Origin of the sequence: Pseudomonas sp. 3MA1 (assembly GCF_029237275.1) — a bacterium.
GTDB lineage: Bacteria > Pseudomonadota > Gammaproteobacteria > Pseudomonadales > Pseudomonadaceae > Aquipseudomonas > Aquipseudomonas fluorescens_AP.
This window is the reverse complement of sequence record NZ_JAACFX010000004.1, coordinates 396,627-508,241: the sequence shown is the minus strand read 5'-3', so window position 1 is coordinate 508,241 and position 111,615 is coordinate 396,627. Positions and strand designations below refer to the sequence as shown.

General features: G+C 62.4%; 103 protein-coding genes, 2 tRNA genes and 1 pseudogene (2 of these 106 running past the window's edge). 38 read left to right on the top strand and 68 right to left on the bottom strand.

All coding sequences use genetic code 11. The features are described from left to right. A protein-coding gene (locus tag GWQ44_RS14840) for an ATP-binding protein (protein ID WP_016966991.1) crosses the window boundary here: on the top strand, positions 1-916 show its 3' portion. It extends 398 nt beyond the left edge of the window; 916 of the gene's 1,314 nt are visible here — the last part of the coding sequence; its start codon lies off the left edge, out of view; its stop codon occupies positions 914-916. Between the two features lie 86 nt (positions 917-1,002). Here GWQ44_RS14840 and rimK read toward each other — a convergent pair whose 3' ends face one another. The 3 genes from rimK to GWQ44_RS14825 are packed head-to-tail and all read right to left on the bottom strand — an operon-like array spanning position 1,003 to position 3,184. Then, positions 1,003-1,908: a 30S ribosomal protein S6--L-glutamate ligase gene (gene rimK, locus GWQ44_RS14835; RefSeq protein WP_007931744.1), complete on the bottom strand. Its 906-nt coding sequence runs from the start codon at positions 1,906-1,908 to the stop codon at positions 1,003-1,005. Continuing rightward, a complete protein-coding gene (locus GWQ44_RS14830) occupies positions 1,905-2,387 on the bottom strand; it encodes an ATP-dependent zinc protease (protein ID WP_007931742.1) in 483 nt (160 codons plus the stop codon). Before GWQ44_RS14830 ends, rimK begins: the two co-directional genes overlap by 4 nt. A 17-nt stretch (positions 2,388-2,404) precedes the next feature. Next, positions 2,405-3,184: an EAL domain-containing protein gene (locus GWQ44_RS14825; RefSeq protein WP_275927652.1), complete on the bottom strand. Its 780-nt coding sequence runs from the start codon at positions 3,182-3,184 to the stop codon at positions 2,405-2,407. Between the two features lie 115 nt (positions 3,185-3,299). Here GWQ44_RS14825 and GWQ44_RS14820 point away from each other — a divergent pair, with 115 nt between their 5' ends. Then, on the top strand, positions 3,300-3,704 hold the full coding sequence (locus tag GWQ44_RS14820; protein WP_016966989.1) for a S4 domain-containing protein: 405 nt from the start codon (positions 3,300-3,302) through the stop codon (positions 3,702-3,704). 78 nt (positions 3,705-3,782) lie between these two features. Here the strand turns inward: GWQ44_RS14820 and GWQ44_RS14815 are convergent, their stop codons facing one another. Further along, positions 3,783-4,595 carry a phosphatase PAP2 family protein gene (locus tag GWQ44_RS14815; RefSeq protein ID WP_047300981.1) on the bottom strand — a complete coding sequence of 271 codons (813 nt, stop codon included), beginning with the start codon at positions 4,593-4,595 and terminating at the stop codon, positions 3,783-3,785. A 99-nt stretch (positions 4,596-4,694) separates the two neighbouring features. Here GWQ44_RS14815 and hslO point away from each other — a divergent pair, with 99 nt between their 5' ends. Both hslO and GWQ44_RS14805 read left to right on the top strand, forming a co-directional pair. Beyond that, complete coding sequence (hslO, locus tag GWQ44_RS14810) at positions 4,695-5,597, top strand: Hsp33 family molecular chaperone HslO (protein WP_016966988.1); 903 nt, start codon at positions 4,695-4,697, stop codon at positions 5,595-5,597. A gap of 179 nt (positions 5,598-5,776) precedes the next feature. Continuing rightward, on the top strand, positions 5,777-7,321 hold the full coding sequence (locus GWQ44_RS14805) for a phosphoenolpyruvate carboxykinase (protein ID WP_103740884.1): 1,545 nt from the start codon (positions 5,777-5,779) through the stop codon (positions 7,319-7,321). Between the two features lie 72 nt (positions 7,322-7,393). Here GWQ44_RS14805 and GWQ44_RS14800 read toward each other — a convergent pair whose 3' ends face one another. The 5 genes and pseudogenes from GWQ44_RS14800 to GWQ44_RS14780 form a co-directional block, all read right to left on the bottom strand. Beyond that, positions 7,394-7,672, bottom strand: coding sequence for a hypothetical protein (locus GWQ44_RS14800; protein WP_275927651.1), 279 nt, complete (start codon positions 7,670-7,672; stop codon positions 7,394-7,396). 198 nt (positions 7,673-7,870) lie between these two features. Continuing rightward, complete coding sequence (locus tag GWQ44_RS14795) at positions 7,871-8,725, bottom strand: DMT family transporter (RefSeq protein ID WP_275927716.1); 855 nt, start codon at positions 8,723-8,725, stop codon at positions 7,871-7,873. A 62-nt stretch (positions 8,726-8,787) separates the two neighbouring features. Next, complete coding sequence (locus tag GWQ44_RS14790; RefSeq protein WP_275927650.1) at positions 8,788-10,059, bottom strand: HipA domain-containing protein; 1,272 nt, start codon at positions 10,057-10,059, stop codon at positions 8,788-8,790. After that, positions 10,056-10,550: a helix-turn-helix transcriptional regulator gene (locus GWQ44_RS14785; protein ID WP_275927649.1), complete on the bottom strand. Its 495-nt coding sequence runs from the start codon at positions 10,548-10,550 to the stop codon at positions 10,056-10,058. Before GWQ44_RS14785 ends, GWQ44_RS14790 begins: the two co-directional genes overlap by 4 nt. A gap of 138 nt (positions 10,551-10,688) precedes the next feature. Then, positions 10,689-11,039 (bottom strand): annotated as a pseudogene (locus GWQ44_RS14780) (DUF1493 family protein); the annotation flags it as partial. A gap of 232 nt (positions 11,040-11,271) precedes the next feature. Between GWQ44_RS14780 and GWQ44_RS14775 the strand changes: the two are divergent. The 4 genes from GWQ44_RS14775 (at position 11,272) to GWQ44_RS14760 (ending at position 16,291) form a co-directional block, all read left to right on the top strand. Then, positions 11,272-12,444, top strand: coding sequence for a tetratricopeptide repeat protein (locus tag GWQ44_RS14775; RefSeq protein WP_275927648.1), 1,173 nt, complete (start codon positions 11,272-11,274; stop codon positions 12,442-12,444). A gap of 67 nt (positions 12,445-12,511) precedes the next feature. Continuing rightward, the gene (locus GWQ44_RS14770) at positions 12,512-13,642 is read left to right on the top strand and encodes a polysaccharide deacetylase family protein (RefSeq protein WP_275927647.1); all 1,131 of its coding nucleotides are present in this window, start codon (positions 12,512-12,514) and stop codon (positions 13,640-13,642) included. A gap of 167 nt (positions 13,643-13,809) precedes the next feature. Continuing rightward, positions 13,810-15,744, top strand: coding sequence for an ATP-dependent DNA helicase RecQ (locus tag GWQ44_RS14765; RefSeq protein WP_275927646.1), 1,935 nt, complete (start codon positions 13,810-13,812; stop codon positions 15,742-15,744). A gap of 112 nt (positions 15,745-15,856) precedes the next feature. Next, positions 15,857-16,291 carry a thioesterase family protein gene (locus tag GWQ44_RS14760; RefSeq protein WP_047301002.1) on the top strand — a complete coding sequence of 145 codons (435 nt, stop codon included), beginning with the start codon at positions 15,857-15,859 and terminating at the stop codon, positions 16,289-16,291. A 179-nt stretch (positions 16,292-16,470) separates the two neighbouring features. Here GWQ44_RS14760 and GWQ44_RS14755 read toward each other — a convergent pair whose 3' ends face one another. The 3 genes from GWQ44_RS14755 to GWQ44_RS14745 all read right to left on the bottom strand — a co-directional run bounded on the left by GWQ44_RS14755 (position 16,471) and on the right by GWQ44_RS14745 (position 20,760). Beyond that, positions 16,471-16,944 (bottom strand): YMGG-like glycine zipper-containing protein, encoded by a 474-nt coding sequence (locus tag GWQ44_RS14755; RefSeq protein WP_047301004.1) that lies wholly within the window; start codon positions 16,942-16,944, stop codon positions 16,471-16,473. Positions 16,945-17,243: 299 nt separating this feature from the next. Then, positions 17,244-19,592, bottom strand: a complete 2,349-nt coding sequence (locus GWQ44_RS14750; protein WP_275927645.1) for an FdhF/YdeP family oxidoreductase — start codon at positions 19,590-19,592, stop codon at positions 17,244-17,246. A 280-nt stretch (positions 19,593-19,872) separates the two neighbouring features. Beyond that, positions 19,873-20,760, bottom strand: a complete 888-nt coding sequence (locus GWQ44_RS14745; RefSeq protein ID WP_275927644.1) for a LysR family transcriptional regulator — start codon at positions 20,758-20,760, stop codon at positions 19,873-19,875. Between the two features lie 136 nt (positions 20,761-20,896). On the opposite strand from GWQ44_RS14745, the gene lysM reads away from it, so the two are divergent. Next, a complete protein-coding gene (lysM, locus tag GWQ44_RS14740; protein ID WP_275927643.1) occupies positions 20,897-21,337 on the top strand; it encodes a peptidoglycan-binding protein LysM in 441 nt (146 codons plus the stop codon). 37 nt (positions 21,338-21,374) lie between these two features. On the opposite strand, the gene yrfG is transcribed toward lysM, so the two are convergent. Further along, positions 21,375-22,037, bottom strand: a complete 663-nt coding sequence (gene yrfG / locus GWQ44_RS14735) for a GMP/IMP nucleotidase (RefSeq protein ID WP_016963639.1) — start codon at positions 22,035-22,037, stop codon at positions 21,375-21,377. Positions 22,038-22,102: 65 nt separating this feature from the next. Here yrfG and nudE point away from each other — a divergent pair, with 65 nt between their 5' ends. Next, on the top strand, positions 22,103-22,669 hold the full coding sequence (gene nudE / locus GWQ44_RS14730) for an ADP compounds hydrolase NudE (RefSeq protein WP_016963637.1): 567 nt from the start codon (positions 22,103-22,105) through the stop codon (positions 22,667-22,669). Positions 22,670-22,680: 11 nt separating this feature from the next. Continuing rightward, positions 22,681-23,508, top strand: coding sequence for a 3'(2'),5'-bisphosphate nucleotidase CysQ (cysQ, locus tag GWQ44_RS14725; RefSeq protein ID WP_275927715.1), 828 nt, complete (start codon positions 22,681-22,683; stop codon positions 23,506-23,508). 142 nt (positions 23,509-23,650) lie between these two features. On the opposite strand, the gene GWQ44_RS14720 is transcribed toward cysQ, so the two are convergent. The 7 genes from GWQ44_RS14720 to rfbB all read right to left on the bottom strand — a co-directional run bounded on the left by GWQ44_RS14720 (position 23,651) and on the right by rfbB (position 30,842). Continuing rightward, on the bottom strand, positions 23,651-24,106 hold the full coding sequence (locus GWQ44_RS14720) for a thioesterase domain-containing protein (protein WP_199009381.1): 456 nt from the start codon (positions 24,104-24,106) through the stop codon (positions 23,651-23,653). 37 nt (positions 24,107-24,143) lie between these two features. Beyond that, positions 24,144-25,550: a sigma-54 dependent transcriptional regulator gene (locus GWQ44_RS14715; protein ID WP_275927642.1), complete on the bottom strand. Its 1,407-nt coding sequence runs from the start codon at positions 25,548-25,550 to the stop codon at positions 24,144-24,146. A gap of 74 nt (positions 25,551-25,624) precedes the next feature. Next, positions 25,625-27,433 (bottom strand): ATP-binding protein, encoded by a 1,809-nt coding sequence (locus tag GWQ44_RS14710; protein ID WP_275927641.1) that lies wholly within the window; start codon positions 27,431-27,433, stop codon positions 25,625-25,627. A 34-nt stretch (positions 27,434-27,467) separates the two neighbouring features. Beyond that, positions 27,468-28,349, bottom strand: a complete 882-nt coding sequence (gene rfbD / locus GWQ44_RS14705; RefSeq protein WP_275927640.1) for a dTDP-4-dehydrorhamnose reductase — start codon at positions 28,347-28,349, stop codon at positions 27,468-27,470. After that, positions 28,346-28,891, bottom strand: coding sequence for a dTDP-4-dehydrorhamnose 3,5-epimerase (gene rfbC / locus GWQ44_RS14700; RefSeq protein WP_275927639.1), 546 nt, complete (start codon positions 28,889-28,891; stop codon positions 28,346-28,348). Before rfbC ends, rfbD begins: the two co-directional genes overlap by 4 nt. Further along, complete coding sequence (gene rfbA, locus GWQ44_RS14695) at positions 28,888-29,763, bottom strand: glucose-1-phosphate thymidylyltransferase RfbA (RefSeq protein ID WP_275927638.1); 876 nt, start codon at positions 29,761-29,763, stop codon at positions 28,888-28,890. Before rfbA ends, rfbC begins: the two co-directional genes overlap by 4 nt. Then, a complete protein-coding gene (gene rfbB / locus GWQ44_RS14690; protein ID WP_275927637.1) occupies positions 29,760-30,842 on the bottom strand; it encodes a dTDP-glucose 4,6-dehydratase in 1,083 nt (360 codons plus the stop codon). Before rfbB ends, rfbA begins: the two co-directional genes overlap by 4 nt. A 218-nt stretch (positions 30,843-31,060) precedes the next feature. Between rfbB and GWQ44_RS14685 the strand changes: the two genes are divergently transcribed. The 4 genes from GWQ44_RS14685 (at position 31,061) to GWQ44_RS14670 (ending at position 36,678) form a co-directional block, all read left to right on the top strand. Next, a complete protein-coding gene (locus GWQ44_RS14685; RefSeq protein ID WP_275927636.1) occupies positions 31,061-33,979 on the top strand; it encodes an aminotransferase in 2,919 nt (972 codons plus the stop codon). A 269-nt stretch (positions 33,980-34,248) separates the two neighbouring features. Next, on the top strand, positions 34,249-35,127 hold the full coding sequence (aguB, locus tag GWQ44_RS14680; protein WP_275927635.1) for an N-carbamoylputrescine amidase: 879 nt from the start codon (positions 34,249-34,251) through the stop codon (positions 35,125-35,127). A 5-nt stretch (positions 35,128-35,132) separates the two neighbouring features. Then, positions 35,133-36,239 carry an agmatine deiminase gene (gene aguA / locus GWQ44_RS14675; RefSeq protein WP_275927634.1) on the top strand — a complete coding sequence of 369 codons (1,107 nt, stop codon included), beginning with the start codon at positions 35,133-35,135 and terminating at the stop codon, positions 36,237-36,239. Between the two features lie 238 nt (positions 36,240-36,477). Beyond that, on the top strand, positions 36,478-36,678 hold the full coding sequence (locus GWQ44_RS14670) for a hypothetical protein (protein WP_016963613.1): 201 nt from the start codon (positions 36,478-36,480) through the stop codon (positions 36,676-36,678). 60 nt (positions 36,679-36,738) lie between these two features. On the opposite strand, the gene GWQ44_RS14665 is transcribed toward GWQ44_RS14670, so the two are convergent. Next, positions 36,739-38,838, bottom strand: coding sequence for a TonB-dependent siderophore receptor (locus GWQ44_RS14665; protein WP_275927633.1), 2,100 nt, complete (start codon positions 38,836-38,838; stop codon positions 36,739-36,741). A gap of 262 nt (positions 38,839-39,100) precedes the next feature. Between GWQ44_RS14665 and GWQ44_RS14660 the strand changes: the two genes are divergently transcribed. From GWQ44_RS14660 to GWQ44_RS14650, 3 genes are all read left to right on the top strand, one after another. Continuing rightward, positions 39,101-39,796, top strand: a complete 696-nt coding sequence (locus GWQ44_RS14660; protein ID WP_275927632.1) for a DsbA family protein — start codon at positions 39,101-39,103, stop codon at positions 39,794-39,796. Positions 39,797-39,823: 27 nt separating this feature from the next. Beyond that, entirely contained in the window at positions 39,824-40,213 is a 390-nt protein-coding gene (locus GWQ44_RS14655; RefSeq protein ID WP_060842195.1) for a nuclear transport factor 2 family protein, read from the top strand. Between the two features lie 239 nt (positions 40,214-40,452). After that, positions 40,453-41,742, top strand: coding sequence for an OprD family porin (locus GWQ44_RS14650; protein ID WP_016963608.1), 1,290 nt, complete (start codon positions 40,453-40,455; stop codon positions 41,740-41,742). Between the two features lie 170 nt (positions 41,743-41,912). On the opposite strand, the gene GWQ44_RS14645 is transcribed toward GWQ44_RS14650, so the two are convergent. From GWQ44_RS14645 to GWQ44_RS14635, 3 genes are all read right to left on the bottom strand, one after another. Next, a complete protein-coding gene (locus GWQ44_RS14645; protein WP_275927631.1) occupies positions 41,913-43,043 on the bottom strand; it encodes a lysozyme inhibitor LprI family protein in 1,131 nt (376 codons plus the stop codon). 31 nt (positions 43,044-43,074) lie between these two features. Beyond that, entirely contained in the window at positions 43,075-43,461 is a 387-nt protein-coding gene (locus GWQ44_RS14640; RefSeq protein WP_275927630.1) for a cytochrome c family protein, read from the bottom strand. Between the two features lie 415 nt (positions 43,462-43,876). Further along, positions 43,877-43,952 (bottom strand) — tRNA-Thr (locus GWQ44_RS14635). Positions 43,953-44,346: 394 nt separating this feature from the next. Here GWQ44_RS14635 and GWQ44_RS14630 point away from each other — a divergent pair. Further along, positions 44,347-44,616, top strand: a complete 270-nt coding sequence (locus tag GWQ44_RS14630; protein ID WP_016963605.1) for a hypothetical protein — start codon at positions 44,347-44,349, stop codon at positions 44,614-44,616. A 165-nt stretch (positions 44,617-44,781) separates the two neighbouring features. Here the strand turns inward: GWQ44_RS14630 and GWQ44_RS14625 are convergent, their stop codons facing one another. From GWQ44_RS14625 to GWQ44_RS14615, 3 genes are read right to left on the bottom strand one after another with little or no spacing between them, the layout of a single operon-like run. Then, positions 44,782-46,311: an aldehyde dehydrogenase family protein gene (locus GWQ44_RS14625; protein WP_275927629.1), complete on the bottom strand. Its 1,530-nt coding sequence runs from the start codon at positions 46,309-46,311 to the stop codon at positions 44,782-44,784. Positions 46,312-46,361: 50 nt separating this feature from the next. Further along, positions 46,362-46,706: a cupin domain-containing protein gene (locus tag GWQ44_RS14620; RefSeq protein ID WP_275927628.1), complete on the bottom strand. Its 345-nt coding sequence runs from the start codon at positions 46,704-46,706 to the stop codon at positions 46,362-46,364. After that, positions 46,703-48,034 carry a glycosyltransferase gene (locus tag GWQ44_RS14615; RefSeq protein ID WP_275927627.1) on the bottom strand — a complete coding sequence of 444 codons (1,332 nt, stop codon included), beginning with the start codon at positions 48,032-48,034 and terminating at the stop codon, positions 46,703-46,705. The genes GWQ44_RS14620 and GWQ44_RS14615 overlap by 4 nt, the downstream gene beginning before the upstream one ends. Positions 48,035-48,536: 502 nt before the next feature. On the opposite strand from GWQ44_RS14615, the gene GWQ44_RS14610 reads away from it, so the two are divergent. Further along, positions 48,537-49,181 carry an amidase gene (locus GWQ44_RS14610; protein ID WP_275927626.1) on the top strand — a complete coding sequence of 215 codons (645 nt, stop codon included), beginning with the start codon at positions 48,537-48,539 and terminating at the stop codon, positions 49,179-49,181. A gap of 49 nt (positions 49,182-49,230) precedes the next feature. Here the strand turns inward: GWQ44_RS14610 and GWQ44_RS14605 are convergent, their stop codons facing one another. From GWQ44_RS14605 to GWQ44_RS14565, 9 genes are all read right to left on the bottom strand, one after another. Continuing rightward, positions 49,231-49,452, bottom strand: a complete 222-nt coding sequence (locus GWQ44_RS14605) for a formate dehydrogenase subunit delta (RefSeq protein WP_179598651.1) — start codon at positions 49,450-49,452, stop codon at positions 49,231-49,233. Continuing rightward, positions 49,449-52,346, bottom strand: a complete 2,898-nt coding sequence (gene fdhF / locus GWQ44_RS14600) for a formate dehydrogenase subunit alpha (RefSeq protein ID WP_275927625.1) — start codon at positions 52,344-52,346, stop codon at positions 49,449-49,451. Before fdhF ends, GWQ44_RS14605 begins: the two co-directional genes overlap by 4 nt. Further along, the gene (locus tag GWQ44_RS14595) at positions 52,343-53,902 is read right to left on the bottom strand and encodes a formate dehydrogenase beta subunit (protein WP_275927624.1); all 1,560 of its coding nucleotides are present in this window, start codon (positions 53,900-53,902) and stop codon (positions 52,343-52,345) included. Before GWQ44_RS14595 ends, fdhF begins: the two co-directional genes overlap by 4 nt. Further along, complete coding sequence (locus GWQ44_RS14590; RefSeq protein ID WP_016963597.1) at positions 53,902-54,378, bottom strand: formate dehydrogenase subunit gamma; 477 nt, start codon at positions 54,376-54,378, stop codon at positions 53,902-53,904. Before GWQ44_RS14590 ends, GWQ44_RS14595 begins: the two co-directional genes overlap by 1 nt. 517 nt (positions 54,379-54,895) lie before the next feature. Further along, a complete protein-coding gene (locus GWQ44_RS14585; protein ID WP_275927623.1) occupies positions 54,896-55,711 on the bottom strand; it encodes an ABC transporter permease in 816 nt (271 codons plus the stop codon). 7 nt (positions 55,712-55,718) lie between these two features. Further along, positions 55,719-56,555, bottom strand: a complete 837-nt coding sequence (locus tag GWQ44_RS14580; protein WP_047301061.1) for an ABC transporter permease — start codon at positions 56,553-56,555, stop codon at positions 55,719-55,721. A gap of 10 nt (positions 56,556-56,565) precedes the next feature. Further along, positions 56,566-57,678, bottom strand: coding sequence for an ABC transporter substrate-binding protein (locus GWQ44_RS14575; RefSeq protein WP_275927622.1), 1,113 nt, complete (start codon positions 57,676-57,678; stop codon positions 56,566-56,568). 91 nt (positions 57,679-57,769) lie between these two features. After that, on the bottom strand, positions 57,770-58,861 hold the full coding sequence (locus tag GWQ44_RS14570) for an ABC transporter ATP-binding protein (RefSeq protein WP_060842205.1): 1,092 nt from the start codon (positions 58,859-58,861) through the stop codon (positions 57,770-57,772). Between the two features lie 149 nt (positions 58,862-59,010). Then, entirely contained in the window at positions 59,011-59,928 is a 918-nt protein-coding gene (locus GWQ44_RS14565) for a LysR substrate-binding domain-containing protein (protein ID WP_103741080.1), read from the bottom strand. 293 nt (positions 59,929-60,221) lie between these two features. Here GWQ44_RS14565 and GWQ44_RS14560 point away from each other — a divergent pair, with 293 nt between their 5' ends. Further along, positions 60,222-61,805 carry an amidohydrolase gene (locus tag GWQ44_RS14560; RefSeq protein WP_275927621.1) on the top strand — a complete coding sequence of 528 codons (1,584 nt, stop codon included), beginning with the start codon at positions 60,222-60,224 and terminating at the stop codon, positions 61,803-61,805. 384 nt (positions 61,806-62,189) lie between these two features. Here GWQ44_RS14560 and GWQ44_RS14555 read toward each other — a convergent pair whose 3' ends face one another. From GWQ44_RS14555 to GWQ44_RS14530, 6 genes are all read right to left on the bottom strand, one after another. After that, positions 62,190-63,821, bottom strand: coding sequence for a BBE domain-containing protein (locus tag GWQ44_RS14555; RefSeq protein WP_275927620.1), 1,632 nt, complete (start codon positions 63,819-63,821; stop codon positions 62,190-62,192). A gap of 293 nt (positions 63,822-64,114) precedes the next feature. Further along, a complete protein-coding gene (locus GWQ44_RS14550; protein WP_275927619.1) occupies positions 64,115-65,326 on the bottom strand; it encodes a methyltransferase in 1,212 nt (403 codons plus the stop codon). A gap of 48 nt (positions 65,327-65,374) precedes the next feature. Next, the gene (locus GWQ44_RS14545; protein ID WP_016963588.1) at positions 65,375-66,064 is read right to left on the bottom strand and encodes an ABC transporter permease; all 690 of its coding nucleotides are present in this window, start codon (positions 66,062-66,064) and stop codon (positions 65,375-65,377) included. Then, complete coding sequence (locus GWQ44_RS14540) at positions 66,061-66,756, bottom strand: ABC transporter permease (RefSeq protein ID WP_016963587.1); 696 nt, start codon at positions 66,754-66,756, stop codon at positions 66,061-66,063. Before GWQ44_RS14540 ends, GWQ44_RS14545 begins: the two co-directional genes overlap by 4 nt. 65 nt (positions 66,757-66,821) lie before the next feature. Beyond that, positions 66,822-67,574, bottom strand: a complete 753-nt coding sequence (locus tag GWQ44_RS14535) for an ABC transporter substrate-binding protein (protein WP_047301075.1) — start codon at positions 67,572-67,574, stop codon at positions 66,822-66,824. A gap of 13 nt (positions 67,575-67,587) precedes the next feature. Then, positions 67,588-68,361 (bottom strand): ABC transporter ATP-binding protein, encoded by a 774-nt coding sequence (locus GWQ44_RS14530; RefSeq protein WP_016964770.1) that lies wholly within the window; start codon positions 68,359-68,361, stop codon positions 67,588-67,590. A gap of 565 nt (positions 68,362-68,926) precedes the next feature. Between GWQ44_RS14530 and gabP the strand changes: the two genes are divergently transcribed. After that, positions 68,927-70,318 carry a GABA permease gene (gene gabP / locus GWQ44_RS14525; RefSeq protein ID WP_016964769.1) on the top strand — a complete coding sequence of 464 codons (1,392 nt, stop codon included), beginning with the start codon at positions 68,927-68,929 and terminating at the stop codon, positions 70,316-70,318. Positions 70,319-70,702: 384 nt separating this feature from the next. Then, the gene (locus tag GWQ44_RS14520) at positions 70,703-71,023 is read left to right on the top strand and encodes a hypothetical protein (RefSeq protein ID WP_016964768.1); all 321 of its coding nucleotides are present in this window, start codon (positions 70,703-70,705) and stop codon (positions 71,021-71,023) included. Positions 71,024-71,105: 82 nt separating this feature from the next. On the opposite strand, the gene GWQ44_RS14515 is transcribed toward GWQ44_RS14520, so the two are convergent. The 3 genes from GWQ44_RS14515 to GWQ44_RS14505 form a co-directional block, all read right to left on the bottom strand. Beyond that, positions 71,106-71,516, bottom strand: a complete 411-nt coding sequence (locus tag GWQ44_RS14515) for a hypothetical protein (protein ID WP_016964767.1) — start codon at positions 71,514-71,516, stop codon at positions 71,106-71,108. Positions 71,517-71,641: 125 nt separating this feature from the next. Further along, on the bottom strand, positions 71,642-72,610 hold the full coding sequence (locus tag GWQ44_RS14510; protein WP_275927618.1) for an alpha/beta fold hydrolase: 969 nt from the start codon (positions 72,608-72,610) through the stop codon (positions 71,642-71,644). A gap of 48 nt (positions 72,611-72,658) precedes the next feature. Beyond that, a complete protein-coding gene (locus GWQ44_RS14505; protein WP_275927617.1) occupies positions 72,659-72,988 on the bottom strand; it encodes a hypothetical protein in 330 nt (109 codons plus the stop codon). 122 nt (positions 72,989-73,110) lie between these two features. Here GWQ44_RS14505 and GWQ44_RS14500 point away from each other — a divergent pair, with 122 nt between their 5' ends. Beyond that, on the top strand, positions 73,111-73,497 hold the full coding sequence (locus tag GWQ44_RS14500) for an isochorismate lyase (RefSeq protein WP_275927616.1): 387 nt from the start codon (positions 73,111-73,113) through the stop codon (positions 73,495-73,497). Here GWQ44_RS14500 and GWQ44_RS14495 read toward each other — a convergent pair. From GWQ44_RS14495 to GWQ44_RS14450, 10 genes are all read right to left on the bottom strand, one after another. Continuing rightward, positions 73,423-73,791 (bottom strand): GtrA family protein, encoded by a 369-nt coding sequence (locus GWQ44_RS14495; protein ID WP_085057459.1) that lies wholly within the window; start codon positions 73,789-73,791, stop codon positions 73,423-73,425. The two genes, GWQ44_RS14500 and GWQ44_RS14495, sit on opposite strands and share 75 nt — an antisense overlap. 26 nt (positions 73,792-73,817) lie before the next feature. After that, positions 73,818-75,107 (bottom strand): NAD(P)/FAD-dependent oxidoreductase, encoded by a 1,290-nt coding sequence (locus GWQ44_RS14490; RefSeq protein ID WP_085057457.1) that lies wholly within the window; start codon positions 75,105-75,107, stop codon positions 73,818-73,820. A 2-nt stretch (positions 75,108-75,109) separates the two neighbouring features. After that, positions 75,110-76,051, bottom strand: a complete 942-nt coding sequence (locus tag GWQ44_RS14485) for an NAD-dependent epimerase/dehydratase family protein (RefSeq protein WP_275927615.1) — start codon at positions 76,049-76,051, stop codon at positions 75,110-75,112. A 1,272-nt stretch (positions 76,052-77,323) separates the two neighbouring features. Then, positions 77,324-78,064, bottom strand: a complete 741-nt coding sequence (locus tag GWQ44_RS14480) for an SDR family oxidoreductase (RefSeq protein ID WP_275927614.1) — start codon at positions 78,062-78,064, stop codon at positions 77,324-77,326. Continuing rightward, positions 78,061-79,374 carry an FAD-binding oxidoreductase gene (locus GWQ44_RS14475; protein ID WP_042940623.1) on the bottom strand — a complete coding sequence of 438 codons (1,314 nt, stop codon included), beginning with the start codon at positions 79,372-79,374 and terminating at the stop codon, positions 78,061-78,063. The genes GWQ44_RS14480 and GWQ44_RS14475 overlap by 4 nt, the downstream gene beginning before the upstream one ends. Then, the gene (locus GWQ44_RS14470) at positions 79,371-80,804 is read right to left on the bottom strand and encodes a UbiA family prenyltransferase (RefSeq protein WP_085057421.1); all 1,434 of its coding nucleotides are present in this window, start codon (positions 80,802-80,804) and stop codon (positions 79,371-79,373) included. The genes GWQ44_RS14475 and GWQ44_RS14470 overlap by 4 nt, the downstream gene beginning before the upstream one ends. A gap of 408 nt (positions 80,805-81,212) precedes the next feature. Beyond that, positions 81,213-81,288, bottom strand: a tRNA-Phe gene (locus GWQ44_RS14465). A gap of 104 nt (positions 81,289-81,392) precedes the next feature. Then, complete coding sequence (locus GWQ44_RS14460; RefSeq protein WP_016963290.1) at positions 81,393-81,665, bottom strand: oxidative damage protection protein; 273 nt, start codon at positions 81,663-81,665, stop codon at positions 81,393-81,395. After that, on the bottom strand, positions 81,662-82,729 hold the full coding sequence (gene mutY, locus GWQ44_RS14455; RefSeq protein WP_103741098.1) for an A/G-specific adenine glycosylase: 1,068 nt from the start codon (positions 82,727-82,729) through the stop codon (positions 81,662-81,664). Before mutY ends, GWQ44_RS14460 begins: the two co-directional genes overlap by 4 nt. Continuing rightward, complete coding sequence (locus GWQ44_RS14450) at positions 82,726-84,951, bottom strand: AsmA family protein (RefSeq protein ID WP_275927613.1); 2,226 nt, start codon at positions 84,949-84,951, stop codon at positions 82,726-82,728. Before GWQ44_RS14450 ends, mutY begins: the two co-directional genes overlap by 4 nt. A gap of 342 nt (positions 84,952-85,293) precedes the next feature. On the opposite strand from GWQ44_RS14450, the gene GWQ44_RS14445 reads away from it, so the two are divergent. The 7 genes from GWQ44_RS14445 (at position 85,294) to GWQ44_RS14415 (ending at position 91,175) form a co-directional block, all read left to right on the top strand. Next, complete coding sequence (locus GWQ44_RS14445) at positions 85,294-86,955, top strand: OFA family MFS transporter (RefSeq protein ID WP_016963293.1); 1,662 nt, start codon at positions 85,294-85,296, stop codon at positions 86,953-86,955. A gap of 194 nt (positions 86,956-87,149) precedes the next feature. Next, positions 87,150-87,743 carry an imidazoleglycerol-phosphate dehydratase HisB gene (gene hisB, locus GWQ44_RS14440; RefSeq protein WP_011058736.1) on the top strand — a complete coding sequence of 198 codons (594 nt, stop codon included), beginning with the start codon at positions 87,150-87,152 and terminating at the stop codon, positions 87,741-87,743. After that, positions 87,743-88,381 (top strand): imidazole glycerol phosphate synthase subunit HisH, encoded by a 639-nt coding sequence (gene hisH, locus GWQ44_RS14435; protein WP_016963295.1) that lies wholly within the window; start codon positions 87,743-87,745, stop codon positions 88,379-88,381. The genes hisB and hisH overlap by 1 nt, the downstream gene beginning before the upstream one ends. After that, the gene (locus GWQ44_RS14430; protein WP_016963297.1) at positions 88,382-88,642 is read left to right on the top strand and encodes a DUF2164 domain-containing protein; all 261 of its coding nucleotides are present in this window, start codon (positions 88,382-88,384) and stop codon (positions 88,640-88,642) included. Between the two features lie 100 nt (positions 88,643-88,742). Further along, a complete protein-coding gene (hisA, locus tag GWQ44_RS14425) occupies positions 88,743-89,492 on the top strand; it encodes a 1-(5-phosphoribosyl)-5-[(5-phosphoribosylamino)methylideneamino]imidazole-4-carboxamide isomerase (RefSeq protein WP_047301103.1) in 750 nt (249 codons plus the stop codon). Between the two features lie 93 nt (positions 89,493-89,585). Further along, positions 89,586-90,356, top strand: a complete 771-nt coding sequence (gene hisF, locus GWQ44_RS14420; protein WP_020299543.1) for an imidazole glycerol phosphate synthase subunit HisF — start codon at positions 89,586-89,588, stop codon at positions 90,354-90,356. 63 nt (positions 90,357-90,419) lie between these two features. Beyond that, entirely contained in the window at positions 90,420-91,175 is a 756-nt protein-coding gene (locus tag GWQ44_RS14415) for an ABC transporter substrate-binding protein (protein ID WP_016963301.1), read from the top strand. An 84-nt stretch (positions 91,176-91,259) separates the two neighbouring features. Here the strand turns inward: GWQ44_RS14415 and GWQ44_RS14410 are convergent, their stop codons facing one another. The 5 genes from GWQ44_RS14410 to gpmI all read right to left on the bottom strand — a co-directional run bounded on the left by GWQ44_RS14410 (position 91,260) and on the right by gpmI (position 97,618). Continuing rightward, a complete protein-coding gene (locus tag GWQ44_RS14410; RefSeq protein WP_275927612.1) occupies positions 91,260-92,066 on the bottom strand; it encodes a divergent polysaccharide deacetylase family protein in 807 nt (268 codons plus the stop codon). Positions 92,067-92,181: 115 nt separating this feature from the next. Next, positions 92,182-93,492 carry a S41 family peptidase gene (locus GWQ44_RS14405; protein WP_060842223.1) on the bottom strand — a complete coding sequence of 437 codons (1,311 nt, stop codon included), beginning with the start codon at positions 93,490-93,492 and terminating at the stop codon, positions 92,182-92,184. A 31-nt stretch (positions 93,493-93,523) separates the two neighbouring features. Next, entirely contained in the window at positions 93,524-94,810 is a 1,287-nt protein-coding gene (locus GWQ44_RS14400) for a murein hydrolase activator EnvC (RefSeq protein ID WP_047301110.1), read from the bottom strand. 162 nt (positions 94,811-94,972) lie between these two features. Further along, positions 94,973-95,893, bottom strand: a complete 921-nt coding sequence (locus tag GWQ44_RS14395; protein WP_275927611.1) for a DUF1460 domain-containing protein — start codon at positions 95,891-95,893, stop codon at positions 94,973-94,975. 183 nt (positions 95,894-96,076) lie between these two features. Further along, a complete protein-coding gene (gene gpmI / locus GWQ44_RS14390) occupies positions 96,077-97,618 on the bottom strand; it encodes a 2,3-bisphosphoglycerate-independent phosphoglycerate mutase (RefSeq protein ID WP_016963305.1) in 1,542 nt (513 codons plus the stop codon). 165 nt (positions 97,619-97,783) lie between these two features. On the opposite strand from gpmI, the gene GWQ44_RS14385 reads away from it, so the two are divergent. The 3 genes from GWQ44_RS14385 to secB are packed head-to-tail and all read left to right on the top strand — an operon-like array spanning position 97,784 to position 98,976. Continuing rightward, positions 97,784-98,197 (top strand): rhodanese-like domain-containing protein, encoded by a 414-nt coding sequence (locus GWQ44_RS14385; protein WP_016963306.1) that lies wholly within the window; start codon positions 97,784-97,786, stop codon positions 98,195-98,197. Further along, positions 98,197-98,451: a glutaredoxin 3 gene (gene grxC / locus GWQ44_RS14380; protein ID WP_016963307.1), complete on the top strand. Its 255-nt coding sequence runs from the start codon at positions 98,197-98,199 to the stop codon at positions 98,449-98,451. Before GWQ44_RS14385 ends, grxC begins: the two co-directional genes overlap by 1 nt. 42 nt (positions 98,452-98,493) lie before the next feature. Further along, a complete protein-coding gene (gene secB, locus GWQ44_RS14375; protein ID WP_016963308.1) occupies positions 98,494-98,976 on the top strand; it encodes a protein-export chaperone SecB in 483 nt (160 codons plus the stop codon). A gap of 184 nt (positions 98,977-99,160) precedes the next feature. Here the strand turns inward: secB and trmL are convergent, their stop codons facing one another. Continuing rightward, positions 99,161-99,616, bottom strand: coding sequence for a tRNA (uridine(34)/cytosine(34)/5-carboxymethylaminomethyluridine(34)-2'-O)-methyltransferase TrmL (gene trmL / locus GWQ44_RS14370; RefSeq protein ID WP_016963309.1), 456 nt, complete (start codon positions 99,614-99,616; stop codon positions 99,161-99,163). Between trmL and GWQ44_RS14365 the strand changes: the two genes are divergently transcribed. Continuing rightward, positions 99,615-100,055 carry a hypothetical protein gene (locus tag GWQ44_RS14365; RefSeq protein WP_275927610.1) on the top strand — a complete coding sequence of 147 codons (441 nt, stop codon included), beginning with the start codon at positions 99,615-99,617 and terminating at the stop codon, positions 100,053-100,055. The genes trmL and GWQ44_RS14365 overlap by 2 nt on opposite strands. Positions 100,056-100,746: 691 nt before the next feature. Here GWQ44_RS14365 and ntrC read toward each other — a convergent pair. Beyond that, positions 100,747-102,183, bottom strand: a complete 1,437-nt coding sequence (ntrC, locus tag GWQ44_RS14360; protein ID WP_016963311.1) for a nitrogen regulation protein NR(I) — start codon at positions 102,181-102,183, stop codon at positions 100,747-100,749. Then, the gene (gene glnL / locus GWQ44_RS14355; protein WP_016963312.1) at positions 102,180-103,265 is read right to left on the bottom strand and encodes a nitrogen regulation protein NR(II); all 1,086 of its coding nucleotides are present in this window, start codon (positions 103,263-103,265) and stop codon (positions 102,180-102,182) included. The genes ntrC and glnL overlap by 4 nt, the downstream gene beginning before the upstream one ends. Before the next feature lie 363 nt (positions 103,266-103,628). On the opposite strand from glnL, the gene GWQ44_RS14350 reads away from it, so the two are divergent. Next, positions 103,629-104,723, top strand: coding sequence for a trifunctional transcriptional activator/DNA repair protein Ada/methylated-DNA--[protein]-cysteine S-methyltransferase (locus GWQ44_RS14350; protein WP_047301119.1), 1,095 nt, complete (start codon positions 103,629-103,631; stop codon positions 104,721-104,723). Here GWQ44_RS14350 and GWQ44_RS14345 read toward each other — a convergent pair. Together GWQ44_RS14345 and GWQ44_RS14340 are read right to left on the bottom strand one after the other, a co-directional pair. Further along, positions 104,706-106,130, bottom strand: coding sequence for an MFS transporter (locus GWQ44_RS14345; protein ID WP_179598615.1), 1,425 nt, complete (start codon positions 106,128-106,130; stop codon positions 104,706-104,708). The two genes, GWQ44_RS14350 and GWQ44_RS14345, sit on opposite strands and share 18 nt — an antisense overlap. 155 nt (positions 106,131-106,285) lie before the next feature. Then, entirely contained in the window at positions 106,286-107,185 is a 900-nt protein-coding gene (locus GWQ44_RS14340; RefSeq protein ID WP_275927609.1) for a LysR family transcriptional regulator, read from the bottom strand. Between the two features lie 111 nt (positions 107,186-107,296). Between GWQ44_RS14340 and GWQ44_RS14335 the strand changes: the two genes are divergently transcribed. Together GWQ44_RS14335 and GWQ44_RS14330 are read left to right on the top strand one after the other, a co-directional pair. Continuing rightward, the gene (locus tag GWQ44_RS14335; RefSeq protein WP_275927608.1) at positions 107,297-109,018 is read left to right on the top strand and encodes an acyl-CoA dehydrogenase family protein; all 1,722 of its coding nucleotides are present in this window, start codon (positions 107,297-107,299) and stop codon (positions 109,016-109,018) included. A 35-nt stretch (positions 109,019-109,053) separates the two neighbouring features. Continuing rightward, a complete protein-coding gene (locus tag GWQ44_RS14330) occupies positions 109,054-110,241 on the top strand; it encodes a CaiB/BaiF CoA-transferase family protein (RefSeq protein WP_275927607.1) in 1,188 nt (395 codons plus the stop codon). A 9-nt stretch (positions 110,242-110,250) separates the two neighbouring features. Here the strand turns inward: GWQ44_RS14330 and GWQ44_RS14325 are convergent, their stop codons facing one another. From GWQ44_RS14325 to glnA, 3 genes are all read right to left on the bottom strand, one after another. Further along, positions 110,251-110,601: a hypothetical protein gene (locus GWQ44_RS14325; protein WP_235436936.1), complete on the bottom strand. Its 351-nt coding sequence runs from the start codon at positions 110,599-110,601 to the stop codon at positions 110,251-110,253. A gap of 75 nt (positions 110,602-110,676) precedes the next feature. Beyond that, positions 110,677-111,231 carry a chorismate mutase gene (locus tag GWQ44_RS14320; RefSeq protein WP_275927606.1) on the bottom strand — a complete coding sequence of 185 codons (555 nt, stop codon included), beginning with the start codon at positions 111,229-111,231 and terminating at the stop codon, positions 110,677-110,679. 134 nt (positions 111,232-111,365) lie between these two features. Next, a protein-coding gene (gene glnA / locus GWQ44_RS14315) for a glutamate--ammonia ligase (RefSeq protein ID WP_016965623.1) crosses the window boundary here: on the bottom strand, positions 111,366-111,615 show its 3' end. 1,157 nt of this gene lie beyond the right edge of the window; the window shows 250 of its 1,407 coding nt (coding positions 1,158-1,407); the start codon falls outside the window, past its right edge — the gene reads right to left on this strand; its stop codon occupies positions 111,366-111,368.

Genomic DNA, 111,615 nt, shown 5'->3' with positions numbered 1-111,615 from the left:
GCCGCTGTATCCGCATCCGCTGCGGGGGCAGAAGATCTGGAGCGTGCTGGGCTGGTTCCTGGCCATCGGCCTGTTATCCACCGCCTCGGCGTGGATCTTCGTCAGTCAGCTCAATCAACCGCTCAAGCGCCTTGTCTACGCCGCTCGGCAACTGGGCCAGGGGCGCAGCGTGCGCCTGCCGATCAGCGATACGCCGAGCGAGATGACCGAGGTCTATCGCGCCTTCAACCAGATGGCCGAGGATGTGGAGCAGGCCGGGCGCGAGCGCGAGCTGATGCTGGCCGGGGTGTCCCATGACCTGCGCACGCCGCTGACCCGCTTGCGCCTGTCCCTGGAGTTGATGGGCGCGCACACCGACCTGACCGACGACATGGTGCGGGATATCGAGGACATGGACGCCATTCTCGATCAGTTCCTGGCCTTCATCCGCGACGGCCGCGACGAGTCGGTGGAAGAGGTGGACTTGAGCGATCTGGTGCGCGAGGTGGCCGCGCCCTACAACCAGAACCAGGAGCGGGTGCACTTGCGCCTGGAGCCGATCCAGCCGTTCCCGCTGCGTCGGGTATCGATGAAGCGTCTGCTCAACAACCTGATTGGCAACGCCTTGAATCACGCCGGCACGGATGTCGAAGTGGCGGCCTATGTGTCCGGTGACACCAATGCGCCGTATGTGGTGCTGAGCGTGATGGACCGCGGCGCCGGGATCGACCCTTCGGAGCTGGAAGCGATCTTCAACCCCTTCACCCGTGGCGACCGTGCCCGGGGTGGCAAGGGCACCGGCCTGGGCCTGGCCATCGTCAAGCGGATTGCCGCGATGCACGGCGGTAACGTCGAACTGCGCAACCGCCCGGATGGCGGGCTTGAGGCGCGAGTGCGCCTGCCGCTGGGACTGCTGCTGCCACGGGATGCAGACTAAAAGCAGCGGCAAGCTTCAAGCGGCAAGCTGCAAGTGGGAGTTAGCGCTTCTACTTGCTGCTTGAAGCTGGAAACTTGCCGCTGCGTTTATCCTTTGCCCTTGGTCCGGGTCATGTTCGGCCCGCCATTTTTCTCGATGTGCTCGATGATGATCCCCGCCACGTTCTTGCCGGTGGTGGTCTCGATGCCTTCCAGGCCCGGCGAGGAATTGACTTCCATCACCAGCGGCCCGTGATTGGAGCGCAGGATATCCACCCCCGCCACGCTCAGGCCCATGACCTTGGCCGCCCGCAGCGCGGTCATGCGTTCTTCCGGGGTGATCTTGATCAGGCTGGCGCTGCCGCCACGATGCAGGTTGGAGCGGAACTCCCCCGGCTTGGCCTGGCGCTTCATCGCTGCGATCACCTTGTCCCCCACCACGAAGCAGCGAATGTCGGCGCCGCCGGCTTCCTTGATGTATTCCTGGACCATGATGTTCTGCTTCAGGCCCATGAAGGCCTCGATCACCGACTCCGCCGCGGTGGCGGTTTCGCACAGCACCACGCCGATGCCCTGGGTGCCTTCCAGTACCTTGATCACCAGGGGCGCGCCGTTGACCATTTCGATCAGGTCGGGAATGTCGTCCGGCGAGTGGGCAAAACCCGTCACTGGCAGGCCGATGCCACGCCGCGACAGCAGTTGCAGCGAGCGCAGCTTGTCCCGGGAGCGGGCAATGGCCACCGACTCGTTGAGCGGGAAGACTCCCATCATTTCGAACTGGCGCAGCACCGCGCAGCCATAGAAGGTCACCGAGGCACCAATCCGTGGGATCACCGCATCGAAGCCTTCCAGGGGCTTGCCGCGATAGTGGATCTGCGGCTTGTGGCTGGCGATGTTCATGTAGGCGCGCAGGGTGTCGACCACTACCATTTCATGGCCACGCTCGGTGCCGGCTTCGACCAGACGACGAGTGGAATACAGACGCGGGTTACGCGACAGCACAGCGATCTTCATGCAACACCTGTGGCAGAGGTAGTGGATACCGGGAACACCGGTTTGTCTTGTACGTACTTGATGCCCGGATTGACCACCAACTGGCCGTCGATCAGTGCCTTGGAACCCAGCAGCAGGCGATAGCGCATGGCCTTGCGGCAGGCGAGGGTGAATTCCACCCGCCATACGCGATCGCCCAGGGCCAGGGTGGTGCTGATCACATAGCGCACCTGGGCCTGGCCGTTGGAACTTTTAATGGTCTTCATCGCCACCAGCGGCGCTTCGCACCGCCGGTGGCGCAACTGCACCACGCTGCCCAAGTGGGCATTGAAGCGCACCCACTGCTCACCGTCGCGCTCGAAGGGCTCGATCTCGGTGGCATGCAGGCTGGAGGTACTGGCCCCGGTATCGATCTTGGCGCGCAGGCCGGCCACTCCCAGATCAGGAAGCGCCACCCACTCGCGCAGACCGACAACGGTCAAATGGTCAAAAGTCTTCAAATAGGGGAAATCCGCAATTAGCTTTTCCAGGCCGCGGCTGGAACCTCGGCCAGGGCTTTGAATGCAGGTTTGGCGAACCAGTAACCCTGCATCAGGTAAATTCCACAGTCGCTGAGAAAGTCTCGTTCACCGGCGCTTTCAATGCCTTCGGCGATGACTGTAACGCCCAACTCCGCACAGATTGTGACAATCCCGCGAACGATCGCCTGGCGCACGCGATCCTGGTCGACATCGCGAATCAGCGCCATGTCGAGCTTGATCAGGTCGGGTTGGAAATTCGCCAGCAAGTTCAGCCCCGAGTACCCCGCGCCGAAGTCATCGATGGCGGTCTTGAAGCCGAATTCGCGGTATTCACGCAGAATATGGGTCAAATGGCGACTGTTATCTATGTGCTGGCTTTCCAGGGTTTCGAAAATCAGCCGGTCCAGTGGAAAGTCATGGGCGCGGGCGGCTTCCAGGGTGGTGCGGATGCACAGTTCCGGGCGGTACACGGCATTGGGCATGAAGTTGATCGACAGGTGGCTTTGCATGCCCAACTTCGCGGCCGTGGTGATGGCCAGGGTCCGGCAGCGCTGGTCGAAGCGATAGCGGTTGCTGTCGTCGACCTGGTCCAGCACGGTGTGGGCGCCCTCGCCATTGACCCCGCGCACCAGGGCTTCATGAGCAAAGACCGAGCGGTCGCGCAGATCGACTATGGGTTGATAGGCGAAGGAAAAATCGAAGCCCAGCGGCTGGCTTTGCTGGCAGCCTTCGCAGCGGTTGCCGGGCGAGGTCAGGGATGTGGGGAAATCAGTCACGGGGACTCCTCGCGTATCAGGGCGCAACCTGGGTTATTTTAGTTGAGCGGCAGGGTATACGAGAGCCCGCTTGCAGGCTCTAGAGTTGCGACATTTTTCAGCAAGAGGAATTCCAGTGGCGCACAAGCAGGAAGAAGAGGACAAGGTTCGTCTGGATAAATGGCTGTGGGCGGCGCGCTTCTACAAGACTCGCGCCCTGGCCAAGGCGGCCATCGAAAGTGGCAAAGTGCATCACCGTGGCGAGCGCTGCAAGCCGGGCAAGGAACCGCGGGTCGGCGATGAGTACCAGATTCGCGCCGGCTTCGACGAGCGCACCGTGGTGGTCCAGGCCCTGTCCATCGTCCGTCGTGGCGCGCCCGAAGCGCAGACGCTCTACACGGAAACCGAAGCCAGCATCGCCAAGCGTGAAACCGCGGCGGCCCAGCGCAAGGCTGGCGCCCTGGGGGTCAGCACCGACGGCAAACCGAGCAAGAAACAGCGCCGTGATCTATTCAAGTTCCACGGCAGCAGCCACGAATGAAAGCGTAGGAGCCGGCTTGCCGGCGAAGGCGTCCTTCGAGGGCCCATTCGCCGGCAAGCCGGCTCCTACAAGGTCTGATCAGCGCAGCAGGCTGCTGGCACGGACCACGTTCATGCGCGACAGCACCGGCATCCGGGTCATCAGCTTGAACAGCGGGTGCGTCAGGCGCAGCAGGAAGTTCGACATCCGCGCCGCATACGGCGTGTAGTAGCCCCAGCCCAGGGCCAGCACCGCCAGCAGCACACCGCCGATGTAGTCGTCCTGGCCCCAATGCGCGCCTGCCACCAGGCGCGGCATCATGAACAGCAGGGTCAGGCCCCAGACGATCAGGAACTGGCCGACGCTGCGGCTGAAGATCCCCATGAACAGGCCCCAGATCAGTAGCACCGAGGCATGGTCGCCGGGGAAGCTCTGGCTGGAGCGGTCCTTGAGCTCCCAGGTTTTTTCCCAACCCGGGAAGTAGTCGCTCATGTGCACGGCGCCTTCAAGCACCATGGACGGGCTGTTGTGTTGCCAGTTCATGACGGCCACCAGCTTGGAAAACAGCGCGCGAATCACCACCATAAGAATCAGGATCGACAGGAAGCCGAAAAACGCCCGGCGCACGTCCACCGCCTTGAACACCCAGTCACCGCGAATCAGCAGGCCGAGCATGATCAGCCCCACCACGATATCGAAGGGGCGCAGGCTGGCCACGGCCCAGATGTGCAGCCAGGTGGAGTTTGTTGCCAGGGGAGTGTTGAGGTGACGGAACAGCCACTCGTCGAACATCAGGCAGTACATCTGCCCGGTCGGCCACAACCAGAATCCCAGCAGGGCCAAAGGGAGTAAATTGCACAGAACCAGCTTGCCGAGGTTCCACCTTGCTTGGAACAAACCCGGATTGTTCATAAAATATCTCCAATCACCGCAAAAACTGCACCCTTATGGTGCAAAACCGTAATTTTCGGTGCTTGTAACCTTTTTGTCATCATTCAGATACCCAGACCTATGACTGATTTGCCGGATACCGACTTCACTCAACGCTTCATCTTTGATGAGAGCGACGCCCGCGGCGAGCTGGTGGCGCTGGAGCGCAGTTACGCTGAAGTCCTCGCCAAACACGCCTATCCCGAGCCGGTGGCACAGCTGCTCGGCGAGCTGATGGCGGCGGCGTCGTTGCTGGTTGGCACCTTGAAGTTCGATGGCTTGCTGATTCTCCAGGCCCGCTCCGAAGGCCCGGTGCCGTTGCTGATGATCGAGTGCTCCAGCAACCGCGAAATCCGCGGCCTGGCCCGCTACGACGCGTCGCAGATCGCCCCTGACGCGACCCTTGCCGACATGATGCCCAATGGCGTCCTGGCCCTGACCGTGGACCCGACCCAGGGCCAGCGTTACCAGGGCATCGTCGACCTGGACGGCGCCACCCTGGCGGAATGCTTCACCAACTACTTCGTCATGTCGCAGCAGACCGGCACCCGTTTCTGGCTTTACGCCGACGGCCGCAATGCCCGCGGCCTGCTCCTGCAACAACTGCCTGCCGACCGCCTGCGGGATCCGGAAGAACGCGAAGCCAACTGGCAGCACCTCACCGCCCTGGCCAGCACCCTGACCGCCGATGAACTGCTGAGCCTGGACAACGAAACCGTGCTGCACCGCCTGTACCACGAAGAAGCCGTGCGCCTGTTCGACGTGCAACCGCTGCGCTTCCGCTGCAGCTGCTCCCGCGAGCGTTCGGGCAATGCGCTGGTCAGCCTGGGGCTCGAAGATGCTCAGGAGCTGGTGGTGGAACATGGCGGCAGCATCGAGATCGATTGCCAGTTCTGCAACGAGCGCTACCTGTTCGATGCCGCCGATATCACGCAATTGTTTGCCGGTGCGGGCGTCGACACGCCGTCAGATACTCGTCACTAAAACGGTTCAGCGCAGGTAAATCACCTGGCAAACGCCGGAATTACGCCGTACTGACGGGAGGACCCTACTATTTTTGGGCTTTTCTGGCATAATCCGGCGCACTTTTTTCGCGGTAGTAGTGCGCGAGTTTCTACTACAAAACGTTTGGAGCACTCGGCCACTGGCCGACGGGGAACCTCATGACGCAAGCCAATAACGCCGTGTACACCGATCTGAGTGTGGATGATCTGGTCAAAGAAGCCCTGAACCGCGGTGAGGGCGAACTGGCCGATACCGGCGCTCTGGTGGTTCGCACCGGTCATCGTACCGGCCGTTCGCCAGTGGACCGTTTCATCGTTGAAGAGCCCAGCACCCAGGACGCCATCGCCTGGGGCCCGATCAACCGCAAGTTCCCGGCGGCCAAGTTCGACGCCCTGTGGGACCGCGTTGAAGCCTACCTGGGCGAGCGCGAGCGTTTTGTTTCCCACGTGCATGTAGGTTCCGATCCGGCGCACTACCTGCCAGTAAAAATGACCACCGAAACTGCCTGGCACAACCTGTTCGGCCGTTGCCTGTTCATCAACCCCGAGCAGTACAACGCCGGTGGCAAAGACGAGTGGCAGATCCTCAACGCCCCGAACTTCGTTTGCGAGCCTGAGCGCGACGGCACCAACTCCGACGGCACCGTGATCCTCAACTTCGCGGCCAAGAAAGTGCTGATCGCCGGCATGCGCTACGCCGGTGAAATGAAGAAAGCCCTGTTCTCCGTGCAGAACTTCCTGCTGCCAGCTGCCGACGTACTGCCGATGCACTGCGCCGCCAACATGGGCGAAGACGGCGACGTGACCCTGTTCTTCGGTCTGTCGGGCACCGGCAAGACCACCCTGTCGGCCGACGAAAGCCGTTACCTGATCGGTGACGACGAACACGGCTGGGGCGTGGGCGTGGTGTTCAACATCGAAGGCGGTTGCTATGCCAAGTGCATCGACCTGTCGGAGAAGAACGAGCCGGTGATCTGGAAAGCCATCCAGCACGGCGCCGTACTGGAAAACGTGGTGATCGACCCGGTCACCAAGAAAGCCGACTACTCCGACGACAGCCTGACCCAGAACAGCCGCGCCGCTTACCCGCGCGAGCTGATCGAAAAACGCGCACCGAAAAACCTCGGTGGCGAGCCTAACGCGGTGATCTTCCTGACCTGCGACCTGACCGGCGTACTGCCACCGGTGTCGATCCTCAGCGAAGAACAAGCCGCCTACCACTTCCTGTCCGGCTACACCGCTCTGGTGGGCTCGACTGAAATGGGTTCGGGCTCGGGCATCAAGTCGACCTTCTCCACCTGCTTCGGCGCCCCGTTCTTCCCGCGTCCGGCCGGCGAATACGCCGAGCTGCTGATCAAGCGCATCCGCGGCTTTGGCTCCAAGGTCTACCTGGTCAACACCGGCTGGACCGGCGGTGGCTACGGCGTGGGCAAACGCTTCAACATCCCCACCACCCGTGGCGTGATTGCAGCGATCCAGAGCGGCGCGCTGATCGGTGCCGAGACCGAGCACCTGGACATCATCAACCTGGACGTGCCAAAAGCCGTACCGGGCGTCGAAACCGGCCTGCTCAACCCACGCAACACCTGGGCTGACAAAGCTGCCTACGACGAAGCCGCCAAGGCCCTGGCCGGCCTGTTCATCGAGAACTTCAAGAAGTTCGACGTGAGCGACGCGATCAAGGCTGCCGGTCCGAAGCTGTAAGCCTCGACCTGCCATGAAAAAGCCGCCCCTCGGGGCGGCTTTTTTGTACCTGCTATTTGAGATCGGAGCGGCTCAGGGCATGCGCAAGTGGGCGTGTTCCAACAGATCACAGCCGTCCTGCACCAACAGATAAAGCGCGTTGACGACGTGGGTGGTGTCTTTGCTGTCCGCCTGATCAAAGCTCAGGCAGGTGAGGGTTTCCAGCAAGTCGGAGGCCGCCCGTAGGCGTTGTCTTGCGCAGCTATGCAGGTCCAGGGCATCGGCCTGGGTATCGATTACTAGGGCCGCAGTGTCGGTGAAGTTGCTCTTGAGCGGTTGATAGCGGGTTCGATCGAGGTTCGTTGCGTTCATGGGATGGGTCACTTTAGGTCGTGAACAGATGCACCCGTGAGGAGTGGTGCGTTTTGCTGTTCTCGGGTGACCAAGCCCGCTCGCTGAAATTTTCAGCGATGTCCGAACTATAGGCTCGATCGCTCAGGGGGCTCCATCAGCCCAATTCGACGCATTCTGTAGGGCGTGTCTTTTATGGGCTGCGAATAGCCGTTCGCCTCACGTCTTCAGATGCAACACCAAGGCCCCGAGCAACACCAGCACCACGCCGGTCACTTGCACCGCCGTCAGCCGTTCCTTGAAGAACACATAGCCCAGCACCGCAGCGATGCCGCCGGACAGGGTGCTGATCACCGTCACCACCGACACCGAGCCGCTCATGGCGCCCCAGGAAAAGGCGAAGAACGCGCCCAGGTTCATCAGGCTGGTGGAGGCCAGCAGGCCGCAGTTCTTCAGCGGCGGGATCTTCAGCCCGTCTGCGACTTTGAGCACCATCAGCAGCATTACGCCGCTGCCCACCGCGTAACCCAGCCAGAGCATGCTGATCGGCCCCAGTTGCGGCAGGGTGTAGCGGCCCTGTAGCCAGAAGCTGGTGCCGTACAGAACGGCCGAGAGCAGGGCGAAGAAGATCGAGCGGCCGGCGGCGGAGCTGTGGGGCAGTTTGCTGTCCGAGTGCAGGCTGGAGAGGATCACGCCGATCACGCACAACAGGATGCACATGAGTTGCAGCAGGCTGATCTGTTCGCCGCTGGCCCAGGACAGCAGGGTGGTGACCACGCCGTAGGAGGTCACCAATGGGGCGACGATGGAGGCTTTGCCCAGGGCGAAGGCCTTGCCCAGGGCCAGGGCGCCGGAGACGGTAAAGGCCGCGGCGACCACGCCCATCAGCCAGACTTGCGCGGGCGCGGCCAGGGCCTTGTAGAGGATGGCGGGAAAGATCACCAGCAGCAGGCTCATCAGGATGAACCCCAGGCTCTGGCTGAAGAACACCGCACGTTTCACGCCCACGGCGCGGACGTTGAGCCCCACGAGAAAATCGGTGCCGCCCCAGAGCAGGGCGGCGAGCAAGCCCATCAATACGTCCACTGACTGTCCTTGTCGATTGACGGGTTGGCGGAGCCCAACGGCCGTGCTGATTACTGCTGTGCGAGTCGAAACGCCGGGGCCATGCGTTCTTGTTCACGCCGGGACAGCCCCAGGGCCTGGGCCAGGGTGGGCCATTGGCGAACTACGCTCTGGCAGTGTTCGATGATGCCTTCTGCCTCTGCACGATCGAGGCGGAAATATGCCGCTACTTCCCGTGCCAGTTCAAGGTCCAGTGCATTGTCGGCTTCGCTGATGTTGAGTTTCAGCCCGCTGGCGTGGGCGCAGGGGTTCATGTCGTAGGCCGGGGACAGGCGCCAGCCGCGCCCGGGTTCGAGCATGAAGCCATGGTTGCGCAGGTGGTCGTCGCTGTTGGACACCAGCAGGTTGAAGACCATGCGCGACCACAGCTCACGCAGGTCGGCACGGGTTTGCGCGCCGTGGGCGATCAGCACTTCGGCCAGTTCCAGGTAGCTGGCGCCGGTGGAGGCGTCGTCGCCGTCGCTGCGATCGGTGAGGGTCATGGCCGAGGCAAAGTGCAACCGGCCGCCCGCTTCGGTGCGGTCGAAGCGCTTGACCATGAAACAGTGCTGGTCGCTGGCGAAGCGTTGCGCCATGGCCTCGGGAACCCGCAAGCCGCAGTGGCTGGCCAGGGCGTTGAGGAGCATCTCCCAGGCGCCGACGTCATGTTCGTCACGGACGCTGGGAAACTTGGCGATCCACAGGTGGCCCTTGTCGTCGGCGACGCTGGCCTTGGGGCGCGCGCCGCCCAGTGATCCCCCCGGTGCGATCAGCATGCGCAACCATTGGCCGCCGTCGGCGGCGCTGTTGTGCGGATCGTTTTCCAGGGCGCGGCTGGCCTGTTCCAGGGCCCGCAGTTCGACGAAGGGTGGCGCCGCGAGACCGTCGCGATCATCCAGGAACGGGCCTTGATCATCGAGGCGGTAACGCAGGGCACCGACGCGATACAGATCGTGCACGCCCAGCAGCAGGTCGGCGTCCTGCAGGCGGGTGCCGGCGGGCGCCAGGCCTTCGCGAATGTCCCGTTCCAGTCGGCGTTGCATCAGCAAATGGCCCCAGCGATCGGGGCTTGAGTCGGCAAACACGCCAAAGCGGTTTTGCTGCTGGCCGCTGAATTGCCGGCCGGCGAAGCGCCCGATGCGCGGGTCCAGGGCAATGCTGGTCAGCTCGGGATCGAGCAGCGCGGCGGGGTCATATTCGAACTCGAAGACGCTGGCAGCGCGGACTGTCCCGACATGCAGCCAGCCCAGGCGCCTTGGCCCGCCCAAAGACTCCCAGTCGGCGTAGACGGCGATCAGGGTCATGGCTCATCCAGCCTTGGCGCGGGCTTTTTCACGGGCTGCAGCAGGCTGCTCAGCGACTGGGTATTGATCGGAAAGTCAGCCGAGGGCGGCTCAGGGAGGATCGGCTTGGCTGCGGCTTCATGCAGGGTCAGGCCGGCAGCAGGCGCCTTGGTCGAACGCAGGCTGGGGGCGCGGCGCGCTTTGCCAGGCGCGTTGCTGTCTCCCGGCAAGAGCCGGGCATCTTGCAGCTGGCGGCCCAGCTCATCGCGGGCTGCCAGTTGCTCCAGGTCCTTTTCCAGCCCCAGCACCTGCATCACCGACAGGTAGGCACCCATGGTCACGCCGGACCCGCCCGATTCCAGGGAGCGCAGTGTGGTCAGTGACATGCCCGCGCGTTCGGCCACTTGCTTGGCGGTCAGCTTGCGCCGCAGTCGAGCCAGTTTCAGGCGTTCGCCAAAGGCATCCAGCAGCTTGCTTGTGGCGGGCAGGAGTGGGGCGGTCTTCTTAGCCATGTGCCATTATTCCTGGTCTTTGTTGCTAAAACTGCCAGAATATTAGCACTTATATTCGGGTGTGCCAGTTTGTTCCCTGGCGGGTCGGGCTGCTGCCGCGAATGTTGTTCGGCGGTGAATTTGACCCTGCCGGGGACAGAGCGCTTCCAGCACCTGGGTATCCCAGCGCTGTTGCCTGATCGCCTGGTACAGCATGCCGATGGTCAGCGGCACCTTGTCGCCCCGGCCCTTGGCCCGGCGTTTCTGAAACGGGTCGAAGCCTTCTGGCTGGAAGTAGCGATAGCTGTCGAAGTCGACAAAATCGATGCCGAACTGCTCCTCCAGGGCCTGCAGCAAATGCCGGGCGTCGGCGCCGTCGCAGCCCAGGTCGAGGTTGATGGCGGTGCTCAGGCGCAGGGTCTTGCGTTCGGGCAGGCCGATTTCTTCGTGCAGCAACTGCAGCAGTTGGCGCATGGCGAGGTCGTCGGGAAAACCGGGGGCCAGTTGCATGGTCGGGGTCACTTGCGGGGTTTGAGAGGAGGCAGTGTACGGCGATTCTCCGGCAGTGTTGTACCTCAACGGACGGCCGTGCAAACCGCTCATTGCCAGATGGCGTCAGGGTCTTTTTGCCCGCTATTTCCCGGCTTGGACCGAGCATTGCCGGGCAAAACTGTGTATGGTTCGCCGCTGGCTGGTGGGCCGGGATAGAGGCCCGGTCACCCTTATCTACAGGGATTTTGTTATGGCTTTTTTTCGCCTCGCGGCGCTGTTGTGGCTAGGGATGCTGGCGGGCTCGGTACAGGCTCAGGCGTTGTCGATTCAGGTGCTGGATGCGCTGGCCAAGGGCGCGCCGCTGGCCGATGCCCAGGTGCAGCTGCAACAGGGTACGACTCAGGTTGCAGGCAGCACCGACGCCCAGGGCCGGGTCACCCTGACGGCCCAGGTGGCCGATTCGCCGGCCAGTGAGCTGCTGATCCGTAAGGCCGGTTACGCCGACCTGCGAGTCAAGTGTCCTTGCCAGGGGCTCAACTTTGCCCTGAGCCCGGTGCTGGAGAACCCGGAAAGCCTGCGGATAGTGCTGAGCTGGAGCGCGCCGGGGGAAGACCTCGATGCCCATCTGAGTTATCCCCACAAGCTGTTGTACTTCGCCACCGGCAAGGGGCCCGGAGCTCGCCTGGAGTCGGACAGCAGCGACAGCAGCCGGCCGGAAACCATCACCATCGACGAGCGTGTGCCGGGCGACGCCTACGTTTTTGCCGTGCACGACTTCACCAACAGCACCACCTACGAAGCCTTGCGCCTGGGCCGCAGCCAGGCGCGGGTCTTTGTCTATAAAGGCGCTGCGCTGATCCGCAGCTACCGCGTGCCGCAGAACCGCAAGGGCAATCTGTGGGTGGTGTTTCGCCTGACCGCCGATGGCCGTTTGCAGGACATCGATCGGCTGCTGCTAGGCAGCGAGGAGCCGGAATCGGTCATGAGCGCGCTCGACCCGCTGCTGGAAAATACCAAGTCCATCGATGAAGTGGTGGGCAAGGACTTCGGGCCGGTGGATGCCAAGAGCCTCAACCTCAAGGGCGAGGAGTCCTACCGCAAGGGCGATTTCGGCGGGGCGCGGATCTTCTACAGCGAAGCCATCGAGCTCGACCCGGGCTTTGCCCAGGCCTACAGCAACCTGGCCCTGGCCAATCGCAAGAACAGCCGCCCCGACGACGCCATCGCCGCGGACCGCAAGGCCATCGCCCTGGCCAGCGGCCCGGCCGCCTCGACCATTCGCGCCAGTGCCTACTACGACATGGCGCGTATCTACGAGGACGCCGGGCAGTTGGACACGGCGCTGGAGCACTACCAAAAAGCCCGGGAGCAGAAGGCCAACCCGGTCTACGACAAGGCCATAGAGCGGCTGCAAAACCGCTGATCACACAGGCAGACGTTATCTCCACAACGCGCCGGCATTGGCGCGTTGTGCATTTATGGAGGTTGATATGCGATTTCGTGTTTTCCCCTGGTTGCTGGCGCTGTGCCTGTCCGGCGGCGTGGCCCAGGCGGCCGGGCCGCAGATGTTCGCCACCATCGACCGCAGTGGCTGGCCGAAAGCCCTGACCCGTACTGAGGATTTCGACACGGCGTCACGGGGCGAGATTCTGATGTTCGGCAAGGCCCTGCTGGACAGTGAAACCTTGGACGAGCCGGCCCTGAAGCAGCGGCTGGGCGTCAGGCAGCTGGACCTGAAATCGGTGAATCAGGTGCGCCAGCGCTTCTGGGAACTGTTGCTGAACAACTATCGCCTGGCCAGCCAGGACTGCGAGGGCATGCCGTTCTGCCTGCCGGTGCGCAACCTGGGTGAGCTGCGGCAGTTGGTGGCCAGCCTCACCGCTGGCAGCAAGGCCAGCTATGAGCGCTGGGCCGAGGCCAGCGCGGTGTTTCACCAGCAGTACCTGAACGAGCAGTTGCGTTTGGCGGCGCTGTTTCCCACGGTCAGCAGCGAGATCCGGCGGATGGATCCGGCGGAGCAGTTGGGGGACGAGCTGGCGGACCGCCAGTTTCTGCTGACCTTCGATGACGGCCCGAGTGCGCGCGGTGGTCGTACCGACCCATTGATCGATGTGTTGCGTGCCCAGGATCTGCACAGCCTGTTCTTTGTGCTGGGGGACTCGTTCCAGGCGCGCCTGAGCCAGTCCTCGGCCTTGCAGATGCGCGAGCTGTATGACGGCCAGTGCGTGGGCATACACGGCTGGGAGCACAAATCCCACGCCTCATGGCGCGAGTGGCAGAACTCGGTGATCCACAGCGCCAACCTGGTCAATCGCACGCTGGCGGACCAGTACCAGCCCGTGTTTCGCCCGCCCTACGGCCAGCGCCGCAGCGACAGCGCCGGGTTCTTCAAGGCTCAGGGGTTGCAACTGATGCTGTGGAACATCGACTCCCAGGACTGGAGCAAGAAGGTCAGCGCCACGGCCGCCACCCAGCGGGTGCAGACCCTGATGCTGCTCTGGCGCCGCGGCATCATTCTGTTTCATGACACCCACGCCAAGGCCGTCCAGGCGGTGCCAGCACTGCTTGAGGCCAATCGGCACAACGGCGTGCAATGGCTGGACTGTCGGAGCCTGCGTTAGGTCCTGCTGTCTCCTTTGCCGATCAGCCGGTTCCTGCGGACGGGCTTGTGAGGCAAAGCGCTATCGCCCGGTATCATCCGGTATCCGTTTTTGCGCGACCTTTTCTCGACCCGCCGACCTGTGCCGCTAGGCTTCAACACAGGTCAGCGGTCAAAGGAGTGACCCTTATGCACAGCACCCTCGAACAGGTCTTCGGTTATCCACAGTTTCGTCCGGGCCAGGAGGCCGCGGTCAGCGCGGTGCTGGCCGGGCGCTCGGCGGCGGCGATCTTTCCCACCGGCTCGGGCAAGTCCCTGTGCTACCAATTGCCGGCCCTGTTGCTGCCGCACCTGACCCTGGTGGTCTCGCCGCTGTTGGCTTTGATGCAGGATCAGTTGGCCTTCCTCCAGCGTCACGGCATCGCCGCCGCCAGCATCGATTCGGCCCAGAGCCGCGATGCAGCCAACGACGTCATGGCCAGGGCCCGCTCCGGTGAGTTGAAGATCCTGATGATCTCGGTGGAGCGTTTGAAGAACGAGCGCTTCCGCAACTTTTTGCAGCAGGTGCCCATCTCCCTGCTGGTGGTGGATGAGGCTCACTGCATCTCCGAATGGGGCCACAACTTCCGTCCCGACTACCTGAAACTGCCGGACTACCAGCGCCAGTTCAACATTCCCCAGGCCTTGCTGCTCACGGCCACGGCGACGCCCAAGGTGATCGCCGACATGCAGGCCAAGTTCGCCATCGACGCCGCCGACGTGGTGACCACCGGCTTCTACCGGCCCAACCTCAACCTGCTGGTGGAACCTGTGCGCGGCGCGGACAAGCGCCGGCGCCTGGTGCAGTGGATGGGTGAACGGGCCGGGCAGCCAAGCATTGTCTACGTGACTCTGCAAAAGACCGCCGAGCAGATCGCCGAGCACTTGAGCCGCCAGGGCATCGCCGCCGAGGCCTACCACGCGGGTCTGCCCCACGAGCAGCGCGAGTCGATCCAGCGCCGGTTCATGGAGGGGCGCAGCAACTGCATCGTCGCCACCATCGCCTTCGGCATGGGCATCGACAAGAGCGACATCCGCAATGTGGTGCACTTCGACCTGCCCAAGTCCATCGAGAACTACAGCCAGGAAATCGGCCGTGCCGGGCGCGACGGCCAGCCTTCGGACTGCCTGGTGCTGGCCAACCGCGACAGCCTCAACGTGTTGGAGAATTTCGTTTATGGCGACACCCCGGAGCTGAGCGGCATCCGCTGCGTGCTGGATGAATTGCAGGCGTCGGTGCCGGAAGGACAGTGGGAATTCCTGCTCGGGCCCCTGGCGGACCAGAGCAACATCCGCCAGTTGCCGCTCAAGACCCTGTTGGTGCAGTTGGAACTGCGGGGCCTGATCGCCCCACGCTATGCCTACTTCGCCGAGTACCGCTTCAAGTTCCTGCTGGAGCCCGAGGCCTTGCTGGCGCGTTTCGAAGGCGAGCGCCGGGACTTTGTCCAGGCCATCATCACCACCTCCAGCCGGGCCCGGACCTGGGCCACGGTGAATTTCGACGCGCTCTACGAGCAGTACCAGGCGCCGCGCAACCGGGTGGTCCAAGCCCTGGATTATTTCCAGGAGAAGGGCTGGGTGGAGCTGGAAAGCAAGCAGATGACCGAGGTCTACAGCCTGCTGCAAACCGACTTCGATGCCGCTGCCTTGAGCACAGACCTGCATGCTTACTTCGCCCGGCATGAAGGCAGCGAAATAGCGCGGATTCACGCCATGCTCGACCTGTTCGCCACCGAGCAGTGCCTGGGGCATCGCCTGGCGCAGTATTTTGGTGACGATCAGGCGCCCCAGCGTTGTGGGCATTGTTCGGTCTGTCATGGTCAGGTGGCACGACTGCCGGAGCCACCCGCGTTGCCCGCGCTTGTGGATAAAAACTTCAACGGGCTGTGTGGCGACTTTATCCACAGGCATCAGCAGCACACCGGCGATGTACCGGGAGCAGAGCGGCTGACGCGTTTTCTCTGCGGCATCAGCGTGCCGCTGTTCACCAAGCTCAAGGCCCGCAGCATTCCCGGTTTCGCGGCATTGGAGGATTACCCTTACGCCGCGGTGCGTGAGTGGTGCGAGGTTCATCTGGCTGCCTGATAAGCCACCGGGGCAATGGAGGCAAAAGGGTTTGCCCTGGCTTGGGCGTCTGCGGTGAAATGCCGGGCGATCAGCCGATCGTCCGGTCTGCAATCCAAGGGAGAGAGCCCCGATGTCCGAGCCCATGCCGCAACGCGGCGACTATCGCCACTTCCAGCCGATCATCACCCGCTGGCACGACAACGACGTCTACGGCCATGTGAACAACGTCACCTACTACAGCTTCTTCGACACGGCGGTGAATACCTACCTGATCGAACAGGGCGGGCTGGATATTCATGGGGGCGAGGTGGTGGGATTCGTGGTCAGCTCGGCCTGCGACTACTTTGCGTCCATCGCCTTTCCCGAACGTATCGAGATCGGCCTGCGGGTCGGCAAGCTAGGCAACAGTTCGGTGCAATACGAGCTGGCGGTGTTCAAGGCGGGAGAGGCCGATGCCTGTGCGGCGGGACGTTTTGTCCATGTGTTCGTGGATCGGGGATCGAACCAGCCGGTGCCGATTCCGCCCGCGTTGCGAGCGGCTTTGGAGCGCCTGCTGCTGGCGTGAACTTCGATACTCGATCTCAACCCCGGCACCGGCTCTTGTAGCCGCTGCCGAAGGCTGCGATCGGCTCCGCAGGAGACGCCAAACCTGAATCCACGTGGCAACTGACCCACCGCAGCCCCTGGCTTGGCGAGGCCTGCGGCCTCGTGCGCAGCCTGCGGCAGCGGCTACAGGGCGGGGGGTCAGTCGCGATAGTGACGATGTTTGCGATGCCCGTAGGCATGGCCACGGCCACGGTGGCCGTCGCGGTAGTAGCGGCGGTCGTCGCGGCCACGGTAGTCGCGATCTTCCCGAGCGCTTTCGTTGCCCATGTAGTTGCCCAGTGCACCGCCGGCGCCACCGCCTGCTGCGGCACCGATCAGGCTGCCGGAGTTGCCGCCCATGCTGCGGCCCACCACGTTGCCGCCGGCTGCGCCCAGGGCGCCGCCAATGGCCGCCTGGCCACGGCTGCGCTTGTCCGCACCCACCGCGCTACCGCCGGCGCCGCCCAGGGCCGCACCAATGGCCGAACCGGTGTTGCCGCCGATCTGCTGACCGACCACCGAGCCTAGAACCCCGCCCAATGCGCCGCCCACACCGGCTTCAACGGTGCCACCGGCAGAGGCGACGCCGCTGACCAGGCCAAGGGACAACAAGAGAATCGAGGAGAACTTCATACAGGAGCCTCAAAGGGATGACGGCGCGATCCTGAGGCTGTACCACGACGCTTACAAACGAAATCCGACGAATAGCACGAGTTGTACACAATCTCGTAACTTATTGTTTTTATTGCGGAACTTAAGTGATTTTCGCCGGTCTTTAGCTACTTCGGAATGGCCGCTTTGTTAGCAAAGCGGCCTTTTTTGTGCCTGCGGTTCCAGGCTGCGCAGCGGCTGTCGCCGGCAAGCCGGCGCCTACGATTCACGCGCTAACCGTAGGAGCTGGCTTGCCAGCGAAGAGGCCCTCAAGCCAGGAATCAGGCCGAACGAGCCATGATCAGGCCATTGTCGCTGGCCGCCTCCAGACGGATGGCGATGAACTTCGAGGTCGGTGTATGGCTGCCGTCGCCGGTGCTTTCCAGCGGCACCAGCGGGTTGACTTCCGGGTAGTAGGCCGCGGCCTGGCCGGCCGGAATGTCGAAGGCCAGCAGGGTGAAGCCCTTGACCCGCCGCTCGCGGCCGTCATCCCACAAGGAAACGATGTCGGCCTTCTGTCCCGGCTTGAAGCCCAGGCGGATGATGTCCGCTTCGTTGGCGAACAGTACGTCGCGCTGGCCCTTGACCCCGCGGTAGCGGTCATCGAGGCCGTAGATGGTGGTGTTGTACTGGTCGTGGGAGCGCATCGACTGCAGGATCAGGTCCGGCAGTTGCCCGGTGGCCCGGGTGCGTTCGTGGATCAGGTCCTTGGGCAGCAGGTTGGCGCGGAAATTGGCCCGGCCCGAAGGGGTGTTCCACTGGCGCGAACCGGCGCTGTTGCCCAGGTAGAAACCGCCCGGGTGCTTGAGCCGTTCATTGAAGTCCTTGAAGCCGGGAATGGTGTCGGCGATCAGGTCGCGAATGCGCCCGTAATCCGCCGCCAGCCAGCTCCAGTCCACCGGCTGGCTGCCCAGGGTCGCGGCGGCGATACCGGCAATGATCCACGGCTCGGAGCGCATCTGCGCCGATAGCGGCTGCAACTGGCCATTGGAGGCGTGGACCATGCTGAAGGAGTCTTCCACGGTCACCGCTTGCGGGCCGCCGGCCTGCTGGTCGATGTCGGTGCGGCCCAGGCACGGCAGGATCAGCGCGTCCTTGCCGTGGGCCAGGTGGCTGCGGTTGAGCTTGGTGCTGATCTGCACGGTGAGGTCGCAATTGCTCAGGGCCTGGAAGGTCCGTGGGCTGTCCGGAGTGGCCTGGGCGAAGTTGCCCCCCAGGCCGATGAATACCTTGGAGCGCCTTTCGAGCATGGCGTGGATCGCCTCGACCACGTTGTGGCCGTTGTCGCGCGGCACTTTGAACTGGAAGCGCCGCTCCAGGGCATCGAGGAAGGCCACCGGCGGGCGTTCGTTGATGCCCATGGTGCGGTCGCCCTGCACGTTGCTGTGGCCGCGCACCGGGCACAGCCCGGCGCCGGGCTTGCCGACGTTGCCGCGCAGCAGCATCAGGTTGGCGATTTCCTGGATGGTCGGCACCGAGTGGCGGTGCTGGGTGATGCCCATGGCCCAGCACATGATCACGTTCTTGCCTTTGGCGTACATGCGCGCCGCCTGCTCGATCTCCACCAGGGTCAGGCCGGACTGCTCGACGATCTGCTCCCACGGGGTGTCGTCGAGGGTGCCCAGGTAATCGAGGACGTGGGCGGTGTGGGCGTTGAGGAAGTCGTGATCGAACACCGATTCTGCGCCGGCTTTCTGCGCATCGCGTTCCCACTGCAGGAGGAACTTGGCCATGCCGCGCAGCAGCGCCATGTCGCCGCCCAGGGCCGGGCGGAAGTAGGCGGTGTTGGTCGGGCGATTGCCGTTGGTGAGCATTTCGATCGGGTTCTGCGGGTGCTGGAAACGTTCCAGGCCGCGTTCCTTCAATGGGTTGACGCAGACCACCTGGGCGCCGCGTTTCACCGCTTCACGCAGCGGTTCGAGCATCCGCGGGTGGTTGGTGCCGGGGTTCTGGCCCCAGACGAAAATCGCGTCCGCATGTTCGAAGTCGTCGAAGGTCACGGTGCCCTTGCCGACCCCGACGCTCTGCGCCAGGGCCACGCCGCTGGCCTCGTGGCACATGTTCGAGCAGTCGGGGAAGTTGTTGGTGCCGTAGGCGCGCACGAACAGTTGATACAGGTACGCCGCCTCGTTGCTGGCCCGGCCCGAGGTGTAGAACTCGGCCATGTCCGGGCTGGGCAGGTTGTTCAGGTGCTGGGCGATCAGGCTGAAGGCGTTTTCCCAACTGATGGGCCGGTAACGGTCAGTCTCGGCGTCGTAGCGCATCGGCTCGGTCAGCCGGCCCTGGTACTCCAGCCAGTAATCACTTTGTTCCAGCAGCGAGGTGACGCTGTGCTTGGCGAAGAAGGCCGCATCCACCCGGCGCTTGGTGGCCTCCCAGTTCACCGCCTTGGCGCCGTTCTCGCAGAACTTGACCATGCCGCTTTCCGGCGAGTCGCCCCAGGCGCAGCCCGGGCAGTCGAAGCCGCCGTTCTGGTTGGTCTTGAGCATCATGCGGATGTTCTTCAGGGCGTTGTCGCTGGTCAGCCAGGCCTGGGCCACGCTGATCAAGGCGCCCCAGCCACCGGCCGGGCCCTTGTAGGGCTTGTAGCGGGCAACGGGTGTCTGATCGGCTTGGTGGTGTGTACTCACTGGGAATTCTCCAACGCGGGGTTGTGGACCCGCGGCGCACGGTTCTGCGGCAGGTGGGCAAGGTTGAGGCGGTGATGACGCGGCCATCGCATGGCCTGGCTGGTGTCATCCGCTGGCGGGCGCTCAAGGTCGCAGTGGGTCTGGCTGGCGCCGAGCGCGGGTGCGGGAGTTGCCGGGGCTGGCATGGAGTGAGGGACCAGCGGTCATCGCGTCCCAAGACTAAGCGCGGCATTGTGTCGCGTCTAATTGCTACTACTGATCTATTGATAGATGGCGTCGATCAAGGGCCGGGGAAGGATTGTCGGTAGAGATCGAAGCAGGCCTGTGCCAGGGCCGAACGTGGTGCGCTGCGGCGCATGATCAGGCCCAGGCGGGCCAGGGTCTGGGCGTCGGCGATCGGTTGCAGCCGCAGGTGCTCGGTGAGGATCTCCAGGCCGCTGTCCAGGGGCATCACCGCGCAGCACAGGCCGCCGTGCACCAGGCGCAGCAACTGATGGACCGCGTCGGTCTGCAGCAGCGGCTGAGGCTGCAGGCCGCGAATGTGGAAGTGGTGGTCGATGGACTGGCGAAAGTGCATGCCGCTGGTGAGCAGGCCCAGGGGCAGTTCGATCAGCGACTCCCAGCTCAGGGGCTGCTCGCCGAAGCTGAAGTGCCGCTGGTCGTAAAGCAGGCCCATATGGGTGGGCTCCAGAGGCAGGGCGTCGAAGAGCTCGCTGTCCAGGCGCTCCAGATACGACACGCCGAGGTCCAGGCGATTGCTCGCCAGCTGTTCGAGGATCTGCTCCGAGCTCAGGGACGAGAGTTCGAAGCGCAGGTTCGGGTGTTCGGCATGCAGGCGCTGCAGCAGCGGCAGCGGGTCGAAGCTCGACAGCGGCACCACCCCCAGGCGCAGGGTGCCCACCAGATTGCCGCGGCACGCGGCGGCCTCAGCCAGCAGGCCGTCATAGGCGGTCATCACGCTGCGGGCCCAGGCCAGTACCCGCTCGCCGGGGGCGGTAAAGCCTTCGAAGCGCTGGCCACGGTTGACCAGGGGCAGGTCGAGCTCTGCTTCGAGGCTGCGCAGGCGCATGGACAGGGTTGGCTGAGTGATGTGGCAGCGCGCGGCGGCCTGGCCGAAGTGGCGGGTTTCGTCGAGGGCGATGAGGAATTTCAGCTGCTTGAGGTCCATCGTCGCTCCGGCGCGGCAAAAGGCCGGGATTCTACCGTGACGGCAAGGCCTTGGGTCACTGGTCGCCCGGGAACCTCATCCGGTCAGGCTGGTCTAGTCTTTCGCGTTTGGATCTATCAACCAAGGAGTGTGCGACATGAGCATTTTCAGCTTTGTGAAAGAAGCCGGTGAAAAACTGATCGACCTGCTGAGCCCGGGCAATGCCAATGCCAGCGAGCAGCTCAAGGCGCACATTGAAAAGGTCGGCCTGGGCAATCCCAATGTCCATGCCACGGTGGAAGGCGACAAGGTCACGGTGAGCGGTGAAGTGGCGAGCCAGGAAGAGAAAGAAAAGATCCTCCTGGCCCTGGGCAATATCGCCGGTGTCGGCAGTGTCGAGGACCAGATCGCGGTGACCGGTCCCGTGGTGGTTTCTGCGGTGTTCGTCACCGTGAAGAAGGGCGACACCCTGAGCGCCATCGCCAAGGTGCAATACGGCGACGCCAACCAGTACCACAAGATTTTCGAGGCCAACAAGCCGCTGCTGTCGCACCAGGACAAGATCTACCCGGGCCAGGTGCTGCGCATTCCTGAATGACCGACCCTCTTCTTCGCGGGCTTGCCCGCGAAGGCTTTCACAGCCCTTCGATCAACGCCCGGTAATCCTCCAGCGCCGCGAACTCCGCGGTGTCCTTTGGGCCTTTGCGACTGTCCGGCCGGCTGACCGCCAGCAACTGCGCCACGCCGAAATCCCGCGCACTGCGCAGAATCGGCAAGGTGTCGTCGATGAACAGGCTGCGGGCCGGGTCGAACTGGATATCGGCCCGCAGCGCATCCCAGAACTGTGGATTTTCCTTGGGGAACCCGTAGTCGTGGGAGCTGATCAGGCGCTCGAAGTAAGGCGCCAGTTCGATCCGTTCCAGCTTCAACGACAGGGAATCACGATGAGCGTTGGTTATCAGGATCACCCGCTTGCCGGCCTTCTTGATGGCGGCGAGAAAGGTGTCGGCATCCGGGCGCAGGGCAATCAGGTGGGCCGTTTCCAGCTTCAGCTGGCGCACCGGGAGCTTCAGTTCGGCGCTCCAGAAGTCCAGGCAATACCACTGCAACTGACCGGCATTGCGTTCGAACAAAGGTTGCAGCTCAAGCTCGGCCATGGCCCGGCTGACCCCGTGCAACTCGGCGTAGCGCTGGGGCAAGTGTTCCATCCAGAAGTGATTGTCGTAGTGCAGATCCAGCAGGGTGCCGTCCATATCCAGCAGGACGGTATCGATATCGCGCCAGGGCAGCAGGGCCATTGAACACTTCTCCAGCGGTAAGAAAACAGCCTGTATAGTAACCCGCTATCGCCAAGGAGCCCGCTATGCGCCAGAAACCCACTGTACTCGCCCGCGAGATCGTCGCCACCAGTCGTCTGTTCTGTGTCGAAGAGGTGCAGTTGCGGTTTTCCAATGGCGTGGAACGCACTTATGAGCGCCTGGTGGGCAAGGGCGCGGGCTATGGCGCGGTGATGATCGTGGCGATGCTTGATGCCGAGCACGCGGTGCTGGTGGAGGAATATTGCGGCGGCACCGACGCCTACGAGCTGTCTCTGCCCAAGGGCCTGATCGAGCCGGGAGAAGATGTGCTGGCGGCGGCCGAGCGTGAACTCAAGGAAGAAGCCGGGTTTGGCGCGCGGCAACTGGAGCACCTGACCGAGCTGTCGTTGTCCCCGGGCTACATGAGCCAGAAGATCCAGGTGGTATTGGCCACCGATTTGTATGAAGAGCGCCTGGAGGGCGATGAGCCGGAGCCGATGCGGGTCGACAAGATCAACCTGCGCGAGCTGGCCAGCCTGGCGCAGAATCCTCAGTTCAGCGAAGGCCGGGCCCTGGCCGCGCTGTACCTGGCCCGCGACCTGCTGAGCCAGCGCGGAGCCTTTCCAGCATGAGCATGACCTCGATGAATTTTCCCCATCCTCTATTGGCGCCGGTGGCCGAGCTGGCCCTGCGCGCTGGCGAGGCGATCCTGCCGTTCTGGCGCGCCGAAGTAGCGGTCAACCACAAGGCGGACGAATCGCCGGTGACCGCCGCCGATCTTGCGGCCCACCACTTGATCGTCGCCGGCCTCAAGGCCCTGGACCCGAGCATCCCGGTGCTCTCCGAAGAGGACGCCGACATTCCCCAAGCTACTCGGGCCGGTTGGCAGCGCTGGTGGCTGGTGGACCCGCTGGATGGCACCAAGGAGTTCATCTCCGGCAGCGAGGAGTTCACCGTCAATATCGCCCTGATCGAACAGGGGCGGGTGGTGTTTGGTGTGGTGTCGATGCCCACCAATGGCCGTTGCTATCTCGGCGGCGCTGGCCTTGGCGCCTGGCGCGTGGATCAGGGACAGGCGCCGCAAGCGATCCGGGTGCGTGAGCAGCCAGCTGCTGGCGAGGCTTTTACCGTGGTGGCCAGCCGGCGCCATTCGAGCCCGGATCAGGAGCGCCTGCTGGGTGGCTTGAGCGCTTCCCTGGGTGAATTGCAATTGGCCAATATCGGCAGCTCGCTGAAATTCTGCCTGCTGGCCGAAGGCGCGGCCGATTGTTATCCGCGCCTGGCGCCGACCTCCCAATGGGACACTGCGGCGGCCCAGGGCGTGCTCGAAGGGGCGGGTGGCGAAGTGCTGGATCTTGCCGGTGCGCCGTTCTGCTATCCACCGCGGGAGTCGTTGCTCAACGGCTTTTTCCTGGCGCTACCGGCCAAGGCGGCGTGGCGCGGCAAACTGCTGGAGCTGGCCCGCGCCTGATCGCCCCGCGGCGACTTGCCTCTGCAACCTCTTGTGTAGGCGCCGGCTTGCCGGCGAAGGGGCCCTTGAGCCCTGTGCAGGAGTTTCCGGCCTCTTCGCTGGCAAGCCAGCTCCTACAGATTTGAGCCGGTTCCGAAACGGGTTAGCGATGCAGGACGTACTGACCGGCAAAGCGCACGGCGTCGTCGTCGCTGCCGATGTTCACCACCCGGGTGTGCAAGGTCAGGCGGGCGCGGCCGTAACGCTGGTACATCGAGAGAAATTTCTTCCAGACCTTGTCCTCCGGCGCGGTGCAGATGGCCACGGCATCGCCGGTGACCGGCAGCGGGTAGCTGATCTGCCCTTCCTGGATGACGATGTGCCCGTCATCAATCCCCTCTTCCTTGAGCCGCAAATGCAGCCAGCCCCAACCGGCCAGTACCGCGCCGCAATACAGGCTGCCGCCGAACATGGTGCTCTTGTGGTTGACGTTGGCCTCCAGCGGCAGTTGCAGGCGCAGCTGTTGCGCCTGCCAGTCGAGTACCTTCAGGCCCATGTCCCGGGTCAGGGGAATGTCGTGGTGGAGGATGGATTCCAGGTAGCGACTGTCGCGGTTCATGCACGAGCCTCAAGGGTGGAAGGGTGGATGGTGCGGTTCATTCGGACTCATCGCCGGGTTGGCTGGCACCGCTGTCGGCGAAGCTCAGGCCGTGTTTGCGCAGCTTGTCGTGCAGGGTCTTGCGCGGAATGCCCAGGGCTTCGGCAAGGCTGCGCAGGGAGCTGTGGGGCTGGGCCATTTCGGCGGCGATCAGGCTCTTTTCGAAGTGTTCCACCTGCTCGCTCAAGCCGCCGCTGATCGGGGTCGGGGCGGTGACGGCGCCAGGTTCCGGTTCGTTGTTGTCCAGGGCCAGTTCCAGGCCCAGGGCAAAGCGCTCGGCGGCGTTTTGCAGCTCGCGCACGTTGCCCGGCCAGTTGTGTCGCAACAGCAGGGCACGATGCCCGGGTTGCAGTTCCTGGAGCGGCAGGCCGTGGCGGGTACTGGCCTCGTCGGCAAAGTGCTGGAACAGCATCAGTACGTCCTCGCCGCGTTCGCGCAGTGGCGGAATGCGCAACGGGGCGACGTTCAGGCGGTAGTAAAGGTCAGCGCGAAAGCGTCCCTGGTCCGCGGCCTGGCGCAGGTCTTCCTTGGTCGCGGCGATGATGCGGATATCCAGGGGGATCTGCTGGTTGCCGCCCAGGCGCTCGACCACCCGCTCCTGCAGCAGGCGCAGCAGCTTGACCTGGACATCCAGGCTCATGCTTTCGATTTCGTCGAGGAACAGGGTGCCGCCATTGGCGAATTCGAACTTGCCGATGCGGCGCTTCTGCGCGCCGGTAAAGGCCCCTGGTTCATGGCCGAACAGTTCGCTTTCCACCACCGACTCGGCCAGGGCGCCGGCATTGATCGCCACGAACGGCCCGTTGCGCCGCCCCGAGAGGTCGTGCAGGGCGCGGGCCACCACTTCCTTGCCGGCGCCGGTTTCGCCGAGGATCAGCACATCGGCCCGGGTCGCCGCCAGCGCACCGATCTGCTGGCGCAGGCGCAGCATCGGCGCCGACTGGCCCACCAGCCGCGCACTGAGTTCCTGGCGGTCGCTGAGGGCCAGGCGCAGGCTGCGGTTGTCCAGCACCAGGCGCCGCCAGTCCAGGGCGCGGCGCACGCTGTCCAGCAGGGCGTCGCTGGCGAAGGGTTTTTCCAGAAAGTCGTAGGCGCCGGCGCGCATTGCTTGCACCGCCAGGGGCACGTCACCGTGGCCGGTGATCAGCAGCACCGGCAGTTCCGGGTCCTGAGCATGCAACTGGGTGAGCAGTTCCAGGCCATCCATGCCGGGCATGCGGATGTCGCTGACCACCACCCCCGGCCAGTCCCGCTCCAGGCGCGGGGCCAGGCCCTGGGCCTCGGCCAGGGACAGCACCTTGAGCCCGGCCAGGTCCAGGGTCTGGCTCAGGGCCTGGCGCAGGTGCGGATCATCGTCGATCAACACCACTTGCAACTGAGGGTCGAGGCTGTCGGGACGGGTCATCGCTCACTTTCCAGGTCGTGTCGTGGCCGGCAACGCCGGGCCGGGTGTGATTGCCAGGTGATTGCCGCTGCGCTTCATACCCCGCGATCCTCGGAGGGTTGCAGGCTGACTCCGGGGGCCCCGGCGCGCAGGCGCAGGGTGATCAGGGCGCCGCCTTCGCGGTGATTGGCGAACGACAGCTCACCGCCAAAGGCGCGCATCAGGGTGTCGCAGATCGCCAGCCCCAGGCCCAGGCCCTGGGTCCGGGTCTTGGTGGTGTAGAACGGCTCGCCGGCGCGGCCCAGGGCTTCCATGCAGAAGCCCGGGCCGTTGTCGCGGATGTACAGGTTGACGCCCGTGGCAGTGGATTCGGCACTCAGCCAGAGTTTGCGCGGCGGGCCTTTTTCGGTCAGGGCATCCAGGGCGTTGGCCAGCAGGTTGCCCAGCACCTGGCGCAGGCGGGTTTCCCCGGCCTCGACCCACAGGGTGGCAGCCGGCAGGTCGCGGATCAGTTCCACTTCCATGGCCCGGCGGCGCTTGGCCAGCAGGGCCAGGGCGTCATCCAGGGCCGGCTGCAGGGCCACGCTTTCCGGGGCGTGATGATCGCGTCGGGCGAAGGCCCGCAGGTGGGCGATGATCGAAGCCATGCGCCCGGTCAGTTCGCTGATCAGCTTGAGATTGCCCCGAGCGTCGTCGGTGCGTTGGTGGTCCAGCAGCACCTCGGCGTTTTCCGCGTAGCTGCGGATCGCCGCCAGGGGCTGGTTGAGTTCATGGCTGATGCTCGCCGACATGGTGCCCAGGGCCGAGAGCTTGCCGGCCTGGACCAGATCGTCCTGGGCGCGCACCAGTTCCTGCTGCGCGGTTTCACGTTCCAGCACTTCCTGTTTCAGGCGCCGGTTGAGGCTTTCCAGGTCACTGGTGCGCTCGGCCACGCGCATCTCCAGTTCACGCCGGGCCTTGGCTTCGAAGGCGATCCGTTCCAGATAATGGCGGCGACGCTGCATCATCAGCCCCAGCAGCAGCATCAGCGCCAGCAGCGCCGCGGCGCCCACCGCCACCACGGTGCGCACCGGACGGTCGATCAGGGTGCGCGGAGCGAGGATGCTGACGCTCCAATGGGTTTCCTCGATCTGCTGGGTCTGGGTCAGCCAGGCATCGGGATTGAGGTTCAGCGGGCGCGGGTCCTGGGTCGGGTACGGCTGGATGGCGACGATCGCCTGGCGCTCTTCGTCGCTCAAGGGACGGGTCGCGCGAAAGCGCCATTCAGGGCGCGACGTGATGATCACCACGCCATTGTGGTCGGTCAGCAGCAATTGCTCCGGGGTCCGGCCCCAGAGGCTTTCGGTGTGGTCCAGGTCGACCTTGACCACCAGCACGCCGAGGATCCGCTCGCCGTCGCGCACCGCGGCGGCGAAGAAGTAGCCACGCTTGGCCGAGGTGGTGCCCAGGCCGAAGAAGCGTCCGAGGCGCCCAGCCATGGCTTCGCTGAAATAGGGGCGGAAGGCGAAATTGCGGCCGACGAAGCTGTCGCGCTTGTCCCAGTTGGAGGCCGCCAGGGTCTTGCCGCTGGCGTCCATCAGGTACATGACTTCGGCCCCGGTCTGGGCGCTGATGTTCTTCAGCAGGCGGTTGGCGTTGCCCTGGGTCACGCCATCGTCGGGAGCGCCCAGCACCGCGCGCAGGGCCGGCAGGTCGCCGAGAATCTGCGGCAGCACTTCGTAGCGGTGCAGGGTACCCAGCAGGTTGGCCACGTACAGGTCGAGGGTCTGGCGATTCTGGCTGGTCAACTCGTTGCGGTAGTAGCGTTCCGCCAGATGCTCCAGCGGCCACAGCAACGGCGCCAGGCACACGGCCAGCAAGGCCAGGCTGCGCCAGCGGGGACGACGGGGAAGAGGTGGAGTCATGGAAAAGGCGCCTGTGGATACAGGCGCATTATGCCTAGCCCTGCTCGGCAAGACACTCGCGCAGTGCGCTGTGCCAGTCCGGCTGGGTCACGCCCCATTCCCGAGCCAGGCGGCTGCAGTCCAGGCGCGAGTTGAGCGGCCGCGGAGCCGGTGTCGGGTAGGCGCTGGAGGGGATGGCTTGCAGCACGGCGCAGGGTTTGCCGGTGGCCAGCAACTGCTCGCCGATGGCCTGGGCGAAACCGAACCAGGACGTTTCGCCCTGGGCGCTGAGGTGGTAGGTGCCCCAGGCGCCCGGTTTGCCGGCCAGCCAGCGTTCGATCAGGGCGCGCGTGCTGTTGGCGATGGTGCCGGCCCAGGTCGGTGCGCCGATCTGGTCGGCCACCACCCGCAGCTCGGGGCGCTCCTGCAGCAGGCGCTGCATGGTCAGCAGGAAGTTCTTGCCATGGCTGGCGTAGACCCAGCTGGTGCGCAGGATCAGGTGCTGGCCCTGCACCTGGCTGATGGCCCGCTCGCCGGCCAGTTTGCTCTGGCCGTAGACCCCCAGTGGATTGGGCTCGTCGTCCTCCACATAGGGCCTGTCCTTGCGCCCGTCGAACACGTAGTCGGTGGAGTAGTGGATCAGCGGCACGCCCAGGGCCTGGGCTTCCTCGGCGAAGATCCCGGGGGCTATGGCGTTGATTGCAAAGGCCAGCTCCGGCTCGCTTTCGGCCTGATCGACAGCGGTGTGGGCGGCGGCATTGATGATCAAGTGCGGACGCACGGCTCGTACTTGCTGGCGGATCTGCTCCGGGTGGCTCAGGTCCAACTGCTCGCGGCCCAGGACCACCAGTTCGCCCAGGTCGCTGAGTCGCTGCTGCAACTCCCGGGAGACCTGGCCGTGCTGGCCGCTGATGAGGATTTTCAAGGGTTTGGTCATGGGAAGACTTCAGCTTCTGACAGCAAGGTGCCTGCCTGATCCTTGGCGGACAGTTGCGGCGGCTCGGTGAGCTCCCAGTCGATGGCGAGCGTCGGGTCGTCCCAGCGGATGCTGCGCTCGGCGGACGGGGTGTAGTAATCAGTGGTCTTGTAGAGGAACTCGGCGAAGTCGCTGAGCACCACGAAGCCATGGGCAAAGCCTTCCGGCACCCAGAGCTGGCGATGGTTCTGCGCCGACAGCCGCACTGCGACCCACTGGCCGAAGTGGGGGGAACTGCGACGGATATCGACCGCGACGTCGAGCACTTCGCCCTGGGTCACGCGCACCAGTTTTCCCTGGGTGTTCTGCAGTTGATAGTGCAGGCCGCGCAGCACGCCTTTTTGCGAGCGGGAGTGATTGTCCTGGACGAATTGCACGCGAACCCCAGTGGCCTCTTCAAAGGCTTTGGCATTGAAGCTCTCGTAGAAAAAACCGCGTTCGTCGCCAAACACCTTGGGTTCGATGATCAGCACGCCGGGCAGCTTGGTGGGGAGGATCTTCATTGTGCCTCCCCGGCCAGGGTGAACAGGTACTGGCCATAACCGGTCTTGCCGAAATAGGCGGCGCGCTCCAGCAGGTGCTCGCGGCTGATCCAGCGATTGTCGTAGGCGATCTCTTCCAGGCAGGCCACCTTCAGCCCCTGGCGGTGTTCGATGGTCTGCACGTACTGCGAGGCTTCCAGCAAGCTGTCGTGGGTACCCGTGTCGAGCCAGGCGAAGCCCCGGCCGAAGCGCTCCACATGCAGGTCGCCACGCTTGAGGTAGGCGTTGTTGACGTCGGTGATCTCCAGTTCGCCACGGGGCGAAGGCTTGACCGCCTTGGCGATTTGCACCACGTCGTTGTCGTAGAAATACAGGCCGGTGACGGCGTAGCTGGATTTCGGCTTCTTGGGCTTTTCTTCGATGGACAGGGCGCGACCTTCGCTGTCGAAATCGATGACGCCGAAACGCTCCGGATCCTTGACCCAGTAGCCGAACACCGTGGCCCCGGAACTGCGCTTGGCGGCATTGCGCAGTTGTGTGCCGAAATATTGGCCGTGGAAGATGTTGTCGCCGAGGATCAGGCACACCGGGTCATCGCCGATGAATGCCTCGCCGATCAGGAAGGCCTGGGCCAGGCCATCCGGCGAGGGCTGCTCGGCGTAGCTGAAGCGCACCCCGAACTGGCTGCCATCGCCCAGCAGGTTGCGATACTGCGGCAGGTCCTGGGGAGTGGAGATGATCAGGATGTCCCGGATGCCGGCCAGCATCAGTACCGAGATCGGGTAGTAGATCATCGGCTTGTCATAGATCGGCAATAGCTGCTTGGAAACGCCGAGGGTGATGGGGTGCAGACGGGTGCCGGAACCGCCCGCCAGAACAATGCCTTTGATCATGCAATCAGATCCTTGATGTCGGTGAAGCCCAGGCGTTCGCCCTGGTAACTGCCGTCCTGTACCCGGCGGCACCACTCGAGATTTTCCAGGTACCACTGCACGGTCTTGCGCAGCCCGCTGGTGAAGGTTTCTTCCGGCACCCAGCCCAGTTCCCGCTCGATCTTGCCGGCATCGATGGCGTAACGCAGGTCGTGGCCAGGACGATCCTGGACGAAGGTGATCAGGTCGGCGTAGTGCGCGACGCCCTGGGGTTTTTGCGGGGCCAGCTCTTCCAGCAGGCTGCAGATGCCGCGCACCACGTCGATATTTTTCTGCTCGTTATGGCCGCCGATGTTGTAGGTCTCGCCGACCACGCCCTCGGTCACCACCTTGAACAGGGCCCGGGCGTGATCCTCGACGTACAGCCAGTCGCGCACCTGCTGGCCGTTGCCATACACCGGCAGCGGCTTGCCGGCCAGGGCATTGAGGATTACCAGCGGGATCAGTTTCTCGGGGAAGTGAAACGGGCCGTAGTTGTTGGAACAGTTGGTGATCAGCACCGGCAGGCCGTAGGTGCGCTGCCAGGCGCGGACCAGATGGTCGGACGCAGCCTTGCTGGCGGAATAGGGCGAGCTGGGGGCGTAGGGCGTGGTTTCGGTGAACAGGTCGTCGACGCCATGCAGGTCGCCGTAGACCTCGTCGGTGGAAATATGGTGGAAGCGGAAGGCGGCTTTTTCCGCTTCGGGCAATTTATGCCAGTAGCCGCGGGAGACCTCCAGCAGGCTGTAAGTACCGACGATATTGGTCTGGATGAAGTCGGACGGCCCGTCGATAGAGCGATCGACATGGGATTCGGCGGCCAGGTGCATGATCGCGTGGGGTTGGAAACGCGCCAGCACGGCACTGACAGTGTCCTGGTCGACGATATCGGCTTTGACGAATTCATAGCGGCTGTTGCTGGCGATGCTGTACAGCGATTCCAGGTTGCCTGCGTAGGTCAATTTGTCCAGGTTCAGTACTTCGTGTTCCGTGTTCTGAATCAGGTGGCGAACCAGGGCCGAGCCGATAAAGCCGGCACCGCCAGTGACGAGAATGCGCATGAGGGGAGCCTGTTTTCAAAAAACGGTCATTTACCGCGAGAAATGCAGCATAGCTTGTCGATACTGCTCCTGAGGTGCAACAGACTCCGTCATACGAATTGACGTCGGCTGATTTTTTTCAGGCGTGGTTTTGTGCTTCTGCGGCTATTCAGAGGGGTTGCGCAACGTCCTGCACAATGGCGATATAAGCGGCCTATAACAATTCCAGGGGTCGTTGTATGTTGCTCGCCACCTTGATCCACCGTGCCAGTCTGCCCAGTCCACAGGTTAGCGCGCAGCAAGCGCTGGAGCTGTTGGCAACCCATTACGGCCTGCAGGGGACCCTGCAGTCCCTGGGCAGCCAGCAGGATCTCAACTATCGCCTCGACTGTCCCCAGGGGCGCTTTGTCCTGAAGATCTGTCGCGGCGACTATTCGGTCCTGGAGTTGCAGGCGCAGCACGCGGCTCTCAAGCATCTGCAGCAACATCCCGAACTGCGAGTGCCGAGGGTGATTCCGGCAAAGAACGGTGCGGACCTTCTGTCCCTGGAAATTGCCGGGCAAGCGCTGCACGTGCGTCTGCTGGACTATATAGAAGGGCGCTCCCTGACCCATCTGCCGCACCTGGGCGTGGAACTGGTGGCGGGCCTGGGCCGGCTCTGCGGGCAGATGGACCTGGCCCTGGCGGACTTCCAGCACCCGGGCCTGGAGCGCACCCTGCAGTGGGATGCGCGGCATGCCCAGGCCTTGATCGGGCATCTGTTGCCCGTGATCCGCGACCCGCAGCAGCGGGCCTTGATCGCCGACAGCGCGCAGCGCGCCGAGCGACGCCTGCAGCCTCTGCTCGCGCAGTTGCCGGTGCAGGCGATCCATATGGACATCACCGATGACAACGTGGTCTGGCAGCGCGATGCGTTGCGCCACTGGCAGTTGCAGGGGGTGATTGATTTCGGCGACCTGATCCGCACCTGGCGCATCACCGATCTGTCGGTGACCTGCGCCGCGCTGTTGCATCACGCCGAGGGCGATCCGCTGCGCATCCTGCCGGCGATCCAGGCCTATCACCAGGTCAATCCGTTGCAACGGGCGGAGCTGCTGGCGCTCTGGCCACTGATCGTGGCCCGCGCCGCGGTGCTGGTGCTCAGTGGCGAGCAGCAGGTCAGCATCGATCCGGGCAACGACTATTCCCGCGCGAACCTGGCCCATGAGTGGGAAATTTTCCGCGTGGCCAGCTCCGTGTCTTTCGAGTTCATGGAAGCGGCCATCCTCAGCGCCGTGGGTCAGTCGTTGCCAGCCATCGGTAGCGAGGGTTTTGCCCCGCTGTTGCCAAGCCTGGTGGGCCGCGAGTTTGCCCTGATCGACCTGGGCGTGCTCAGCCCGCACTTCGAAGCCGGCAACTGGGAACAGCCGGGAATCGATGATCGGCTGCTGGCCGAAGCCGGCGCCGCCCATGGTCTGGCCGCCAGCCGATACGGTCAGTACCGTCTGTCGCAAACCCGTCCCGACAGTGCCGAGGAGCCGCAAACCTGTCCCTTGCATGTGCAACTGCAAGTCCCGGCGGGCACCGCGGTGGAAGCGCCGTTCGCCGGGGTCCTGCACCGTGGCGAGCAGGGCCTGTTGCGCCTCGATGGCCCGACCCTGAGCGTGCACTTGTGGGGCGTCGAGCCTGCGCTGCAAGCGGGTGCGGCCCTGGTCAAGGGCCAGGTGCTGGGCGAGGTGGCGGCGGATGGCCGGCTCAAGGTCCAGCTGTGCCGGGGGGCCGAACTGGACCCACCGCTGTTTTGCAGCCCGTCCCGGGCCCCGGCCTGGCAAGCCCTGTGCCCCTCGCCGGCGGCGCTGCTGGGGCTGGCCTGCGATGCCGAACCGGAGCTGGATCCACAGACCCTGCTGGAACGCCGCGATGCCAGCTTTGCCCGCTCGCAGAAGCACTACTACGTCGACCCGCCGCGGATCGAACGCGGTTGGCGCAATCACCTGATCGACATGCAGGGGCGTTCCTATCTGGACATGCTCAACAACGTCGCGGTGCTCGGTCATGGCCACCCACGCATGGCGGCCGTGGCGGCCCGTCAATGGTCGCTGCTCAATACCAACTCGCGTTTTCACTATGCCGCGATCGCCGAGTTTTCCGAGCGCCTGCTGGCCCTGGCGCCGGACTCCATGGACCGGGTGTTCCTGGTCAACAGCGGCACCGAGGCCAATGATCTGGCGATCCGCCTGGCCTGGGCCTACAGCGGCGGGCGCGACATGCTCAGCGTGCTGGAGGCCTATCACGGCTGGTCGGTGGCGGCCGATGCGGTGTCCACCTCCATTGCCGACAACCCCCAGGCCCTCACCAGCCGCCCGGACTGGGTGCACCCGGTCACGGCGCCCAACACCTATCGCGGCGAGTTCCGCGGAGCGCACAGCACGCCGCAGTACCTGCGCAGCGTCGACCAGCAGTTGCACAAGCTGGATGAGCAGCATCGCCAGTTGGCCGGGTTTATCTGTGAGCCGGTGTACGGCAATGCCGGGGGTATCTCGCTGCCGCCGGGTTATCTGCAGGAAGTCTACGAACGGGTTCGGGCCCGGGGTGGCGTGTGCATCGCCGATGAGGTCCAGGTGGGCTATGGCCGCATGGGCAAGTTCTTCTGGGGCTTTGAAGAGCAGGGCGTGGTGCCGGACATCATCACCATGGCCAAGGGCATGGGCAACGGTCAGCCCCTTGGGGCGGTGATCACCCGTCGCGAGATTGCCGAGGCGCTGGAGGCCGAAGGCTATTTCTTCTCTTCATCCGGCGGCAGCCCGGTCAGTTGCCGCATTGGCCTTGCGGTGCTGGATGTGATGCAGGAGGAAGGGCTCTGGGACAACGCCCGGGTGGTGGGCGAACACTTCAAGCAGCGCCTGGAGGCGCTCAAGGAACGGCATCCGCTGGTGGGTGCGGTGCACGGTTCCGGTTTCTACCTGGGGCTGGAACTGATCCGCGATCACCAGACCCTGGAGCCGGCCACCGAGGAAACCACCCTGCTGTGCGATCGCCTGCGGGAACTGGGGATCTTCATGCAACCCACCGGCGATCACTTGAACATCCTCAAGATCAAGCCGCCGATGGTCACCAGCCGACAGAGCGTGGATTTCTTCGTCGACATGCTGGACAAGGTGCTGGGCGAGGAGCTGTAACGGCTCGTCGTTCGCTTGCGTTCATCTCCATTCGCCGGCAAGCCGGCTCCTGCACCCCTCAGTAGGAGCCGGCTTGCCGGCGAATGTGTTTATGGTTACTCGATTGTTATCGGTATTTTGTCGGATATTTTTCTCGATAAAGATCTATGCGGCTTTTTAAGTCGATATTTATCGGATATAAAGTGACCGTCGTCAGGCGCGACCTTGTCGTGCCCCGTCCTTTTCCTATCCGTTGTCATCGACCGCGTCCATTGCCCGGGAGTTGTTCCATGAGCCGTATCGTTACCGTCGCCGCTACCCAGATGGCCTGTTCCTGGGACCTTGAGGCCAATCTGGAAACCGCCGAAAAGCTGGTCCGTGAAGCCGCCGCCAAAGGCGCGCAGATCATCCTCATCCAGGAACTGTTCGAGGCCCCGTACTTCTGCCAGAAGCCCAACCCGGACTATTTGCAATTGGCCACCACGGTGGACAGCAACGTGGCCATCGCGCACTTCCAGAAAGTCGCCCGGGAGTTGCAAGTGGTGCTGCCCATCAGCTTCTACGAGTTGGCCGGGCGGGCGCGTTTCAACAGCATCGCGATCATCGATGCCGACGGCAGCAACCTGGGGATTTATCGGAAAAGCCATATCCCGGATGGCCCCGGCTACCACGAGAAGTACTACTTCAACCCGGGCGATACCGGCTTCAAGGTGTGGAACACCCGCTACGCGAAGATCGGCGTGGGCATCTGCTGGGACCAGTGGTTCCCCGAGTGCGCCCGCAGCATGGCCCTGCAAGGCGCGGAGCTGCTGTTCTACCCGACCGCCATCGGCAGCGAGCCCCACGACAGCAGCATTTCCTCTCGCGATCACTGGCAGCGGGTGCAGCAGGGCCATGCCGGGGCCAACCTGATGCCGCTGATTGCCAGCAACCGCATCGGCAACGAAAAGCAGGACGGCTACGACATCACCTTCTACGGCTCGTCGTTTATCGCCAATCAGTTTGGCGAGAAGGTTCAGGAGCTCAACCAAACTGAAGAAGGTATCCTTGTGCACCGCTTCGACCTCGACGAGCTCGAACACATCCGCAGCGCCTGGGGCAGTTTCCGTGACCGTCGTCCGAACCTCTATGGCGCGCTGAAAACCCTCGACGGTTCCCTGGAGTCCTGAACACTATGAGCACTTTGCACAGCACGCCGCGCGCCGACGGTTTCTACATGCCGGCCGAATGGGCGACCCAGACCCAGACCTGGATGATCTGGCCCGAGCGCCCGGACAACTGGCGCCTGGGCGGCAAGCCGGCCCAGGCCGCCCACGCCGCGGTGGCCAAGGCCATCGCGCGCTTTGAACCGGTGACCGTGGCGGTGTCCGCGGCCCAGTATGAAAACGCCCGGGCGCGCCTGGACGTGCCCAATATCCGCCTGGTGGAAATGTCCAGTGACGATGCCTGGGTCCGCGACACCGGCCCGACTTTCGTCATCAACCACAGCGGCGAAGTGCGCGGCGTGCACTGGGGCTTCAATGCCTGGGGCGGTTTCGAGGGCGGTCTGTACGCCCCCTGGAATCGTGACGAGCAGGTGGCCAGCAAGGTGCTGGAAATCGAGCGCTGCCAGGAATACCGCACCGAGGGCTTCGTGCTCGAAGGCGGTTCGATTCACGTCGACGGCGAAGGCACGCTGATCACCACCGAGGAATGCCTGCTCAATCACAACCGCAACCCGCACCTGTCCCGCGAGCAGATCGAGGCGGTGCTGCGCGAGCATCTGTCAGTGGAGCGCATCGTCTGGCTGCCGGACGGCCTGTACAACGATGAAACCGACGGTCATGTGGATAACTTCTGCTGCTACGTGCGTCCGGGTGAAGTGTTGCTGGCCTGGACCGACGATCCCCAGGACCCGAACTATCCACGTTGCCGGGCGGCCATGCAGGTGCTGGAAAACACCCTCGACGCCAAGGGCCGCCCCTTCAAGGTGCACAAGATGCCGATTCCCGGTCCCTTGTATGCCACCGAAGAGGAATGCGCCGGTGTCGATGCCGTGCAAGGCAGCCAGGAGCGCAATCCCTCGGTGCGCCTGGCCGGTTCCTATGTGAACTTCCTGATCGTCAATGGCGGGATCATTGCGCCGAGTTTTGACGACCCGATGGATGCCCCGGCCAAGGCCATCCTCCAGGAATTGTTTCCCGAGCATGAAGTGGTGATGGTGCCCGGGCGCGAACTGTTACTGGGGGGCGGCAATATCCATTGCCTTACCCAACAACAGCCTGCGCCACAGCGAGTTTGAGTGCCGTTGTAACAGCGGCCGCACAAGGCAGGTTGCTGCATCGGTCCTGAGGCTTGTCAGCGAGCCCGCAGCCCAGAGGGGTTGCGGGCTTTTTCATGGCCGTATGTCGGCGCATCCGACACATTGGCATAGCTCTTGTATCTGCCTTGGGGTGATTCTGAGACATGTGGAACATTTGTTGTTCTGTCATAAACCTTGGATAAGTTAGGCCGCTCAGATACCAGGAGAGAGCGCTGGAATGAACATGGTCAGCGAGCGGACGTCCCATCCCTTGGCAATGAGTAACGAGTCGCTGCAGGCTCTGGCGCAATGGTTGAAGTCCAATGGAACGCGTCAGATCAGGGAACCTGATCCGCGCCGGATCATCGTTGAGCGTTACCCCGCTGGATTGCTCAGCGAGGCGGAACTGCAGGCACTGTGGGATGTGGTGAAAGGATAGAAAACGACGGATTGTAAAAAGCGCTGCCGGGATGGCAGCGCTTTTTTTTGGCTGGGCGTTTTAGAAGCGGTAGTTGCCGGTGACCACCAGGCTGCGCGGATCTCCCGGCTGGATCTGGAAGGCGCTGGTGGCCGAGCTGTAGTACTCGCGGTCGGCGATGTTGTTCAGCGCCGCGCGCACGTCCCAGTCCTTGTGCCGGTAGCCGGCCAGGGCATCCCAGCGACCGTAGCCCGGCAGCACCACGGTGTTGCTGCTGTCGGCGTAACGGTCGCCCACTAGGGTCAGGCCGGTTTCGGCGTACCAGCCCAGCTCCGGTTTCCAGGTGATGAACAGGCTGCCATTGCGCTTGGCCACGTTGTTCACCCGCTTGTCTTCGAAACCGTTGTTGTCCTTGACCACCACCGCGTCCTGCAGGCCGATGCCGCCACGCAGGTACCAGTTGCCGACGAGCTTGCCGCTGGCGGTCAACTCGATACCCCGGGAGCGTTGCAGGCCGGTGAGCAAGGTGATGCTGCGGTCCTGTGGGTCAGGGGTACGACGGTTGTAGAGTTCCAGCTCGTACACCGCCAGGGTGGTGCTCAGGCGTTCGCCCAGCCAGTCGCTCTTGATCCCGACTTCCTTCTGCCGGGTCAGTTCCGGGCTCAGGTCATTGCCGTTGCCCGGGGCGTTCGGGGTGATGCCGATCAGGCCGCCCCCCACCGGTGCGAACGACTTGCTCCACGAGGCATAGAACGAGTGGTGCTCCAGCGGCGTCCAGACCACCCCCAGGCGCGGGCTGACGCTGTGGCTGGCGCGACTGTCGGATACCCCGGTGCGGCGGTTGGTGGTCTGCACTTCGAAGTTGTCGTAACGCAGGCCGGCCAGCAGTTGCCACTGATCGTTCAGGCGCAGTTGGTCCTGCACGTAGAGCGCCCGGCTTTCCACTTCGGTGTGGTTGTTGCTGGAAACCTGCATGCGCCCGGTGTGGCTCTGGTATGGATTGGGGGTGTACAGGTCCACTTCAGGCACTGCCTGGCTGTCGGGGCCCGAGGTGGCAGCGTTGTAGAGGATCGGGTCGCGGCGCTGGCTGCCGAATTCCAGGCCGGTGAGCAGGCGGTGCTCCAGGCCGAAGGTGTCGAAACGACCCTCCAGCTCGCTGTTGTTGTAGACGTTGCGGGTCTTCAGATCCTGCTGCCAGCGCTGACGCTTTACCTTACCGGTAGCAGCGTCGTAGTCGAACTGGTAGGTGTTGTCGAAGTCACTGTCGAGCTTGAACACCCCCAAGGTGTGGCGCAGCTGCCAGCTATCGCTCAGCTCGTAGCTCAATTTGGAGCGCAGGGATTGGGCCTTGTCATCGATGTAGTCGCGGTGGTCGCCGTAGGTGGTTTCCCGGCCGACGTTCGCCGGGCGGCCGTTGAGGCTGGTGATGCCGCGGTCCGGGGTGCGGTTGTAGCGGCTGTATTCGTATTGCACCAGCCAGTTCAGCTCCGGGGTCAATTGCCAGCTCATGGATGGCGCGAACAGCTGGCGGTTGCCGCTGACGCCATTGCGGAAGCTGTTGCGGTCCTCGTTGCCCAGGTTCAGGCGCAGGCTGAGGTTCTCGGTGGGATCGGTGCTGAGGTCGGCATACAGGCTGCGCAGGTCCTGGCTGCCGCCCTGGACTTCGACGCTGGAGCGGCGACCGAACTCCGGCAGCTTGCTCACCCGGTTGACGATGCCACCCTGGCTGCCACGGCCGTAGAGCACCGCCGCCGGGCCCTTGAGCACTTCGATGCGTTCGATGTTGTGCAGGTCGCGCACGTACTGGCTGTCGTCGCGGATGCCGTCCAGGTAGAAGTCGTTGCTGGCGTCGAAACCGCGAATCCGCAGGCTGTCGAAGCGCGTGTCGGCGCCGCTGCTGACGTTGGGAATGCCGCTCAGGGCGCTGCCCAGATCATTGACGCCGTAGTCCAGCACATTGGCGGTCTTGATCGTGTCGATGGCCTGGGGCACGTAGCGCGCGGCGGTGGCGGTGCGGGTGGCGGTGCTGACTTCCTTGACCCGGGGATCGTCGGGATCGGCCTCGGCTTCGGCGCTGATGGAGGTGGTTGGCAGGGTGGTGCTGGCGGCGCAGGCAAAACCGGCGGTCAGCAGGGTGCAGAGTCCCAGGGACAGGGGCGTAAGGCGGAAATGGGCAGGCATCTGAAGCGCATCCGAAAGCGAGGTGAGTCGAGGGATGCAAATGATAATGCGTGCTATTTGCTTGCGTTAATTATTCTCTTATGGCGCCCTTGCTCTATTGTTTCTAATTATGTCGCTGCCTTATCTGCCCGCATACGCGGACTAAACAGGGAGATTCGTCCGGTTCGCGCAACAGACTAACAACCATTTCGAGGTTTTTCCCCTGGCGCCCGGGGCATAGTCTGCCTGCCATCGAACACTCAAGATCCTGTTGGAGTCCCCCATGTCCTCGGCCACCCTTCACTACATCTATGACCCGTTGTGCGGCTGGTGCTACGGCGCCAAGCCACTGGTGCAGGCAGCCCGCGCGGTATTGCCGGTACAGGCCCATGGAGGCGGCATGATGACCGGCCGCAACCGCCAGCCGGTGTCGCCACAGCTGCGCGATTACGTCATGCCCCATGACCGGCGCATCGCCGAGTACACCGGGCAGCCTTTCGGCCAGGCCTATTTCGAAGGCTTGCTGCGCGACCATTCGGCGGTTTTCGATTCGGCGCCGCCGATTGCCGCGGTACTGGCGGCCGAGGCCCTGGGTGGACGCGGACTGGAGTTGCTGGGGCGCCTGCAGACCGCCCATTACCTGGAAGGCCGGCGGATTGCCGATCGCGAGGTCCTGCTGGAACTGGCGCAGGGCCTGGGCTTGGCTGTCGAGGCATTCGCCCCGGCTCTCGATCGGGCCACGGCCACTGAGCTGGATGAGCACATAAAGGCTAGCCGCGCGCTGCTGGCCAAAGTCGGCGGTCAGGGTTTCCCGACCCTGGCGCTGGAGCGCGATGGCCGCTATCAGTTGCTCGATATCAGCCCCTGGCTGGGCAAGCCCGAGGCGTTCGCCCATTGGCTGAAAACCTCCCTGGGCGCTGGTTCCGGCCCGCAAGACGGCGCGCTCCACGCCTGTGGCCTGGACGGTTGCGCGCTCTGAACTCACCTGACCTGCATGGAGTCACCCATGGATAACCTCGCGTTGATCAAGAGCACCTACGAAGGTGCCAACTCCCAGGAAAATGCGCGCAACACCGCCGCGGCCCTGGCCCCTGATGCACGTTGGACTGAAGCGGCGGGCTTTCCCTATGCCGGCACCTACGTCGGCTTCGAGGCGGTGCTGGAGCATGTCTTCAAGCGCCTGGGCTCGGAATGGCAGGACTTCACCTTCAAGGTGGAAAACTACGTGGCCCAGGGCGACAAGGTCTTCGCCTATGGCAACTACCAAGGCATCTACAAGGCTTCGGGCAAGCCGATCGATGTGCGAGTGGCCCACTTGTGGACCCTCAAAAACGGCAAAGTCACCCACTTCGAACAATTTGTCGACAGCCATAGCGTGCAGCTGGCAATGCTCTAGCCCGCAGTTCTTAGAATATTTTCAGCTATTCAAAGACGATTCACGAAATTGACACGTTGTTCAGGGCGCAGATAGGATTCGCCCCCAACGCCTGTGGCCAAGAGCCATATTTCAGAATAATAAAAGGCCCGCCGCGATCCCTCGTGGGCGGGTCTTTTTGTTTCATCGGTAGAAGAGCGTTTAAACGCCATAGCCGTGAGTGCTCACAGCGCGTCTCTAACCGTAATAAGGAAAATAAAATGTTGAAACAGCGGATCTGCTTGATTGCACTGGGGATTTTGAGCGCTACACAAGCCATGGCCGACGGCCAGGCCGATGCCAAGGGTTTTGTTGAAGACAGCAGCCTGAAAGTGCTGCTGCGCAACGCCTACATCGATCGCGACAAGAAAGACGGTAACCGTGACCAGAGCGAGTGGGGCCAGGCGGCCATCGGCACCTTCTCCTCGGGCTTCACCCAAGGCACCGTGGGTGTCGGCGTGGACGCCTTCGGTCTGTATGCCCTGCGCCTGGACAAAGGCAGCCACAGCGGCGGCCAGGGCATCGACTTCTTCAAGCGCAGTGAGAACGGCAACCAGACCCCAGCGGGCGACCTGGCCAAGGCCGGCGCCGCGGTCAAGTTCCGCCTGTCCAACACCGTGCTGACCTACGGTGACCAGATGCCGTCCCTGCCGGTCCTGAACTACGACAACGCGCGCCTGCTGCCAGAAAGCTACACCGGCACCCTGATCACCTCCAAGGAGATCAAGGGCCTGGAGCTGAACGCCGGTCGCTTCACCGCCGAATCGCGCAAGAGCGCCGAAGGCCGTGACAGCGGTGGCCTGAAGTCGATCAACGTATTGGGCGGTAGCTACCAGTTCACCGAGCAGTTCAAGGGCGCGCTGTACGCTTCCGACGTCGAAGACGTGCTGAAGAAGCAATACGTCAACCTGAACTACGTGTTCCCGCTGGCCACCGACCGCTCCCTGACCCTGGACTTCAACGGCTACCAGACCAAGCTGGACAAGGCCTACGCTAAAGACGCCGGCGCCGGTGGCCAGGACAACAAGATCTGGAGCCTGGCAGCCACCTACGCCATGGGCCCGCACTCGTTCACCCTGGCGCACCAGCGCAGCACCGGCGACAGCCACCTGGGCTATGCCTACGGCGGCTACCAGCGTGGTCAGAACCGCGTGGGTGACGGTGGCGGCACCATCTACCTGGCCAACTCCTACTGGTCCGACTTCAACGCCGAAGACGAGCGTAGCTGGCAACTGGGTTACGGTCTGGACTTCGGCGCCTTCGGCGTACCGGGCCTGACCTACAACGTGGCCTACGTGCGTGGCGACAACATCACCACCTCGACCTCCACCGGCGGCACCGAGCGGGAAATCTTCAACCAGCTCAAGTACGTGGTGCAGAGCGGTCCGGCCAAGGACTTGAGCGTCAAGGTTCGCAGCTCGATCCTGCGTGTGTCGCAGAAATCCAGCGAGTACAACGACAGCGGCAACGAACTGCGGGTGTTCGTCGACTACCCGATCAACGTGTTCTGATGAGCGTTTGATCAGCACCTGATTGCAGGTGGCGCAATGGAAAAACCCCGACTGGTTCGGGGTTTTTTTGTGCCTGGTGGGGAGCGGCGCGCAAGCGGTGGCTCGATATCGATCTGTTACGGCCCGCCGCCGGGCCATGGCTGACCCGGCTCCTCGCGCGGACGTGCCTTTCAGTCATCCGGATTGATTGCGAACTTCAGCTGATCGCCTTCCAGGTACACCACCGCTTCACGACCATGGATATCCACGGGACGGGCTGAAATCGCCTCATGCTCCGGGACGATCTTGGACAGCACTTTGTGCTGTACGTCGACCCGCCAGATACAGGCCCGCGGCCCTTCGTTATCGAAGTACAGCACCGGGCGGGTTTCGCTCCAGGTGGGATTGACGATGCTCCAGCCGGCCTCGACCTCGTTGTGCTCGGTGACGTTCTCGGTGTAGGTGTTGTTGCTCTGCCGGTCGTAATCCAGGGACAGGCTGTAGTTCTCCTGATTGAGGTCTTGGCCGATCCGCGCTCGGGCATGGCGCAGGGTGTTGGAGGGCGACTGGAACACCTGCTGGCTGGCTTCGGGAGCACTGCGCGAGCCCAGGCGATAGCGCATGCCCTGCTGCAACTCGCCGCCGCCGCGCTGGCGGTAGTAGAACACCCCGTCGACAATCCCGGCGAAGCGCTGGCCCTGATCGTTGGCCCCGGGCAAGGCCCAGCCGACAAAGCCGATATCCCGGGCGATGGGGTGCAGGCCAGGCTGGTCATCGGCGTATTCGTAGAGGGTGCCGACATAGCCTTCCTGCCCCTTCTGGTACCGACCGACGAACAGCACCACATGCAGCACGCCATCCAGCACCTGGGCGTCGACGATCTGCTGATCGCCCTGAGGAGGGGCGGCGGTGAATCTGGCCAGGGTAAAGCGCTGCCAGTCGTCAGGGTCCTGCAGGCGGTACTGACGGGTGGGGTCCATGGGCAGCAGCTCGTCCTTGGCGGGTGCCGGAGGGATCGGCAACAGCCCGAGCAGCTTCACCTGGGCCCGATAGGCCGACTCCAGGCAGTCACTGTCGATGCAGGTGTCGCGCACCTCCCGCAACCACTGGGCCTGCAACAGGCGAAACACCTGCAGGTGCTTGAGCGCCTTGTAGCGGCGGTTCAACTCATCGTCCTGGGCGGACAGGGTCGGCGTGGCGCAGACGGTTTTTTCCACCAGGGTCGAGGCCTTGGTGCAGTCGAAACCGGCGGCCTGCACCTGAGGCATGTATGCCGTCAGGGCCAGGCCCATGGCGACAAGCGACAGCAGAGGAAACTTCATCCAAACATCCTTGTGGGCAAGCGAGCGCAGATCAGGGGGCGGGGAAGGTCTGCAGGTAGGCCAGCAGATTATCGATTTTTTCCTCATCGCTCAGCCCCCAGAAAATCATCCGCGTACCGGGCACCACGGCCTTGGGGTCTTCCAGGTACTGGATGAGCTTGTCCCGGGTCCAGACAATGCCCGACGACTTCATGGCCGTTGAGTATTGATAGTCCGTGGCACTGCCGGCCGGGCGATCGATGATGCCGTTGAGTTGCGGCCCGAACGAACTGCGCACCGACGGGCCGATATTGTGGCAGCCGCTGCACAGGCGCTTGAACAGCTTGGCGCCGGCTTCGGCATTGCCGGCCTGGGCAGGGGCGGTTAACAGCATGGAGTGGAGCAGCAGGGTCAGGATCGATAGGGAGATGGGCTTCATGGGCGGCCTGTGTACAACGGGGATCGGCGGGTATTGGAGCATGAAGTGCGGTGATTTGGGGATGTTGCGGTTATCCAATTTGTTGGATTCGGTATCAGTGCTTCAGCTCGATTTCGATACGTGCTGTTGGTCAGCCACGGCCCGTCCCTCGCTTTGCGAGGCGATACTTTGTGAGTGGCCGAGCAGTGGGGCATTGGCCTGATATGTCGACAAAACCAGCGTTTCTGGTGAATGAGCTGACAACGTGCACAAGAAAGCAGGCTTTCGAGTGCATGACGAGGCACTCAAGAAAATGTGCGGGCGCAGAAAGCGCAGGAGTGGACAATTTGTGGGCACTCTCACGGCACGGCGTGAGGCTTTTCGGAAGTACGGAAACAACAAAGCCCCTGCATTTCTGCAGGGGCTTTGTTTTGTATGGTGCCGGCACCAGGAGTCGAACCCGGGACCTACTGATTACAAGTCAGTTGCTCTACCAACTGAGCTATACCGGCGTGTTAGGGCGACGATTATAGCGATTGGCGGGGTTCTGTAAACCCCTGAAATCTGACTATTTTTGTGTGGGCGCCAGGTTTTTGCTCACGCGGAAAAAACCTGGGGCAGGTCGCAGCTCAAGGGGCGCCCGGGCTGTGCGGGTCGTTCTGCTGCAAACGGGGGTATCTTTCGGGCTTTGATCGTGGGCGTGGCGGCAGGTTTATGGGGGTATGGTTTTTTTGCTTGCCGATTATTTATTTGAATGTTTCGAGCCTCCAAGTTTTGTGTAAAACATGACCGTATATCCTTGCAGGTTGAATTAAAAAATAACTGGTCTAGGTTTGATTGGAGCCCCGTTGTAGCAGGTGGCTTACTTGTCGGCCTATAGGGCCTGTACAAAAAATGGAGAGAGTCATGTCGAAGGAAGCTATCAAGCACCATCATCTAACGGCTATCCAGCACCATGAGGCAGCGAAAAGGCATGAGGAGGCGGCGATTCACCATAAACACCTGGCTGAGCGCCACCAATCTGCGGTCCATGCCCATGAAAACTCACGGGATGGTGTTGTTTCGAAACTCAAGGGCGACTGGCGCAAGCATTTGGACGAGTCCAAGAAGAAAGTTGAGTCTGCGTATAAAACCTCAGCGCGGGCACACAAGAAAACCAGGGAAGTTGCCAAGTAACAACCCTGTTTGAAACTTGGGTCTGATGAGCTGTCTGTTTTTAATGGCAACTTTCAGTTCAAGTCTTAAACAGATTGGCTATCTGTGGTGTATCCCCCCTCTAGTTATCGCGAAGTGCATGGGTGCGATTATATGAGGGGGGATTGGTTCTGGCGTAGTTGTTTATTACTGTCCCTGTTTGTATGGCTCGTCATGGGCGGTATAGAACTGGCTGTCGGGATAGGGGTACCACCAGTTCTGAATGCGTGGTTTGTGATCGATGATCACCATCTTCGAACGGCGAAACGCATCCAGTCCCTGACGCCCCAATTCGCTGCCGATCCCCGACATTTTCCAGCCGCTCAATGGCAGCGCATCGTTGTCCACCAGGGGGTTGTTGATCCACACCATGCCTGCTTCCAGACGCTCGGCGGCCTCCATCGATTCGGTCAGGTTGGTGGAAAACAGAGAAGCGCCCAGGCCGAAAGGCGAGTCATTGGCCAAGCGGATCGCCTCGTCGAAATCCGCCACACGACAAATCGCTGCCACCGGCCCGAAGCACTCTTCCTGCAGGATCGCCATGTCGCCGGTGACGCCGCCGAGGATGGTCGGTTCGTAGAACCAGCCTACGGGCTGGTCTTGCGGGATGCGGCCGCCGCACAGAACCTGCGCGCCTTTGGCTATGGCGTCCTCCACCAGGCGTATGACTTTGTCCCGTGCCACTTCGCTGACCAGCGGTCCGATCTCGGAGTGCTGCAGGCCGTGGCCAATCCGCAGTTGGCGGGTCTGCTTGACGAAGCGCTCGACAAACTCCTCATAGATGTCGTCGACCACGTACAGGCGTTCGGCCGAGGTGCAGATCTGTCCGCTCAGATGAAAGGCTGCGGTCACTGCGCCCGCTACCGCGACGTCCAACGGTGCGTGTTTGGAGATGATCATCGGATCGCTGCCACCGGCCTCGATCACGCAAGGCTTCATCAGGTCGGCACAGGTCACGGCCACGGCGTGGGCAGCGGCGATACCGCCGGTGAAGGCCACCGCGTGGGTGCCGGATGATTGCACCAGCAATTGGGCCGTGAGGGCATCTCCCGGCACGCAACACACCAGGCCCGGCAGCAGACTGGTGAAGTGGCTGAGAAACTTCAGGGTGCAGAGGGTGGCGCTCTCCGCCGGCTTGATGATGCAGGCGTTGCCCGCCGCCAGGGAGGCCGCGACGGTCCAGCACATCAGCAGAATGGGGTAGTTGAAGGGCATGATGTGCACGCTGACCCCATAGGGTTCATAGCGCACATGCTGGAACGATCCGGCTTGCGTGGTGCCGGCCACCTTGCCAGCATCGTCCCGCGCCATCTCCGCGTAGTAGCGGAAAACCGATGCACAGTTCGCCAGTTCGCCTATGGCTTCCGGAAAGGGTTTGCCGGTTTCCAGGGTCATCAGCCGCGCCACTTCACGGTTGAGCCCGGTCGCTTTCTCTATGCTTTCGGCCAGTTCGTGCAGGCGTGCGGCCCGGCTCCGGGCATCCACTCTGGCCCATTGCTGTTGCGCCGCATTGGCGGCATTCACGGCTGCTCGCACGTCAGCCTTTTCGCCGAGGCTGATGCGCCCGACCCGCTCCAGGGTGGCCGGATCGAAGACTTCGCGGAGCCGGCCGCTGGCGGGGGGCAGGTAGTGAGGATTGATAAAATACAAAGCGCTTTCACAGGTAAAGCTGGTCATTGTTCTGTCCTTGAAACCCAGGGTGAATGAAGGGCCCTCAGCAGTGCTCTTCAGCGAATCATGTAGACCTTCTTGACCGTCTGGTGGACGGTGCAGGTGCCTTTCCAGTTCTGGCGAAAGAAAGCACTACTGCCCGGTCGGATCTCGATCACTTCCCCGGACTCATGGACATAGGTGCAGCGCCCTTCAAGAAAGTGACAGAACTCATCCCGGGTCACGTGGCACTTCCACTTGCCGGGAGTGCAGCACCACAGGCCGCATTCCGACTGGCCTTGCGCACCTTTGTGCAAAAGCACTCCGGCAACCCGTGACTGGCCTTCCAGCATCTCTGGCATTTCGCCCCAATCCTGCAGGTTGGTGATCTGCAGCGGGTCCTGTAGCAGCGGTGTGTTCATCGGTCGCGCTCCTTGTGCTGCACGCTCTTTTGAGCATTGGGTCGGGCACCGCGCTTGAGGAGCTCATCGAGCAGGCGTGCCGCTTCTGCGGTGCCCTGGCGCGATTGCATCTGGGCGCTGGTGCGTTGCAGGCGTTGGCGCAGCAGGCTGTCGTTAAGGCAGGCGTGCAGGGCTTCGGCCAATTGCGCCTCGGTCCATTGGTAACGGTCGAGCCGGAAGCCATGGCCGGTTTCCTGGGCCCGCATGGCGTTGTCATGGCCGTCCCAGACATAGGGCATGACGATGGCCGGCTTACCGAAGTACAGGCACTCGGTGAAGCTGTTGTTGCCACCGTGGTGGATGACCACGTCCACCTGGGCGATCACCGAGGGCTGTGGCAGCCAGTCGGCAATCTGCACGTTGTCCGGCAACACCGGGTACTGGTCCAGGTGCTCGCCGACATTGACCAGGGCTCGATAAGGCAGTTTGCCGAGGGCGTCTATCAGGCGCTTGAGCAAGGGGATGTCACTGCTGCCCAGGCTGCCGAAGCTGACGTACAGCAGAGGCTGGTGGCGTTGTGCCGGGAACTCGGGAATTTCATAGGGGCTGTCCTGGCGCACGCTGCCTTGCAGGTAGTGGAATCGTTCGGCAGGCAGCGGGTGGCGTCGCTTGAACCGGACGGCATCCGGATAGAGCAGCAGGTTCATGAACGGCGAAGGTTCGCAGAAGGTGCCCAGGGGATAGGGCTGCTCGCCATGGGCTTGGAGGAAAAGGTTGAAGTCCTCGTGGATCGGACGGATCACTTCCTCGAAACGCGCTCGGAAACGCTGATGCCCGGCTTTGTCCTGAACACTCATCCCTGACAGGTGTGGCGGTATGTCCGGGTCGCCGATTTCGTTTTCCGAGCAGGAAATGATGCGCACCCAGGGCGCCTGGTACTGCTTGATCGCGGGAAACATGACGACGTTGTCGACGCAGACCAGATCGGGTTTGAGCCGGTCCAGAACGCCCGGCAGCTCCTTCTGTGCCCACTTGGCCGTATCGACGATCGCAGCCCAGCATTCCTTCACGTAAGTGTCGATCTGCTCCAGGGGTGTTTTGCGAAAGTTCGGCAAGTGGCCGTTGATGAAGTCGACCCAGTAACGGGCCATCTCTTGCGCCGGCATCGGCGCGGACATGTTCACCCGGTGTTCCTCAAAGCCGAACCTGGCATACACGCCCTGCATGCCAGGGTCCGTGATGAATACGGCTTTGTGCCCGAGTGCCTCGCAGGCCTGGGCGATACCCACAGAGTTCAAGGCCGGCCCGTAGGCGGCTTCAGGAAAAAAGGCGATCACTTTTTGTGACATGGATACAGGCTCCCGCCCGGGCATCAGCCGGGCTCGCTAGTCCTTTAGGGGGTTCCTATCGCGCACAGCAGCGCTCTCCAGAGCGAAGCGTTCTAGGTGGGTAAACGAAGATCAGTGAGACGTAGGAACGAACACGCGTGAGGTGTTCGGCAAGGGGCGCTTAATAGGGCGGGACGAGCGTAGGCAGCGATCTGTTGATGCCGCGACGGCACACTGGGCGCAGCAGGCGTCGAGTGCTGATTTGCTGGGGAAGGAAAGCCGGTTGCAGGGGGCGCATCGAAACCCGCGGAGGGGGCTGGTTGTGGTGCAAGGGATTGGGCTTGTTCATGGGGTTCACCTGAGTGTTTGCTAGCTGACTCAAAGGCACGGCCTTGGAAGCTAGTGCCGACTCAGGCGACTGTCAAACTGCGGCTGCCTGACAGATGCCCAGTGAAGACTGCCGCCACCCGGCCGATAGCCTGCCGAACCGCGCATATCGCTTCAAATAAAGGAAAGATCAGTCATGCAACTCAGAAATATCGCTTCGCTAGCGCTGTTGTCGTTACTTGGTGCCTGTAGCGTCAAGCCGGTGCTGCCCTATTCGGAACCGCCCCTGAGCGTGCCGACCGCGCAGTTGCGGGTGATCACCAACGGTGAAGTGCGTGGGGAGGCTTATGCCGGTTGTCTGGGGGACAGCCAGCGCCTGGCCAAGGCCGGGCGGTTTGGCAGCAATCAGCAAGCCAATATCAATTACCCGCAGTTTCCGCTGCAGCCGCGGCAGATCGACATGCTGCCGCGCTTTGCGCCGAAGCTGCCGGCCTACATCGGCTCGATCCGCATGGGCGAGGGCGCGTACCACGAGATTGTCACCGAGTATCGGGTGCCGGCGGGGCGGCCTTTTTTGCTGGAAGGGAGCGGGGTGTCGGCCGCGGGATCCGGCAGCAGCTATCGCACCTGTCCCGAGGTGAAGAAGGTGGTGGTGTTCGAGCCCGGCAAGAGTTACGAAGCCTACGTCGGCCTGAACTACATCCCTCAGGCCAGTGGCGAAACTGCAGCGATGTGTGCCTTTGCGGTGTACCAGCTGTTGCCGCTTGGCAAGCCAGGGGCGGTGATGCCGCTGGCGGTTCAGGCCAAGCCGCCGGTGGACCGAAAGTGTCCGGGTAACTGAGTGACAGCGGGGTTCCCCGGCCTGCCGCTGCAGGCCGGGGAATGTCGTGCTAAGCCTTCCAGCCCGCGTCGCGCACCGCTTGCTGCACCAATGGATGCAGCTCTGCGCCTTGCTGCTCGGTCTGCCAGGCCAGCAGTTCCTGGCGCATGCCAGGGGTCCAGAACATCTGCATGTGGTTGCGCACGCTGAGCACCGCCTGAGCCTGATCCGGCTCGTTGGCAAAATACGCGGCGATCTGATTGGCCATCTTGATCAGGTTGGCGGTGCTCATCGGCGCACCTCCGCCTTGCCGCCCCGGGAGCGCCGGCGTTCATCCAGCAGGCGATGCTGTTCGTCGCTGAATGCCTGGTAGCGCTTCTGCCATTCGGAAGGGTGGTAGACGCGGCTGACCTCCACCGCCGTTACCTTGTACTCCGGACAGTTGGTGGCCCAGTCGGAGTTGTCGGTGGTGATCACGTTGGCCCCCGATTCGGGGAAGTGGAAGGTGGTGTAGACCACCCCCGGCGCCACCCGCTCGGTGACCCGGGCGCGCAGCACGGTCTGCCCGGCGCGGCTGCCGATGCCGACCCAGTCGCCTTCGTTGATGCCCCGGCTTTCGGCGTCGGTGGGGTGGATTTCCAGGCGGTCCTCGGCGTGCCAGGCGACGTTGTCGGTACGCCGGGTCTGGGCGCCGACGTTGTACTGGCTGAGGATCCGGCCGGTGGTCAGCAGCAGCGGGTAGCGGCCGTTGACCTTCTCGTCGGTGGGCACGTAGCCGGTGAGCATGAAACGCCCCTTGCCGCGCACGAACTCGTCGATGTGCATGGTCGGCGTGCCGTCCGGCGCGGCGGCATTGCACGGCCATTGCAGGCTGCCGTGGCGGTCCAGGCTGGCGTAGCTGACGCCGGTGAAGGTCGGGGTCAGGCGGGCGATTTCATCCATGATTTCCGAGGGATGGTTGTAGTGCATCGGGTAGCCCAGGGCTGCGGCCAGGGCCAGGGTGCCTTCCCAGTCGGCCTTGCCGCCCAGGGGCTCCATGACCTTGCGCACCCGCGAGATACGCCGTTCGGCGTTGGTGAAGGTGCCGTCCTTTTCCAGGAACGAGGAGCCCGGCAGGAACACGTGGGCGAACTTGGCGGTTTCGTTGAGGAAGATGTCCTGCACCACCACGCATTCCATGGCCGACAGCGCCGCGGTCACGTGCTGGGTGTTGGGGTCGCTCTGGGCGATGTCCTCGCCCTGGCAGTACAGGCCCTTGAAGCTGCCGCCCAGGGCCGCTTCGAACATGTTGGGAATGCGCAGGCCGGGGTCGGCTTGCAGGGTGACGTTCCAGGCCTGCTCGAACTCCTGGCGCACCGCCTGGTTGGAGATGTGCCGGTAGCCCGGCAGCTCGTGGGGGAAGGAGCCCATGTCGCAGGAACCCTGGACGTTGTTCTGCCCCCGCAGCGGGTTCACCCCCACCCCTTCGCGGCCGATGTTGCCGGTGGCCATGGCCAGGTTGGCGATGCCCATCACCGCGGTGCTGCCCTGGCTGTGCTCGGTGACCCCCAGGCCGTAGTAGATCGCCGCATTGCCACCGGTGGCGTACAAGCGCGCGGCGGCGCGGATATCGGCAGCGGGCACGTCGCAGATGGCGCCCAGCACTTCCGGCGAGTTGTCGGCGCGGCTGACGAAGGCGCTCCACTGGGCGAAGGCTTCCGGCTCGCAACGGGCGTCGACGAACGCCTGGTTGACCAGGCCCTCAGTGACGATCACGTGAGCCAGGGCATTGAGCATGGCGACGTTGGTGCCCGGGCGCAGGGCCAGGTGCAACTCGGCGCGGGCGTGCACCGAGTCCACCAGATCGATGCGCCGTGGGTCGATGACGATCAGCTTGGCCCCTTCACGCAGGCGCCGTTTGAGCTGGGAACCGAACACCGGGTGGGCGTCGCTGGGGTTGGCACCCATCACCAGGATCACGTCGGCCTGCATCACCGAGTCGAAGCTCTGGGTCCCGGCGGATTCCCCCAGGGTCTGCTTGAGGCCATAGCCGGTGGGCGAGTGGCAGACCCGGGCGCAGGTGTCGACGTTGTTGTTGCCGAAGGCCGCCCGCACCAGTTTCTGCACCAGGTAGGTTTCTTCGTTGGTGCAGCGGCTGGAGGTGATGCCGCCGATGGAGTCGCGGCCGTACTTGAGCTGGATGCGCCGCAGCTCGCTGGCGGCGTAGGTCACTGCCTCGTCCCAGCTGACTTCCTGCCACGGATCGTTGATGTGCTTGCGGATCATCGGCTTGGTGATGCGATCCGGGTGAGTGGCGTAGCCCCAGGCGAAGCGGCCCTTGACGCAGGAATGGCCGTGGTTGGCCTGGCCGTTCTTGTCCGGAACCATGCGCACCAGCTGGTCGCCCTTCATCTCGGCGCGGAACGAGCAGCCGACCCCGCAGTAGGCGCAGGTGGTGATCACCGCCCGCTCCGGCTGGCCCATTTCCACCACGCTTTTTTCCATCAGGGTCGCGGTCGGGCAGGCCTGCACGCAGGCGCCGCAGGACACGCATTCGGAGTCCAGGAAGTTGTCGCCACCGGCCGCCGCGACCCGGGATTCGAAACCGCGGCCGCTGATGGTCAGGGCGAAGGTGCCCTGGGTTTCCTCGCAGGCGCGCACGCAGCGGTTGCAGACGATGCACTTGCTCGGGTCGTAGTCGAAGTAGGGGTTGGAGGTGTCTTTCTGCTCGTCCAAGTGGTTGGCGCCGTCATAGCCGTAGCGCACTTCCCGCAGGCCCACCTGGCCGGCCACGGTCTGCAGTTCACAGTTGCCATTGGCCGAGCAGGTCAGGCAGTCCAGCGGGTGGTCGGAGATGTACAGCTCCATCACGTTGCGCCGCAGGGTCGCCAGCTTTGGCGTTTGCGTATGCACCACCATGCCTTCGCTGACCGGTGTGGTGCAGGAGGCCGGGTAGCCGCGCATGCCGTCGATCTCCACCAGGCACATGCGGCACGAGCCGAAGGCTTCCAGGCTGTCGGTGGCGCAGAGTTTGGGGATGGTGGTGCCCAGCAGGGCCGCTGCGCGCATCACCGAGGTGCCCTGGGGCACGCTGATGCTGCGCCCGTCGATGTTCAGGCTGACCTGCACCTGGCTGTCGCGGGCCGGGGTGCCGAAGTCCACGGCATTGAGGTCGATGTCTGTGGCTGGGTCGAAAATACTGATCATTGCTCGGCCTCCGAGGACGCCAGACCGAAGTCGGCGGGAAAGTGCTTCAGGGCGCTGGCCACCGGGTAGGAGGTCATCCCGCCCAGGGCGCACAGCGAGCCGTATTGCAGGGTGTCGCACAGGTCCTTGAGGATGATCGCCTGGGTCTGGCGCTCCTCGGCCTGTGGCGCGGCCAGCAGGCGGTCGATGACCTCCACGCCGCGGGTCGAGCCGATGCGGCACGGGGTGCATTTGCCGCAGGATTCCTCGGCGCAGAATTGCAGGGCGAAGCGCGCCATGTGGGCCATGTCCAGGCTGTCATCGGCCACCACCACGCCGCCGTGGCCGAGCATCGCGCCCATGGCGGCGAAGGCTTCGTAATCCAGCGGCGTATCGAACTGCGCCGGCGGCACCCAGGCGCCGAGGGGGCCGCCCACTTGCGCGGCCTTCAGCGGCCGGCCGCTGGCGGTGCCGCCGCCGTAGCCTTCCACCAGCTCGCGCAGGGTCAGGCCGAAGGCCCGTTCCACCAGGCCGCCGTGACGCACGTTGCCCGCCAACTGGAAGGGCATGGTGCCCAGGGAACGGCCCATGCCGTAGTCGCGATAGAACGCCGCGCCCTTTTCCAGGATCAGCGGCACCGAGGCCAGGGTCAGCACGTTGTGCACCAGGGTCGGCTGGCCGAACAGGCCTTGCAGCGCCGGGATCGGCGGCTTGGCGCGGACGATGCCGCGCTTGCCTTCCAGGGAGTCCAGCAGGGCGGTTTCCTCGCCGCAGATATAGGCCCCGGCGCCGACCCGTACTTCCAGGTCGAAGGCCTGGCCACTGCCGCCGACATTGGCCCCCAGGTAACCGGCATCCCGGGCGATATCCAGGGCCTCGCGCAGGGTGGCCACCGCCTGTGGATATTCCGAGCGCACATAGATGTAGCCATGGCTGGCACCGACCGCGAGGCCGGCAATGGCCATGCCTTCGATCAGCAGGAACGGGTCGCCTTCCATCAGCATGCGGTCGGCAAAGGTGCCGGAGTCGCCTTCGTCGGCGTTGCACACCACGTACTTCTGCTGCGGCGGAGTATCGCGCACGGTGCGCCATTTGATCCCGGCGGGGAACGCCGCGCCGCCACGGCCACGCAGGCCGGAGTCGAGCACCGCGGCCACGGTCTGCTCACCACCCAGGGCGATGGCGTGGCTCAGGCCCTCGAAGCCGCCGTGGGCTCGATAGTCCGCCAGGGACAGCGGCCGGGTAATGCCGGCGCGGGCGAACAGCAGGCGTTGCTGGCTTTTCAGGTAGGGCAACTCTTCGACCCGGCCCAGGGCCAGGGGATGGCTGGCGGGATCGCCTTGCAGGGCATCCAGCAGCGAAGGCACATCGGCGACGCTCAGCGGGCCGAAACCCAGGCGTCCTTCCGGGGTGTCGACTTCCAAAAGCGGCTCCAGCCAGTACAGGCCACGGGAGCTGGTGCGTTGCAGTTGCAGCGGCAGCTGGCGCTGCTCGGCCTGGGTGGCGATGGCCTCGGCCACCGCGTCTGCGCCCACGGCCCGGGCCAGGGAATCACAAGGCAGATAGAGGTTCGGCATCACGCGTCCTCCCGGCAGCTGTCCAGCAGCGCGTCCAGGCGCTCGGCGCTGACCCGGGCATGCAGTTGCCCGTCCAGCTCCAGGGCCGGCGAACAGGCACAGGCGCCCAGGCAATACACCGGTCGCAGGCTGATGCAACCGTCGGCGCTGCTGCCGTGGTCATCCAGCTGCAGACGCTCGCGCAATTGCGCCGCCAGCTGCTCGGAGCCGCGGCTCTGGCAGGACTCGGCGCGACACAGGCGCAGGATGTGCCGCGCCGGCGGCGCGGTACGAAAGTCATGGTAGAAGCTGATCACCCCGCGCACTTCCGCCTGGCTCTGATTGAGCGCGTGGGCGATCTCGGGGATGGCCAGGTCGGGGATGTAGCCGAGCTCTTCCTGGATCTGGTGGAGAATGGGCAACAGCGCACCCGGGACGCCTTTGTGACGTTCCAGCAGGGTGTGGATCAATGGCAGATGCAGCGTTTCATCAGGCATACAGCAATTCCTCACGGTCACGGACACACCTGGTGGTTGTCGGCTGTCCGAAAGTGTCGGCTGCGGCACTGCTTGCCACGTCACGGTAGCGCGGCGTTTCAGGCCGTTGGCCATGCACCCTGAATGGGCATCTTGTTGGACCCGGTGCGGTCGTTGCCGCACCTGTTCAGGGCATAAACGGCAGCTTGACACGCTGCCTCTGATTGAATCGCATGAAAGCGACCCGTTCGGTTCCGAATACGACCACCCCTTGAGTCTAGAAGAGCCCGGGCAAGCCGTTGGAGCGAGCTGCGCACTATCGGATAAAACGCGGGGGGCGGGGCATGACGTCGGTCAGCTGGGTAGCGAATAGCCGGGTGCGGAGGATGGCTGAGAAGGGGGGGTGTGGTGAGGGAGCTGGCTGCCGCTCGGCGGCGGCAAAGCCTGAGCCCGCGGTTCGTTGGGTGGAACCGGGATTCAGGCATTGGGCTGGCTTCGCCAGCCAGCGGGAGCAAGCTCCCTCGCCACAAAGCGGGGGCTAGGAGCGGGCGCGGCGCTGGGCGGCGTATTGCAGGGCCAGGCGGGCCATGAGCACCAGCAGGGTCAGGCTGATCAGCAGCACCGAGATCGCCGCCACGCTGGGGTCGACGTTGTCCCGCAGGCCGCTCCAGATCCGTCGGGGCAGGGTGTTGACGTCGACACTGGTGATGAACAGGGTCACCGCCACTTCCTCCCAGGACAGGGCAAAGCTCAGCAGCGCGGTGGAGAAGATCCCCAGCTTGAGGTTCGGCAGCATCACCAGGAAGGTGGTCTGCATCAGGCTCGCGCCGAGGTTGCGCGAGGCCAGTTCGATGCGCCGGTCCACCTGGCTCAGCGCCACCAGCATGGTCACCACGCCGTAGGGCACCACCATCACCACATGGGCGATCACCACCCCGGGCAGGGTGTCGTAGCCCCAGCCTGGGGCGATGCGCCCGAGGTTGGTTTCCATGAAGTACAGCACCAGCGCCGAGATCACCGGTGGAATGGCCATGGGCAGCAGCACCAGGCCGATCAGCAGGGTCGCCAGGCGCGAGCGCAGGTACCAGATGCCGAGGCTGAAGCTCACCGCCAGCACGGTGGCGATCAGGCTGGTGGCGCTGGCAATCGCCAGGCTCTGGCCGATGCTCGACAGCCAGTCGGGGTTGCTCAGCAGCGCCTCGTAGTGGCGCAGCGACCAGTTGCCGTCCGGCATCGACAGGTAGCGCTTGGCGGTGAACGACACCGGGATCACCGTCAGCAGCGGGAACAGCATGAAGGCCATGGCGACCACGGCGATCAAGCGGGTACTCAAGGCAGTGCGATGTGTATTCATAGTGACCTCAACCCACCAGTCGGTTGACACGGGTGACGCGCAGCAGCAGCCAGATCAGCGCGCTGACCAGGGTCAGCAGCACCAGGCTCAGGGCCGCGCCCAGGCCCCAGTTGCTGGTCTGGAACATCTGCAGGAACACGTACTCGGCGATCATTACCGTCTGCCCGCCGCCCAGCAGCACCGGGGTGATGAAAAAGCCCAGGCAGAACACGAAGACCATGATGAAGGCCCCCAGCAACCCGGGCAGGGTCTGCGGCAGCAGCACTTGCCAGAAGGTCCGCAGCGCGCCGGCGCCCAGTCCGCGGGAGGCCAGCAGCACCCGTTGATCGAGCTGGCGCATGCTCGACAGCAGCGGGAACAGCGCATAGGGGATCATGAAGTGCAGCATGCCGATCACCACCCCCAACTCGTTGCGGGTCAGCTGCAAGGGGTGATCGATCCAGCCCAGGGACAGCAGGCTGTCGTTGACCACGCCGTTGCTGCGCAGGGCGATCAGCCAGCCGAAGGCCCGCACCAGCACCGAGATCCAGAACGGAATGAACACGCAGATCTCCACCATGCGCTGCCAGAACGGCGGGCTGAACACCCAGCAGTAGGCCAGCAGGTAGCCGATCACCAGGGCCAGGAGGCTCACGCTCAGGCACAGGCGCAGGGTGCGCAGGAGCATGTCGTGGATCGCCGGATCGGTTGCGATGCGCTGGTACTGCTCGATCCCGGGCTCGGGCAGGGTGAAGCTCCAGCTCACCACGCCGAAGAACGGCAACAGATAGAACACCACCAGCAGCAGCGGCAGCGGGAACAGCAGCAAGCTGCGTTCCAGGCGTGCGGTTCGGGTTGCACTCATGGTCGACGGCTCACTTGGACAGGTGGGTCAGGTACTGCTCCAGGGTGCTGGAGTAGTGGTCGGCGTACCACTGGGTGTTGAGGAAGATCTGCTTCTTCATGTTGGCTTCCGAGGCGCAGTTGATCTCCCGCTGTTCGGCGCTCATCAACTGCTGGGTGGCGGCGTTGGACGGGCCGTTGCCCAGGGCTTGGAACAGCTTCAACTGGCCGGCGGGCTGCAAGGCGTGCTGGATGAACTGCATGGCCGGTGCGGCGCCTGCCGGGTTGTCCTTGAGCACGCCCCAACTGCTGGCGTTGAGGAAGGCATGGTCGAAGCCCCACTGGATGCGGCCGCCGCTGTCCTCGTGGAGCAGGGTGGCGCGGGTGTGCCAGATGGCGCCCATGGAGGCTTCGCCTTCGATCATCAACTGCTGGCTTTCCGCGCCCGAGCCCCAGAACGACAGGACATGGGGCTTGAGCTCATCGATCTTGCGCAAGGCCCGGGGCACGTCCAGCGGGTACAGCTGGTCAGCGGCCACGCCGTCGGCCAGCAGCGCGGCTTCGAGCATGCCGTTCATCCACTTGTAGAGGGTGCGCTTGCCGGGGAACTGCTCCACGTTCCAGAAATCGACCCAGGTTTTCGGGCCGTTGTTGCCGTATTTCTGGCTGTCCCAGGCGATCACGTAGCTGAACAGGTAGCCGGCGATGCCGTGCTCGTGGGACAGCTCTGGGGCCACCAGGTCGCGTTGCACCACGCTGTAGTCCAGGGGCTGGAGGATCTTGTCGCGGCCCAGGGTCATGGCGCTGTAGCTGTCCACATCCACCACGTCCCAGCTCGGCCGGCCGCTGGCCAGTTGCGAGCGGATCGCCCCTTCGGTGGGGCCGGCGCCGTCGATGCGCACCGGGATGCCGGTGTTTTTGGTGAAGCTGTCGGTCCAGGCGCTGCGGAAGGCGTTGAGCGCGTCGCCGCCCCAGTTGACCACCACCAGCGGCTTGTCCGCCGCCCAACTGATGCCACTGCGCAGCGCCAGGGGCACCGCGGCCAGCAGGCCCATGGCCTGGAGGAAGGTGCGGCGGCTGACCTGCCCGCCGCGGGCTTTTTCGATGAGGATTTCGATGCAGTCGCGTTGATGGTGCTGGCTCATGGGGCAAGTCCTCGCGAGGCCGAGGCGCAGGGCGCCGGCCGATAGTGTTATTGGCTTTCTACGCAAACGCTCGACAGCGAGCGTGGCCGGTTCAGGCTTCCAGCAGGAAGCTGTGGCGCACCGGCCAGCTCAGCCACACCGGGGTGCCGCTGGGCAAGCGGGCACCGGGGTGATCGCCGGGCACCGAGAGGTTGACCGGCGCCAGCTCCGGGCTGATGTTCAGCGCCAGGTGGGTGCTGGAACCCTGGTAGACCCGCTCGCCAAGGCAGGCGGGCAGCACGTTGTGTTCGCCGGCTTGCGGGCGCTCGGTGTGCAGGGTCATGTGTTCCGGGCGCACCGCCAGCAACTGCGGCTGGTTGCTGATGTCCCCGGTCGTGGTGGCGTGCAGCGGGCTGTCGCCAAAGCGGCCGCTGGCCTGGCTGCCATTGCGGGAAAGGCCCTGCAGCGGGAACAGGTTCATCTTGCCGAGGAACTCGGCGACGAAGCGGTTTTTTGGCCGGTCGTAGATGGTTTCCGGGGTGTCGATCTGCGCCAGCCGTCCCTGGTTGAAGATGGCGATGCGGGTCGACAGGGCCAGGGCTTCACCCTGGTCGTGGGTGACGAATACGAAGCTGGTGCCGACTTGGCGGTGAATGCGCTGCAGCTCGGTCTGCAACTGTTCACGCAGGTTCTTGTCCAGGGCCGACAGCGGCTCGTCCAGCAGCAACATGTCCGGCTCGAACACCAGGGCCCGGGCGATGGCTACCCGTTGCTGCTGGCCGCCGGACAGCTCGGACGGCTTCTTGTGCAGGTGAGCCCCCAGGCCCACCACGTCGAGGATGTGCTTGACCCGGCGCTGGCGCTCCTCGGCCTTCACCCCGCGAATGCGCAGCGGATAGGCGACGTTGTCGGCCACGCTCATGTGCGGGAACAGCGCGTAGCCCTGGAACACCATGCCGTAGTTGCGTTTTTCCGCCGGGCGCCGGCTGATGTCGACGCCACGCTCCAGCAGCTTGCCGGCGCTGGGGCTGAGAAAGCCCGCGAGGATCATCAACAGGGTGGTCTTGCCTGAGCCGGAGGGGCCCAGCAGGGTGAGGAATTCGCCTTGGCGAACGTCCAGATCGATGCCATCCAGGGCGGTGAAGTTGCCGTAATACTGGCTGATTCCTTGGGCACTGAGTTGAGTCGAGGGGCTGCTGGACACTTCAGAAATCTCCCGGAAGCCCACCTGCACGATTGAGTTTTTATTGTGTGTGCAGCAGGTGGTCGGATCATTATTGTGAAAAGCAACGCCACATCAATGGAATAATTTTTGCCTCATTGGTGAGTGAAATTTCCCATTCGACCCGGCTTTCACGGCTCGCTCAGCGGGCTGTCGCTGATGCTTTGGGCGCTGATGTGCAGCTGGTTCTTCAGCCAGTCGCTGAACGCCTGGACCACTGGCCGCTCGGCCTTGGCCGGGTCGATCACCAGGAAGTAACCGCGCAGGGCGCTGATGCTGATGTCAAACGGGCGCACCAGCAGCCCCCGGGCCAGAGCGTCGCCGCTGAGCAGGTTGTCGCCAATGGCCACGCCTTGCGCAGCGATGCAGGCTGACTGCGCACAGTGAGCGTCGGAGAAGGTAATACCCCGGTCGGGGTTGACCTGGCTGGCGCCTGCGGCCGCCAGCCAGACCCGCCAGTCGCTGGTGTCGCTCATGTGGATCAGTGGAAAGTCCTTGAGGTCCTGCGGGCTCTTCAGACCGCCAATCGCGTTGATCAGGCGCGGGCTGCACACCGGCGAGAAACGCAGGGTGACGATCTGTTCCACCAGCAGTCCCGGCCAGTCGCCGATGCCATAGGCAATGAACAGATCGGCCTCGGCGTCGCTGGTGTCGTCCTGGGCCCGGGGGCTGACCACCTGCAATTGCACCTGGGGGTATTGGCGCAGGAAGCCGTTGATGTGGTTGCACAGCCAGAAACTGGCGAACCCCGGGTTGCAGCTGATGCGCAATTTGCCCGACACCGCCTGGCCGTCGAAGCGCCGTCCGGCGTCCTGGATGTCCGCGAGGATGCGTCGCACCTCGCGGGCGTAGCACTCGCCCTGGTAGGTCAGGCCAATGCCGCGCCCGACCCGTTCGGTGAGGGCAAACCCCAGGCTCTGCTCCAGGCTGATGATCTGGTGGCTGATGGCGCTGCGGGTCAGGCTCAACTGCTGGGCGGCGGCGGTCACGCTACCGAGCCGGGCGACCGCGTCGAGGGCGCGCAGGGCGGTGATCGAGGGATAACGCATACAACCTCCGAATCAAGCAAACCTGTGTACGACGGCCCCGGGCAGGGCACCGAGGTGCGGCTGGCCGCGTCGCAGTATGGGCCGCGACGGCGCCGAACTGGTCAATTTTCTTTGACATTGCTGGCGAAAAAATTCGATTGATGTCGCCGCCGCTTCACCAATACTGGACCGCGATCCGGGCCGCAACCAACCGGACCATCCCTATAACAACAAGAGGTCCTGCAGGTCTTGCACGGGCGCCGAGGCGTCCGCGCAGCGGCCGGCCGGAACCTGGATAACCAGGAGTGCCGCGCATGTCCCGCTACAAAGCATTCGCTCTCGATTGGGTTGAGCGCCACCGCCAGCAACTGTCGGACTGGCACCAGATCATCTGGCATTACGCCGAGCCGGCGTTCCGTGAATACAAGTCCTGCGCCTGGTATGTGCAGCTGCTGGAGGCCGAAGGCTTCACCGTCGAGCGCGCCAGCGGCGGCATGCCCACGGCCTTCTGCGCCACCTTCACCCAGGGCCAGGGGCCGCTGCTGGCGACCTACGGCGAATACGACGCGGTGCCCGGCAACTGCCAGGCGGCCACCACCCGCAAGCAGCCGCGCGATGGCCTGTCGCGCTTTGCGCCAGGGCACACCGACCCCCATTCGGCCCTGGGCATCAGCGCCCTCGGCGGGGCCCTGGCGGCCAAGGCGACCATGGTGGAATTCGGCCTGCAGGGCAGCATCAGGTTCTTCGGCGAGCCGGCGGAAAAACTCCGCGCCTCCAAGCCGGTCCACGCCGCCAAGGGCTACTACGACGACCTCGACGCGGCCATCAGCTTCCACCCCACCTACATGCTGCCGCTGAACAACACCACCACCTGGGACACCCACTGCGGCATCGCCTACGCCTACATCTACAGCTTCACCTGCGAGGACCCGCAGAACTGGATCGCCGCCGACCGCTACAGCCCGATTCCGCAGAACCATCTGGCGGCCCGAGCGCCGGGGGCCAACGACGCCCTGGTGCATTTCTACACCCTCAACGAAAGCCTGCGCCGCTCGACCCTGCCGTTCACCGGGCTGTGGAGCTACAACGAGGCGATCCTTACCGCCGGCCAAGCCACCGCCGACAACCTGCCGCCGCACCTGTCGCAGATCCAGTACCTGCTGCGCTGCGACTCCATCGAGCAAGCTGAAACCATCTCCCAGGTCATGGACAACAACGCCGCCGCGGCGGCCATGGCCACCGGCTGCCGCTGGAAAAAGACCTGGGTCTGCAAATCCCGGGGCGGCCTGCCCAACCACGTCATGGCCCAGGCCACCTATGACAACCTGGCGGCGGTAGGCGCCCCGCAGTGGGATGAGGAAGCCCGGGAAATCGCCCGCGAGATCCAGCGCAACCTCGGCCTTGAAGCCATGGACCAGCCCTTCTTGCCGGCCACCGAAGAACTGATCGAGCCCCAGGAGTGCGAACGCCAGATGCGCCTGCAAATGCCCGCCTGGCAGAACTACCTGACCTCCGACGACTACCCGGAATACACCTGGCACTGCCCGACCGTGCGCCTGCTGGTGGCCCGGCCGATGCTCAGCGCGCCGCCGGGCACGGTCTACCCGGACTGGGTGTCCAACGCCCTGGGCGGCATCCGCCAGACCATCGACCCGATGATCGAGGTCGCCGCCAAGACCATCGCCGCGACCCTGGTCGACCTGCTGACCGACGAGGCGTTGCTCAGCGCGGCCAAGGCCGAGTTTGTCGAGCGCACCGGCGGCGGCATCGGCGGCAGCCGTTGGCAGGCGCCGCTGCTGCCCGAGGACTTCAAGGTGCCCCATGATTTCCGCTGGCCGGAGTACATCAGTACCGCCCGGGGCGAAGAATGGTGGATTCCGGTGCGGGCCGACGAGTAGGGGCAGCCGCTATCAGGCCCTTGCCTGAGGTCGCTCCAGGGCCCCTGGGCGAAGGGCGTTATGCCCGTTCGCTCAGGTGTTTATGCACAACGGATGGGTTGCCCGGTTCAGCAACGGCGGAATTTGTGCGGTCGTTCTCACTTTGATGCAACTGGCTGTTTTTCCGGACTTTTATTTTATGAACAAAAAATGACCAGCTGATGATGGAGGCTAAGCACCCTGCAATCCTGGGCTTTGCCGGAATTCCATCAACAGACTTATCCACAGGTCGCGACAGCCTGTCGCACGGTTCCACCGCCTGCTCTTCGAGCCAACGCCCAGGGTTGCCGAAGGCTCAGCCGAGCAGGCGCTGGTCATGCCGCAGGGGTGTGGCCAGGCGGCGACCTACTCGGCCTTTGTGGTCGGGATGGACAGTTCATGACGAAACAGGTTGTTGGGGTCGATGGCGGCTTTCAGGTCGCAAAGCCGGTCGATGAGTTCCCTGTTCCAGCCGTAGTACAAGTTCAGCCAGTCGGGGTCGACCGCGCCGGTGGCGGTGTACTTCATGTCGACATCGGGGTAGTTGATGTAGCAGCCATCGTAGGCGGGGCGCTTTGGCTTGCCGCCGTGCACGGCGGTGAAGATGTTGCGGATCCAGGCGATTTGCACCGCGTCGTCGGCAGCGTGGGTCCAGTACGTCTGGTACTGGGCTTTGAGCAGTGAGCTTCTTTGCGCAACCGCGGTGGTGCCCATGCCCTTCTTGTTGATCGCCCCGCCGTAGGAGTCGATCTGTACCAGTGACTGGCTGAAGCGTTTGTCTGGCGTGGCCTCGGTCAAGTGCGTCAGCAAGGCGTTGCAGGCCTGCTCGGAGAACTGTTCGACCTGATAGTCAGACTTGTATTTGCCCCGCTGATTGTTGCCCGAGCCGTTGATCATTTGCGTGACGTACAGCCAGTCCATCGCCGTGTGCTCGGCCACCGCCCCGGTGAATTTCCTGCCGGCGAGCGGGTGCCTGAGCGGGGCAATGTTGGGGGCGATAAAGCCGTCATGCAGGGTTGGCGTGATGCCCGCCGCGGCATTCATCTTGCTGATGAAGTCGTTGAGCGGGATGTCGTTGGCGCCACCGACCCGGCCATTCGGGCCGGTGTACTGGATCGCCAGCACCACATGGTCGGAGGTGTCCACATGGTTGAGTTTCAGCAGGGTGAACAAGCCGCCGTTGCCTACGCCTTCCACCGGGCTGGTCGCGTTGGCGTCGTTATCCGAAAACCATTGCCAATAGGCCCGCAGGAAGTTCGAGAAGTTGGGAATCAGCGTTTTCCACGGGTAGGCCAGGGGAATCCAGTAGGCCTTTTGCGGAGCCTGGGGCAGTTGGTCGAAGTAGTAGCCGATGATGATGCCGAAGTTGCCGCCGCCGGCCCCGCAACAGGCGGTGAACAAGGCCTTGTCTTGGATTGATGGACTGTCCGCGCGAACATGCCGGAACTCCAGTTGCCGTGAGTTTTCCACAGGCACAAGCATGTCGACCCCGGTGACCCAGTCCACGGTCAAGCCCTGCAGGCGCGATAACAAACCGTAACCGCCGCCGCTGAGGTGCCCGCCCAAACCGACTGAGTAGCATGAGCCGCCCGGAAGGGTGCGCCCGGCCTGTTTGTACAGCGACAGGTAGCCGTCCCAGTTCTGATTGCCGGTCAATGCCATGAAACGATACTTCTTGTTCTGGCTATCCCAGGGAGAAGTGATGGTTTGGCTCTCGTCGTACTTCAGGCCTTTCATTTCACCGATGTCGATAATCGCCAGGTTTTCTGTCTCGCCGGGTAGCTTGTTGGACACAAAACCCTCGTAGCAGTGGCCGCCACTGCGCACGGTGATGCGATAGCCCTCACGCAGTGCGCTATTGGCGGCCGCCAGGACTTCATCCGGTGTGGTGCAGACATAAATCCGCTTGGCGCCCTGTTCGATACTGGGCGGCCAGCGCAAGTTGAAACCCTTTTGCAGGGTTTCGTAGGTGTGTGCCTGATGGTCGATGACGTGCATGGTTAACTCCCTGTCAGTGGTGGTGATCTTGGTGACTTCCTGTCGAAACATGACCGCTGTAGTTGCGCCAGAGTTGTTGCTTGAGTGCGGCATATGCCCTGCACGCGTTAGAGACTAGTAGGCGTCATGAGCTTGGTTTTTTCTTTTTTGAAGCTGCGGACATCCCCCGGCTTGATCGGCGACTTTCAATGGGTTGTGGGTTTCCCATGGGGTGTCCGATGTCCGTTTTTCAAGGTCACTGGCCGCAGGGTGCCTGCACGACGAACATCGGCTAGAGCCGGTGCGGCGGCAGGTTAAGGGCGCTCTGCCAACAGCAGCAGATTGCGCGGGGTCAGGGGGGCCTCGCAGAAGGTGCCAAGGCGCACCGCATAGCCCTGCTCTTGCAGGAACAGCCCGCGGTCCAGCGCCAGCCACAACTCCAGCGGGCGGCGGAACAGGCCGCGCAGCAGTTCCAGGTTGCGCACCTGGGCCAGGCGCTGCCAGCCGGCGGCTTCGAGCGCGGCCCAATCCTGGCAATCGACTGTGGATAAGTCCTTGAGCGCGGCCAGGTTGCGGCAGTAGTCGGCGAAGGGTTTGTCCAGCCAGTGGCTGGGCAGCGAGGGTGTCGGCAGGTATTCGTCGCGGCCACGTACCTGCCGTTGCAGCAGGTCGAAGGCCAGGCGCCGGGCCATGGAGGTGTCGCGCTGGCGTCGCACCCGGGCGCCGGCAGTGACGGTTTCGCTCATGGGCAAGGCCAGGTCTTCCAGGGACAGCTCCAGGCGCGAGGCCTGGGCGCTTGTGGATAACCCCTGGTAGCGGCTGGCGCGGGTGCGGTTGTAGCAGCAGGGGGCAATGGCCAGCTGTGGACAACCCTGCTGGCTGGCCAGCTGGATCAGGCGCACATGCAGGTCGCCGCACGCGTGCAGGGCCACCGGGCTGTGCTCGGCGCAGAGGTGCTGGGCGGTGTCATCGGCCAGCACGTCCTGTTGCACATGGCGCGCGGGCCAACCGTGGCGGCGGCTCAGTTGCTCGCCACTCTCGATCAGCGCCGGGTCGTATTCCAGGCAGGTCAGTTGCTGCCCGGGTTGCAGCAGGCGCCGGCCGAGGTGGCCCTTGCCGGAGCACCAGTCAAGCCAGTGAGTGGGAGCGCGGTCGAATTGCAGGCAGGCGGCGAAGGCTTCGATCTGCTGCCATTTGCGCCCGGGCACGTCGACATTGAGGCGCGGGTGAGGCGCGGGCAGTGCCTGCATGGGGAGTTCGCCCAGCGCGCCGAGCGCTCGGGCCTGCTCCGCCAGTGGGGCAAAGGGCGCCGGTGCCTGGAGTTGCTCCGGGTGGTTGTGGGCCGCTTCGGCATCTTCCAGGGAGCGCTGGCGCAGCCACTGGGCCAGTTGGGGATGCGCGGTTTCCCACGGAAGTTGCAGATGATTGAACGGGCGCGGGCGCCAGAGTTCCTGGTGTTCAAGCAGGAAGCCGTCCAGGGCCTGGAAACGATCGAACAGCGCGGGGCCTTGGAGGATCGAGGGCATGGGCGGTGGGTCCAGGCAGGCCCGCTCCCGGGCGGGAGCGGGGGAAGGTCAGCGTCCCTGGCAGGCGTCGACTCGCAGCCAGCGTTCCAGCAGCTTGAAGCCGCGTACCAGGACGTAGGCCATCACCAGGTAGAACAGCCCGGCGGCGAAGAAGATCTCCACCGGCAGGTAGGTGCGGGCAATGATGGTGCGTGCCATGCCGGTCAGTTCCAGCAGGGTCACGGTGCTGGCCAGGGCACTGGCCTTGAGCATCAGGATCACTTCGTTGCTGTAGGCCGGCAGGCCGATGCGCGCGGCGCGCGGCAGGATGATGTAGAACAGCGTCTTGGGTCGGGACATGCCCAGGGCCCGCGCGGCCTCGATTTCACCCGGCGGGATGGCCTGGATCGCACCGCGCAGGATCTCGGCAATGTAGGCCGCGGTGTGCAGGGTCATGGTCACGGTGGCGCACCAGAACGGATCGCGCAGGTAGGGCCACAGCGCGCTCTCGCGCACCGCATCGAACTGCGCCAGCCCGTAGTACACCAGGAACAGTTGCACCAGCAGCGGCGTACCGCGGAAGAAGAAAATGTAGGCGTAGGGCAGGGCGCGCACGTACCACAGCCGTGATGAGCGGGCGATGCCCAGGGGGATCGCCAGCAGCAGGCCGGCGATGACCGCGATGGCCACCAGCTCCAGGGTCAGGGTTGCGCCCTGAGCCAGTTTCGGCAGCCATTTGATGATCACTTCCCAGTTCATTGAGCGCTCCTTGCGAAGCCGCGAGCGGCGCGTTTTTCCAGGAAGTGCATGCCGGTCATGGCCAGCACGGTCAGGCCCAGGTACATGAAGGCGGCGACCATATAGAAGGTGAACGGCTGCTTGGAGACGGTCACGGCAATCTGCGAGTGACGCATGATTTCTTCCAGGCCGATCACCGACACCAGGGCGGTGTCCTTCATCAGGATCATGAACAGGTTGCCCAGGCCCGGCAGGGCGATGCGCCACATCTGCGGCATGATCAGCCGGGTGAAGATCCGCCATTTCGACAGGCCCAGGGCCATGCCGGCCTCGCGGTGGCCCTTGGGGATGGCCAGGATCGCGCCGCGGAACACTTCGGTGGCGTAGGCGCCGAAGCACAACCCCAGGGCGATCACCCCGGCGGCGAAGGCATTGAGTTCAAGATCGGGGTTGCCGAAGAACTCGCCCAGGGCCCGCATCAGGTTGACCGTGCCGAAGTAGATGAGCAGGACCCAGAGCAGCTCGGGAACGCCGCGCACCAGGGTCGAGTAAGCGCCGCCAAGCCATTGCAGCGGCTTGTACGGAGAAGTCTTGGCCAAGGCGCCGAGCAGACCGAGCACCAGCCCCAGGCATAACGCCGAGAGGGCCAGCTTGACGGTCATCAGCGCGCCGGCGGCGAGCGCCGGGCCGAATCCGTAGAGATCGATATTCATGGGGTCTGGATGGCTTTGCTAAGGACCGGCGCCCAGGGGGCGGGCGCCGGTCAGGCAAGTCAGTATCAATAGATGCTGAACGGGAAGTACTTGTCGTTGATCTTCTTGTAGGTGCCGTCGGCCACGATTTCCTTCAGGGCGGCGTTGAGCTTCTCGCGCAGAGGATCTTTCTTGCGCACGGCAATCCCGATCTTGTCGCTTTCTTCAACCGGGTCGCCCTTGAATTCGTAAGGCTTGCCGGCGTCGCTTTTCAGCCACTCGTAGTTGACGTACTTGTCGGCCAGGATCGCGTCCAGGCGGCCGGACGTCAGGTCCAGGTAGGCGTTTTCCTGGGTGTCGTAGAGCTTGATGGTGATGTCGTCGCCCAGGTTGTCTTCCAGCCAGGTACCGGCCAGGGTCGCCCGTTGCGCGCCGATGATCTTGCCCTTGAGTGAGGCCTTGTCGGTCTTGAAGTCAGCCTTGGCCTTGGGCGCGATGAACTGCAGCTTGTTGGAGTAGTACGGGTCGGTGAAGTCCACCGCCTGCTTGCGCTCGTCGGTGATCGACAGCGAGGAGATCAGGAAGTCGAACTTCTTCGCGTTCAGGGCCGGGATGATGCCGTCCCAGTCGGAAGTGACCACGGTGCATTCGACTTTCATCTTGGCGCACAGGGCGTCGCCGATGTCCTTGTCGAAGCCGACCACTTGGCCGCTGGCATCCTTGTTGTTGAACGGTGGGTAGGCGGCCTCGATCCCCATCTTCAGGGTTTCGGCGGCAGCGCTGGCGCTGAAAGCCAGAGTGACGGCAGCGGCCAGGAGGATTTTCTTATAGCTCTGCATGCGTGTAGCTCCGTTAGCGGTTGCTGGACATGAATTGTTTGCAGCGTGCCGAAAGCGGGTTCTCGAAGACCTGCTGTGGCGATCCCTGCTCTTCGATCAGGCCCTGGTGAAGGAACACCACTTCACTGGAAACCTGGCGGGCAAAGCTCATTTCATGGGTGACCAGCAGCATGGTACGGCCTTCTTCGGCCAGGGCGCGGATCACGTTGAGGACTTCCTGGACCATTTCCGGGTCCAGGGCCGAGGTCGGCTCGTCGAACAGGATGACTTTGGGTTGCATCGCCAGGGTGCGGGCGATGGCGGCGCGTTGCTGCTGGCCGCCGGACAGCTGGGCCGGGTAGGCGTGGCGCTTGTCGGCGATGCCGACCTTGGCCAGCAGCGCCTCGGCCACTTCGATGGCCTCGGCCTTGCTCTGGCCCAGCACCCGGCGCGGGGCCTCGATGATGTTGTCGAGCACGCTCATGTGCGGCCAGAGATTGAAATTCTGGAAGACGAAACCGATTTCGCTGCGCAGGCGGTTGATCTGCTTGCCGTCGGCGGCCACCAGCTCGCCGTTTTTCGCGGCCTTGAGCTTGAGCTCTTCGCCGGCCACCAGGATCTGGCCCTGGTGCGGGTTTTCCAGCAGGTTGATGCAACGCAGGAAAGTGGATTTGCCGGAGCCGGAGGAACCCAGGATCGATATCACGTCACCGTCGCGTGCGGTCAGCGAAATACCTTTGAGTACCTCCTGAGAGCCGTAGCGTTTGTGCAAGTTGCGGATTTCAAGCGCGGGCGTGGCCTCAGCCATGTGCGGTCCTCATAGAGTTCATTGTGCTCCTGCTGTTGGCGGCCTTCCTGGCGAGGCGCCAAGCTAGCATAGGGTTCCAAGCGCAGCCAACAGCGCTACCGGAGGTAAACAGACGGCGTGTGGCAGGTTGTCGCATCAGCACAGAAGACTGTCGCCCCATCAACAACCGAACGCCCGTTTGAACCCGGAATCCGCCTGGAATCCGGTAGGTGTCGCGTAAAAAAAGGCGCGATGGTGCCAGCTTTGGCCGGGTGTTGGAAGGGTTAACGGGCCAAAGGTCATGGTTCTGCCACCTAATTGTGCATCGAGCACTTTTGGGGTGTGTTTCTGGTGCGCGGTTTCGTCCTACAAAGTGAGTCACCCGGTAACGAAATGGCGAAATGCCATTGAACTCAATGACTTGAGATTCCCGCCGGTCGGTTCGCCACGCCTTGCTCCACGGGACTCTGTAACATTTTGGCGCAATTCTTGCGTACGAAATAAACAACGCCCCGTTGAATTCTTTTTACGAGAACGAATGCCGACCGGGTGGAGTGACTCTTTTTTCGTTGCAAAGGTGCTTTTCATGAGCGGTACGCAACTCTCCAATGACCTCGAACAGGGGCTCAAACCACGGCATGTGACCATGCTGTCGATTGCCGGCGTGATTGGCGCGGGTCTCTTTGTCGGCTCCGGCCATGCCATCGCCGAAGCCGGCCCGGCCGTTCTCCTGGCCTATGCCGCTGCCGGCACCCTGGTGGTGCTGGTGATGCGCATGCTGGCGGAAATGGCCGTCGCCTCGCCGGATACCGGTTCGTTTTCGACCTACGCCGATCGGGCCATCGGCCACTGGGCCGGCTTCACCATCGGCTGGCTGTACTGGTGGTTCTGGGTGCTGGTGATCCCGCTGGAAGCCAACGCCGCCGCGACCATCCTGCATGCCTGGTTCCCCAACGTGGCGATCTGGGTCTTCACCCTGGTGATCACGTTGCTGCTGACCGCCACCAACCTGTTCAGCGTGAAGAACTACGGCGAGTTCGAGTTCTGGTTCGCCCTGATCAAGGTGGTGGCCATCATCGGTTTCGTGATCCTCGGCCTGGCGGCCATTTGCGGCTTGCTGCCCAATAGCCAGGTCAGCGGCGTCTCGCACCTGGTGGACACCCAGGGCTTTATGCCCAACGGCCTGGGCGCGGTGCTGGCGGCCATGCTGACCACCATGTTCTCCTTCATGGGCACCGAGATCGTGACCATCGCCGCGGCGGAATCCCACAACCCGGGCAAGCAGATCTCCAAGGCCACCAACTCGGTGATCTGGCGCATCGGCTTGTTCTACCTGGTGTCGATCTTCATCGTCGTGGCCCTGGTGCCGTGGAACGATCCAAGCCTGGCCCAGGTCGGTTCCTACCAGACCGTGCTTGACCGCATGGGCATCCCCAACGCCAAGCTGATCGTCGATCTGGTGGTGCTGGTGGCCGTGACCAGTTGCCTGAACTCGGCGCTCTACACCGCCTCGCGCATGCTGTTCTCCCTGGGCAAGCGTGGCGATGCTCCGGCTGCGGCCAAGCGCACCAATGCCAGTGGCACGCCTTACTGGGCGGTGATCCTGTCCACCGCGGCGGCCTTCCTTGCGGTGTTCGCCAACTATGTGGCTCCGGCTGCGGTGTTCGAGTTCCTGTTGGCCAGTTCCGGCGCCATCGCCCTGCTGGTGTACCTGGTGATTGCCGTGTCGCAACTGCGCATGCGCCAGAAGCGCATGGCCGCCGGCGAGAAGATCGCCTTCCGCATGTGGCTGTTCCCCGGCCTGACCTACGCGGTGATCGTGTTCATCGTGGCGATCCTGGGCATCATGCTGTTCCAGCAAGAGCACCGGGTGGAGATCCTCGCCACCGGCCTGCTGAGCATCCTGGTGATTGCTGCCGGCCTGCTGGTGGCCCGTCGGCGCAAGATCGAGGGCAAGGCTGCCCTGGTCCTGAACTGACGGTTTGACGCTTTGCCATACAAAAAGGCCGCCGTCAGCATTGACCGCGGCCTTTTTTATCGGATTTGTGAATTGTTACCTGGGGTTTCATGGACAGCATGCAGGCTAAATAGTAGCCTGCGCGCTCTTCGATAAGAGCTCTTGCGTGCCAGCGTGAGAGGAGCTAGGGAATAGCGCTGTATTGCAAGGGACTGAATGCTTGTCGGGACTCCGAATCCGTCTTGTGCTTCCCTCCCCTGATCCATCCGCGCCGGCCCATGTTCCTGATTGTCCGCACCTGCCTACGGCATGGCTGACGGTCCCGGCTCGAAGAATGAGCATTCAGGGTCCAATGGCGATCGCCCGGTCGTTGGTTCCTCAAAATGGGGCGGCAAGGAGACGCGCATGGCGTTCACTAAAATCATCTTCAAAAACCCGAACACCGGAGCCATCAAGGAAGCGCCAGTTGGTTTCTCCTGGACCGTGTTCTTCTTCGGTTTCATCCCGGCCCTGTTCCGCGCTGACTGGAAATGGGCAGCCATCATGTTCCTGCTGTCGATGTTCACTTTCGGCCTGAGCAACCTGGTGTTCATGTTCATGTACAACAAGCTGTACGTCCGCGACCTGATCGGCGCAGGCTTCAAGGCCCAGTCCATCGCCAGCGGCGACCTGAGCTTCGCCAGCTCGCGCATCGGCATGGAAATCCCTCGGCTGGAAGCGGCCTGAGCATAACGCCAGGCGGTTTAGCTGAAACGGAAAAGGGCGCATTCATTGCTGAATGCGCCCTTTTTTCATGCCCGCTGGCGGCTCAATCCTGATTGCTGAACAGCGCCTGGGACGCGGCCATGTAGTCGTTGCGGAAGGCGTCGGACTCGATCCACGCCAGCGCCGCGGCCTCATCGGCTTCGGTGGACCAGTTGCGGTACTCGATCAGCGCCGCGAGGATGAAGTCCGTGGCGCCCTCGTCGCCCTCCTGCTCATACACCAGCTCCAGCAACGGGTCCGAGAGGAACACCGTGCACAGGGCCTGCTGGCTGGTTTTCTCGGCGTCGCGCATTTTCACGAACAGCTCGGTCAGGTCCACCGACTCGAAGTCGATGCGGCTGTCGTTGGGGTCCAGTTCCAGCTCCGAGGTGGGGGCTGTGCGCTTGGCGCGGTTTTGCTTGGCCTTGGTTTTCGCCCGCTGGGCCCTTTTGTGTTGCTTGTTCGCAGATGCCATGGGCGCCTTACCTTGATGCTTGGGGGTGTATCGCGAGGCTCGCCGGGCAGCGGCGACCTTTTCAGGCGGCCAAGGATGCCAGCAAATCGAGGCTCGAGCACCTGCCGCCGGGCGAGAAGGGTGGCTCAGGTGCGCGGTACTAGCCGCCCCGGGCTGTTGTTGTCGAGTTCGCCATGGCGCAGCCAGCCCAGGATGATGGGCCAGAGTCGGGTGTCGAAACGGCTGTGGAAAAAGGCGAAATGGCCGACTTCGGTTTCGCCGATCTCCTGCGGGGCGATGCGCAGGTGGGTACGCGGACTGTGACTGAAGTAAGCCAGCAGGCGCTCGATGGCGGGCACGGTGCCGAAGGGATCGTCGCTGAGGCTGATGGCGAGGATCGCTGCCGTGACCTGGGCGAAGGGCTGGCCGTTGCGCTCTCCAGCGAGCCTGCGGCCGCTGGGGCGGCCTTCATAGCGCCTGTGTGGGGTGCACCAGTCGCCGACCACGCCGGCGGGAGTGTCCTCCATCCAGCCCAGGCGCTTGCCGGGGAAGTAGCCGTAGAGGCCCGTCAGCAGGGGCATCAACACATGCCATTTGCCCAGCATGCGCCAGCGCAGCCGGGGCTCGTAGTCGCGCCAGTAGGCGAACTGCGCGCCCATGGTGGCCACGCGGCGGATCTTCCCGGCGGAGGCCGCCAGGCCCACGGCGCAGCCGCCGAAGCTGTGGCCCACCACATCGATCGGCTGCCCGGGAAATTCGCGCTGGGCCCGTTGCAGCATGGCTTCGAAATCCAGTGCGCCCCAATCGGACCAGGACGCCTTGAGCCCCCTGAGCGAGGCCGGGCGCGACTCGCCGATGCCGCGATAGTCATAGGTCATGACGTCGAAGCCATTGGCGAACAGGTAGTCGGCGAAGCGAAAGTAATAACGGCAGCGCACCGAGGTCGCGGCGTTGATGATCACCACCGGCCGCGCCGGATCGGCTTGCCCATGGCGCCAGGCAAAACCGCCAAGCACAAAGCCGTCGGCTGCCGGTTCGCTGAAGGTTTCGCTGGGGCCCGAGCTGGCAGCGGCGAGGCGGGTGGCAGGCAGCTCGGGAGAGGACAGCAGGGACATGGGCAGGTGTTCCTGGGCGGTTGCGATAGGCCGGAGCGGCATCCGGCCTCAGCGAGGTTTTTTTTGTGCGCCCATTAATACCCGGCCGATCCACAGCGTGGCAACGGCCAGCGCGCCCAGCAACAGGGTGCTGGTGCCTTGCCACAGCAGCTCGATATAGAACTGGGTGGGTTGCTGCAGCTGGCTATAGACGAGCTTTGGCCCAGCGCGGTTGCGGGTGACAATCATGCCCTCCAGCAACGCGCTCACCAGAGTCCAGCCCAGCAGTGCGGTGAGTGCCAGCAGCACGCCACCGATCAGCAGGAATACCCAGGCGCCCCTGCCGGTCTTGCCGGGCTTGGGGTGGGGCAGGCGGACTCGGGTTCTCTTCTGGTTCACGCGAGCAGTTCCTTGGCAGTCGAATGGGCGCGAGCCCGCCACTTTACTCCCCTGCGCCGCCAGGGGAATAATCCGTGCCCGGCCAAAGCCGGCTATCCCCAGACGTCAATGGAGCCTTGAGCATGGAAGTCAATAATCGGATGACCCCGGAACAATGCCAGGGCATGGAAGACATCCGGCGGGAAATCGACACCCTGGATCGGGCGGTCATTGCCCTGCTGGGCGCGCGTTTCAAGTACGTGCTGGCCGCGTCGAAGTTCAAGACCTCGGCGGCCACCGTGCGCGCCGAGGAGCGCTTCAAGGCGATGCTCGCCACCCGCCGCGAATGGGCCGAGGCCGAAGGCCTGAGCGCGGATGCCATCGAGAAGCTGTACAGCGATCTGGTGCAGCACTTTATCGCTGAGGAGATGAAGCATTGGCAGGCGGTGCGGGCACTACCTGAACGACCAGCGCTTATGGCCAAGATAACTAGTGAAGACGGGGACAATCACACCAACAGCGTGAGATAGCTCTTTAGTGAAATGCGTTATACCTAATTTCGGTAAAGCATAATAGGCTAGAAAGAGAGTGGTTAATAAGGTTTGGAGTATAGCGGCTATATTGACAAGTATAAAGTATAGAATGGAGTGATGAGTTCTCTGGGTGCTTTCCTTGAACACAAATAGCTTACTGAGTAGGAAGGCTGTTGTCATGCCCGTAATATAGGAGAGGACAACAGCTGCTAAAAAACTCACCCAGTAGTTATAAAGAAATCGCGATCCAAAATTTACTGCGGCGGCGAAACCGCCAACCAGTAAAAACATTAAAAATTGTTTTGATTTGAATTGTTTTAGCACGCGGTAGCATCCTTCGCTAATTGTCTACCGAATCCAATACTTTCGGAAATCCCCCTGTCCTCAGGGTAGTAGTACGACGTGTCAGCAACCCACAGTCCATGGATCGGTAATGCTGCCGGGGGTAGGCTATCCAAGTACCCAGGATCGCATATAGGTTGTGCATGACGGTAGCGGTTTACACGAATCTCAATAAAGTCTTCAGTAGTCAGTGTTGGGTTGATTTTTTGTAGATATGCACGAGTCTTTTCGATAAAAATTTGGTCTGGGTCGGAAAATTTTTCGTGTTCGCCAGGCATATAAAATGGAATATAGATTATATGTTGATCTAGCGGGCGGAGATTTGAGTACTCGACTAGTCCAGGAATATCCATTTGTGGATCATTAGTGTTAAGCCAGAAGTTTTCGGTTAGGGTTTTGCGAAGTTTGGCAATGACGCAGACGACTGCAATATTTTTGAGAGAGCGGAATTTTTCTTGTATCTCTGTTGGTAAGCCAGGTATGATTTTTGGCACATAAGGTAGCGGAATGGTACTTATAACTTTTTCGAAGGGATGTTGTATTCCTGCGACTTCTACGCTAGTAACTCGTTCGCCAATAATATGCACGCAGTCGACTTTTGCTCTCAAGTGTATTTCGCCGCCAAGAGCCTCAATTTTTGTTTTCAATGCATCTAATAATGTTGTCGAGCCTCCTTCAAGGTAACCCAACTTTTCTCGGAACAGGCTATATCGAGATCGGCCAATCCGGCGAATTCGACTCCATATCCACGCGGCTGATAGCCCGCTGGCATAGTTATAAAATTTATAGTCAAATAGACGCCGCCATAAAACCTCCCACGCTTCTTCACCTACCCAGCGACGAATCCATACTGATGCTTCGATCTTGTCCAATTGTGTCCAATCATTACGCTTAGTAGATAGGAAGGCGTGTAGTCCGTAACGAATTTTTGCGATTAGTCCAAGACCGCGAAACCTCAGTAGAGCAATGGGGTTGCCCCAAGGTTGCAGTCGATCTTGGTACCAATAACCCATCTTTGTTTCGACCCAGCGCATTTTTTCGGCGAGGCCTAACTCAGTTAGTAACGTTAGGAATGCGTGATCTGAAATGCAATGAAAGTGGTAGTAACGTTCGATTGTCAAGCCGCTAAAATCAAAGCATGCCGTCATTCCACCAATGCGATCGTCAGCTTCGAACAAAATGGGTTTATGTCCGTCTTTTGCCAATTGATAAGCCACAGCGAGACCCATTGGACCTGCACCTAGAACTGCAATACGCTGCCCCATGTTCAAAACTCCAGTTCTACCTTGCTATAAATCGGATGATTGAAAGTTTCTTCCACTGCTCGAGAAAATGGGGTGTAGGAAACATCAAATATTTTAGGCCAGTTAATAATTTCGAATTCGTCTTTTGCAATTAATGCCGCGAGCTGCTGTGTAGTAAAAGGTGGGTTTCTGTCAAAAATTCCCCAAGTCCATAGCAGAGCATAAAAAAATCTATAAGGTATACGAGTAATGATGGTTTTGGCTTTTGTAGTTCTCTTGATCTCTTGAATTATGTCGATGTAATCAATTTTTTCGTGCCCTGAAATATTAAATGTTCCGTTTACTGTATGCGAATTTAGGCAGCTGATTATAATGTTGCAAAAGTCACCTACATATAAAGGTTGTCTAATATACTGTCCGTGACCAGGTATAGGGAATACTGGGGATTTTTTCATGAACCTAGAAAGCCAGCCAAGGTGCTTCCTGTCGAACCATCCAAACATCAGCGTGGGGCGGAGTATAGGGCAGAGTATGCCGCTCTCTAGCACCATTTGTTCCTGTGTCTTCTTTGTTTGTGTGTAAAAGTCATCGGCCACCGACATAACTACTGAGGAGCTAATGTGTATGAGTCGTGGAATTTTATTGATTTTTATTTGTTCAAGAATAATTCTTGTTGAATCTATGTTGTTGCGTATAAAGTCCTGAATGTCGTTTCCGCCTATTTGTGCTTGAAGCATTACAACGACATCGGCGCTGGCAAAATGCTGTTGCCAATCTCCCGCTATAGCCAAGTCAGCATAGACAGTATTGATCGTTGGTTGAATTTTTTTTAGTATGTTAAGGTTTGCTTGATGTTTATCAATAACAACTATGTTTTTATACCCTTTTTTTATTAGTCTTGCTATTAGGTTTTGCCCAACTAAACCTGCGCCGCCTGGCAGTAAAATTTTGCTGTTTAAATTCATTTTTTAAAAGCCAGATTAAAAAATTTAATAATGAAAGAAAGGCTCAATGTATAAATGACCCAGTTTACGGCTTCATCGAAGCAATATAGGGCAGTTCGCGCATATAGGAAACTGTTTAAATAGTGTGCTGCGAGAAGATACCAGAATGATAGCAATATCGCGGCAATAAGGATTTTGGTGTGAATGCGTGATTTTCTATTTGTGAATATTTTTAGTGCGGAAACGAGTGTCGGAATCGTTAGCATCAAGAATATTAAACGATAGTCCCAGTTGTTTCCGATAAAAAAAGTTCCTACGTAGATCAGCGCGCCGGCAAGAAAAAAACCTTTACCTTCTAGAGAATGAAGTTCTTGCTGGTTGATCTGTAGCAGTTTTTTGCTAATCAAATATGAGCATGCTGATGCTAGTATGAAAAAAGAGTTAATTATAATGTCAACGTAGATTGAAAAAACTATTGGAATATTTCCCTTGAGACGATTCGCGAAAACACTTCTTCCATATGAAAAATCCCCAGCTCTGGGTGTGGCATTGCTGATTAGTATTAGGTCCTGGTAGGTGATAATGAAATATGCTATGCATAAAAGTGTTGCTGTAATAAAGATCTTGGTAAGGTTTTTCTTTGTTGATGAGAAAATTATTATAGGAAGGCAGAAAAAAGGGAATATTTTTAGTACGGTTGATGAGGCTATAAGTAGTGCGGTGATTAGAGGGCGCTTATTTACATAGACTGCAGATGCTATGACTAGTAAGAATATTAGTAAGTCAATATTTCCTCTTTCAATGCCTAGCATTGCTGCGGGTGATATGGCGCAACATGTGATTAAAAGATTGGTTTGAAGGTTTTTACTTGTCTTCAGTAGTGTGAAAACTGCCACCAAATATGATGCGAGCATTAAGTAGCCGATTATATTTGTATGATTTTGATTGAGGCCGAAATAGAAAAGAGAGTGCCACACTCTCGGGTAATTCATAGGGTTTTTTGACCACATCATGGGGTTGTTCACTAATGGGTCGAATCCTCGATAGTAAGACTCTGCGCCAGCAGTTATAACTCGGGAGTCATTGAAGATAGGTTTGACTACCTGGACTCCTAGTGCGGACCATAACTCGTCATAATAAAAAAAGCAAAGGAAAATGAATAATGCAATTATGAAGAAAAATAGAGTTGAGTTGTGTTTTTTTAGTTGGTTCATATGTAATGACTCTATTCTGCTAGAAAGCCAATATTATTGTAAAATGTCTGATCTTGGTAGCTGTCGATGGAGCAGTTGTTTATAGATTTGTTCTCTTGAAGATAAAGTGTGGAATAAGTTTTATTATTAGCATGATTGCTTTCCAGAAGCCTGGAGCATAGAGAATAGTCGTTTTTTCTTCGATTCCTTTGATGATGCGCTTAGCTACTTGTTCGGGCTTGGCGATCAGTGCTGCTGGTAGTGGTAGGCCTTGGGTCATTGGGGTATCTACAAATCCGGGTTTGATATCGATGACGTGCACCCCGGCCTTGTATAAGCGAGCACTTAGCCCCTCGCAGAAAGTCGATACTGCTGCTTTGGCTGTACCATACAGATAGTTTGAAGGGCGTCCACGGTCGCCAGCAACAGAGGAAATCACTGCGAGTGTACCGCAATGCTGAGTCTCAAACTGTTTCGCCAAGAGGGTGAGAAGGCTGATAACGGAAGTACCGTTGATTGTGAACTCTCTGAGGGCCATCTCTACATCTTGTTCGCATAGTTGCTGATTCGGCAGCGTCCCGTGTGCGATTAGAGCAATGTCAATCTGCTTTAAGGCTGCAAGACATTGCGTTAGCATCTTCACATGGCTAGAAAAGTCTGAAACATCCATACTGTAGCATGTAGTGGCCGTGGCTCCGCGTGCCATCAGGTCTGCACCCGTCTGTTCAAGCTTTTCTTTATTGCGTGATACCAGAAAAAACTCTGCGCCTCGCTCTGCCCACATGCGTGCGCATGCTGTGGCAATAGCCGACGTTGCGCCAATAATCAAGACTCGTTTCATAGGATAACTCGTTTCCAAAAGCGGGACATCAAAGAGGGATCGCGAAGCGCTTCAAGCTTTTCCCAAGCAGGGTATGCCTTGCGGAAGTCGATGCCATTCATGTGAGCATCTTTAGCGGGATAAAGACGGCCACCAGCCTCGTGAACTATTTTGTCCAGGCGATCAAAAAGCGCAGCAAGGCTAGGGTTCTGCGGGAAGTCTAAGGCTAGTGAAGTGCCAGGTAGCGGAAATGACATCAGGCCGGGGGAGGCAATATTTCCGCAGCGTTTGAGCACGGCTAGGAAGGAACCCTGCCCTGATTTGGCAATGATCTTCAGAAGTTCTTTCGTTGCCGATTCGGCTGCTGCATCAGGTATCACGCATTGATATTGTTGAAAGCCTTTTCGTCCGTAAATTCGATTCCAGTGGAGAAGACTATCCAATGGGTAAAAGAAGGAGTCATAACTGCTGCGCTTAAACGTTTGCTTGGGGGGGTGGAAACGCCAATAGGTTTCGTTGAAGGCGCGTAGTGACAAGTTGTTGATCAGGGAGAAGCATGGGGTCAGTGGGATGCTCATCTTATGATGAGTTTCAATCTCCAGTGGGCCATAAGTTGCATGATCGCCAACAATGAATACTCCGCGCCCAGCATTATTGTCTTTAGCTAGGCAGTCTATCCACGCGACACTGTACTCATGTTGGTGATCTAGTTCCGCAGACAGCGTGAAGAACTCAGCCAGGTTGCTGAAGCGTACGACGCTGGTATCGATCTGACTGCTGCTAATTGGCATCAGTTGGATTTCTGTCCAGGCAATAATCCCCGTCAGGCCGAGTCCGCCAATGGTTGAGGCGTAGAGATCGGAGTTCTCTGTAAGAGAGCAGGTCAACATACCTTGATCGCTGCGCACTAGGCCAAAGCGGCGAATGTGATTGCCAAAGGTTCCACGCATATGGTGGTTTTTGCCATGTACGTCGTTAGCAATAGCTCCGCCTAGGGTGGCGAACTGGGTACCAGGTGTGACGCAGAGGAACCAGCCATGGGGAATTGCCAGGGCGAGGATTTCCGCAAGGGTCACCCCTGCTTCAGCTAGCACGGTCCCTTTTTGCCAATCGACATGTATAAAACGATCCAAGCTGCGCATATGCAGCGCCTGACTGCTAATTGCTAGACAGCTGTCGCCATAGCTTCGTCCGTTACCATATGGCAAGGTGCTGCCATAAGCATCGGTCAGCCTTGTGATTTGGTTCTGAAGTTCGCTGCGCCAGTGAAAGGTATGCGCAGTTTGTGGTGCGTAGGGGTACTTGCCCCATGAGTAAAGTAATTCGCTCATGCGGCAATCCAGAACACGAGGCCGAAAAGTGCGCCTACAATCAGGCTGACACGATCACGAATTGAAAAAACAACTGGATCGTCATGCATTTGTCCGCGATGGGTGAGCATCCATACTCGTGTTATCCAGAACAGCAGTAAGGGGCAGGAAATCCAAATTAATTGTGGATGAGCGTAAAGCCCAGTGCTGGACTGGTCATGGATATACAGCGCTAAAACCATCACTGCAAGATAGCCAGATGCTGCTCCCAAGGATGAAAGCATTTCAAGATCCGAAGGAAAATAACCTCGTCCTCGCGTTTTTTCGATATGTCCCTTGTGTCGAGCTTGATTCAGCTCAGCATAGCGCTTTACGAGTGCAAGACTAAGGAAGATGAACATTGAAAAAGCGAGCATCCAAAAGGTCAGGTCGAGGTTAAATGCTGCTGCGCCGGCGATAAGGCGAATGGTATAAAGGGTTGCTAGAGCGATTACGTCGATTGCCATATGTCGCTTTAATGACAATGAATAGACTAAGGTTAAAAAATAGTAAGTCAGTAGTGTTGCAGAGAACTGCCATGGCAGTAATAAAGTTGCGCCAGAAAATGCACCAGCCAGTAATAATGGGAAGGTAAGCAATCCCGATTTTATCGATAAACGTCCAGCTGCGAATGGGCGATTTCGCTTGGTGGCGTGATGGCGATCATCGGCTAGATCCAGTAGGTCGTTAAGCAAATAGACACTGGAAGCGCATAGTCCAAATAGCATGAAGGCTAGTATGCCTTGCCATAGCAATGAAATATTGGTCAGCTGATGCGCCGCTAACAGCGGAACAAAAATTAGTAGGTTTTTCATCCACTGGTGTAAGCGTAGCGCTTTCAGCCAATCTTTATATCCCAGAGGATTGGAGTGCACGACTTGTTCGACGTTGCCTTGGGCCTTTGCGCGCCGCTCTACACCATGTTCTGGATTGATGACATAAGCCTTGCGAGCTTTAGACCAGACTGGAAGATCGTCACTGGAGTTGCCTACGTAATCGAAACCCTGCTCGCCGTAGTGTTCTACTAGTAAGTCACGCTTGTAATGTGAGGACAGATTTCGTTTACCGTCAGACGCCAGTACTTGGTCAAAAAGTTGCAAGTGCTCAGCAATGCGTTCAGCCAAAGTGTGGTGACTAGCTGTCGCCAGCACGATTTTCCGCCCATGACTTCGTTCAAGCTTGATCAGAGCAATGACCTCAGGGTCATATGGCAGTACGCTAATATCCATATCTGTTGCGCAGGCAAGTCCTTCCTTCAGGGCCGCTTTGCCCTTGACCAGCCATCCGAAGGGTTTGAACAGTTTTAGCGGTTGAAGTCGTATATAGGCCATGCCCGTTTCCAAAAGCAAGTCGGAGCGTAGCAGGGTGCCATCGAGATCAACTACTAAGGGGGGGGGCGAAAAGGCGGTCAAAGGAGCTATTCCCTAATTGTTGGTTAAGTAGTGCTGTGCCTGCGTAATGAATTCAAGATAGTGGCGTAGGATATTGTAACGACGTGGGCAGGTATCCAATCGGCTGGAGTTGTACGCCCGATGTAGGTCTCTTCTTGCTCGAATTTTATGTCTTTATTTTCGAGCTCTGGTCGTTTTCTATGTAAATCAGTCACTTCTGCCGGAAGCGCTTGTCAGGGTGGGGCGTTCGGTTGAAGGCATCATATCATTCCGCAAGGAGTGCCTGAACATGATACGGAGAACCTGCTTGGAATGGTCTGTGTCTTTCTACAATTAGATTCGTAGAATCCTTTAGGCAACAAAAAACCCGCACTAGGCGGGTTTTTTGGTTGCTCTCACGTGGTGCAGACACCACCTGAAAGCTGAAGGTGGTGCCCAGAGACGGAATCGAACCGCCGACACGGGGATTTTCAATCCCCTGCTCTACCGACTGAGCTATCTGGGCAACGGGGCGCATTAAACGGGTTTTTCAGGGGGGCGTCAAGCAAGTTTTGAAAAAAAGTTTAATTATTACCGCCGCTTACGTTCCGCCCCCGATTTTCCGTGGGTTTACTCCGCCGGCGGGACGTAGCCTTCGGCCTTGGCGTATTCCTCGCCGGAGAAAAATTTGTCCATCTCGCCCTGCAGATATTTGCGGTCTTCGGCATTCATCATGTTCAGGCGCTTTTCGTTGATCAGCAGGGTTTGGTGTTTCTGCCAGTCGGCCCAGGCCTTGGCCGAGACGTGTTCGAAAATATCCTGGCCTTTGGCGCCCGGGTACGGGGGGCGTTCCAGGCCCGGCAGTTGTTCCTGGTATTTGCGGCACATTACGGTGCGGGTCATGACGACTCTCCTGCATTCAAGACTTCGGCCGCGCGTTTGAGCAGTGTTTTCACCGGGGCGGCAAGGCCCAGGCGCGGCGGGGTGGCGAGGTTATACCAGAGCCAATCGGCCTCGGCGACGTGCAGGGCCGACTCTTCGACCCGGATCAGCCAGGGCTCGATGGCCAGTTGGAAGTGACTGAAGGTGTGGACCAACTCAGGCATCTGCTGTTGCTGGCCCAGCTCCAGGGAGTGCTGCAGAGCCAGGTGCGGGATGTCGTCCGGGCCATCCAGTTCCGGCAGGCTCCACAAGCCGCCCCAGAGGCCGCTGGAGGGGCGCCGGTAAAGCAGGATGGCGCCTTCGCGGTTGGCCAGCAACGGCATCAGGGTGCGCTTCTGCGGCACCTCCTTGCGCGGCTTGGGAATCGGGTAGCGGGTTTCCAGGCCGAGCATGTGGGCTTCGCAGCCGCGTTCCAGGGGGCACAGCAGGCAGCTGGGCTTGCTCCGGGTACAGAGGGTCGCCCCCAGGTCCATCATCGCCTGGGTGTAGTGGTTGACCCGGCTGTGGGGCGTGAAGCGTTCCGCAGTGGCCCACAGCTGCTTGGCCACCTTGGGTTCCCCCGGGTAGCCCTCCTGGGCGGTGAAGCGTGCCAGTACCCGCTTGACGTTGCCGTCGAGGATCGGCGCCCGCAGGCCCATGCTGATGCTGGCGATGGCGCCAGCGGTGGACAGGCCGATGCCGGGCAGCTCGGTGAGTTTTTCCACATCGCGGGGGAACTCGCCGCCGTACTCGGCCATGACGATCTTCGCGGTCTTTTGCAGGTTGCGCGCCCGGGTGTAGTAGCCCAGGCCGGTCCACAGGTGCAGCACTTCGTCTTCCGGGGCTTCGGCCAGGGCCTGCACCGTGGGCAGCGAGGCCATGAAGCGGTCGAAGTAGTTGAGCACGGTGCTGACCTGGGTCTGTTGCAGCATGATCTCCGACACCCACACCCGATACGGGTTGATGTCCTGCTGCCAGGGCAGGTCATGGCGGCCGTGGCGGTCGTACCAGTCCAGCACCGCCGGTGCAAAGGCCTCGGCTCTCATCGTTTGAACAGCCCCTTGAGTGCGTTTTTCAGTTCCGGGCTGACCTTGTCACCCAGTTTTTCGTCGATCTTCTGTTGCAGGCGGTCACCGGCCAGTTTGGCGGCAACCTGGCCCAGGCCGTCCTTGTCCAGGCGGCAGGCCTTGGCCCCCAGTTCCAGCGGGCCGCGGCAGCGCAGGGGCAGTTCAACGCCGGTGAAGCGTTCACCGACCTGGCAGGCCGGGTCCGGGTTGTCGCTGAGGTCGCCCTCGACGACGATGCCGACCCGGTAGTCCATGCCCAGTACCCGCAGGTCGATATCGCCATTGCCGTTGACGCTCAGGCCGGGGATGCGCACTTTCAGGTCCGGGTTGCTGGCCACGCCGTTGCGCAGCGTCAGGTTGCCCTTGAGCTCCTGGAACGGTGTGTCCTTGCCCCGTGGCGTGTTGCTGAGGTTCTTGCGGTTGAGCACGGCGATGCCCTGGCACAGTTGCTGTTCGATATTGGCGTTGAGCAGCACGCCGTTGTTGATGGCGAAACTGGCCGTGCCGTTGAGGCTGTCGATCAGCGCCTTTTGGCTGTTGCCGCTGCCGCTGAGGTTGCTGTTCAGGGTCACCAGGCCTTTGACCGGAGGATTCTGGCCCTGGCTTTCGAGGATGCGTTCCACCGGCACCCGGTTGATCTTGGTCTGCAGGTTCAACTGCGGTGTGCTCTGGCGCACATCGAGGTTGCCGCTGGCTTCGAAGCTGCCGTTGTACAGCTCGCCGCGCAGGCTGGACAGCTTGAGCAGGCCGCCCTGGCCGCTGGCCTTGAGCGCGGCGTTTTGAATCGGCAGCTTGTCCAGGGTCAGTTGGCCGAAGCTCAGGTCGGCGTCGACGTCGAGCTTGTTCAGGCGCTCCACCGGCAGCAGTTTGTCGGTGCTCCAGGCGCCCTTGGTCGGCGAGTTGGGCAGCGGCGTGGTGCCGGCGCCGGCCATGGCGTCAGCTTCGCTGCTCTGCACTTCGGCCTTGCGCGCGCTGCTGGCGCTGTTGGCTTCGGCGGACTTGGGCGGCAGGTAGCGGTCGACATTGAAGGTGTCGGCCTTGAGCTGGGCGCGCAGGGATTGCTTGTCGAAGTCCTCGATGGCCAGGCGTCCGCTGAAGGTGCTGTCGTCGAGCTTCAGGTTCAGGTCTTCCAGGGCCAGGCTGCTGGGCGTGCCTTGCAGGCGGCTGACCAGCTCGACCTTGCTCAGGCTGCCTTCGGCCATGGCCGGCAGGGTCTGGCCGATGCCGTCGACGAACTTCGCCAGGTCGAACTGGGCGATGGAAATGCCGCCGCTGATCTGCGGGGTCTTGTCCAGGTCGTTGACCTTCAGCTCGCCCAGGGCGCGCAGTTGGTTGAAGGAGACTTTAAGACCGGTCCACTGGCCGACGTTGGCGGCCTTGTCCAGCAACAGCTGGCCCTGGGCGGCGAAGGTCACGGTCTTGCCTTGCAGCGGGTCGCCGGTGGCCTCGCCGGACAGGCGCATGTCTTCGAACTGGTAGCGCTGCAGGGCGCGGTCGAAGCGCAACTCGCCATTGAGCTCGGTGCGCACGCGCACGGCTGGCTGGTTGCTGGCCAGGAATGCGGTGAGCTTGAGCGGAGTGTTGGTGGCTTCGTGAATTGGCCCGGTGCTCAGTTGAATGCTCTCGGCGGTGAACTGCTTGCCGGTCTGTTCGTCGTTGTACTCCACCCGGGCGTTGTTCACGGTCAGGCTGTCGATGTCCAGGCGGATCGGCTGTGAAGACTTGTCCGAACCGGTGCCGGGCGGGCTCGCTTCGCCGGTGCTGGTGGCCGGGATTTCGGCCTGCTTGTCGGTCGGGGCGGCCTTGCCGATGTCCTGCCAGTTGCCATGGCCTTCCTTGTTGCGGGTCAGGCGCAGGTTCAGGCCTTCGACCCGCACATCGCTCATCTGCACTTCGCGGCGCAGCAGCGGCAGGACGCGCACCGACAGGCCGAGCATCTGCAGGTCGGCGAAGGGTTGGCTCGGGTTGGCCAGGGTGGCCACGCCGGCGTCGTGCAGCTCTAGGCCAAGCCAGGGGAACAGGCTCCAGCCGATATCGCCATTGAGCGTCAGCTCGATGTGGGCCTTGTCGCGGGCAATCTGGCGAATCTCGTCTTTGTAATCGTTGGGATCAAACAGGTGGGTCAGGGCGAAGCCCAGAGCCACGATGATCAGCAACAGCCCGAGAATTACCAGACCCAGGATTTTGCCGAACGCTTTCATGGGCGAGTCCTTGTATGTCGAATTCAAAATTTAGCCGGGGAGTATAGCGCTCTGAACCTGACGGCTGGTCAGCCATTGCAGTCAGAGGTTTTTCGTTTTGGCGGGGGACTTTTGGCCAGTGGCCCGGCTTGCGGACAGCACAGTTGTCGGAAAAAAGGTGAGGGCAGTTTGGTTTTTTAGTTTGTCGCAAATGGTAACCTCTCGCGGTTCATCCGTCCTTCCGCGACTTTTTGTCGCGCCTGCCAAAAGGAAGCTTTACTCATAAAACGACCGTGCCCGCGTGCCTAAGGTCGTCGCAGAGGAGTGGCCGATGAACAATTCTAATAATTGGGGGAAACAACCATGAGCACTAGCAACGCGGTGGCCAGTTCGACCGCTCAGCCAGCGTTCTTGTCCAAAGAACGCATCATCGCCAAGCCCGGTTTCAACCGCTGGCTGGTTCCACCGGCCGCTCTGGCCATTCACCTGTGCATCGGCATGGCCTACGGCTTCTCGGTGTTCTGGCTGCCACTGTCCAAGGCGCTGGGCATCAGCGCGCCGGTGGCTTGCGCACCGGACATGGGTTTTATCGCGCAGATCTTCTCGTCCCAGTGCGACTGGCCGATCTCCATGCTCGGCTGGATCTACACCCTGTTCTTCATCTTCCTCGGCTGTTCGGCGGCGATCTGGGGCGGCTGGCTGGAACATGCCGGGCCGCGCAAGGCCGGTGTGGTGTCGGCACTGTGCTGGTGCGGCGGCCTGCTGATCTCGGCCCTGGGGGTGTATACCCACCAGATCTGGCTGATGTGGATCGGCTCCGGGGTGATCGGCGGTATCGGCCTGGGCCTGGGCTACATCTCGCCGGTATCGACCCTGATCAAGTGGTTCCCGGACAAGCGCGGCATGGCCACCGGCATGGCGATCATGGGCTTTGGCGGCGGCGCCATGGTCGGCGCGCCCCTGGCGGCGGCGCTGATGAGTCACTTCGCCACGCCGACCAGCGTTGGCGTGTGGCAGAGCTTTTTGGTGATGGCGGCGATCTACTTCGTGTTCATGATCGGCGGCGCCCTGGCTTATCGGGTTCCACCGACCGGCTGGAAGCCTGAAGGCTGGACCGCACCGGCGAAAAAAGCCGCCAACGCGATGATCACCCACCGCCATGTGCACGTGAACGTGGCCTGGAAGACCCCGCAGTTCCGCCTGGTCTGGCTGGTGCTGTGCCTCAACGTATCGGCCGGTATCGGCATCCTCGGGATGGCTTCGCCGCTGCTGCAGGAAGTGTTCGCCGGCAAGCTGCTGGGCAACGGTCTGACCTTCAGCCAGCTGGATGCCGGGCAACTGGCGCAGATCGCCGCCATCGCGGCCGGCTTCACCGGTCTGTTGAGCCTGTTCAACATTGGCGGGCGGTTCTTCTGGGCGTCGTTCTCCGACTACCTGGGCCGCAAGAACACCTACTTCGTGTTCTTCGCCCTGGGCTTTGCCCTGTATGCGCTGATTCCGAACCTCGGTCACCTGGGCAATATCGCCCTGTTCGTGGCGGCGTTCTGCATCATCCTGTCGATGTACGGCGGTGGTTTCGCTACGGTGCCGGCCTACCTGGCCGACCTGTTCGGCACGCAGATGGTGGGGGCGATCCACGGTCGCCTGCTGACCGCCTGGGCGGCGGCGGGCGTACTGGGCCCGGTGCTGGTGAACTACCTGCGCGAGTACCAGCTGAGCATCGGCGTCGAGCGTGCCGCGGCGTATGACATCACCCTGTACATCCTCGCCGGCCTGCTGGTGCTGGGCTTCCTGTGCAACCTGCTGGTGCGTCCGGTGGCCGACAAGTACTTCATGACCGACGAGCAACTGGCGGCCGAGCAGGCCCTGGGCCATGACAAGGGCGCCGACAGCAGCGTCGTGCTGGAGTGGAAGGCGTCGTCCGCCAGCTTGCCGGTGGTGGTCGCTGCCTGGTTGGTCGTGGGCATTCCCCTGGCCTGGGGTGTGTGGGTGACCTTGCAGAAGACCGCAGTGCTGTTCCATTAAGGGCTGCGCCGGCAAGCCAGCTCCTGCGTGGGGGCCGGCTTGTCGGCGGACGCATCACACTGCTTGTCATGACAGGTACAGCCCCGCATTTATTGGCTGGCGCCCGTCAGGATATTGTCCAGCGTGTTTCTGTTTAGCCGCCGTCGGGCCTATACTATTCGCCTTTTTCGCCCAATGATTTTGCGGAGCTGGTGATGGCCGAACGTAAGGCATCTGTCGAGCGCGACACTCTGGAAACCCAGATCAAAGCCTCGATCAACCTGGATGGCACCGGAAAGGCCCGATTCGATATCGGCGTGCCCTTCCTTGAGCACATGCTGGACCAGATCGCCCGGCACGGGCTGATCGACCTGGACATCGAAAGCAAGGGCGACCTGCATATCGACGACCACCACACCGTGGAGGATGTCGGTATCACCCTCGGCCAGGCGTTCAGCAAGGCCATTGGCGACAAGAAAGGCATCCGTCGCTACGGCCATGCCTATGTGCCGCTGGATGAAGCCCTGTCCCGCGTGGTGATCGACTTCTCCGGCCGTCCCGGCCTGCAGATGCACGTACCCTTCACCCGCGCCACCGTCGGCGGTTTCGACGTTGACCTGTTCCAGGAGTTCTTCCAGGGCTTCGTCAACCACGCCAACGTGACCCTGCACATCGACACCCTGCGCGGCACCAACACGCACCACCAGATCGAGACCGTGTTCAAGGCCTTCGGCCGTGCACTGCGCATGGCGGTGGAGCTGGACGAGCGCATGGCCGGCCAGATGCCGTCCACCAAGGGCGTGCTGTAATGCAGACCGTCGCCGTTATCGACTACGGCATGGGCAACCTGCACTCGGTGGCCAAGGCCCTGGAGCACGTGGGCGCCGGCAAGGTACTGATCACCAGCGATGCCAACGTGATTCGCGAAGCCGACCGGGTGGTGTTTCCCGGCGTGGGCGCGATTCGCGACTGCATGGCCGAGATCCGTCGCCTGGGCTTCGATTCCCTGGTGCGTGAAGTCAGCCAGGATCGTCCGTTTCTCGGGATCTGCGTGGGCATGCAAGCCTTGCTCGACCACAGCGAAGAGAACGAGGGCGTTGACTGCATCGGCCTGTTTCCCGGCCAGGTGAAATTCTTCGGCAAGGGCCTGATCGAGGACGGCGAGCACCTGAAGGTGCCGCACATGGGCTGGAACGAAGTGCAGCAAGCGGTGGATCACCCGCTGTGGCACAACATTGCGGACCGGGCGCGCTTCTACTTCGTGCACAGCTACTACATCCATGCCGGTAACGCGCGGCAGGTGGTGGGCAGCGGCCACTACGGGGTGGACTTTGCCGCGGCGCTGGCCGACGGCTCGCGTTTCGCCGTGCAGTTCCACCCGGAAAAGAGCCACACCCACGGCCTGCAGTTGCTGCAGAACTTCGCCGCCTGGGACGGTCGCTGGTAAATGGCGATCAAGAAATCCAAGCCGCCGATCCTGAACCTCACTGCCGAACAGGAGAGTGAGGCGACGCACAAGATCAAGCGCTTCATGGAGGAGCGCTTCGAGCTCGACCTGGGCTCGTTCGAGGCGGCGGAGATTCTTGAGCTGTTTACCCGGGAAATTGCTCCGCACTATTACAACCGGGCGATTTTCGATGTGCAGGCGCACCTCAAAGAGAGGTTCGAAAGCATCGAAAGCGACCTGTGGGCGCTCGAGAAAAATTAGGGCAGCGGCAAGCTTCAAGCTGCAAGCTGCAAGAAGTAGACACGCGTGCGCGCTTGCAGCTTATGGCTTGCAGCTTGCAGCTCTTTGACGAAGGAAAAGCATGCTAATCATTCCCGCTATCGATCTTAAAGACGGTGCCTGTGTACGTCTGCGTCAGGGCCGCATGGAAGATTCCACAGTGTTCTCCGATGACCCGGTGAGCATGGCCGCCAAGTGGGTTGAAGGGGGTTGCCGTCGTCTGCATCTGGTGGACCTCAACGGCGCCTTCGAAGGCCAGCCGGTGAACGGCGAGGTGGTCACGGCCATCGCCAAGCGCTACCCGAACCTGCCGATCCAGATCGGTGGCGGCATCCGTTCCCTGGAAACCATCGAGCACTACGTCAAGGCTGGCGTGAGCTACGTGATCATCGGCACCAAGGCGGTCAAGGAGCCGGAGTTCGTCGCCGAGGCCTGCCGCGCGTTTCCGGGCAAGGTCATCGTCGGCCTGGACGCCAAGGACGGTTTCGTCGCCACCGACGGCTGGGCTGAAGTCAGCAGCGTGCAAGTGATCGACCTGGCCAAGCGCTTCGAAGCCGACGGCGTGTCCGCCATCGTTTATACCGACATCGCCAAAGACGGCATGATGCAGGGCTGCAACGTGCCGTTCACCGCAGCCCTGGCGGCGGCCACCAAGATCCCGGTGATCGCGTCGGGCGGTATCCACAACCTGGGCGACATCAAGGCCCTGCTGGATGCCAAGGCTCCGGGGATCATCGGCGCTATCACGGGCCGCGCGATTTATGAGGGCACGCTGGATGTGGCAGAGGCCCAGGCCTTTTGTGATGGCTACGCGGCCAGCTCCAAGCCTTAAGCGGGCAGCGGCCAGTTGGCAGCGTGACCGCGATCCGCTCCTGCTTGCCGCTTGAAGCTTGTCGCTTGCAACTCTTAATCGGAGATTAAGCCCATGGCCTTAGCCAAACGCATCATCCCTTGCCTGGACGTGGACAACGGCCGGGTGGTCAAGGGCGTCAAGTTCGAGAACATCCGTGACGCCGGCGATCCGGTGGAAATCGCCCGTCGCTACGACGAGCAGGGTGCAGACGAAATCACCTTCCTCGACATCACCGCCAGCGTCGATGGCCGCGATACCACCTTGCATACCGTCGAGCGCATGGCCAGCCAGGTTTTCATCCCGCTGACCGTGGGCGGCGGCGTGCGCACCGTGCAGGACATCCGCAACCTGCTCAATGCCGGCGCGGACAAGGTTTCGATCAACACCGCGGCGGTGTTCAACCCCGAGTTCGTCGGTGAAGCGGCGCAGCATTTCGGCTCGCAATGCATCGTGGTCGCCATCGACGCCAAGAAAGTCTCCGGCCCGGGCGAAACCCCGCGCTGGGAAATCTTCACCCACGGCGGACGCAAGCCCACCGGGCTGGACGCGGTGGAGTGGGCGAAGAAGATGGAAGGCCTGGGCGCCGGTGAAATCCTCCTGACCAGCATGGATCAGGACGGCATGAAAAACGGCTTCGACCTGGGCGTGACCCGAGCCATCAGCGATGCCCTGGGGATTCCGGTGATCGCCTCCGGCGGCGTCGGCAACCTGCAGCATCTGGCCGACGGCATCCTTGAAGGCCACGCCAGCGCGGTGCTGGCGGCAAGTATTTTCCACTTCGGCGAATACACGGTTCCCGAGGCCAAGGCCTACATGGCGCAGCGCGGGATCGTGGTGCGATAGCCACTGGACAGCATGGCGTGCTCACGGCACTCTTGAGCACGCCATGGATTCTGGTATCCCGTCATGTTCAAACCTCTTCTTGTGGTTGTCGCCAGCGCCACGCTGCTGCTGAGCACCCTGGCCCGCGCCGCTGATACCGCCGACACCTCCCTGGTGTTGCTGACGGAAAACTTCCCCCCCTACAACATGGCCAAGAACGGCAAGAACTTTGCCCAAGGCGAGAACATCGACGGCATTGCCGTGGATATCGTCCGCGAAATGTTCAAGCGTGCCGGGATCAATTACAGCCTGACCCTGCGGTTTCCCTGGGAGCGCATCTACAAGATGGCCCTGGAGCAGCCGGGCTATGGCGTGTTCGTCATGGCCCGCCTGCCAGACCGCGAGCCGCTGTTCAAGTGGGTCGGTCCCATCGGCCCGGATGACTGGATCATGCTGGCCAAGGCCGGCAGCACCATCAGCCTCGAATCCCTGGAGCAGGCGCGCAAGTACAAGATCGGCGCCTACAAGGGCGATGCCATTGCCCAGACCCTGGCCAAGCAGGGCCTGGCGCCCCAGGTGGTGCTGCGGGACCAGGACAACGCCAAAAAGCTGGTGGCGGGGCAGATCGATCTGTGGGCCACTGGCGATCCGGCGGGACGTTACCTGGCCAAGCAGGAAGGCATCAGCGGCCTCAAGACCGTGCTGCGCTTCAACAGTGCCGAGCTGTACCTGGCCCTGAACAAGGACGTGTCCGATGAGGTGGTGGCCAAGCTCCAGGCGGCCCTGGACGCGATGCGCGAGGAGGGGCTGGTGGAAGAGATCATGGGGCGCTATCTCTAGTTCAGCGGCAAATTGCAAGCGGCAAGCTACAAGTAACAGCAGGTCGGCGGCGTTTTGGCTTGCAGCTTGAGGCTTGCCGCTGCCCTATCTGTACTTGCCGTTCTTGCCATGCCCGGCCATGGCTTCGTTGCTGCGCAGGCTGATCATCGACTTGATATCGATCCACTCGATGCCCTGGGCCTTGAGCTTGGGCAGTTCGCGTTCGAGCACGGCCAGGGTCTGTGGATAAGGGTGGCCGATCATCACCGCCGAGCCCTGTTTGCGCGCCAGCTTGATCGCCGTCTGCAACTGCTGGGCAATCGCCGCTTCGGTGCGCTCGTCGTCCAGGAACACATCCCGGGAAACACTGGCCAGGCCGATCTTCTGCGCTTCGGCGGCGGCGACCGTCTGGGCGCTGGTGCGGCTGTCGACGAAGAATTTGTGGCGACGCTGCAAGTCGGCCATCAGCCAGGCCATGGCCTGGGGTTGGGCGGTCATGCGGCTGCCCATGTGGTTGTTGATGCCGCTGGTGTAGGGCACGGCCTGGAAGGCGGCTTCCAGGCGTTTTTGCAGCTCTTCGATGGGCAGCTCGGGGTGCCAGGCGAAGGGCCCGGTAGCCGGGTCCATGGGCATGTGCAGGATGACGATCTTGCCGGCGCGATGGGCTTCGCGGGCAAATTCGGTGGCGTGGGGCGTGTCGGGCATGATCGCCGTGGTCACCGGGCCCGGCAGGGCCAGTACGCGGCGGTCGCGGGGCAGGTTCTGGCCGAGGTCGTCGATGATCAGGCTCAGGTAGGCCGTGGGCGCGCTGGCGGTGGGTTCGGCGGCTTGGGTGGTCAGGGGCAAGAGGCACAGCAGGCTGAGCAGCGGGGCGCGGAGCGAGCGTAACAGGGGTGGGCAGCGGGAAATCATGGGAATAGGGATCAGGCCTTCAGGGCAATGGGCGCCCTGGCGGGCGCTTCGCTGGCAAGCCAGCTCCTACGCAAGCCGGCTCCTGTAGGAACCGGCTTGCCGGCGAAGGGTTCAATCACTTGCCGCGGGTAATGCTCAGCCCCTTGAGCAGGCTCAGGGCCTGGGCCAGTTGGTAGTCGTCATCCTGCGGCATCGGCTTGGCCTTGCTGGCCGAACCGCTCGGCTTGTCGGCGCCGCCGTTGCCGTTGCCCAGGTGACCCTGCAGGTCGGCTTCCTTGAAGTACTCGCCGTCCTGGGCCTCGCTGGTGATCTTGGCGCGGCGCACTTCGATGTCCGGAACGATGCCCTGGGCCTGGATCGAGCGGCCGTTGGGGGTGAAGTACAGCGCGGTGGTGATCTTCAGCGCGCGGTCGTTGTTCAGCGGCAGCACGGTCTGTACCGAGCCCTTGCCGAAGCTGGTGGTGCCCATCAGCACCGCGCGTTTCTGGTCCTGCAGGGCGCCGGCGACGATTTCCGATGCCGAGGCGCTGCCGCCGTTGATCAGTACCACCATCGGCACCGCTTCGCTTTCGTCCTTGCCGGTGGCGGAGAAGCGCAGCTCGGAGTTGGCGATGCGGCCCTTGGTGTAGACGATCAGGCCCTTGGTGATGAAGTGGTCGACCACTTCCACCGCCGCCTGCAGCACGCCGCCCGGGTTGTTGCGCAGGTCCAGGATGATGCCGTTGAGCTTCTTGCCGTTGTCCTTGCGCAGCTTGGCCAGGGCCTTGGAGACTTCCTCGCCGGTCTTGACCTGGAACTGGGTGATGCGGATGTAACCGTAGCCCGACTCCAGCAACTGGCTCTTCACGCTTTTCACCTGGATGGTGGCGCGGGCCAGGGTCACGTCGAACGGCGTGCCGCCGTCGCGCACCAGGGTCAGGGTGATTTTCTGGCCGATCTTGCCGCGCATCTTGTCCACGGCTTCGGTCATGGTCTGGCCGCGGGTCGGCTGGCCGTTGATCTTGACGATCAGGTCGCCGGCCTGGATCCCGGCCTTGGACGCCGGGGTGTCGTCGATCGGCGAGACCACTTTGATAAAGCCGTCTTCGGCGCCGACTTCGATACCCAGGCCGCCGAATTCGCCGCTGGTGCTTTCCTGCAGTTCGGCGAAGTCTTCCGGCCCCAGGTAGGCCGAGTGCGGGTCGAGGTTGCTGAGCATGCCCTTGATGGCATTCTCCAGCAGGGTCTTGTCATCCACGGGTTCGACATAGGCCGCCTTGATCCGGTCCATGACCTCGGCAAAGGTGCGCAGTTCTTCCAGCGGCAAAGGTGCCTTGGTGGTCGCTGCGGTCGCTGATTGAGCGGTTTCGGCGGCAAACGCCAGAGGCGCTCCGATCACCAGGGCGATCGTCAGGGCCAGCGAGGTAAGGCGGGACAAATGCAGCATGTCGAACGAACTCCTAATTTAGATGCAGCGCTTATCCTTGCGCGTGGCACCACTGTGCCGGGTCGCTGGGGCGGCCCTGCTGACGAATTGCAAAGTACAGCGCAGGAGTGTCCTGTCCGCCACTATTACCCACGGTGGAGATGGACTCTCCGGCCTTGACCACATCACCCGCTTCCTTGAGCAGGGTCTGGTTGTGTCCGTAGAGACTCAGGTAGCCGTTGCCGTGATCGAGGATCACCAGCAGCCCGGCGCCGCGCAGCCAGTCGGCGAACACCACCCGGCCACCGTGCACGGCGTGCACCTGGCTGCCGGCGGCGGCGCTGATCATCACCCCGTCCCACTTGGAACGGGAGTCATCGCCGCGGGTTTCACCAAAGCGTGCCAGCAATCGACCATCAACCGGCCATGGAAGTTTTCCCCGGGCCGCAGCAAATGCACCACCAAAGGACGGGCCGGCGCTGGAAACCAGGGCGCCGGGGCTTGATCTTGCGGGTTTGCGCGGCGCATCGCTGGCGTCGGCCTGGGCCTCACGCAAACGCTTTTTTTCCGCTTCCTGCTGGGCGATCAGCGCTTTCTGGCGCGCTTCCTCTGCCTCGCGGGCCTGGCGGGCCAGGGTTTCTTCAATGGTTTTCAGGACCTTGGCCAGGTCGGCCTGGTCCTGTTCGCGGGCCTTGAGCTTGTCGTCCCGGGCCTTCACGTCGTCATTGAGCTTGGCCAGGGCCAGTTGCCGCTCCTTGCGCACCTTGTCGAGTTCTTCGCGCTGGGTGTCGAGGCTGCTCTTCTGCACCAGCAACTGGGCCTGCTGCAGGGAAATGTCCTTTTCCACATTGGCCAGCTGACGCAGGGTTTCGTTGAAATTCTTCAACTGCTCCAGGCGCGCCTGGCTCAGGTAGTCGTAGTAGGTCAGGGTACGGGCGAATTTTTCCGGATTCTGCTGGTTGAGCAGCAGCTTGAGGTATTCCTGGCGCCCGTTCTGGTAGGCCGCGCGGGCCTGGATGGCGATCAGTCGCTGTTGTTCAGTGCGCGCGCTCTGGAGTTTTTTTTTCTCCTCATCGAGTCGCTGCAGCTCGGTTTCGCTTTTCTTCAGCTCTTTCTGCAGGGCTTCGACCTGCTTTTCCAGCTTGCCCATCTCGGTTTCGGTGCCGCGCAGTTCTTTCTGCACCCCGGATTTTTCTTCCTGCAGCTTGCCCAGCAGTTTCTTCAGCTCGGCAATGTCCTGACGAGTGGCGTCCAACTGTTGTTGGGTTTGCGCGCGCTCGTCGGCAAAGGCCGGTTGGAGCAGGCAGATCAGAGCAAGGGCAATCAGGGCGCGAAGCATAGAGGCGGGCGACACCAGGGAAAGGGACGGCCTAGTATGCCCGCCCATCGCGGCAAAAAAAACGCCTCAAGGCCAACTGCTTTGCGGCGTTCGTCATAAAAAGCCGTTTCCGGGCGGTTATTGGGCGATTTGCTATCAGCACGCCGCCGATTCCCGGGCTGATCAGCCAGACGCTTGCGCGTGGGGCGGATGCTGTTGCGCCTGGGCGCTGCTCTCTGAGGTGGAGGCAGGGTGATCGGCCAGGTCGGTTGGCCGGGCGCGCAGGACCACGATGCCCGGAACGTCGTGGACGTATTCCATGAACGGCGAGTCGATCACCACGCGCTGGTTCTGCTTCGAGGACGCGTTGCGCAGGACCGGGCCCTGGGCGGTCTGGATGAACAGCCCGGTATGGGTGACGTCCAGGCCCGCGAGCGGGGTGTAGATGCCGATGTAATCGCCGGTGCGCAGGCGGCTGAGCACATGCTGGTCGATCCGCGCGCTGGGAATGTAGGTGATGTCGCGTTCGGCCACGGGCAGGCCCGACAGGTAATGGCCGCCATCGGCCTTTTGATTGAGGTGCTTGGCGACGGTCACCGCATCGGCACCGAGCAGGGCGGTGACGTCATCGGCCAAGGGCTGCCCGGCCTGGGCCCAGTCGCTGAAGAAGTGTCGGCGGTTGAGGAAATTGATCTCGCCGTTGACGTAGCGAATCTGCACCAGGTTGTTGATGAAACCGGCCTCGTCGTGGGACTGGCGCAAGGCCTCGACGTAATCCAGGTAGGTAAAGCAGTCCAGGCCTCTGAAGTCGACCACCAGTTTCTCGGCCAGGGTCGCGGAGCCTTGCAGTTTGTTCGGCACATAGGGCGTCTGCAGGAACTCCCGTGAAATCAGGTCGTTCATCTGCCCGATGTCGGCCGCGTGCTGCTGGGGCTGGATCTGCAACAGCGCGTGCAGTTTGTCGGCGGTCAGCGGGTCCATGGTCACCCGGGTGTGTGGCTGCTCGGGCGTGCTGCCACGGGGATCTACCGACGGTTTTGCCGGAACCTGGCTTGCGCAGCCTGAGAGGAGGGAGGCTAGAAACAGCGTAGCCATCTTGTTCATGGGGATTCTCTCTGCGGGCATTTCCGATAACGATAATCATTATTCAGCAAGTGGCAGGGTTTGTCTGTTGCCGCGGTCATGCGCTTGAGCCTTTGCGCCGTGCCTTGAGGGCGGCGGGGTCGCGATGAAAAACGCCCGATGGGCTGCATCGGGCGTTTTTCATGCAACGGTCACCGGGCTGTTTCAGTGCGCGGGGTCGACCAGGATCGAGGTGCCGGTCATTTCCTCGGGCTGGGGCAGGTCCAGCAGCTTGAGCATGGTCGGCGCCACGTCCGCCAGCACCCCGCCTTCGCGGACTTTCAGGGCGCGCTTGCCGTAATAGATGAAGGGCACCGGCTCGGTGGTGTGAGCGGTGTGGGCCTGACCGGTGGAGGCGTCGGACATCTGCTCGACGTTGCCGTGGTCGGCAGTGATCAGGGCTTCGCCGCCGACCTTTTCCAGGGCATCGACGATGCGCCCGACGCACAGGTCCAGGCATTCCACGGCTTTCACCGCGGCTTCGAAGACACCGCTGTGGCCGACCATGTCGCCGTTGGCGTAGTTGACGATGATCACGTCATAACGCTGGTGCTCGATGGCATCGACGATCTTGTCGGTGACTTCAGGAGCGCTCATTTCCGGCTGCAGGTCGTAGGTGGCGACTTTCGGCGACGGAATCAGGATGCGTTCCTCCCCCGGGAACGGCTCTTCACGGCCACCGGAGAAGAAGAAGGTCACATGGGCGTACTTTTCGGTTTCGGCGATGCGCAGCTGGGTCTTGCCGTTTTTCGCCAGATAGTCGCCCAGTACGTTTTCCAGGCTGCCCGGAGCAAAGGCCGCCGGCGCGGGGATGCTGGCGGCGTACTGGGTGAGCATGACGAAGCCGGCCAGCTTGGGCTGGCGCGCGCGTTCGAAGTCCTTGAAGTCGTCCTCGACGAAGACCCGGGTCAGCTCGCGGGCGCGGTCGGCGCGGAAGTTCATGAACACCACGGCGTCGCCGTCTTCGACCTTGACCGGCTCGCCGATGGTGGTGGCCTTGACGAATTCGTCGCTTTCATCGCGAGCGTAGGCGGCTTGCAGGCCTTCCTGGGCGGTGGCGGCGTTGAACTGGCCCTGGCCGTCGACGATCAGGTTGTAGGCCTGGGCCACGCGGTCCCAGCGGTTGTCACGGTCCATGGCGAAGTAGCGGCCGATCAGGCTGGCGATGCGGCCCTTGCCCAGGGTCTTGAAGGTCTCGTCCAGCAGTTCGATGGACGACTGGGCGCTTTTCGGCGGCGTATCGCGACCATCAAGGAAGGCGTGCAGGTAGATCTTCTCGGCGCCGCGCTTGAAGGCCAGCTCGGCCATGGCGATCAGGTGGTCCTGGTGGCTGTGCACGCCGCCATCCGACAGCAGGCCGAGGATGTGCACCGCCTTGCCGGCGGCCACGGCCTTGTCCACGGCGGCGCAAATGGTCGGGTTCTCGAAGAACTCGCCGTCACGGATGGCCTTGGTCACCCGGGTGAAGTCCTGGTACACCACGCGACCGGCGCCCAGATTCATGTGGCCGACCTCGGAGTTGCCCATCTGCCCATCCGGCAGGCCGACGTCCATGCCCGAGCCCGAGATCAGGCCGTTGGGCATGCTGGCGCACAAGCGGTCCAGGACTGGCTTCCTGGCCGCATAGACGGCGTTGGATTCGTGGCTCTCGCTGTGACCGAAGCCATCCAGAATCATCAGGACCAAAGGTTTAGGCGTGGTAGTCATGGCGTCCACTCGTGGCTGGATAGGAAAGTGTTGAAAAAGGAGGTGTGGAAAAACGGAGTGGCAGTTTAAAGCGAAGTTCCGGTGGCGTCACCGCCGGGCGGGGTTTGGCCGACCTTGAGGGCTGTGTATACTGGCCGACATTTTAACGCCCTGGAACCTCCTTAGATGGTTGCTCACCTGATTCAATTCGCCACTGAACACTACTTGCTCGTCGGCGCCTTCGCCATCCTGCTGGCTCTGTTGATCGCTCATGAATTGAGCCGCGGTGGCCGCAGCCTCAGCACCCGTGAACTGACCGCGCTGGTCAACAGCGAGCAGGGCGTGGTGATCGATATTCGTCCATCCAAGGACTACGCCGCTGGCCATATCGTCGGCGCGCTGAACATTCCCCAGGACAAGCTGGTCGCCCGTGTCGGCGAGCTGGAAAAGCACAAGGCCAAGACCATCATCCTGGTGGACGCCCAAGGCCAGCACGCCGGCACCCACGCCCGTGAGCTGCTGAAGTCCGGTTTCACCGCCGCCAAGCTGTCCGGTGGTGTAGCTAGCTGGAAAGCCGACAACCTGCCATTGGTGAAGTAATGCCCAAGGTCATCGTCTACTCCAGTGATTACTGCCCTTACTGCTCGCGGGCCAAGCAACTGCTCGGGAGCAAAGGCGTAGCCTTCGAAGAGATCAAGGTCGATGGCAAGCCGCAGGTGCGCGCCGACATGGCCCAGAAGGCCGGACGCACGTCCGTGCCGCAGATCTGGATCGGCGCCACCCATGTAGGTGGTTGTGATGATTTGTTTGCCCTGGAGCGCGCCGGCAAGCTCGACGCGCTGCTGGCGGCCTGAAATTCCTAACCCTATTAGACCCAAGATCAAGAAGGATCTGAGATGACTGACCAACAGAACACTGCTGCTGCCGAAGACGAAAGCGCACCGCAATTCTCCCTGCAGCGCATCTACGTGCGTGACCTGTCCTTCGAAGCGCCGAAAAGCCCGGCGATCTTCCGTCAGCAGTGGGAGCCAAGCGTCGGCCTGGATCTCAACACCCGTCAGAAGGCCCTGGAAGCCGACTTCCACGAAGTGGTGCTGACCCTGTCCGTGACCGTGAAGAACGGCGACGAAGTGGCCTTCATTGCTGAAGTGCAACAGGCCGGTATCTTCCTGATCAAGAACCTGGACGAGGCTTCCATGAGCCACACCCTGGGTGCCTTCTGCCCGAACATCCTGTTCCCTTACGCTCGCGAAGCGCTGGACAGCCTGGTGACCCGTGGTTCGTTCCCGGCCCTGATGCTGGCCCCGGTGAACTTCGACGCGCTGTACGCCCAGGAACTGCAACGTCTGCAGTCCGCCGGCGAAAACACCGTTCAATAAGAGCGGCCCGCGGTACGAAAAAAGCGCCTGTAACGGCGCTTTTTTCATGCGTGAGCCTTAGCTGTGCAAACCCTGTAGCCGCTGCCGCAGGCTGCGATCGACCACGAAGTGGGCGCCGCGATGGTGCACCCAAGAAGGCCCTTCGGGCCTTGTCGCAGCCTGCGGCAGCGGCTACAGAGAAGGGTTACTTGAACCCCAGTTGCCGCCAGCCTTCATAGACCGCCACCGCCACGGTGTTGGACAGGTTCAGGCTGCGGCAGCCTTCGCGCATGGGCAGGCGCAGGCGCTGCTCGCCGGGCAGGGCGTCCAGCACGTCCGCCGGCAGGCCGCGGCTCTCGGGGCCGAACAGGAAGGCGTCGCCCTCCTTGAAGCTGGCGTCATGGAAGGGCCGCGAGCCCTTGGTGGTGAAGGCGAACAGGCGCGGATGGCCGAGGCTTTCCAGGCAACTGGCGAGGTCGGCGTGGCGTTGCAGGGTGGCGTATTCGTGATAGTCGAGGCCGGCGCGGCGCAGGCGCTTGTCGTCCATTTCGAAACCCAGTGGCTCGATCAAATGCAGGTGGCAGCCGCTGTTGGCGCACAGCCTGATAACGTTGCCGGTATTCGGCGGAATTTCTGGTTGAAAGAGGATGACGTGAAACATGCACGGCTCCGAAGAAAAAGATGGGCTGCATTCTACGCCTGAAGAGGACCCGCGACCGAAGCTTATGCTGCGGGTGTTCGGCTCGCTGGCGATTGTCGGGATGATGGTGGGACTGATGATTGGTCGACTGACCCAGCCCGATCCGGTGGAGTTGCAACAGGTCGAGGTGGCGGCCGATGGCCTGGTGGTCTGGTTCAACCACGAACCCAAGGTTCACGGCGAACATATCGATGGCACCGTCGCCTTGCTGTTCGATGCGCAAGGACGGGCGCATAACGGTCAGTTGCAGGTCAATCAGAAGACCGTGAACTGGCGGGTGCGGCTGGCGGACCAGGGCTTGCTGCTGAACCTGGTGGCTGCCCGGCCGCTGCGGGGCCAGTGGAGTGCCAGCCAGGTGGACGGGCGCTGGCGCCTGGCGATCCACCTGCAGGAGGAATAAAAGAGGGAAACCCCGGCCTGCCTGTACCAAGGCCCCCAAAAGCGGGAGGGGCTGATCGCCTGGGTGGGCGATGAGTCCCGGTGTAAAGAGGGGGATTCCCGGCCTGCCTGTATCAGGGTCCCCGAAAGGGTTGTGGGCGCGTCGCTCGCAGCGTGCTGAGCCCGGTGTTAAAGAGGGAAGCCCCAGCCTGCCTGTACCGAGGTTTCCGAAAGCTTGGGCGCGTCGCTCGCAGCGTGCTGAGCCCGGTGTTAAAGAGGGAATTCCCGGCCTGCCTGTACCGAGATTCCCGAAAACGTGGCCCGTCGCTGTGAGCGGGATGGGCCGGGTGTTAAAGAGGGGAATCCCCGGCCTGCCTGTACCAAGGTCCCCTAAACTGGGTGGTGACTGGATTAATGCAGAGGGCGTGCCAGTTTTCGCAATAGCCGCGTGTGCTGCCGTGAAAAAAGTTGAAAGCCCCGTAATCCGGGGCTTTTGGGTTTTCGACGGAGGGCTTTTCAGCGCTGAGGCCCGGGGTGTGCCCAGGATCGATGGCGCTGCAGCGCGCCTTCGGGCAGTGCATGCACCCCATCCTGGTGCACGCACATCCTCGTCGTAGGAGCCGGCTTGCCGGCGAAAGCGCCGGTCAGCGCTCTGCAAGGCTCAGGGGTCTTTTCGCTGGCAAGCCAGCTCCTACGTGCCGTGGGGCGGGGCTTCAGCCTTCTTCGCTTTCGTCCTCGTCGCCACCGTCGACCTTCATCCCCAGCTCCTTGATCTTGCGAGTCAGGGTGTTGCGGCCCCAGCCCAGCAGCACAGCGGCGTCGCGGCGGCGGCCGGCGGTGTGCTTGAGGGCGGTTTCGATCATGATCCGCTCGAAACTCGGCACCGCGCTGTCCAAAAGGCTCGATTGCCCACGGGCCAGGGCCTGGTCGGCCCACTGGCGCAGGGCCTGTTCCCAGTTGGTCACCGGTGCCGAATCCTGGGGCAGGCTGAGCAGCTCCGGCGGCAGGTCGCTGATGTGCACCTCGCGCCCCGAGGCCATGACGGTGATCCAGCGACAGGTGTTCTCCAGCTGGCGCACGTTGCCCGGCCACGGCAGGTTCTTCAGGTATTCCTCGGTTTCGTTCTTCAGCAGCTTGGGTTCCACCGCCAGTTCCTGGGCGGCGCGGCTGAGGAAGTGCTTGGCCAGGGTCGGGATGTCTTCGCGGCGGTCCGACAGGCGCGGGATATGGATGCGGATCACATTGAGGCGGTGGAACAGGTCCTCGCGGAACTTGCCGGCGTGCACCAGGGTTTCCAGGTTCTGGTGGGTCGCGGCGATGATCCGCACGTCGACCTTGACCGGCGTGTGGCCACCGACCCGGTAGAACTCGCCGTCGGCCAGGACCCGCAGCAGGCGGGTCTGGGTATCGGCCGGCATGTCGCCGATCTCGTCGAGAAACAACGTGCCGCCGTCGGCCTGTTCGAAGCGTCCACGGCGCAGGTTGGCGGCGCCGGTGAAGGCGCCTTTTTCATGGCCGAACAGCTCGGATTCCATCAGGTCCTTGGGGATCGCCGCCATGTTCAGGGCGATGAACGGCGAGGCCGCCCGCGGGCTGTGGCGATGCAGGGCATGGGCCACCAGCTCCTTGCCGGTGCCGGACTCGCCGTTGATCAGCACGGTGATGTTGGAGTGGCTCAGGCGGCCGATGGCGCGGAACACCTCCTGCATCGCCGGCGCTTCGCCGATGATTTCCGGGGTGCGGGCCAGGGTCGGTGCCACTTCCAGGCCCTGCTGCTCCTGGGCGTGCTGGTTGGCGCGCTTGACCAGCGACACCGCTTCATCGACATCGAACGGCTTGGGCAGGTACTCGAAGGCCCCGCCCTGGTAGGAGGCGACCGCGCTGTCCAGGTCCGAATGCGCGGTCATGATGATCACCGGCAGGCGCGGGTGCAGCTCGCGAATCCGCGCCAGCAGGTCGAGGCCGCTGGCACCGGGCATGCGAATGTCGGAAATGATCACGTCCGGCTGCTGGCGCGCCAGGCGACTCATCACCCCGTCGGCGCTGTCGAAGCTCTGGGTGGTCATGCCTTCCTGCTGCAGGGCTTTTTCCAGGACCCAACGGATAGAACGGTCGTCATCGACGATCCACACGGTTTCACTACGGCTCATGTCGATGGGGCTCCTTGTTCCAGAGGCAGAAAGATCGAGAAGGTGGTGTGGCCGGGATGGCTGTCACATTCGATCAGGCCCTGGTGCTGGCTGATGATGTTCTGGGTAATGGCCAGGCCCAGCCCGGTGCCGTCCGGGCGGCCGCTGACCATGGGGAAGAAGAGGGTGTCCTGCAGCTCGGCGGGAATGCCCGGGCCGTTGTCGATGATTTCGATCTTGGTCACCAGGCGATGACGCACATGGCCGATGGTGAACTGGCGCATGGTGCGGCTGCGCAGGGTGATGCGCCCCAGGCGCATTTCGTTCTGGCTGCTGATGGCTTGCATGGCGTTGCGCACGATGTTGAGCACCGCCTGGATCATCTGCTCGCGGTCGATCAGCACGTCCGGAATGCTCGGGTCGTAATCGCGCACCAGGGTGATGCAGCCCTGGCTTTCGGCTTCCACCAGGCTGCTGACCCGCTCCAGCACTTCGTGGATGTTGGTCGGCGCCAGGGACGGCAGCTTGTTCGAGCCGAGCATGCGGTCCACCAGGTTTCGCAGGCGGTCGGCCTCTTCAATGATGACGTTGGTGTAGTCCTTGAGGCTTTCCTCGGGCAGCTCGCGAGCCAGCAATTGGGCGGCGCCGCGAATCCCGCCCAGCGGGTTCTTGATTTCGTGGGCCAGGCCGCGCACCAGCATCTTGCTGGTTTCCTGCTTGGACAGCTGGGCCTCTTCCTTGGTGATGCGCAGCAGCCGGTCCCGGGGGTGGACTTCCAGCAGCAGCAAGGTGTCGCCATTGCTGAGGATCGGCGTTACCGCGTAGTCGACGGTCAGGGTCTGGCCGGTGAGGGCGGTGAGCATGGCTTCGCGCTTGGTAAACGGATGCGCCTGTTCCACCGCCTGGCGCAGGGAGCTCAGGGCCTCGGCGGATTCGGTGAACAGCTCGCTGATGAATTGCCCATGGCTGCGCTGGCCGCTGATGGCCAGCAGCATCTCCGCCGCCGGGTTCATGTACTCAAGGCGCAGGTCGGCGTTGAGCAGAATGGTGGCGGTGGTCAGGTTGTCCAGAAGCAGACGGTGCAGTGGGTCGCTGATGGTCATTCGGACCTCTTTTGGAGCAGGGCGAGCCGGAGCCGGTCCGGGATCGCGCGCGGGGTTAAAGCGCTGATGTGGAGAAAATGCAAAAACCAAACCAAGGCTCCGAAAAGAAGCGTTAGCGCCCTGAAACAGGCGTTTGAAGCCCGCTTACGTGGCGCTTTGCCAGCTTTGCCGGGTATTTTCGAACCAAAATGGGCTGGGAATGGTCTGTCGGTGCACGCTGTTGCACCAATATAGTGCATGAATCGTCAGGGCGCTTGGCGGCTGCCCGGATCGGCGAGAATCAACGCCCGTTTTTCAGCGGCAGCGCATAGAGCGTGGGTTTAGAGTGCTCGAACCCGACGCTTCAAGGTTTAGGATGCGGCCATGGAAAACGCCACTTTGCTGTTCCAGCTCCCCGATGACGACACCCTGTATCAGGCCCTTTTGGACCGCGACCCGGCTTATGAGGGCTTTGCGTTCGTCGGGGTCAAGAGCACGGGGGTGTTCTGCCGCCTGACCTGCGCCGCGCGCAAGCCCAAGCGCGAGAACACGGTGTTTTTCGGTTCGATCAAGGGCTGTGTCGAAGCCGGGTTTCGTGCCTGTCTGCGTTGTCGTCCGCTGGAACGGGCCGGGGTGCAGGAACCCTGGGTCCAGACCCTGCTGGAGCAACTGCACGGCGACCCCGAACGTCGCTGGTACGAAGACGATCTGACCCGGCTGGGGCTGGACCCGTCCACTGTGCGTCGCGCCTTCAAGCGCTACTTTGGGGTGACTTTCCTGGAAATGGCCCGCCTGCGGCGCATGGGCCAGGGCATGCAGCAGCTGGCAGGCGGAGAGTCGGTGATTGCGGCGCAGATCAGCGCCGGCTTTGATTCCGACAGCGGCTTTCGCCGGGCTTTTTCCCGTCTGGCCGGCCAGCCGCCGTCGAACCTGCGGGGGCGCGAGCTGCTCAAGGTGGACTGGTTGCAAACCCCCATCGGCGTGATGCTGGCGGTGGCCGACGCCCAGGTCCTGCATCTGCTGGAGTTCTTCGATCGCCCGGCGCTGGCCAGTGAGCTGCAGGCCCTGCAAAAGCGCAGCGGTTCCAGCATAGGTTTCGGGCGTTTCGCCCCGATCGACCAGATCGAGGCCGAACTGCAGCGTTATTTTGCCGGTGAGCCGGGCGGTTTCCACACGCCTCTGGCGATGAACGCCTCGCCCTTCACGCGCACGGTATGGCAGGCCTTGCGCGCCATTCCCCTGGGCAGCACCTGCAGTTATGCCGAGGTGGCGAGCCGGATCGGTTCGCCATCGGCGGTGCGCGCGGTGGCCCGGGCCAACGGCGCCAATCAGATCGCCATCGTCATTGCCTGCCACCGGGTGATCGGCAGCGACGGCACGCTCACCGGCTACGGCGGCGGATTGTGGCGCAAGCGCTGGCTACTGGAGCATGAGCGCCGCTTGCGCCCTTTGGCCGGTGGGTCAGCGAGCGGGTTGTAAAGGGGGCGCGGGAGTGGCCGCGGCGGCTGGAAGCTTATCCACAGGCCACTGAGCCGAACCCTGGTGATTGGCTTCGCGCGCCAGTTCGTCAGCATCCGCCTGTTCTGCCGTGGACAGTTCGGCGGCGTTGTGGCCGATGCGCTTGAGCAGGGCCAGCATGCACAGCAGCGAAACCAGGGCGTAGCAGGCCGAGGCGATGGCCACGCCGATGATGCTGCCGGTGCCATTGAGGATGCTTTGCGCCAGCATCGGGGTGGCGCCGCCGACCAGCAACGAGCACAGCTGGTAGGAGATCGACAGCCCGCTGTAGCGCACCCGGGTTGGGAAGGCGCGGGCCAGGATGCCGCCCACCGCGCCATAGAACATCGAGTGGGGCACCGTGGCCAGGCACATGCCGAGCACGGCAATCCAGTAGTTGCCGGTTTCCACGGCGAAGAACATCGCCGGCATCAGCAACAGCTCCGGCACCACCATCAGCACCATGGCCTTGCGCATGTCGATGCGCGACACCAGCACCGCCCCCAGGGGTTGGGTAATGAACTGCACCACCAGGGCGATGACGATCACGCTGAGGAAGCTGCTCTGGCTGTAGCCCAGCTCCTTGGTGGCCCAGGACAGGGCAAAGGTGCTCTTGAAGTAGGTGACGTGGATGATCGGCAGCACCCCGGCGCCCAGCAGCACCAGGCGCCAGTGGTCGCGCAGCACTTCGAGAATCGGCAGTTTGACGGTCTTTTTCTGCGCCATCAGGCGTTGCATGTCATCGGACTCTTCGAGCTTGAGGCGGATGACCATGCCGACGATCACCAGCAGTGCCGAGAGCAGGAACGGAATGCGCCAGCCCCAGAGCAGGAAGTCCGGCGCGGGCAGGGCGCTGAGGGCGAAGAACACCAGGGTCGCCAGCAGGTTGCCGGCCGGTGAGCCCTGTTGGGCGAAGGCGGCATAGAGGATCCCCTTGCCCTTGGGCGCACTTTCGCTGGCGATCAGGATCGCCCCGCCCCATTCGCCGCCCACCGCGATGCCCTGGATGATGCGCAGGGTCACCAGGGCAATGGGCGCCCAGATGCCAATCTGCAGGTAGCTGGGCAGCAGGCCGATGCAGGTGGTGGCTACGCCCATCATGATCAGGGTGATCACCAGGGTGGTCTTGCGGCCTATCTTGTCGCCCATGTGGCCGAAGATGATGCCGCCGATGGGGCGAGCGACAAAGCCGGCCCACAGGGTCAGGAAGGACAGCAGGGTCGCGGTGCCCGGGGGCAGGTCGGCGGGGAAGAAGACTTTGCCGAACACCAGGGCGGCGGCAATTCCGTAGGCGTAGAAGTCGTACCACTCGATGGTGGTGCCGATGAACGAGGCGATGCCCGCCTTGCGGGCTTTCTTGTGGGCGGCAGCTTCCAGGGCGGCGGTCATGTGCAACTCCTGCTTGTTATTGTTATGGGCGCACCGGCAGGGCGCATGGGCTTCATGCAAGACCCGACCGCTGGGAGCCTATACAGGCAGGAATCGAAAAATATAATGATTAAATCTTATGGTTTGATACGTGATTTCGTATCGCCGGGCAGCGCTCAGACCTGGGTGGCTGGCGGTTGCAGCAAGGATCTGAACAAGGCGAGGAAACTGTCGGCGGCGGCCGAGGGTTTGTCCGGCAGATGGATCGCCAGAATCTCCGAAGGCGCGCCCTGACCTTCAATCTCGCAGCACGTCACCCCCGATTGGCCGAGCAGGGCCAGGGTCTGGGGCACCAGTGCCACCCCCATCTCATGGGCCACCATCGCCACCACGGTTTGCCAGAGCCGGGTTTCGTGGCGAATGCGCGGGCTGAACCCGGCGGCCACGCAGCGGGCGATGATCAGGTCGTGGTAGTGCGGCGAAACCTCCCGTGGAAACAGGATGAAATCATCATGGGCCAACTGTTTCAGGTCGACCCGCGCCTGCCCGGCCAGCGGGTGAGCCTGGGGCAGGCAGCAGAGAAAGGGTTCGGTCAGCAGGGTTTCACTGTGGATGCCGGCGGCGAAGGTGCCGGCGTGAACGAAGCCGATATCGATCTGCCCGCGTTGCAGGGCCTGAGCCTGGTCGGCACTGTTCATTTCCATCAGCACGATCTCGGTGTCCGGATGATCGCGCTCGAAGGTCTTGACCGCCTGGGGCAGGCCACGGTGCAGGATCGAGTTGACGAAGCCCAGGCTCAGGCGCCCGGCAAAACCTTCGGCCGAGCGCTGGGTCAGGCGCCGAGCCTGGTCGGCCCGCAGCAGCAGGTAGCGCGCTTCGCCCAGCAGCACCTGGCCGGCGTTGGTCAGGCTCACGGACTTGTTGTTGCGGTTGAGTAACTGGATGTCCAACTGCCCTTCAAGCTTCTTGATGTCGAAGCTCAGCGCCGGTTGCGAAATGCACAGCCGCTCCGCGGCGCGCCCGAAGTGCAGTTCCTCGGCCACGGCGACGAAGTAGCGCAGTTGTTTGAGGTCCATGGGGAGGCTGCCCTCTACGATATGATTTTCTTATCGTAGTTGATGGATTTTGTATTAGATAGTTATCGATGGCGACTCTAGTCTCGGCCTAAAAAAACCAGGAGACGCGCCATGACCGCCGAGCCCCGCCCCATCGAAGACAGCCTGAATATCCCCGACAGCCGTGGCATCAACCTGTTTGCATGTGACGCCGGCCTGGCCGCGCTGCTCCAGGTCTATCTGCCGCCGGCGGTCTATCAGCGGTGGTTGCCGACCCTGCAGCGCCTGGGCGCCCGGGCCGGTGGCGAGTTGGATGTGCTGGCCCTGTGCGCCGACAAGCACCCGCCGGTGTTGCAGCCCCGTACCCGGCGCGGCGAGAACCTGCAAAGCATTGCCAAGCACCCGGACTACGTGGCCCTGGAGCGGGTGGCCTACGCCGAACTGGGCCTGGCCGCCATGAGCCATCGCCCCGATGCTCCGCTGCCGCTGGTCAAGTACGCCCTGACCTACCTGTTCGTCCAGGCCGAGTTCGGCCTGTGCTGCCCGGTGAGCATGACCGACTCCCTGACCCGCACGCTGCGCAAGTTCGGCGCGCCCGAGCTGGTGCAGCGCTACCTGCCGCAGTTGCAGTCCCAGGATTTCGACGAGCTGTTCCAGGGGGCGATGTTCATGACCGAGCAAGCCGCCGGCTCCGACGTCTCACGCACCGAAACCCGTGCCCGGCTGGAAGAGGGCCAGTGGCGCCTGTATGGCGAGAAATGGTTCTGTTCCAACCCGGACGCGGACCTGGCCATGGTCCTGGCACGGCCGGAAGACGCACCGTCCGGCATGGCCGGGGTGACCCTGTTCCTGCTGCCGAAAGTGCTGCCCGATGGTTCGCGCAACCTGTACCGGATCCAGCGCCTGAAGGACAAGTTGGGCAGCCGTTCCATGGCCAGCGGTGAGATCACTCTGGAAGGCGCCACGGCCTACCTGATCGGTGAGGTCGGCCGCGGCTTTCAACAGATGGCCGACATGATCAACATGTCGCGCCTGTCCAACGGCGTGCGCGCGGCGGGGCTGATGCGCCGGGGCCTGAGCGAGGCGCTGTACATCGCCCGTCAACGTCGGGCGTTTGGCAAGTACTTGATCGAGATGCCGCTGATGCAGCGCCAGTTGCTGAAGATGATGCTGCCTACCGAACAGGCGCGCTCGATGTTCATGCAGATCGCCACCTTGCTGCCCCGGGCCGATGGCGGCGAGGAGATGGCGCGCAAGTGCGTGCGGATTCTTACGCCGCTGATCAAGTTCCGCGCCTGCCGCGATGCGCGCCGGGTGACCGGCGATGCCATGGAGGTGCGAGGCGGGGTCGGCTACATCGAGGAGTGGAGCGATGCCCGGCTGGTGCGTGATGCCCACCTGGGGTCGATCTGGGAGGGCACCAGCAACATCGTCGCCCTGGACATAGCCCGGGCGGCGACCCGGGAGCAGGCGCTGGAGCCGTTGCAGGGCTATCTGGCCGGGCTTTTGGCCGAGGCCGATTTGCCGGAAGCCAGCCGCAAGCTGTTCGACTCGGCGCTGCTGCGCACTGTGACCAGCTTTCATACGGTGGCGCAACAGCGCCGGGACGAACAGGTGCGTCAGGCCGGCAGTGTGCTCTATCACCTGACCAGCGCGATCTTCATGGCCTGGGAGGCCACGCGCCAGGCCGCGGATTATCGGCGCCTGGCCCTGGCTCACCTGGTGCTGGCGCACAAGGTCCTGCCGCGCGATCCCCTGAGCCTGGAACCGGTTATCGATGCCGAACTGCTGGCGCGGCTGGCCAATGAAGGCCCGTTGTCCCAGGCCGAAGCCATGCAATTGCTGCCGGCCTGAAGGCGCGCCCTTTGCCGATTTTCCGGAGTCCTCACATGAAGCAAGCCCAAGGGGCCCTGGCGGGCCTGAAAATCATCGACCTCAGCCGCGTGCTGGGCGGTCCCTACTGTTCCCAGGCCCTGGCTGACCATGGCGCCGAAGTGATCAAGCTGGAGCCCTTGAGTGGTGACGAGACCCGTGGTTGGGGGCCGCCGTTCGAAGGTGATGACGCCTCGTACTTTCGCGGTATCAACCGCAACAAGCAGGGGATTGCGGTCGACCTGTCGCGCCCCGCAGGCCTGGAACTGCTGATGCAGTTGCTGGAAGGCGCCGATGTACTGATCGAGAACTTCAAGCCGGGCACCCTGCAGCGTTGGGGCATCGGTTTCGAGGAGGTGCTGAGCTTGCGCTTTCCGGCATTGATCCACTGCGGAATTTCCGGCTTTGGCGCCGATGGCCCGCTGGGCGGGCTGCCTGGTTACGACGCGGTGATCCAGGCCATGGCCGGCTTGATGAGCGTCAACGGCGAAGGCGAGGGCGGGCCGCTGCGCATCGGCTTGCCGATTGTCGATATGGTCACCGGCCTGAATGCCCTGGCGGGGATCCTGCTGGCCCTCAACGAGCGCCAGCGCAGCGGCCGCGGGCAGTCGCTGGACATCTCCCTGTACGATTGCGGCGTGTCCTTGCTGCATCCTCATTTGCCGAACTACTTCGCCGCCGGCAACACGCCCAAACGCACGGGCAACGCCCATCCCAACATCGCTCCCTATGACAGCTACCGTACCGCGGGCGAGCCGATTTTCCTGGCGGTGGGCAACGACCGCCAGTTCGCCCGGCTGTGCCAGGAACTGGGGGCCGGCGCGTTGCTGGAGGACCCGCGCTTTACCGACAACGGCCAGCGCTCGGTTAATCGCGAGGCCTTGAAGCAGGCGCTGGAGCAGCATCTGGCCGCTCACGATGGGGCCGCGCTGGCGCCGCGGTTGATTGGCCTGGGGGTGCCGTGCGGCTCGATCGCCACGGTGGACCAGGTGGTGGCTCATCCCCATACCCGGCATCGCGGCCTGCTGGTGGAGATAGGCGATTATCGCGGCGTTGGTTCACCGGTGAAGCTCTCGCGAACGCCGGCCAGCTATCGCACTGCGCCACCCAGGTTGGGCCAGGACACCCGCGCGGTGCTGCAGGGATTGGGGCTGGATGAGCCGACGATTGCCAAATTGCTGGCCAGTGGCGTGGTGCGCGGCTGAGGCCCCTGATCAGCGACGGTGGGCGCGCAGCAGGGTGAAGGTGATGCTCGGGCTCTGTTGCAGCACCCGCGTGCCCTCAAGGATCTGCACCGCCAGGCGATGTTGGCCACGGTCGATGTTCACCAGCGCCAGCTCGGGGCCCCGGCTGGTGGCGCCATACGCCTGATCGTCCAGCAGCAGGCGCAGACGATGCTGCGGTTGCAGGTCCGGGGCCAATAGCACCCGCACATTGAAGCTACCGTTGTTGGCCCGCAGCGCGCCGTGCTCGGGCACGCCGAGCACCTGCAATTGCGCATAGGGCTCTGCGCAGGCGGGCAGGGCTGTTATCCACAGCAGGCAAAAGGCAGCAATGCGCATCATGCTGAGTCCGCTCGTTGAAGGGCTGCGGTTGAAAGGCTCCAGCATAGGGTGCGACCGGGCATGGCGCGGGCGTGGTTAACCTTTGAACACACATAACTCGGCGGTGGCGCGGACCATCGTCAGCTGCCGCAAAGGGTCGTTGCTGGCGGCCTGATTGGCCCGGGCCAGCCATTGCGGGCATTGCGGGTCGGTCTGGTACGGGGCGAAGTCAGCCAGTTGCTGCAGCAGGCGTTTTTGTAACTGATCGAGTTGTGGGCGGATCTGTCCGGCCAGGTCCTGGCGCGGGGTGTCCGGCGCCCGGCCTTGCAGGTGCCAGGCCGAGAGTCGGGCGTATTGCACCAGCTTGTTGGCTTCGATCTGGGCGGCGAAGAACTGCCCGACCGTTTCTTCGCTCAGGTGATAGGTGGCGGCCTGGGCCGTGGCACCGGCAATCACCTGCTGTTCCCGAGGGCGGTCCTCCACCGCCTTGTGGCTGTCCCATTTGCTCAGGGCCACCTGATCGGCCATGGTCAGGCGCTCACTGATGCTCTGCAGCAGTGGGGCGAGGGTTTGCGGTGCATCGTTGGCCCAGGCGGCGCTGGTGAGCAGGCTGCAGGTCAGGGCGAGGCACAGGTTGAGGCGCGAAGTCATGGGCGGGCTCGGCTGATGGGAAGGAGGACGCCCATGATGCACGCAACCACCCCGGGTCGGGCCAATGGGCGGGCATAAAAAAGGCCTCCCGAAGGAGGCCTCTCGATCACGCGGCTTGCGCCGGCGCTAGCGGATCAGCAGCTGTAGTACAGCTCGTATTCCAGTGGGTGTACGAAGGTACGGACCTTGATCTCTTCTTCGCTTTTCAGGGCGATGTAGGCGTCGATGAAGTCGTCGCTGAAAACGCCGCCTTTGGTCAGGAACGCACGACCTTTGTCCAGCTCTTCCAGGGCTTCCTTCAGGCTGCCGCAAACCTGTGGGATCTCTTTGGCCTCTTCAGGCGGCAGGTCGTACAGGTTTTTGTCAGCGGCGTCGCCAGGGTGG

Coding starts and splice junctions, on each gene's coding strand:
- GWQ44_RS14585 (WP_275927623.1), bottom strand. CDS start 55,711: ATGAATACACATCGCACTGCCTTGAGTACCCGCTTGATCGCCGTGGTC.
- GWQ44_RS14655 (WP_060842195.1), top strand. CDS start 39,824: ATGGATAACCTCGCGTTGATCAAGAGCACCTACGAAGGTGCCAACTCC.
- lysM (WP_275927643.1), top strand. CDS start 20,897: ATGAGCATTTTCAGCTTTGTGAAAGAAGCCGGTGAAAAACTGATCGAC.
- GWQ44_RS14410 (WP_275927612.1), bottom strand. CDS start 92,066: ATGATTTCCCGCTGCCCACCCCTGTTACGCTCGCTCCGCGCCCCGCTG.
- GWQ44_RS14320 (WP_275927606.1), bottom strand. CDS start 111,231: ATGACTTCGCGCCTCAACCTGTGCCTCGCCCTGACCTGCAGCCTGCTC.
- aguA (WP_275927634.1), top strand. CDS start 35,133: ATGAGCACTTTGCACAGCACGCCGCGCGCCGACGGTTTCTACATGCCG.
- gabP (WP_016964769.1), top strand. CDS start 68,927: ATGAGCGGTACGCAACTCTCCAATGACCTCGAACAGGGGCTCAAACCA.
- GWQ44_RS14335 (WP_275927608.1), top strand. CDS start 107,297: ATGACCGCCGAGCCCCGCCCCATCGAAGACAGCCTGAATATCCCCGAC.
- GWQ44_RS14590 (WP_016963597.1), bottom strand. CDS start 54,378: ATGCCTGATGAAACGCTGCATCTGCCATTGATCCACACCCTGCTGGAA.
- GWQ44_RS14385 (WP_016963306.1), top strand. CDS start 97,784: ATGGTTGCTCACCTGATTCAATTCGCCACTGAACACTACTTGCTCGTC.
- GWQ44_RS14770 (WP_275927647.1), top strand. CDS start 12,512: ATGCGATTTCGTGTTTTCCCCTGGTTGCTGGCGCTGTGCCTGTCCGGC.
- GWQ44_RS14545 (WP_016963588.1), bottom strand. CDS start 66,064: ATGAACTGGGAAGTGATCATCAAATGGCTGCCGAAACTGGCTCAGGGC.
- GWQ44_RS14575 (WP_275927622.1), bottom strand. CDS start 57,678: ATGAGCCAGCACCATCAACGCGACTGCATCGAAATCCTCATCGAAAAA.
- GWQ44_RS14665 (WP_275927633.1), bottom strand. CDS start 38,838: ATGCCTGCCCATTTCCGCCTTACGCCCCTGTCCCTGGGACTCTGCACC.
- GWQ44_RS14625 (WP_275927629.1), bottom strand. CDS start 46,311: ATGACCAGCTTTACCTGTGAAAGCGCTTTGTATTTTATCAATCCTCAC.
- GWQ44_RS14620 (WP_275927628.1), bottom strand. CDS start 46,706: ATGAACACACCGCTGCTACAGGACCCGCTGCAGATCACCAACCTGCAG.
- hisF (WP_020299543.1), top strand. CDS start 89,586: ATGGCCTTAGCCAAACGCATCATCCCTTGCCTGGACGTGGACAACGGC.
- GWQ44_RS14630 (WP_016963605.1), top strand. CDS start 44,347: ATGTCGAAGGAAGCTATCAAGCACCATCATCTAACGGCTATCCAGCAC.
- rimK (WP_007931744.1), bottom strand. CDS start 1,908: ATGAAGATCGCTGTGCTGTCGCGTAACCCGCGTCTGTATTCCACTCGT.
- yrfG (WP_016963639.1), bottom strand. CDS start 22,037: ATGGCCCTGCTGCCCTGGCGCGATATCGATACCGTCCTGCTGGATATG.
- GWQ44_RS14350 (WP_047301119.1), top strand. CDS start 103,629: ATGGAAAACGCCACTTTGCTGTTCCAGCTCCCCGATGACGACACCCTG.
- GWQ44_RS14805 (WP_103740884.1), top strand. CDS start 5,777: ATGACGCAAGCCAATAACGCCGTGTACACCGATCTGAGTGTGGATGAT.
- GWQ44_RS14715 (WP_275927642.1), bottom strand. CDS start 25,550: ATGACCCGTCCCGACAGCCTCGACCCTCAGTTGCAAGTGGTGTTGATC.
- GWQ44_RS14745 (WP_275927644.1), bottom strand. CDS start 20,760: ATGGACCTCAAGCAGCTGAAATTCCTCATCGCCCTCGACGAAACCCGC.
- GWQ44_RS14395 (WP_275927611.1), bottom strand. CDS start 95,893: ATGAACAAGATGGCTACGCTGTTTCTAGCCTCCCTCCTCTCAGGCTGC.
- GWQ44_RS14430 (WP_016963297.1), top strand. CDS start 88,382: ATGGCGATCAAGAAATCCAAGCCGCCGATCCTGAACCTCACTGCCGAA.
- GWQ44_RS14795 (WP_275927716.1), bottom strand. CDS start 8,725: ATGGGCTTGCTCGCCGCCCTGCTCTGGGGCGGCACCGATTTTCTCGTG.
- GWQ44_RS14790 (WP_275927650.1), bottom strand. CDS start 10,059: ATGACCCTGATCGCCGTCTACGCCGACTGGGAGTCTTTGGGCGGGCCA.
- GWQ44_RS14485 (WP_275927615.1), bottom strand. CDS start 76,051: ATGAATTTAAACAGCAAAATTTTACTGCCAGGCGGCGCAGGTTTAGTT.
- GWQ44_RS14565 (WP_103741080.1), bottom strand. CDS start 59,928: ATGCGTTATCCCTCGATCACCGCCCTGCGCGCCCTCGACGCGGTCGCC.
- hslO (WP_016966988.1), top strand. CDS start 4,695: ATGACTGATTTGCCGGATACCGACTTCACTCAACGCTTCATCTTTGAT.
- hisH (WP_016963295.1), top strand. CDS start 87,743: ATGCAGACCGTCGCCGTTATCGACTACGGCATGGGCAACCTGCACTCG.
- rfbA (WP_275927638.1), bottom strand. CDS start 29,763: ATGATCAAAGGCATTGTTCTGGCGGGCGGTTCCGGCACCCGTCTGCAC.
- GWQ44_RS14645 (WP_275927631.1), bottom strand. CDS start 43,043: ATGAAGTTTCCTCTGCTGTCGCTTGTCGCCATGGGCCTGGCCCTGACG.
- GWQ44_RS14595 (WP_275927624.1), bottom strand. CDS start 53,902: ATGCCGAACCTCTATCTGCCTTGTGATTCCCTGGCCCGGGCCGTGGGC.
- GWQ44_RS14615 (WP_275927627.1), bottom strand. CDS start 48,034: ATGTCACAAAAAGTGATCGCCTTTTTTCCTGAAGCCGCCTACGGGCCG.
- GWQ44_RS14640 (WP_275927630.1), bottom strand. CDS start 43,461: ATGAAGCCCATCTCCCTATCGATCCTGACCCTGCTGCTCCACTCCATG.
- GWQ44_RS14720 (WP_199009381.1), bottom strand. CDS start 24,106: ATGAACCGCGACAGTCGCTACCTGGAATCCATCCTCCACCACGACATT.
- GWQ44_RS14515 (WP_016964767.1), bottom strand. CDS start 71,516: ATGGCATCTGCGAACAAGCAACACAAAAGGGCCCAGCGGGCGAAAACC.
- gpmI (WP_016963305.1), bottom strand. CDS start 97,618: ATGACTACCACGCCTAAACCTTTGGTCCTGATGATTCTGGATGGCTTC.
- GWQ44_RS14605 (WP_179598651.1), bottom strand. CDS start 49,452: ATGAGCACCGCCAACCTGATCAAGATGGCCAATCAGATCGCCGCGTAT.
- GWQ44_RS14540 (WP_016963587.1), bottom strand. CDS start 66,756: ATGAATATCGATCTCTACGGATTCGGCCCGGCGCTCGCCGCCGGCGCG.
- trmL (WP_016963309.1), bottom strand. CDS start 99,616: ATGTTTCACGTCATCCTCTTTCAACCAGAAATTCCGCCGAATACCGGC.
- GWQ44_RS14345 (WP_179598615.1), bottom strand. CDS start 106,130: ATGACCGCCGCCCTGGAAGCTGCCGCCCACAAGAAAGCCCGCAAGGCG.
- GWQ44_RS14330 (WP_275927607.1), top strand. CDS start 109,054: ATGAAGCAAGCCCAAGGGGCCCTGGCGGGCCTGAAAATCATCGACCTC.
- aguB (WP_275927635.1), top strand. CDS start 34,249: ATGAGCCGTATCGTTACCGTCGCCGCTACCCAGATGGCCTGTTCCTGG.
- hisB (WP_011058736.1), top strand. CDS start 87,150: ATGGCCGAACGTAAGGCATCTGTCGAGCGCGACACTCTGGAAACCCAG.
- GWQ44_RS14400 (WP_047301110.1), bottom strand. CDS start 94,810: ATGCTTCGCGCCCTGATTGCCCTTGCTCTGATCTGCCTGCTCCAACCG.
- GWQ44_RS14530 (WP_016964770.1), bottom strand. CDS start 68,361: ATGGCTGAGGCCACGCCCGCGCTTGAAATCCGCAACTTGCACAAACGC.
- glnL (WP_016963312.1), bottom strand. CDS start 103,265: ATGACCATCAGCGACCCACTGCACCGTCTGCTTCTGGACAACCTGACC.
- GWQ44_RS14765 (WP_275927646.1), top strand. CDS start 13,810: ATGCACAGCACCCTCGAACAGGTCTTCGGTTATCCACAGTTTCGTCCG.
- GWQ44_RS14445 (WP_016963293.1), top strand. CDS start 85,294: ATGAGCACTAGCAACGCGGTGGCCAGTTCGACCGCTCAGCCAGCGTTC.
- GWQ44_RS14610 (WP_275927626.1), top strand. CDS start 48,537: ATGCAACTCAGAAATATCGCTTCGCTAGCGCTGTTGTCGTTACTTGGT.
- fdhF (WP_275927625.1), bottom strand. CDS start 52,346: ATGATCAGTATTTTCGACCCAGCCACAGACATCGACCTCAATGCCGTG.
- GWQ44_RS14520 (WP_016964768.1), top strand. CDS start 70,703: ATGGCGTTCACTAAAATCATCTTCAAAAACCCGAACACCGGAGCCATC.
- GWQ44_RS14785 (WP_275927649.1), bottom strand. CDS start 10,550: ATGGCTAAGAAGACCGCCCCACTCCTGCCCGCCACAAGCAAGCTGCTG.
- grxC (WP_016963307.1), top strand. CDS start 98,197: ATGCCCAAGGTCATCGTCTACTCCAGTGATTACTGCCCTTACTGCTCG.
- GWQ44_RS14550 (WP_275927619.1), bottom strand. CDS start 65,326: ATGCCCTCGATCCTCCAAGGCCCCGCGCTGTTCGATCGTTTCCAGGCC.
- GWQ44_RS14660 (WP_275927632.1), top strand. CDS start 39,101: ATGTCCTCGGCCACCCTTCACTACATCTATGACCCGTTGTGCGGCTGG.
- GWQ44_RS14460 (WP_016963290.1), bottom strand. CDS start 81,665: ATGACCCGCACCGTAATGTGCCGCAAATACCAGGAACAACTGCCGGGC.
- rfbD (WP_275927640.1), bottom strand. CDS start 28,349: ATGACCAAACCCTTGAAAATCCTCATCAGCGGCCAGCACGGCCAGGTC.
- cysQ (WP_275927715.1), top strand. CDS start 22,681: ATGAATTTTCCCCATCCTCTATTGGCGCCGGTGGCCGAGCTGGCCCTG.
- GWQ44_RS14365 (WP_275927610.1), top strand. CDS start 99,615: ATGCACGGCTCCGAAGAAAAAGATGGGCTGCATTCTACGCCTGAAGAG.
- GWQ44_RS14555 (WP_275927620.1), bottom strand. CDS start 63,821: ATGCACGTCATCGACCATCAGGCACACACCTACGAAACCCTGCAAAAG.
- GWQ44_RS14490 (WP_085057457.1), bottom strand. CDS start 75,107: ATGGGGCAGCGTATTGCAGTTCTAGGTGCAGGTCCAATGGGTCTCGCT.
- GWQ44_RS14495 (WP_085057459.1), bottom strand. CDS start 73,791: ATGTTTTTACTGGTTGGCGGTTTCGCCGCCGCAGTAAATTTTGGATCG.
- GWQ44_RS14340 (WP_275927609.1), bottom strand. CDS start 107,185: ATGGACCTCAAACAACTGCGCTACTTCGTCGCCGTGGCCGAGGAACTG.
- GWQ44_RS14510 (WP_275927618.1), bottom strand. CDS start 72,610: ATGTCCCTGCTGTCCTCTCCCGAGCTGCCTGCCACCCGCCTCGCCGCT.
- GWQ44_RS14535 (WP_047301075.1), bottom strand. CDS start 67,574: ATGCAGAGCTATAAGAAAATCCTCCTGGCCGCTGCCGTCACTCTGGCT.
- GWQ44_RS14560 (WP_275927621.1), top strand. CDS start 60,222: ATGTCCCGCTACAAAGCATTCGCTCTCGATTGGGTTGAGCGCCACCGC.
- GWQ44_RS14500 (WP_275927616.1), top strand. CDS start 73,111: ATGGAAGTCAATAATCGGATGACCCCGGAACAATGCCAGGGCATGGAA.
- rfbB (WP_275927637.1), bottom strand. CDS start 30,842: ATGCGCATTCTCGTCACTGGCGGTGCCGGCTTTATCGGCTCGGCCCTG.
- GWQ44_RS14450 (WP_275927613.1), bottom strand. CDS start 84,951: ATGAAAGCGTTCGGCAAAATCCTGGGTCTGGTAATTCTCGGGCTGTTG.
- GWQ44_RS14710 (WP_275927641.1), bottom strand. CDS start 27,433: ATGACTCCACCTCTTCCCCGTCGTCCCCGCTGGCGCAGCCTGGCCTTG.
- GWQ44_RS14755 (WP_047301004.1), bottom strand. CDS start 16,944: ATGAAGTTCTCCTCGATTCTCTTGTTGTCCCTTGGCCTGGTCAGCGGC.
- ntrC (WP_016963311.1), bottom strand. CDS start 102,183: ATGAGCCGTAGTGAAACCGTGTGGATCGTCGATGACGACCGTTCTATC.
- GWQ44_RS14775 (WP_275927648.1), top strand. CDS start 11,272: ATGGCTTTTTTTCGCCTCGCGGCGCTGTTGTGGCTAGGGATGCTGGCG.
- GWQ44_RS14325 (WP_235436936.1), bottom strand. CDS start 110,601: ATGATGCGCATTGCTGCCTTTTGCCTGCTGTGGATAACAGCCCTGCCC.
- GWQ44_RS14650 (WP_016963608.1), top strand. CDS start 40,453: ATGTTGAAACAGCGGATCTGCTTGATTGCACTGGGGATTTTGAGCGCT.
- rfbC (WP_275927639.1), bottom strand. CDS start 28,891: ATGAAGATCCTCCCCACCAAGCTGCCCGGCGTGCTGATCATCGAACCC.
- GWQ44_RS14800 (WP_275927651.1), bottom strand. CDS start 7,672: ATGAACGCAACGAACCTCGATCGAACCCGCTATCAACCGCTCAAGAGC.
- secB (WP_016963308.1), top strand. CDS start 98,494: ATGACTGACCAACAGAACACTGCTGCTGCCGAAGACGAAAGCGCACCG.
- GWQ44_RS14670 (WP_016963613.1), top strand. CDS start 36,478: ATGAACATGGTCAGCGAGCGGACGTCCCATCCCTTGGCAATGAGTAAC.
- GWQ44_RS14480 (WP_275927614.1), bottom strand. CDS start 78,064: ATGAAACGAGTCTTGATTATTGGCGCAACGTCGGCTATTGCCACAGCA.
- GWQ44_RS14415 (WP_016963301.1), top strand. CDS start 90,420: ATGTTCAAACCTCTTCTTGTGGTTGTCGCCAGCGCCACGCTGCTGCTG.
- GWQ44_RS14815 (WP_047300981.1), bottom strand. CDS start 4,595: ATGAACAATCCGGGTTTGTTCCAAGCAAGGTGGAACCTCGGCAAGCTG.
- GWQ44_RS14405 (WP_060842223.1), bottom strand. CDS start 93,492: ATGCTGCATTTGTCCCGCCTTACCTCGCTGGCCCTGACGATCGCCCTG.
- GWQ44_RS14580 (WP_047301061.1), bottom strand. CDS start 56,555: ATGAGTGCAACCCGAACCGCACGCCTGGAACGCAGCTTGCTGCTGTTC.
- GWQ44_RS14760 (WP_047301002.1), top strand. CDS start 15,857: ATGTCCGAGCCCATGCCGCAACGCGGCGACTATCGCCACTTCCAGCCG.
- nudE (WP_016963637.1), top strand. CDS start 22,103: ATGCGCCAGAAACCCACTGTACTCGCCCGCGAGATCGTCGCCACCAGT.
- hisA (WP_047301103.1), top strand. CDS start 88,743: ATGCTAATCATTCCCGCTATCGATCTTAAAGACGGTGCCTGTGTACGT.
- GWQ44_RS14475 (WP_042940623.1), bottom strand. CDS start 79,374: ATGAGCGAATTACTTTACTCATGGGGCAAGTACCCCTACGCACCACAA.
- GWQ44_RS14685 (WP_275927636.1), top strand. CDS start 31,061: ATGTTGCTCGCCACCTTGATCCACCGTGCCAGTCTGCCCAGTCCACAG.
- mutY (WP_103741098.1), bottom strand. CDS start 82,729: ATGAGAGCCGAGGCCTTTGCACCGGCGGTGCTGGACTGGTACGACCGC.